Origin of the sequence: Mesorhizobium sp. M0058 (genome assembly GCF_040323095.1) — a bacterium.
Taxonomy (GTDB): domain Bacteria; phylum Pseudomonadota; class Alphaproteobacteria; order Rhizobiales; family Rhizobiaceae; genus Mesorhizobium.
The window spans coordinates 390,929-506,271 of the sequence record NZ_JAMYUQ010000001.1; the positions used below are offsets into that span (position 1 = coordinate 390,929).

The window sequence follows — 115,343 nt, forward strand, 5'->3', positions numbered from 1 at the left end:
GGCGCCGTTCTCCAGTCCTAAAAGGGGAGGACTTGGTCGAGGATCTGCTGACCGTAAGCGGGCTGCTGGATTTCGCTGACGCGGCCGCGGCCGCCATAGGAGATGCGCGCCTCGGCGATGCGTTCATAAGAGATGGTGTTTTCAGCGCCGATATCGGATGGACGCACCATGCCGGCGATGGTCAGCACCCTGAGCTCGTAATTGACGCGCACCTCCTGTGAGCCCCGGATCATCAGATTGCCGTTGGGCAGGACTTCGGTGACGACGGCGGCGACGTTGAGCTCGAGGTTCTCCGAGCGCTTGATTTCGCCGTCCGCATTGGTTTCGGTGGTGGAGCTCAGCCCCGCGTCGCCCTTGCCGCTGGTGGTGGCACCTTCCCATCCGAGGTTGACGTCATAGCCGAGCTTGCGCCCGGCGGTGCGGCTGCGGTCGTTCTGGTTCTTGAAGTTGGCCTTGTCGTTGAGCTTGATCCTGACGGTGAGGATGTCGCCGTCGCGCAGCGCGCGTGGGTCGGTGAACAACCGGCTCTGGCGATCATCCCACAGCGAGAATTTCTTCACTGGCGCGGGTGGCGTTTCGGGATAGGAGTAGGGCGCATTGACGCTGCCGGTAATGCCGGTGCCAACCGGCGACAGCGCCGGCTCCCTGCCGATCTCCCTGGGGTCGGAGGCGCAGCCGGCAAGTGAAGCGGTGGCGACCAGGGCGAGTATATGCGACTTCATGACGGGTCTACCCTTCGCGCCGCGCTGGCCATAATGCCGGTGAGCGTGGCTGCCGCCTTCTGGTCCATTTCGTTGAGAATGACGCCGGCCTTGCGCGAATCGAGTTTCATCAGGATGGCGGCGGCGAGATCGGCGTTGACCATGGCCAGGCGCTCGGCCGCGGCATCCGGTTTCATGCCGGCATAGATCTTGACGACGCCATCCTCGGCGCGGGCCAGGAAGACTTCACGCCGCTTCAGCCATTGCTCGTATTCGGCGCGCTTGTCGTCCAGCGCCTTCATGCGGAGGTCGATGCCGGCCTGCAGCTGCTTCAGTTCTTCGGCCTGCAGCGCGTAACGGCGGTCGCGGGCGGCGTCGGCGATGTTGGAGCAGAAGCGCTGGATCTCGCTTTCATCGGGCACCTTCTCGCGGACCAGCTGCTGCACTGCCGCCGGCTGTTGCCCGCCAGGCAGAACCTGCCGCACCGCTTCTTCCGCGCGGACAGTGCCGCCGGCAAGGACGGTGGCGGCGATGACGCAAGCTGCCAAGGCTGCGCTGCGGCGGTGCTGCTTTTGGGAAAAGAAATCGATCATCGGCATGGCCTATTGGAGAACCAGATCGGCCTGCAAAGCGCCGGCCGACTTGATGCCTTGCAAAATGGCAATGATGCCGTCCGGCTTGACGCCGAGACGGTTGAGGCCCGACACCAGCGTTTCGAGGTTCGGTCCGTCGAGCACATTGACGCGGGCGTCAGGCCGCGTGGCATCGATGGTGGTGAAGGGTTCCTCCGCTGTCACGCCCTTGGAGAACGGTTCCGGCTGGACGATCTTCGGCTGTTCGGTGATGCGCACGGTGAGCGTGCCGTGGCTGATCGCCACCCGCGAGATCTTGACCTCGTTGCCGATGACGATGGTGCCGGTGCGTTCGTCGATGACGACGCGTGCCGGCGTGTCGGTCTCGACCACCAAATTCTCGATCTCGGCGTAGAAGCGCGCCGCCGAAACATTCTTCGGCCGCCTGATCTGCACGGTGCGTGCATCGCGCTCCGCCGCCACGCGCATGCCGAAGCGTTGCGAGGTGTAGCCGTTGATGGCGTCGGCGATGCGGACGGCAGTGGAGAAATCGGGGTTGCGCAACTGCAAGGTGAGCAGCGCCTGGTCCTCGAATTCGGCGCGCACGGTGCGCTCGACGATGGCGCCGTTGGGCACGCGGCCGGCCGTCGGCACGCCTTGCGTCAGCTTTTCGGCATCGCCTTGGGCAGTGAAGCCGGAAACGATGACCGAGCCTTGCCCGACAGCATAGATCTCGCCATCGGCCGCCTTCAGTGGCGTCATTATCAGCGTGCCACCGGCAAGCGATGTGGCGTCGCCCATCGAGGAGACGTCGATGTCGATGCGGGCGCCCGACTGCACGTAAGGCGGCATGTTGGCGGTGACGATGACGGCGGCGACGTTCTTGGCACGCGCGCTGCCGCCTTCGGTGGCAATGCCAAGATTTTCGAGCATGGCGCGGATCGATTGTTCGGTGAAGGGCGAATTGCGCAGGCTGTCGCCCGATCCGGCGAGGCCGATGACCAGGCCGTAGCCGACGAGCTGGTTGTCGCGCGAAGCCTGCAGTTGCGCAATGTCCTTGATGCGCGATGCGACCTGGCCGGGTGGCAGAGAGCTTGGGCCGTTGGAGACCCTGAACATGCGGCTGGTGGTGGCCGGATCGTATTCGGGATCGACAAAGGCGCCGCCATTCTGGCCGGCAAGATCGCGCTTTTGCTTCGGCGTAAGACCGTCGGCCAGCGCCGGCTGCAGGCCGACAACGGCCGCGAGCAGAAGGGCAGCTCCGCGTCTCATGACGCGCTGACCCGGATGGTGCCGTCAGCCATCACCGTGCCGGAAAAGATCTTGCCGCTGTCGGTGTTGCGGACCTTTATCAAATCGCCGGCGGCACCCGGCTGCAGCGACACCGCCGTGGCCGAAATGGTGAGGTCGCCGGCGATGAAATAGACCTGCACGTCGGCGCCCTGTTCGACCAGCCAGGCGTCGCGGATGGCGGCGACCGGGATATAGCGGCCGGGCAGCAGCGTGCGCTTGGCGACCTTGCCCTGGAGTTCCATCGCCTGCGTGGCGACCGCATCCGGCCTGTGCTTTCCGGGGAGCAGCGTCACCGGTTTCAGCGCGCCGGTATCGATCATCTCGCCGGGATAGATGACCCGGTTGGGGATCAGCACGATCTCGCCGGTTGCCTGACTGCTTGCGACCTGGGTGGTGGTCTCCTGATTTGCCGCTTCCTGGGCAAACGCCGGCACACCGCCGGCTACCAGCGCGAGCATCAGCGCGGTGCGGCAAAGCGCGGAGCGGGAGGCCGGAGAGACCATCAAACCTTACCTGATGTTCTTGGACACGACCGAGGCCATGTCGTCGGCGGCCTGGATGACCTTGGAGTTCATCTCATAGGCGCGCTGCGCCGAAATCAGCTCGGTGATTTCCTTGACCGGATCGACGTTGGAGGCCTCGAGATAACCCTGCTCGACCGAGGCGAAGCCGGGATCGCCGGGCACGCCGACATTGGCCGGGCCGGAGGCCGGCGTCTCCTGGAACAGATTGTCGCCGAGCGGCGCCAGGCCGGCTTCATTGGCAAAGTTGGCGAGCTGCAGCTGGCCCAGCAGCTGGAGGTCGGTCTGGCCGTCGATGCGGGCAAAGACCTGGCCGGTCTTGTTGACGACAACTTCGATGGCATCGGTCGGTACGGTGATGGCCGGGATGACATTGGCGCCGTCGACGGTCACCAGCTGGCCGGTGGCGTTGGTATTGAAGGCGCCGGCGCGGCTGTAGAGCGTGCCGCCGTCGCCGCCCTCGATCTGGAACCAGCCGCGGCCCGTCAGCGCCATGTCGAAACTGTTGCCGGTCGAGGTCAGTTCGCCCTGCGTATGGACGTTGCGCACCGCCGTCGTCTTGACGCCGAGGCCGATCGACACGCCTTCCGGCACCAGCGATGAATTGGAGCGGTTGGGCACGCCCTGCGTGCGGTCGACCTGGTAGAGCAGGTCGGAGAATTCGGCGCGCGCGCGCTTGTAGCCGGTGGTGTTGATGTTGGCGATGTTGTTGGCGATGACTTCCAGATTTGTCTGCTGGGCATTCATGCCGGTCGCTGCGATGGCGAGTGCTTTCACGGCAAGTTCTCCTCAGATGCCCATACGGCTGATTTCGAGATAGGCGGAGACGACCTTGTCGCGGATCGCGATCGTGGTCTGCAGGGCCTGCTGGGCGCTCATGACGGCGTCGACGACCTGACGGGTATCGGCGTCGCCCCTGAGTGCCTGGATCGACACCTGCTCGGCATTCTGCAAGGTGTTGACGGTCTTCGAGGCGGCCTGGCTCAGCGCCTCGGCAAAGGTGGTGCCGATTTCGCTGCCGGCCATCGGCGCCTTGGTGCCCTGGAACAGGTCGGTCGTGGTATCGGCGCCACCGATCTCCGGCTTGAGGGGAAGCGATCCGATACCGCCAATGCCGCTGATCATTACTGGTTCCTCATCAGGTCGATGGTCATGGAGATCAGATCACGCGCCTGCTTGATGACCTGAAGGTTGGCTTCGTAGGAGCGGTTGGCCTCGCTCATGTCGGCCATCTCGACCAGCACGTTTACATTGGGCATCTTGACGTAGCCCTTGTCGTCGGCGGCCTCGTTGCCGGGCTGGAATTCGACGGGAAAGTCGCTGGGGTCGCGGTCGATGGAGTTGACCTCAACTGTCGTGCCACCCGAGGCACGGTCGAGTTCCGAGACGAAACTGATGGTCTTGCGGCGATAGGGGTCAGCGCCCGGGGTGTTGCCGGTCGACTGCGCGTTGGCAAGGTTTTCCGAAACGACGCGCAAACGGTCAGACTGGGCGCTGAGGCCGGACGCGGCGATCTTGAGGGCTGAGGTCAAAGCGTCCATGGTCAGCTCTTCACCGCCATCATCATCATCGAATGGAAGGCCTTGACGATCGCGGTGTTGAGCTCGAAGGAGCGGCGGACCTCGCCGGCCTTCATCAGTTCGTTCTCGACCACCACCGTGTTCTTCGAGGGCATGATGGCGCCGGTCGTCTCTTCTGGCTTGACCGTGAAGCCGGCATTAGTGGCGGCAGTGCCGAGGTGGCCTGCCTGGGTGGCGGTCAGCGACACTGCCGTGCGGTCGAGCACCTTCTCGAACGGCTCGACATCGCCGGCGGTGTAGCCGGGCGTGTTGACGTTGGCGATGTTGCCGGCAATTGCGGACTGGCGCACCGACAGCCATTGCGACTGCTTGGCGGCGAGGTCGAAAAGGTTGATGGGCTCCATGGGGATCTCCAGGCTGGTACGTACAAGACTAGGCTGCCAGTCTTGCGCGGACCTTGCGCGGGCCAGGCGTAAGCCGGTGTGCCGCTATTTGGAGAGTTCGATCACCTGGTCGGTGCTGGTGACCATGACCCACTTGCCGCCGCGTTGCTCGATCGACGAGACGACGCTGGTATCGGGCAGCTTCGAGCCGCGCTGGACAATCCACAGGCCGGCATCGTCCTCGATCATGGCGCGGCCATTGGCGACATGAACCATGCGAAATTTGGGATCCGCCGGGAAGGGCTGCTCGTCGACGCCGGGAGGCTGGGTCTTGTCCTCGGGGTCCTGCAGCGTGCCGGTGGCGAACAGGTCGACATCGGGAACATCGTTTGCCGTCAGCGGCTGACCGCTGTTTTCCATCTGCGAACCGCCGCTGACCCGCCCTGCATTGGTGCCGCTGCCGCCGAACTTGATCGCCTGCACGCCGAACTGGTCCTGATTGAAGAAGATATACCAGGGAAACAGCGCGCAGATCAGGCCGAGCGTGATGCCGAGCGCGGCAAAGACGATATCGCTGCGGCGGTCGGATTTCTTGTCGAGCCTGGGATATTGCGGCCTTGGCGGCTGCGGCCATTCGGTGACCGGGAACAGCCCGTCGAGAAGCGAGTCGCGACTGGTCTCGATAGCTTCTTTGGGGCCGGCGCGAGGGGTCCTTGGCAATTCAGGCTTGACGACGCTGGGCAAGGCAGGCTCGGCCAAGCGAGGCACAGTGGACTCGACTACGCTGGCTACCCTGGGCAAGAATGGCCTGGCGGCCCTGGCCAGAATGGCCTCAGCCTTGGCGGCCTTGTCGAGATCGGCCTTTGCCCTGACAGCTCTCGCTTCGTTGGCCCGGGCTTCCTCGGCGGCACTGGCCTCTGCGATCATCTCGCGCAAAAGCCGCTCGGTGTACTGAAGCTCAGTCTCCTGCATCGACACTTTGCTTGCCTTTCAGATGACGGGCGAGGTCGGAGAATGCGTCGCTCGAGGCGCGATCCCTGGGCGACTGCGTCAGCGCCTCGTAGATCAGCGGCACCTGGCGCACGGCAATATCGAGCTCGGCATCGGCGCCGCCCTGATAGGCGCCGAGCAGGCGGATGTCGCGCGTGTCCTCGAAGCGCGAGATCATCGATTTCAGCCTGGTCACCAGCATGCGTTGCTCGGGGCTCCATGCCTTGTCGGCGAGGCGCGAGATCGACGACAGCGGATTGACCGGGGGGTAGCGGCCCTGTTCGGCAATGGCGCGGTCGAGCACGACATGGCCGTCGAGGATGCCGCGTACCGAATCGGCGACCGGGTCGTTGTGGTCATCGCCGTCGACCAGCACCGAGATGATGGCAGTGATCGATCCCTGTCCTTTGATACCGGGGCCTTCAGCGCCAGGTCCGGCGCGTTCGAGCAGCTTCGGCAGGTCGGTGAAAACCGAAGCGGGATAGCCCCGGGCGACCGGCGGCTCGCCGGTGCCGGTCGCCACCTCGCGCAGCGCATGGGCAAAGCGGGTAATCGAATCCAGCACCAGCAGCACGCGATGGCCCTGGTCGCGAAAATGTTCGGCAACGCGCATGGCGGTATCCGGCGCGCGCCGGCGCATCATGGCGCTCTCGTCGCTGGTGGCGACGACGGCGACCGTCTTGGCCATGCTCTCTGCGCCGATCGTGTCTTCGAGGAATTCGCGTACCTCGCGGCCGCGCTCGCCGATCAGCGCCACGACCACGGTGTCGAAGGCGTCGGCGCCGGCCAGCATGGCGAGCAGCGTCGACTTGCCGACGCCGGAACCGGCAAAAATGCCGAGGCGCTGGCCGAGGCAGAGCGGCGTGAAGATGTCGATGACCTTGACCCCGGTCGTGAAGGCGGTGCCGACGCGCTGCCGCGCCATGGCGCCGGGCGTGGTGCCGTCGCCGCTCGCAGCCTCGCCGATCCTGATCAGCGGCGGGCCGCCATCGATGACGCGGGTCAGCGCGTCGATGGCGCGCCCGCGCCACGAGGCAAGCGGCGTTACCGTCAGCGGGCCGCGGCGAAACACGGCGTCGCCGATGCCGGCGTCGGCGCTGCGTTCGAAGGGGGCGATGACGACTTCGTCGCGGCCGATCCTGACGATCTCGCCGCGGCGCGTGCCGGCATTGCCGCGCTGTTCGACGAGGTCGCCAAGCCTGGCGACTTCAGACAGGCCGCGCACCTTGTAATGCGTTGGCGAAACCTCCGAAACACGGCCGCCGCGCCGCAGCAACGTCTCGGTGTCATCGAAGCGGCGCCAGATCCGCTCCAGCGCAGCCAGCCGGTTTTCCGGTGCTGTCTCCGGTTGCCGTTCAAGCGCGCGTATCGATGATTTGCTGCTCGACATGCTGCTACGACTTGGAGCCGAGCGTCTTGATGGCGTCGTCGGTCGAGGCATCTGTCTGGCGCATCAGCGCCGCCGTGTTCTCGAAGGCGCGCTGGACCATGATCAGGCGCGTCATCTCCAGCACCGGATTGACGTTGGATTCCTCGACATAGCCCTGCGCGACGCCGAGATCGGAACGGTCGGTGACCGGCTCCGGCGCACGCGCGGGCACGATGCCAGAATTGCCGTAGCGGACGAAATTCGGGCCGGGATCGAAATTGAACAGGCCGATGGCGCCGACGAGCTTGTCGCCCTGGCGCAGCGAGCCGTCGGCGCCCGCCTTGGGTGGGCCGTCGCGCGGGTCGAGCTGGATCGGCGCACCGCCGGCGTCGAGCACCGGATGGCCTTCGAGCGACATCAACTCGCCGTTCTCGTTCATCGAAAAACGTCCGTCGCGCGTCATCACGGTGCCGGCCGGGGTGTCGATGCCGAACCAGGCATCGCCCTGGACGGCGAAGTCGAACGGGTTGCCGGTCTGCGTCATCGCGCCATGCGCGCCGGACAAATAGGTCTTGCCGGAGGAGGCGAAGGACACCGATTTGGGGCCGCTGCCGGAGACGACATCCTCGAACTTCACGCCGGTGGCGCGAAAGCCGATGGTCGAGGCGTTGGCGACATTATCGGCGATGGTGTCGAGACGGCGCTCAAGCGCGATCTGCGAGGAAAGGGCGACGTAAAGGCTGTCCTGCATGGTGTTCTCAGAATCTCAGTTTCTGCATGGCCATCATCAGATCGGTCGAGATGCCGACGGTGGTCGGCTGCGCAAACAGCACACCGATCGATGTCTGGGCGGTCGAGGTCGGATGATTGATTTCCCAAAGGCTGGTGAAGCGGGTGAGGAATTTCTCGAGCTTGGCCGGGTCGGTGAAATCGGTGAGGTCGAGCTTTGCGTCGAAGGCCTGCGCCTGCTTGTCGATATCTGCGGCAGCGAAGGAATCGGGCAGGCCGATGGCGGTGCGTACCACGCTGGCCAGGGCCGTGTCGGCCAGCACGTCGTACCAGTTGGTGATGGTCGAGGCCTTGCGCTCGAAATAGAGCGCCAACCGCACGCCCTCATTGGTCTTGCCGGCGTCTTCTTCCAGGGTCTGGCGCATGTATTTGTCGACCACCGGCTGCTGCGACGGGCTGCGGGTCGTTGCCGCTTCGCCGTAGGCCTCGAAATTCAACGAGGTGGCGAGCCTGGCATAGGCCTTGTTGGAGAGCTTGTTGGCGACACTGGCGGGATCGCGGACACCGCCCTCAAGGACATCACGGACGAGATCCTTGTTGGTGGTCGCCGGATCGAGCCCGCTTGCGGACAGAGCATAGTTATAAAGGCGGCTGTCGGCCATCAGGTCGTCGACCGATTTCACCTTGGTGATGTTGGCGAGGTAGTAGCTGGTCTCGGCCTGGACGGCGTCCGCATTCGGCTTGATGAGGCCAAGACTGGACTCGGTCGTGTAGAGCTTCGGCGTGGTCTTCAGCACCGCGTCGCGCGTGATCGTCTGATCGCCATACTGGGCAAAATCAAAGGCGCTGACGAAGTTGGCGTAGCTCTTGTCGGTCAACAGGTTGGCGGGACTCAACGGATCGGTGACGCCGCCATTGACCATGGTGCGGATCTGCTTCGTCGTCTGGGTCGATGCATCAAGCCCATAGGCAGCCATGGCGAAGGTCAGCAGGCGCTTGTCCTTCAGCAGGTCTTCGATGGACTTCACCTTGGAGATGTTGGCTGCGTAGTAGTCGGCCTCGCCCTTGATGTATTGCGCGGTCGGCTTGACGAGCAACAGTCCGGTTCCGCCGATCACAGCCTTCGGCACCGCCTGCTGGACGGCGTCGCGCGCCGTAGCCTGGTCGCCATATTGGGCAAAGTCGAAAGCCGCGACGAAAGCCGCATAGCCCTTGTTTGTCGACGTGTTTGCGGGGCTGTTCGGGTCGGTGACGCCGCCTTCCAGCATGGCCCGCACGGTCGCAGCCGGCTCGGCGTCGGCGTCCAGGCCGAACGCGGCCATCGCATAGGTGAGCAGGCGATCGTTGCCCATCAGGTCGTCGATCGATTTTACGTTGGAAATGTTGCTCAGGTAGTACGAGGTTTCGCCCTTGTAGTAGGTGAAGCCGTTCTGCGAAGGGCCGACCGAGACCTGGAGACCATAATTGTTGGTCACGCCCTGCTGTGCCGAATTGTAGCTCGTGGCATTAGCGCCAAGTGCGGCGAAATTGAAGGCCGACACGAACTCGGCATAACGCTTGTCGCTCAGTTTGTTGGCGAAGCTGTCGGAATCCGACACCCCTTCCTTCAGGGCTTTGACCATGAAGGCCTTGGCGTAAGCCATGTCGCCGAGACCGAAGGCTTTCATGGCATATTTGAACAGCCGGTCGTTCTTGACGAAATCGTCGATCGATTTCACGCTGCCGATGTTCGCGAGATAGTAGTCGGTGTCGCGCTTGGTGATCGGCTCCGCCTCGATGCGGTCGATCGCCTTGGGGATGTCCCTGGCGATGAGCTGGTAGCTGGTAAAAGTGCTCAACACGACATGCCTCCGGTCGCAGCTTCAAAAGCAAGACTATGCGGACTTGCTTGCGCGAGGCTGAATCGCCTCACCTTGCATGATTCAAGCCTCACACAAGGCACGGGGGCTATCGGTTAGGCCTGACGTGATGCGGAAGGATCTGGCGTGGGCATTCTGATCGGACTTGTGGTGACGCTCGGCTGTGTTCTCGGCGGCTTCATGGCGATGGGCGGCCATCTGCATGTGCTGATGCAGCCTTGGGAAGCGGTGGTCATCTGTGGCGCCGCACTTGGAACCTTTCTCGTCGCCAACCCGATGAAGACGGTCAAGGACACCGGCAGGGGTATCCTCGAAGCGTTCAAGCAGGCGGTGCCGAAAGAGCGCGACTATCTGGAGACGCTGGGCGTGCTGCACAGCCTGATGCGCGAACTGCGCTCGAAGTCGCGCAGCGAGGTCGAGGCGCATATCGACAATCCGGAGGAGTCGGCAATCTTCCAGGCGTTCCCGACCGTGCTCAAGAACCACGACCTGACGAATTTCATCTGCGACTACTGCCGCATCATCATCATCGGCAATGCCCGCTCGCATGAGATCGAGGCGCTGATGGACGAGGAAATCCAGACCATCAAGTCCGACAAGATGAAGGCTTACCATGCGCTGGTGGCGGTGGGCGATGGTCTGCCGGCGCTCGGCATCGTCGCCGCCGTGCTCGGCGTGGTCAAGGCGATGGGCGCGCTCGACCAGTCGCCCGAAATCCTCGGCGGCCTGATCGGCGCTGCCCTTGTCGGAACCTTCCTCGGCATCTTCCTGTCCTATGCGGTGGTCGGGCCGGTCGCCACCAAGATCAAGACGGTGCGCGAGAAGAAGAACCGCCTCTATATCATCGTCAAGCAGACGCTGCTTGCCTACATGAACGGCGCCCTGCCGCAGGTGGCGATCGAGTTCGGTCGCAAGACCATCTCGTCCTATGAGCGGCCGACGATCGATGCCGTCGAGCAAAGCACGATGAACACAGCTTCCGCCGAGAAGAAAGCGGCTTGAGCCATGCATGACGACAGACAGGACCGCACGCCGTCATGACAAGTCCTGGCAGCCCCTCGCAAGCCCGCTCGCTGATCATTGAGCGTCTGGTCGGTGACAGCGGTGAGGCCGCTCATGTCATCGGCACCGGGCGCTCGATGGGCGAGCGCGCCCTGCCGCTGCTGCAGAAGAGCCTGGCCGGCGAACTCGGCGCACCGGTCACCGTCGACCTGCGCGCGGTCGAGATCAGCCGTGTTCCCGATGCCCGCACGAATGCCGGCGATGCCTTTGCCATGGCCATCATAGCATCGCCGACGTCTTCGGATGCGATGACGCTGGTGGCTGATGCGCCGGCCATCGCCGTGATGGTGTGCGCGCTGTTCGGCGGCGATCCGGATCAGCCGGTTTCGCCGATCGAGCGCGCTCTGTCGCAGATCGAGACCGATGTCGCGACCACGGTCTTCCAGGAAGTTGCGCAGGCGTTGAACGGATCGGGCCGGCGCTCGCTCGAGCTGCGGCTGCCGGTGCCGCGGGCGCTTTCGGGCAGCGAAGCCAAGCGTCGCGTGCTGCGCGATGGCGCGGCGGTGCGCATCGTCTTCGGCATCTCGACGCCGACCGACAGCGGAACGGTCACGGTGATGATCCCGCAGCGCATTCTGCTTGCCACACGCGGTATCGCCGATGTCCACGACAGCGAAGGCACGACCTCCGACTGGCGGGCACGTTTTTCCGAAGAAGTGATGCGCTCGACGGTGACGCTCGAAGCGACCATGCCGCTGGCCCGCCTGACGCTCGGCGATCTCGCCGGTTTCGAGCCAGGCCAGGTCATCGAGTTCGAGGAAACCGCGCAGTCGCAGGCCAAGCTGAGCGCGCGCGACAAGACGCTGTTTGTCTGCGAGTTCGGTAAACTCGGGCAGAACTACACCGTCCGGATCAGGCATCCTTACGATGCCGGTCAGGATTTTATCGATGGGCTCATGCCGGGCTGACGCCGGGCAAGCCCAAGCATTTGGAGACGACTGATGGCCAAGACCAAGGTGGAAGCCAATATCGACCAGCCGGACGAACAGCTCGACCGCGCCATCGAGGAATTGCGCGGCGTCCTCCAGGAGGAGGAAAAGCGCCCCGACGCCGCCTTGCGGGCTGCCACGTCCGGCGCCAATTCCAACATCATCATGAGCATCCCGGTCGATGTGCAGATCATCCTCGGCAGTACGGAAATGCCGGTGTCGGACCTGATGGCGCTGCAGAAGGGCTCGACGGTGGCGCTCAACCGGCGCATCGGCGAACCGGTCGATGTCGTGGTCAACGGCCGCAAGATCGCGCGCGGCGAGATCACCGTGCTGGAAAGCGATCCGTCGCGCTTTGGCATCAGGCTGACCGAAATTATCGCGGCGACCAAGGGCGCTTGAGCAATGAATGACATGCGGTCTCAGCAGGAGCGGATGCCATGACGACGCCGGTGACGCTCACGCGCCCGCAAAAGGCCGCCGCCATCCTGGTGGCGATGGGCAAACCTTCGGCCAGCCGGCTGCTGAAATTCTTCAAGCAAGAAGAACTGAAGGCACTGATCGAAGGGGCGCGGCTGCTGCGCACCATTCCGCAAAGCGACCTCGAACGCATCGTTGCCGAATTCGAGGCCGAGTTCACCGAAGGTGCGGGCCTGCTCGATTCCGCCGACCGGATGGACACGATCCTCAATGAATCGCTGTCGCCCGAAGAGATGAGCGCCATCATGGGCGACAAGCGCTTCGAGGTTGCGCCGGAAGGGCCACCGCCGATCTGGCCGGAGCTGGAAAAGCTCGAACCGACGCGTCTGGGCACATTCCTTGCCGCCGAGCATCCCCAGACCGCGGCCATGGTGCTGTCGAAGCTTGCGCCGCAAGCCGCCGCCAACATTTTGCTGACCATGGAAAAGCCGATGCGCAGCGAGATCATCAAGCGCATGGTGACGATGGCGACCATTCCGGACGCGGCCACCAGGATCATCGAGAACCAGCTGCGCGCCAGCGTGCTGGCGCAGACCGCGACCAAGGATATCTCGGCGGGACAGGCGCGCGTCGCCAGTATGCTCAACGAGATGGACAAGCCTCAGTTGGAAGAGGTCATGCAGGATCTGGAAGAGGCCGGCACGCCGGACCTCGGCGGTGTTCGCTCCAGGTTGTTTGCCTTCGACGATCTGCCGCTTTTGACGCAGAAGGCGAGGGTACTCCTTTTCGACGGGCTGTCGACCGAACTGATCACGCTGGCGCTGCGCGGTGCGGCGCCCGCATTGACGGAATCGGTGCTGTCGGCGATCGGCGCACGGTCGCGGCGCATGATCGAGTCCGAGCTCGGCCAGGGCTCGGAAGGCATTCAGCTTGCCGACATCATGACGGCGCGCAAGAACATCGCGGTGGCGACAATCCGGCTTTCGCGCGAGGGGGCTTTCGAACTGCCCTCATCGCAGCAGAGCGAAGCGGCTTAACGCCGAGCGCTGAATGGCTGAAGCGGCGGACAAAGACTCCAAAACCGAAGACGCGACCGAAAAGAAGATCCGCGACACCGTCGAACAGGGCAAGCTGCCCCATTCGCGAGAGGCCGCACTTCTGGCGTCCTTCATCGCCATACTGGTGTTCACCGTCTTCTACGCCAAGGACGCGGTCGTTGATCTCGGCATGTTCCTGTCGATGTTCCTGGAAAAGCCCGAGGCGTGGCCGATGGACACCGAGACCGACGTCATCGCGCTCTACAAGACCGTGATGATGGAAATAGGCAACGCCGTCGTCAGCCTGCTGGTGCTGCTGGTGGTGGCCGGCATCGGCGCCTCGGTGCTGCAGAACATGCCGCAAGTCGTCGGCGAGCGGATCCGGCCGCAACTGTCGCGCATCTCGATAGCCAAAGGCTGGACCAGGATGTTCGGCATTCAGGGCTGGGTCGAGTTCCTGAAATCGCTGGGCAAGCTCGGCTTCGCCAGCATCGTGCTCTACTTCACGCTATCGCAGGACTACCGCCAGCTCCTGGCCGGCATGATCACCAACCCCGTCGCTTTCGGCCTCGTCATCAAAAGCATCACCGTCGACATATTGGTGGCGATCGTCTTCGTCATGGGGCTGATCGCGGCGGTCGACGTCGTCTGGTCGCGCTTCCACTGGAAGCAGGATCTGCGGATGACCAAGCAGGAGGTCAAGGACGAGTTCAAGCAGTCCGAGGGCGACCCGATCATCAAGTCGCGGCTGCGCTCGCTGGCGCGCGACCGGGCGCGCAAGCGGATGATGACGGCGGTGCCGCGCGCGACGCTGATCATCGCCAATCCGACGCACTTTTCCATCGCGCTCAGATATGTCCGCGACGAGGATTCAGCACCCATGGTGCTGGCCAAGGGCCAGGACCTTGTGGCGCTCAAGATTCGCGAGATTGCCAAGGAGCACAACATCCCGATCTTCGAGGACGTGGCGCTCGCCCGCTCCATGTACAAGCAAGTTTCGGTTGATAGCGTGATCCCGTCGCAATTCTACCAGGCCGTCGCCGAACTGGTGCGGATCGTCTACTCCAAAAAGGCTGAGCGGAGACAAATTTCATGAACCGCCAACCGCACGCAAAATCCCGCGAACTCATCGTCGCCAAGGCCATCGAGCAGGTGGTCGACGAGTTGCGGCTGATCGACGTCGCCGACTACATCGCCTTCATCCGGCTCGAGCATTTCGCTTGCCTGTCGGATCTGGTGGATTCGGCTGTGGAGCTTTTTTTCCTCCCAGGCACGCTCAGGCTCGGCCATGGCGGAGAGGCACATGTCGACTGGAGCGGCAGCCCGCGCATCGTGCTCGATCTCGAGCTTCGGCCGCCGGGCGTCACCGTCTATTTCCAGCTGACGCTGAGCGAGGAGAGGTCTTCGGTCGCGGTCAACTATGTGTCGTTCGAAAAGCCCGGGGAAGACCCCGAGCACAACACCGCTTTGCTGGAGACGGTGATCGAAGAGGCGCGAATCCGCAGGACCGAGCCGCTCGCCTATCGCTGATCTTTTGTCTTACTCCAACTGCCAGACGCGATCACTCGATCAGCCCCAGCCGCAGCGCCTTGGCCACCGCCTGGTTGCGGTTGACCGCGTTGAGCTTCTGCGTCGACTGGGTGAGATACTGGTTGGCGGTGTGGACCGACAGCTTCAACAGCCTGGCGATCTCTTCGCTGGTGTTGCCGTTGGCGGTCAGCTTCAGGCACTCCAGTTCACGCTTGGAGATCGACCGCATCCGGCCGGCATCGTTCGGACGAATGCGGGCGACGGCGGCGAACAGCGAAAAACAGCGGGCGTGGATTTCGTAGAGCGTGTCCTCCGGCAAAGCGATCGTCGAGCCGAGGAACACCACCAGCCCGCAATGGCCGCGATCGGCATGGACGGGAAAGCCAATGCCGTTGGTGCCCGGCGCCAGCGGCTCCGTCCGCTCCGCCCAGGCGAGGTTCTTGAAGACGGCGTCCGAGCCGGCGATGCCGTCATCGGCCCACCAGCGCGGCGCTGTCGAGGCGCCGCTGTGGCGAACCATCTCCTCACCGTTGGCGCCGGCAATGAATTTGGTTGTCACCGCGGTGGCGGGATAGTCGGAATCGAAGCTCGGCACCAGGCGCGCCCGTTCCGGCGAGGGGCTGACGAAGTAGAGGCCAAACGCCGACGCGTTGATGTCGACGGCGATCCAGCGGCAGCGGCGCACCGCGTCCGGGATGGTAACGGCATGGTGCGTCTCGGAACCGATGGAGAAGGCGCCGAACGGATTGCGCTGCTCGTTGAAAAGGGCTTCGGCCGCCGCCTTGATGTCAGCATGTTTCAAATGATGCCGCTCCTGATCGCCGTGGCGATGGCCATCGCGCGGTTCGACGCCGCGAATTTCTGGATGGCGTGGGTGATGTAGCTGTTGACGGTGTTGGACGAGACCCCGAGGATCACTGCGACCTCATCGGTGGTTTTGCCTTCAGACACCCAGAACAGGCATTCGCGCTCGCGGTCGGACAGCGGGTCCTGCATGGCGACGGCGGCGATCAATTGCGGGATGGCGGACAGCGCGTAACAGCACTTCAACTGAGCCTTCATCAGCGCCGGCTGGTCGATACTGCCGGCCTCGGCCGCCGAGAAAAGCGCAAACAGCCGCTGGCGGCCGACATTGAGCCGCAGTGAATAGACTTCGGCATGTCCAAGCACGTCGAGCAGGCGCGCCTCTTCGCCTGTGAGCAGTCCGCCGGCGTCGGGTGCCGCGGCGGCGACCAGGGGCCTCGGGCGGATGCCAGGTGCAACGGTCAGCGGTCCCTGGGCAAGGCCGGCGATCAGCCGCTTGCCGATCAGTTCAATGGCGTCGAAGATCCAGTTGGATGAGACGATGCGGGCGTCGTTGCGGTCCTGGTCGTGGACGATGGCGACGAGCATGTAGCTGTCGGCGCCGATCTCGGCGGCAAGCTGCATGAAAAAGGAGGTGAGATCGCCGCGCGATTCGAGGCGCGAGCCTAACGTATCGGATTGGAGAAGCGCGGCGGAACTGCTCATTGGATGCTTTGGTTGTATGTCATGGCCGGAGTCTTTTCTTGAGCCCGGACGCTGGGGTTAGCAGCGGCCGAACTTGAAGACGCATCACGTTTACGAAGCACTCACACGGCGCGGCGGTCGCGCTGATCGCCGAATCCATTCAGGGAACGCGAAGCCGTCCGCGTCTGGTGCCGGTCATTGGCCGGAACTTGAGACTTTGGGTGGTCGCCGCGCCCCCCAAGGACCGGCTGATTCGGGTCTAATCTACCCGCAGATGAATCCGACATCAAACGCGATTTGACAAAATCAATATTATTGGACTCAAGCGACTCAGGGGCTGCTTTCGCGGCCTTTTCCGCCGCAAAAGGCCTGAAACGCCGACACGAAAAAGCCAGAGGGTGTTGCGATACTGCCGTATCGAGGGCCGATCGATTCCGATAGGGTCTCGGCAGCCGGCAGGGGTGGGCATCCCTTCGGTCATACGGCGGATTTGGCGGCGCTTGCTCGCGGCCATCAGCATCGGGGGTCATGATGAAGCAGGTTTTCCTGGCGTTCACGGTGGTGCTTGCGGCTCTTGCCGGCATGGCAGCGCCCGCCAAGGCTGAGCCGACCGTTACCTATGCGCTCGACAACGGGCTGCAGGTGGTGCTGGTGCCCGACCATCGCGTGCCGAAGGTGGTGATGAACCTGCGCTACCGCGTCGGGTCGATGAATGAACCCGCGGGACGCTCGGGCTTTGCGCATCTGTTCGAACATCTGATGTTTTCCGGCACGCCGGCCTGGCCGAACGTGTTCGGCGCGCACGCCGCGCTCGGCAACGAGATCAATGCCTGGACCACCGAAGACGGCACGGTTTATTACGTCGACGGGCTGTCGTCGTCACTGCCGATGATCTTGTCGCTGGAGGCCGACCGCATGGCCAATCTCGGCCGCTCGGTGACTCAGGCCAAGCTCGATCTGCAGCGCTCGGTGGTCAAGAACGAGATGCGCCAGAACGTGCTCGACAAGGCCGGCGCATCCGGCTGGGAAGCTTTCTGGTCCGGGCTGTTCCCGAAGCCGCATCCCTATAGCCGCATGGTCATCGGCTCGGTCGCCGATCTCGATGCGGCGACGCTCGACGATGTCAGGGGTTTCTTCAACAGCTACTATCTGCCCAACAATGCGGTGTTGGTGCTGGTCGGCGACTTGGAGATCGACGACACCAAGGCGCTGATTGCCGACACGTTCGGCCGCGTGGCGCGCGGCGCCGATGTGGCGCGGCCCGCCGTGCCGGAACCGACGCAGGCCCGGCTCAAGCTGGTGCTCGAGGATCGCGTGCCAAGCCCCATCGTTGTGGTCGGCTTCAGTGGCCCGGTGGCGCAGTCGCCCGACAATGGTGCGCTCAGCATTGCCGCCGAACTGCTCGGCAACGGCGAATATGGTTTTTTGCGCAACCGGCTGGTTTCGCAGTTGGGCATTGCCACCTATGCCAGCGCGAGCTGGACCGGCGGTCTGCTCGGTGGCCGCTTTACCTTCGAGGCGGGTGCCGCCGAAGATGTGGCGCCGGAAGCGCTGGAAAGCGCGATGAAAACGGCGTTTGCGGATTTCCTGAAGACCCCGCTCGATCCGGTCGATGTCGAGCGTGCGCGCACCGGCATCTTGCAGGCAGCGCGGCTCGGCAGCGAAGCATTGAAGGATCGCGCCGGCGTCGTCTCCTACAATGCCGACGTGCTCGGCGATGCGCAGAGCGCGCTGGTCGACGACCCGCGGGTGAAGGACGCCAGCGTGGCGGATCTCGAGGCAACGATGAAGCGGCTGTTGAAACCGGAAGACGCCAGCGTGCTGGTGCTGAAGCCCGGCCCGCGCGGCGGCTATCCCGATGCACTGATCGGCTCGTCCGGCACACCGCAGCCGTTCACCGCGCCGGAGCGAGCGGCGATCGACATTCCGAAGCATGCGGCCGGGCAAGCGCCTTCGGCAACACTGCCCGCCATGGAAACGGCGACGCTCTCGAATGGCATCAAACTCGTCCACTACACAATGCCGGAAGCGCCGATGGTCTATGTCGCGGCCAGTGCCGCCGGCGGCTGGAACAGCGTGCCGGAAGGCAAGGAGGGATTGCTGGAGCTTGCAGCAAGCATGGCGACACGCGGGGCCGCCGATCGCGGCTCGGCTGATTTCGCCAAGGCGGCCAGCGACATCGGCGCCGGCGTCAGCCACCAGGCCGGAACGCTGGCCACGATGATGACGCTTGGCGTGCCGCCGGAAAAGCTCGACCAGGGTATTGGGCTGCTCGCCGACGCGGTACTGAAGCCTCGTTTCGACAAGACCGAATGGACGGTGCTGATGGCGCAGACGGTCGACTGGCTAAACGGCCGCGAGGCGGATCTGCCCGGCGTTGCCGGCCGCATGGCAAAGGCGACGCTGATCCCGCAGGTGCCGGGCAAGGCAGCGGTGGACTGGTCGGCAAAGGCGCTGGCCTCGATCTCGCTCGACGAGGCGAGGGACGCATTCAAGGCGGAGTTCACGCCGAAGGCGGTGACCTTCTACAGCGTCGGCCCGATGCCGGTCGCGACCGTCGCCGCCAGCCTTGAAAAAGCATTTGGCGCGTGGACAAGCGACACCGCCGGCTATGCCGTCGAGCCGTCGCCGGCGGCGCATTTCAACGGGGGACAGAAAGTGCTGCTGGTGCCCGAACCCGGCGCCAGCCAGTCGGCGCTGTTCGTGGCGCGGCCGGCGCCCGGCACCGACGAGAGCGAGCGCGCTGAATCGACCGCGGTCTCCAACCTGCTTGGCGCCGATTTCTCCAGCCGGCTGAATTCGGTGATCCGCGAGGAGAAGGGCTACTCCTATGGCGTGTCGAGCTATCTGATGAGCCCGATGAAGGCCGGCTCGGGATTGGTCGTGGCAACCACCGTCGAGCGCGCCAACACCGGGCCGGCGATTACCGAAATCCTGAAAGGATTTGCCGGCCTGACAACCTTGCCGGTAGCGCAGGACGAGGTCGACCGCACGGTGACCGTCTATCGCCGGGCGCTGGCTGGATCGGCCGAGACGTCGGCTGGTCTGTTCTCCTCGCTGATTGGCGCGGTCGGCAGCGGATCGACGCTGGAGGACCAGCAAACCCGCATGGCGGCGCGCACAAAGCTGACGCTCGATGCGGTTCAGAAACAGGCGCTGGCCCTGGCGTCGCTCGATCCGTCGCTGATCGTGGTGGCGGGCGACCCCGATGTGGTGATGCCGCAGCTTGCCGCGATCGGCCTCAAGGACGTCGAGATCGTCAAGCGTGACGAGGCTGGCGAAGACACGGCGATGCGGGCGCTCGATCTTCTCGGGGGCAATCGCCAGGCGCCGCTGTCTGCCTCGCCGTGGCGGGTTGGCGATGGCGGCACGACACGCGCGGTGCACGCCTGCGCCGGCGACAGGGATTGCGGCGCGCAGATCCACGCCGACTGATCGATACGAGGCGGCCGCCGGCCGCGTTTAAATCTTGGGCAACTTTGTTTCGGGGAAACGATGAGCGATTCATTTCGGGAAGTAACGTCCGTCTCGTGGTTCGGGCGGATCAAGCGCGCGGTCGGCGGGGTCATCTTCGGCCTTATCCTGATCGTGCTGATGGTGATCGGGCTGTTCTGGAACGAAGGCCGCGCCGTGCAGACGGCGCGCTCGCTGGCCGAAGGTTCTGGAGCGGTGGTTTCGGTCGGCGCCGACAGCGTCGATACCGCCAATGACGGCAAGCTGGTTCATGTCAGCGGACTGGTGACGGCGGACAGCGGCCTGGCGGATCCGGATTTCGGCATCGCCACGCAAGGGCTGCGGCTGTCGCGCAGTGTCGAGATGTATCAGTGGAAGGAAGAGTCCAAGTCGGAGACGACCAAGAAGCTCGGCGGTGGCGAAGAGACGGTGACCACCTACAGCTATTCCAAGGTGTGGGACGACAGCCAGATCGACTCGTCGGACTTCAAGAAGCCGGACGGCCACCAGAATCCGCCGATGGAAATCCACGGCCGGACCTTCCAGATTCCTGAGGGCAAGCTTGTCGCCTTCGATCTCGATACGCCAGTGCTGGACCGTATCGAGGGTGACAAGGACTATTCGCTCTCAGCCGACCAGTCGGCGGCGATAAAGGCTGCCTATACCGGAACGAAACCGCTCAGCATCGTCGATGGCAAGATTTTTCTCGGCAATGACAACACGACGCCCGCTTTGGGCGACTATCGCATCGGCTACGAACTGGCGCCGCTGGGCGTGATCAGCATCATCGCGCGCCAGGCCGACAGCCGCTTCGAGCCCTACCAGACGCAAGCCGGCGATGCGCTGCTGATGGTCGACACCGGCAACGTCCCGGCCGAAAAGATGTTCGCCGACGCCGTCAGCGCCAACACGCTGATCACCTGGCTGCTGCGCGGCGCCGGCTTGCTGTTGCTGACCATAGGCTTTGCGCTGTTCCTCAGCCCGATCGGGGTGATCCTCGATGTCATACCCTTCCTCGGCAGCATGGCGCGGATGGGTACCGGCATTATCGCCTTCGTCCTGGCGATCCTGGTCGGCACGGTGACGATTGCGATTGCCTGGTTCTGGTACCGGCCGTTGCTGGCGGTGGCCATCCTGGCGACAGGCGTGATTGCGGCGGTGATTGTCTACCGCATCGGCCGGTTGCGAAGGCCAGCCGTTCCGGTGGTTGCACCCAACCCGGCTGCGGCCGCCTAGATGGTCGGGGCGGCCGGAGCCGCCCCATATCTCCTTGGCGCAATTCCGGCCGGAAAACCGCCTCACACTTATCCTGGAATTGCTTTCCTATTTGTCCTCGAAGCCGGTGAGCACGCCGACGGCGTTGATGCCGATCTCCTCGACGGCGTAGCCGCCTTCCATCACGAACAGCGTCGGCAGGCCGAGCTTGGCGATGCGATGGCCGATCTTCGGATAGTCCGGGCTTTTCAGCTTGAACTGGCTGATCGGGTCCTTCTCGAAGGTGTCGACGCCGAGCGACACGATGACGATATCGGGGGCGTAGGCGGCGAGCTTGGCGCAGGCATCCTCCAGCGAGGCGTTCCAGGCGTCCCAATTGGTGCCGAAGGGCATGGGATAATTGACGTTGAAACCTTCGCCGGCGCTGGCGCCGCGTTCATCGGCATGGCCGAGGAAGAACGGATACTCCACCATGGGATCGCCATGCAGGTTGAGAACCTGCACGTCGGCGCGTTCATAGAAGATCTCCTGCGTGCCATTGCCGTGGTGATAGTCGACGTCGAGGATCGAGACGCGTTTTGCGCCCTGATCGAGGAACCACTGCGCGGCGACCGCGGCATTGTTGATGTAGCAGTAGCCGCCCATGAACCCGGCACCGGCGTGATGGCCGGGCGGGCGGCAGAGCGCGAAGGCCGACCGCTCGCCACCCTTGACCAAGGCCGCCGCCGTCAGCGCCACGTCGTAGGACGATTTGATCGCGGTCCATGTGCCTTCGACGAAGGTGGCGCCGGCGTCGAAGGAATAGTAGCCGAGCAAGGCGTCGACGCGCTTGGGTGGCACGTCGCCGCGCAGGCCGCGCGTCGGCCAGGTGAAGGGCATCGCCGTGCCCTCGAAGCCGGCGGCCTTCCACGCCGGCCAGACGGTCGGCAGGAAGTCGATATAGTCGGCCTTGTGGATGCGCTTGGCGGCTGTGAGATCGTGCTCGACCGGTCCGATGATCGGCCCCAGCTTCTCGCTCTCGACCCGCGCCTTGATGAACTCGGCCCGCGACGGCTTTTCGAAACCCGGCACGATTGCCGACGTGACCAGTTCCATCTGGCCGGCATGGCCGGTATGAAGCGGCGAATAGACAGTCTTCATGAATTTCCTCTCGAAATAGCGAAATCAGTCAAGGTTGAGATAGGGGGTGACCAAAGCGAGCCACATTCTTTCCACATCGTCCTCGATGAGGTCGTATGTCTTGCGATCCCGCTTCAACCCCACAAGCCGGCAGGCGTGCCCGACATCCATCATCAGCACGCCGAGCCGGCTGGCGATCTTGTCTTCAAGGGCCGGGTTCACATGCTGCAGCCACGCGGCGTAAAGCGCGATGATCTGCTCGTCATATTCGTCCTGGATCGGCCTGAGGTCGGCATTGCCGGATATCGCCTCGATCACCGGCATCAGGGTGGCGTTTTCGAGATATATTCTGGAGGTATCGATGAAGAGCTTGCGCACCTCCTGCCGAAACTCGTCGCGGTTGGTGGGTGGGGTGACCTCGATGCGCCTGGCGATCACCTCGGGAAACGACGACAGCCAGCGCCGGGCGAGGTCGAGGAGAATGGCTTCCTTGTTGGGAAAGTACTGGTAGACCGAACCGACCGACAGGCCCGCGCGCCGGGCAATGGCGAGCGTCGTCGGCGTCTTGGTTCCCTGCTCCCGCGTCAGGATCAAAGCCGCGTCGAGTATCCGGTCGACCACCTTGCTCGACCGTTCCTGCCGCGGCTGCTTGCGCGGTTCGAGCGCCATCCTGGTTTCGCGGCTGAGACTGCGCTTCACGGATTGATGCCTTCGTTCCCTGCCGGTTTCAACACAGGTCCCGGTCTCAACATTGGCGTGGTGTGTTGTCCACAATACATTCGAAATTCGGCACGTTGACAAACGCGAATAATTAGTCGCATTCTTTTATCCACGCTGTTTTGAGAGATCACAAGGGGAATTTCGAAACAGCGCACTGGCATCAGTTTTCGTCCGATAACGCCGCTCCAGCGGAGTGGCAGCTTGTCGGACAAGAGGGTTGTCGGTCTCAGCCAGTCGTCAAAAGCGCGGAGTCGCGATGTCTGTCACGGGTGCGGGTCAAAATGCTGATCTGATCGTCATCAATGGTCGCGTGCGGACCATGGACGATGACAATCCCGCCGCCGATGCGATTGCCGTCAAGGACGGCGCCATCATCGCCATAGGCAACCACGCCGCCATCGAAAAACTCAAGGGAACGACCACAGAGGTGATCGACGCCAAGGGCGGTTCGGTCCTGCCCGGTTTCATCGAAGCCCACATGCATCTGTTCTCGGGAGGGGCCGAGCTCGCGCATCTTCAACTCGGCGGTATCCATGGCTTCGAGGCGCTTCAAAGCGCCATCCGCGACTACGCAACGACGCGGCCCGAGGCGAAAATGCTTGTGGGCCAGGGCGTCGACTACACCGTGCTCGGCGACGAGCGGGTGACACGCCATCATCTCGACGCCATCCTGCCCGACCGCCCCTTCTGCATGGCAGCGCCCGACCACCATACGATGTGGGCCAACACCAAGGCGTTGGAGATAGCCGGCATCCTGAAGGGACGCACGCTCGGTCCGGGCAACGAGATCGTGATGGGTGGCGACGGCCTGGCCGCGGGCGAATTGCGCGAGGGCGAGGCCTTCGGTCCGGTGCTCGACCTTGCCGGCGAAAGCCGGGTGCGGCTGGGGCTGTCGACCGGCGGTGAGCCCGACCCAATGCCGTCGGCCGCCGAGCGGGCCGCTGACCGTGACATCATGCGGCGCGGGCTTGCATGGTCCGCGCGCCACGGCATCACCTCGATCCAGAACATGGACGGCAATCTCTACCAGCTCGAACTGCTTTCCGAGATCGAGGCCGAGGAGGGATTGCCCTGCCGCGTCAAGATCCCGTTCCACTACAAGAATTTCATGACACTCGACATGCTCGAGAAGGCGTCCGTCATGGCCGAGCGCTACCACAGTGAGTGGCTGTCATCGGGCATGGTCAAGGTGTTCTATGACGGCGTGCTCGATTCCTGGACCGCTGTTATGGTCGAACCCTATGCGGATCGTCCCGACTGGGTCGGCGAGCCGCTGTTCACGCCGCAGCAATTTATCGATCTCGCCGTGGCTATCGACAAACGCGGGCTGCAGATCGCGGTGCACTCGATCGGTGACGGCGCGGTGCGCGCAGTGCTCGACGGTTACGAGGCAGCGCAGAAGCTCAATGGCAAGCGCGACAGCCGGCACAGGGTTGAGCACATCGAGGTCACCACAGCAGCCGACGTGCCGCGTTTTGCCGAACTCGGCGTCATCGCCTCGATGCAGCCGTCGCATCCGCCCGGCGCCATGGATTTTCCACTGGAGCCGACGGTGTCACGCATCGGACCGGCCCGCTGGCCGCTGAGCTATGCCTGGCGCACCCTGAAAAGCGCCGGCGCCCATGTCGTGTTCGCCTCGGACTGGCCGGTGGCGGCGATCGACCCGATCCTGAGCATTCAGGCGGCAGTGCAGCGCAAACCATGGGCAGAAGGCGATCCTGACCAGAGTTTCTCGCTGCAGGAAGCGATTGCCGCCTACACGGTCGAGGGCGCCTGTGCCGAATTCGCCGAGCATCGCAAAGGCGTTCTGAAACCCGGCTACATGGCGGATCTGGTGGTTTTGTCGGCCGATATCGAGAAGACGGCGCCCGCCGATCTGCACAAGCTGCGACCGGTGACGACGGTCTGCGGTGGCAAGGTCACCTACCAGGCCTGACAATGGCATGCGGCTTGCACAGCTTGCCGCTTGCAAGACGAAATGACCGACTGAACTGTGATTCAATGCCGGACTTGCCAACCTACCGGCCGTGTGGTCACATCGAACAGGGGAAAAACTCCGCCAGCAAGAGCGGGGTCAACAGTGAGGCGTATCGTGCCGGAAAAACCGGATCGGAATGCAATTGAAGTCGTAAACGTCAGTAAAATTTTCGGATCGGGTGAGGGGCAGGTCGCTGCCCTCGATACGGTCTCGGTATCCATCCGCGAGAATGAGTTCTTCACCCTGCTGGGACCATCCGGCTGCGGCAAGACCACGTTGCTGCGGCTGATTGCCGGCTTCGACTTTCCAACCGCCGGCGAAATCCTCCTCTACGGTCAGGACATCGCGCCGTTGCCGCCCTTCAAGCGGCCGGTCAACACCGTCTTCCAATCCTACGCGCTGTTCCCGCATATGACGGTCGCCGACAATATCGGCTTTGGCCTGGAAATGCTGGGCAAGCCGAAGGCCGAGATCAAGGCGCGCGTCGCCGAGATGCTGAAACTGGTGAAGATGGAGGCGCTGGCGGGTCGCCGAACCAGCCAGATCTCCGGCGGCCAGCAGCAGCGCGTGGCGCTCGCCCGGGCGCTGGCGCCGCAGCCCAAGGTGCTCCTGCTCGACGAACCGCTCTCGGCGCTCGACTACAAGCTGCGCAAGGAAATGCAGATCGAATTGAAGCGGCTGCAGCACGAGACGGGCATTACCTTCATCTTCGTCACCCACGACCAGGAGGAAGCGCTGACCATGTCGGACCGCATCGCGGTGATGTCGTCGGGCAAAATCCTGCAGGTCGGCTCGCCGCGCGACATCTACGACCGGCCGGCCGAGCGTTTCGTCGCCGACTTCATCGGCGAGTCGAACTTCCTCAAGGCGGATGTGGTTAGCGCGACTGGTGGCCGGGCGACGGTGAAGCTGCCGTCTGGTGTGGAAATCCCAGCCTCGCTGCCGGAAGGCTTCAGCCCCAGCGGCAAGGTCACCATCGTCGTGCGTCCAGAGCATGCGCAGTTGGGCACGGCCAGCCCGATCGCTTCGCTGTCCGGCACCGTCGAAAACATCGTCTATCTCGGCACCGACACGCACTTCCATCTGCGCCTTGCCGGTGGCGAGCCGTTCATCGTGCGGCGTCAGAACAGCCGCGGCGCCGGTGACGGCTTCGTGCAGGGCGGCCAGATCGGCATCATGATCGGCAACGACGCCGCGCAAGTGCTGAAGGACTGATCATGGCGACCGCGGAACAAGTCGCCAAGGCAGCGGAGCGGCGCGATGTGCGCGACCGCTGGCTGCTGTCAGCGCCAGCCTTGCTGGTGATCTTCCTCGCCGCGACCGGCCCCTTGCTGATCGTGCTGATCTACTCGTTCCTGACGCCTGGCCCCTATGGCGATGTGAAGTGGCAGTTTTCGCCCGATGCCTGGCTGTCGGTGTTCATGGAACGCGACATTTTCGACGATACGCTTTCGCTTGCGGCAGCGCATGTCACCATCTTCTGGCGCTCGATCAAGCTGGCGGTGATAACGACGATCGCCACTTTGGCGTTGGGGTTTCCAACCGCCTATTTCATGGCGACGCGCAGCGAGAAAACCAGGGATCTCTGGCTGTTCCTGATCACCATTCCGTTCTGGACCAACCTTCTGATCCGCACCTTCGCCGTGCTGCAGATCATCCGCAACGAAGGCATCATCAACACCATCCTTATGAAGCTTGGTATCGTCTCAGCGCCGGTGCAGATTCTCTTCACCGACACGGCGATTCTGATCGGCATGGCCTATGTCTATCTGCCGCTGATGGTGCTGCCGATCTATGCCAGCATGGAGAAGCTTGATTTTCGCCTCGTCGAGGCGGGCTACGACCTCTACGCGACCCGTTTCAATGTATTGCGGAAGATCATTTTCCCGCTGGTCAAACCCGGCGTCATTGCCGGCTCCATCCTGGTCTTCATTCCAGCCCTTGGCGCCTATGTGACGCCGAGCGTGCTTGGCGGCGGCAAGAATATGATGCTGTCCAACCTGATCGAATTGCAGTTCGGCCAAGGCCGCAACTGGCCGCTCGGCTCGGCGCTGTCGATCACGGTGATGATCATCGTCATGGTGGCGCTGCTTGCCTATGTGCGCAATGCCGGCAAGTCGGGGGCGCGGCATGGCTAAGAACTTTTCCATCAAGCACCAGACCGGCTTCACGGTGATCGCTGCGACCTGTTTTATCGTGCTCTATCTGCCGATCATCGTGCTGGTCGCCTATGCCTTCAACGCGGCGAACTCGACGTCCGAATGGGGCGGCTTTTCGATGCGCTGGTTCCAGTCGGCTTGGCAGAACGTGCAAGTTATCGACGCGACGCTACGCTCGTTCCAGATCGGCGCCGTCGCTGCGGTGCTGTCGACAATCTTTGCCACCATGGCCGCGCTCGCCACCACGCGCACCGCGTCCTATCCGGGCCTCACCTTCAAATATGCGGCGATCAACCAGCCGCTGATGGTACCCGAGATCGTCACCGGCGTGGCGCTGCTGATCTTCTTCTCGCGCATCAAGATCTTCACCGGCTATTCCGGCATTGGCTATCTGATCGCCGCGCACACGGCGTTCTGCATCCCGTTCGCCTATCTGCCGATCCGGGCGCGGCTGGAAAACATGGACCTGACGCTGGAGCGCGCGGCCGCCGATCTGTACGCGACGCCTTGGAAGACCTTCCGCCGCATCACGCTGCCGCTTTTGTGGCCCGGCATACTGGCCGGACTGATGCTGGCCTTCGTCATCTCGCTCGATGACGTCGTCATCACCGAGTTTGTCAAATCGGGCGGCCAGGATACGCTGCCCACCTACATGCTCGGCCAGATCCGCCGCGGCATCACGCCTGAGATCAACGCGATATCGACCGCCTTCCTGCTGCTTTCGGTCGCGATCGTCACGTTGTTTTTCTTCGTCAGCAGGAAAAGAGACTGAACCGACAAATGGGAGCTAAAACCATGAACTGGAAAACAACGACAGCCGCCATCGGGTTGGCGCTGCTCGCAACGACGAGCCTGGCCCGCGCCGATGGCGAGCTGAACATTTACAATTGGGGCAACTATACCAGCCCCGATGTGATCAAAAAGTTCGAAGCCAAATACAACGTCAAGGTGACGATCACCGATTACGATTCCAACGATACGGCGCTCGCCAAGGTACGCCAGGGCGGCACCGGCTTCGACATCGCCGTTCCGTCGCAAACCTACGTGCCGATCTGGATCAAGGAGGGCCTCGTGCAGGAGACCGATCCGGGCAAGATGGAGAACTTCAAGAACGTGGCGCCGGAATGGGCCAATCCAGACTTCGACCCCGGCCGCAAATATTCCGTGCCGTGGGCGCTGGGCACCGTCGGCGTCGTCGTCAACACCGATGCCTACAAGGGACCAGCCGACAGCTGGGGCATCATCTTCAACACGCCGGACGAGCTGAAGGGCAAGACCAATGTCGTTCCCGAGATGAATGACGTTATCTTCGCGGCGATCAAATATGTCGGCGGCCAGCAGTGCACCGACGACAAGACGGTGCTGAAGAAGGTGCGCGACACGCTTGTCGCGGCCAAGCCGAACTGGATCGCCATGGAATACAACACCATCGAAAAGATGGGCGCCGGCGACTTCAAGGCGACCAGCGACTGGAACGGTTCGGCGCTGCGTCAGCGGCTGGCCAATCCGGCCATCCATTACAATTATCCGAAGGAAGGCTACGGCCTGTGGAGCGATAACGTCGTCGTTCTCAAGGAAGCCAAAAATGTCGAGAACGCCAAGCTGTTCCAGAACTTCATCATGGATCCGGAAAACGCGGCCGGCCTCTCGGCCTTCCATCGCTACGCAAACGCCATTACCGGCTCGGACAAGTACATGCCGGCCGATATGAAGGATGCCCCGGAAGTCGTCATTCCGGAGGCTGCGAAGGCACAAGGCGAATTCCAGAAGATGTGCGCGCCTGAGATCCAGGACATCTACACCAAGATCTGGACCGAACTGCAGAAATAACCGCAGTCTGACAGACCCGGCGGCATGCGCCGCCGGGTCTTTTCTTTTCCGGAATGGCTTTCATGGACTCCTATCGCAACAGCGATCCGCGGCCGTCGATCATGCAGGGCTCGCCGCCTCAAATGGTGCTGCCGAAGCTCGACTGGGACCGGCCGCCATGGAATCGCTGGGCCTTCCAACACATCCGCGAATTCCTGCCGACCATCGAGGTCTGGCGCGGTAACGGCCATCGCCATCGTCTTGAGCGCGCAGAGACCGATCTCGACGCGCTGCCGGTGGAAGACAGCAAGGGCCGTCCGACGACGCTCGTTGGCCTGCTCGACGAGACCTACACGGACGGCTTCCTGGTGCTCAAAGACGGCAAGGTCGCCTATGAGCGCTATTTCAACGGCATGGCCGAGCGCACGCTGCATCTGTCGCAGTCGATGGCGAAGTCGGTAACAGGCACCGTGTTCGGTATTCTGGTTGGGCGCGGCTTGATCGACCCGGCCAAACCGGTGACCGCCTATCTGCCGGAGCTCGGCGCGACCGGCTGGGACGGCGCCAGCGTGCAGCATGTGCTCGATATGACCACCGGCGTGCGCTTTTCCGAGGAATACACCGACCGTTACTCCGACATCGGCCAGGTTGATGTCGCCACGGGCTGGAAGCCGGTGCCGCCGGACAGCGATCCGGATTTCCAATGGCCGCCGCATCTGTTCGAGTTGATCCTGCAGCTGAAGGACAAGGTGCGGCCGCATGGCGCCGCGTTCGAGTACCGCTCGATCGAGACCGACGTGCTTGCCTTCATCATGGAGCGGGTCACCGGTAAACGGCTGGCGCAGCTGGTGTCCGAGGAGCTGTGGCAAAAGCTCGGCGCCGACGAAAGCGCTTGCTTCACGGTCGACAGCGCCGGCTATGCGCTGGCCGATGGCGGCTTCAACGCGACGCTGCGCGATTACGCCCGCTTCGGCCAGCTGATCCTCGACAAGGGCCGCGGCATCGTGCCGGCCGACTGGGTCGAGGCGACGCGCAACGGCAGGCATGGGCCGGACTTCAATCCGAGCCTGCCCGAAGGCAGCTATCGCAACCAGTTCTGGATCGAAGACCCGCGCTCACGCGCGCTGATGTGCCGGGGCGTGTTCGGGCAGATGATCCATATCGACTGGGACACCGGCATGGTCGTGGTCAAGCTTTCAAGCTATCCGGATTTCAGCAATGTCGCCTATTCGGTGGCAACGCTGAAGGCGGTGCACGCCATCGCCAAGGCGCTTGGTTGACCCACAACAAATCATCCCTCCGAGGAAACGTTCATGACTGGCAAGACTGCGTTCGAGATCTGCTACGGCTTTGCCCGCAATGAGGTGCTGCTCTCCAACTGGCGCGAAAACCCCTTCAACCGCTGGTCATTCCAGAACCTTGGCGAACTGGTGCCGACCGCTCCCGTGGCGGCGACGCCGGGAAGCGTCGAAGCGCCGGTGCGGGACCTGAGCGGCCTGCTCGGCGAAAAGGTTTCGATCGCCAGCGCCCCGGAAACGGTGGCCGAATTCCTCACACGTTCGACCAGCGACGCGCTGACGGTGATGAAGGCTGGCAAGGTCATCGGCGACTGGTTCGCGCCCAATATGGATTTCGGCGCCCGTCACATCATCTTTTCGATCAGCAAATCGGTCACCGCGATCATCGCCGGAATACTGGAAGGCGAGGGCGTGTTCGACCCGGAAGCGCCGGTGACCCAGTACATTCCGGAAGCCGTCGGTTCGGCCTATGCCGATGCAAGCTGCCGGCATGTGCTCGACATGAGCGTCAGCCTCGACTTCGAGGAGGCCTATCTCGATCCCGAAAGCGCCTTTGCCCGTTACCGTCGCGCTACGCTGTGGAATCCGGGCGGCGGCACTGAAAGCTTGCGCGAATTCATTCTGACCTTGCAGCGGCTCGAAGAACCGCACGGCAAAACCTTCCGCTACCGTTCGCCCAATTCCGATCTGCTCGGCCTGTTGCTCGAACGAGCTTCCGGCCAGCGCTTCCCGGACCTGATGCGCGAGAAACTGTGGCTACCGCTGGGTGCTGTCAGCGAGGCTTCGATCGGCGTCGACATGGAAGGTACGGCGCGCACCGCCGGCGGCATTTCGGTGACGCCGCGCGACCTGGCGCGTATCGGCGAGATGATGCGGCAGGGCGGCACGGCCAATGGCCGCGGCATCGTGCCGGAAGGCTGGGTGCGGGATACGACCGTTGCCGGCGGCAGCGCGGAGACTTGGCAGCGCGGCACGATGGTGCATCTGTTCCCGAAGGGCCGTTACCGTAACAAATGGTACCAGACGGGGGCGGCAAACGGCGCCTTCTGCGGCATCGGCATCCACGGCCAATGGCTCTACGTCGATCCGAAGATGGAAGTGGTGATTGCAAAAATGGGGTCGCAGCCGGTGCCTGAAGATTATCCGCTCGAACGCGAGATCGTTGCCTTTTTCGAGGCGCTGAGCGGGATGGTCTGAGGACGAGCCAAAGCAAGGCGCTTTCCTGTGGACCTCTTTGACGCTTGAGAACACTGCGGTTGGCGTGACGGACATCAGCGCCTATGGTCGCCGCTCTTTGCGACAGGGACCAGCATGGCAGCAGACAGCAAACGCATCGCATCCATCATCGCGGCAGAGATCGGGGCGCGGCCGGAGCAGGCATCGGCAGCTATAGGGCTGCTCGATGAGGGCGCGACGGTGCCGTTTGTGGCGCGCTACCGCAAGGAGGTCACCGGCGGGCTCGACGACACCCAATTGCGCGACCTTGCCGAGCGATTGGCCTATCTGCGCGAACTCGATGCGCGCCGCGATACCATTCTCGGTTCGATCCGCGAGCAGGGCAAGCTGACCGAAGAACTTGAGGCCAAAATTGTGGCTGCCGCCACCAAGGCTGAACTGGAAGACATCTACCTGCCCTACAAGCCCAAGCGGCGCACCAAGGCCGAGATCGCCCGGGAGCGCGGGCTGGGGCCATTGGCGGAGGCTATTTTGGCCAACCGGTCGTTGGTGCCCGCCGAGGCGGCGCTGGCTTATGTGACCGAGGATGTGACCGACGCCAAGGCCGCACTGGAAGGCGCACGCGACATCCTGTCGGAACAGTTCGCGGAAAATGCAGATCTGGTCGGCAAATTGCGAACCTACATGAAGGAGCGCGCTTTCATGCGTGCCCGTGTCGTCGACGGCAAGCAGGAGGCCGGGGCGAAATTCTCCGACTATTTCGACCATGTCGAGCGTTGGGCAAATGTTCCGAGCCACCGTGCGCTGGCCATGCTGCGCGGCCGCAACGAAGAGGTGTTGTCGCTCGACATCGAGGTCGATGCCGACCATGCCTCGCCGGTGAAGCCGGTCGAGCGGATGATCGCCAATGCCTACGCCATCGGCGGCAGCCTGCCGGGCGACCGCTGGCTGATGGAAGTCGCCGGCTGGACCTGGCGGATCAAGCTTTCGCTGCACCTGACGCTCGATTTGATGCGTGACCTGCGCGAGCGGGCGGAGGAAGAGGCGATCCATGTCTTTGCACGCAACCTCAAGGATTTGCTGCTGGCAGCGCCCGCAGGATCGCGTCCGACCATGGGGCTCGATCCCGGCATCCGCACCGGCGTCAAGGTCGCGGTGGTAGATGGCACCGGCAAGGTGCTGGCGACGACGACGGTCTATCCATTTCCGCCGCGGAACGATGTGCGCGGCACACAGGCGGAGCTCGCCAAGCTCATCCGCCTGCACAAGGTCGAGCTGATCTCGATTGGCAACGGCACCGGCAGCCGCGAGACTGAAAAGCTGGTCGCCGACATGCTGTCCGACATGCCTTCGGATGGTGGGCCAAAGCCGCTCAAGGTGATCGTCAGCGAAGCCGGCGCCTCGGTCTATTCGGCCTCCGCGACAGCGGCGGCTGAGTTTCCCGGGCTCGACGTGTCGCTGCGCGGTGCGGTGTCGATCGCCAGGCGCCTGCAGGACCCGCTCGCCGAACTGGTCAAGATCGAGCCGAAATCGATCGGCGTTGGCCAGTACCAGCATGATGTCGACCAGTACCGGCTTGGCCGCTCGCTGGAGGCGGTGGTGGAGGACGCGGTGAATGCTGTCGGCGTCGATCTCAACACCGCCTCGGCGCCGCTCTTGGCCCGCGTGTCAGGCCTGGGCGCGTCGCTTGCCGATGCCATTGTCGCGCATCGCGATGCGACCGGGCCGTTCGCCAGCCGCAAGGAACTGCTCAAGGTAGCGCGGCTCGGCCCGCGCGCGTTCGAACAGTCCGCAGGCTTCCTCCGCATTGCCAATGGCAGCGAGCCGCTCGACGCCTCGTCGGTCCATCCGGAAGCCTATGGCGTGGCCAAGAAGATCGTCGCTGCCTGCGGTCGCGATGTGCGCTCGCTGATGGGAGACAGTGCCGCGCTCAAGGCGCTCGATCCGCGCGTCTTCGTTGACGAACGGTTCGGCCTGCCGACGGTGCGCGACATCATTGCGGAGCTGGAAAAGCCCGGCCGCGACCCGCGCCCCGGCTTCAAGACGGCGACCTTTGCCGACGGCGTCGACGATATCAAGGATCTGAAGCCCGGCATGCTTCTCGAAGGCACCGTCACCAATGTCGCGGCCTTCGGCGCCTTCGTCGATATCGGCGTGCACCAGGACGGGCTGGTGCATGTCTCGCAACTGGCCGATCGTTTCATCAAGGACGCGCATGAGGTGGTGAAGGCGGGCGATGTGGTGAAGGTGCGGGTCGTCGATGTCGACATCAAGCGCAAGCGCATCGCGCTGTCCATGCGCAAGGACGGCGGCGAGGGCGGGACGCCGAAGGGGCCGCGCGACAATGGCGGCGGCAAGCCGGCGCAACCTTCGCCGATGCCGCAGCGTCAGCCGGAAGGACCGGCACAGCAAGGCGCGTTTGGTGCGGCGCTGGCCGATGCCTTGAAGCGGAAGTAGCCTCGAATGGTTCCTTGCAATCGCTAGAGCGTTATCTACCATCCTTGTGTGGAGATACGCGCGATATGGCAAGTTTCGAGAAAGTGAGTGTCCAAGAGTTGGGGCGTCTTTGGGACGGGGGCATGGCGAGTGGCAGTTCGGTCGATGGAGACCAGGCTTTCGCCCGGATCAAAAGCAAGCTCGATGCGAAAGTTGCCGAACGCAAGTCGCAAAAACGCTGCGCTTCCAGCCGGAAACCGAGCCGATGAAGCGGAAGTAGCTACCAGGCCAGAACGGCCGGTTCCTTCTCAACCTGGCCCAGCAGCCAGTCGCGAAAGCTGACGACGGGCGGGTGGCCGCGCTTGTCGTTCGGGACGACGAGGTAGTAGGCGCTGCGGCTTTGCATCGGCTGTCCCGGCGCCTGCACGAGCTGACCGCGCTGCAATTCGCCGGCGATAAGAACTTGCGGCAGGAGCGCGACGCCAAGCCCCGCCATGCAGGCTTGGGCAACGGTGCCGAATTGCTCGAACTGCATGCCGGGTCCGATCGGTGCGCTCAAGCCCTGTTCCTCGAACCATTCGCCCCAGGCCCCGGGACGCGTCGCCATGTGCAGCAGCGGCAGGCGGCTGATGTCGGCCGCCGTGGTGATATCGCGGCTGGCAAGGAAGTCTGGCGAGACCACCGGCATTACGGTCTCGCGCATCAGAAGCGTGGAGTCGGCGTCCGGCCAGTCGGGCTGGCCATGATGGATGGCGGCGTCGAGCCGCTCGCGGGCGAAGTCGAAGCGGCCGATGCGGGTGACAAAGTTGATGGTGATGTCAGGGTTTTCTGCGACGAAATCCGGGATCAGCGGCATCAGCCAGCGCGTGCCGAAGGTCGGCAGTATGGCGAGGTTCAGCATGCCGCTATGCCGATTGCTCATCAATCCGAGCGCGGCGTCGCGCAATTGCCCGAGTGCCGCCCGCACGGCTTCGGCATAGATTTCGCCCGCCGTGGACAGCCGAACATTGCGGCTGTCGCGCTCGAACAGCCGGCGGCCGAACTGTTCCTCCAGAAGTGCTATCTGGCGGCTGACGGCCCCTTGGGTCAAATCGAGTTCCTGGGCGGCAGCGGTGAAGGAGCCAAGGCGGGCCACGGCCTCGAAGGCGGCAAGGGCGCTGGTGCTGGGTAAAAGCCGGCGTTGGACGTTCATGATCCATTACTAAACCTCATTGATCTGTGATGCAATTTTGTTTGATTTTTCCGAAGCGGAGGTGGATAAGCCCGAGCACTTCAAGATTTTGGGAGAGAGCGAAGCCATGGCCGCCGACAAGAACGCGTTCGTCTGGGAAGACCCCTTCCTGATCGAGAACCAGCTTTCCGAGGATGAGCGCATGGTGCGCGATGGCGCGGCCGCCTTTGCCGCCGACAAGCTCGCGCCGCGCATCGAGGAGGCCTATCTCGAGGAAAAGACCGACGCCGGCATTTTTCGTGAGATGGGCGAGGCCGGCCTGCTCGGCATCACCATTCCCGAGGAATATGGCGGGCTCGGCGCCAATTACGTCACCTACGGGTTGGTGGCGCGCGAGGTCGAGCGGGTCGATTCCGGCTACCGCTCGATGATGTCCGTGCAGTCGTCGCTGGTGATGTATCCGATCCATGCCTATGGCTCGGAAGAACAGCGCAAGAAATTTCTACCTAAGCTGGCCTCCGGCGAATGGATCGGCTGCTTCGGCCTGACCGAACCGGATGCGGGTTCCGATCCCGGCGGTATGAAGACGCGGGCCGAGAAGACCGCGAACGGGTACAGGATTTCCGGCTCGAAAATGTGGATCTCCAACGCGCCGATCGCCGATGTGTTCGTCGTCTGGGCGAAGCTCAAGGGCGACAACGGCAAGGACGAAATCCGCGGCTTCGTGCTGGAAAAGGGCATGAAGGGGCTTTCGGCACCGAAGATCGGCGGCAAGCTCAGCCTTCGCGCGTCGATCACCGGCGAAGTGGTGATGGAAGGCGTCGAGGTTGGCGAAGATGCGCTGCTGCCCAACGCCAAGGGCCTCGGCGGTCCGTTCGGCTGCCTCAACCGCGCGCGCTACGGCATTTCCTGGGGCGCGATGGGCGCGGCCGACGATTGCTGGCGCCGGGCGCGGCAATATGGCCTCGACCGCAAGCAGTTCGGCAAGCCGCTCGCCGGCACGCAGCTGTTCCAGAAGAAGCTCGCCGACATGCAGACCGAGATCGCGCTGGGCCTGCAGGCCAGCTTGCGGGTCGGAAGGCTGATGGACGAGGGCAAGATGGCACCGGAGATGATCTCGATCGTCAAGCGCAACAATTGCGGCAAGGCGCTCGACATCGCCCGCCAGGCCCGCGACATGCATGGCGGCAACGGCATCCAGATCGGCTACCACGTCATGCGCCACGCGCAGAACCTGGAGACGGTCAACACCTATGAAGGCACGCATGACGTGCATGCGCTGATCCTTGGCAGGGCTCAGACGGGGATACAGGCGTTTTTCTAAGCTGTGCCGAATTCAAGTGAGGCCGGCCTGCAAATGGCCGATACCTGCGCTTCCGGTGCTCGCGTACCAAAAGTACGCTCTGCTCCGGTTCTCGGTATCAGCCATTTTCGACTCGGCCTGACCTGAATCTCGACACAGCGTAGCCGGCTTCGGCTGCTTAATTTAGGTGCAGCGCAACATCTCTGCTTGGAGAATGGCCAATAGATGTGTCAGGGTTCGGCTGAAGAAACGCCGATCTCCGGGGCCCCATGGCAATACTGGCAGCCGTCTACCACCTGACCCATTACAAATATGACCGGCCGGTGGTTCTCGGGCCCCAGGTCATCAGGCTGCAGCCGGCACCGCATTCCCGCACCAAGGTGCTCAGCCATTCGCTGAAGGTCGGGCCGGCGAACCACTTCGTCAATCTGCAGCAGGACCCCTACGGCAATTTCCTGGCCCGCTTCGTCTTCCCGGAACCGGTGACGGAATTGAAGATCGAGGTCGACCTCGTCGCCGACATGACGATCTACAATCCGTTCGATTTCTTCGTCGAGCCATCGGCCGAGACCTTCCCGTTCGAGTACCCCGAAGACATCAGGGACGATCTCGCCATCTACCGCACGCCGGAGCCGGCGGGGCCGCTGCTGTCTGCTTTCCTCGCAACCATCGACCGTAGCGCCACCAACACCGTCAATTTCGTCGTCGACCTCAATGCGCGGCTGCAGCGGGAGATCGCTTATATCGTGCGGATGGAAACCGGCGTGTTCTCGCCGGAGGAAACGCTGGCCGCGAAAAAGGGATCGTGCCGGGATTCGAGCTGGCTGCTGGTGCAAATCCTCAGGAATCTCGGCCTCGCCGCGCGTTTCGTCTCCGGCTATCTGATCCAGCTGAAGCCCGATCTGGTCGCGCTCGATGGCCCAGCCGGAACCGCTGTCGATTTCACCGACCTGCACGCCTGGTGCGAGGTCTATCTGCCGGGCGCCGGCTGGATCGGCTTCGATCCGACGTCCGGCCTGCTCACCGGCGAAAGCCATGTGCCGCTGGCGGCCACGCCGCATTTCCGCAACGCCGCGCCCATTTCCGGCATGGCGAGCTTTGCCAATGTCGAGTTCGGCTTCGACATGCGTGTCGACCGCATTGCCGAACATCCGCGCATCACCAAGCCATTCTCGGACGAAAGCTGGCAGGCGCTGGATGCGCTGGGCAACAAGGTCGACGCCGCACTTCAAGCGGGTGATGTCAGGCTGACCATGGGCGGCGAGCCGACCTTTGTGTCGATCGACGATTTCGAGTCCGCCGAGTGGAACACCGCCGCCGTCGGCCCGACCAAGCGCGAAAAGGCCGATGCGCTGATCCGTAAATTGCGCGAACGCTTCGCGCCGGGCGGCTTCCTCCATTACGGCCAGGGCAAGTGGTATCCGGGCGAAAGCCTGCCGCGTTGGACCTTTTCGCTCTATTGGCGCACCGATGGCCAGCCGGTATGGAGCGATCCGTCGCTGATCGCGCGCGAAAAGAGCGATGCGAAGGTCGGGCCGCAGCAGGCGGAAAACCTGCTGACGGCAATCGCCGGCGAACTCGGCATCGACAAGGCGATGGTCAGCGAGGCCTATGAGGACCCGGCCGAATGGCTGCTGAAGGAAGGTAAGCTGCCCGACAATGTCGATCCGTCCAACTCCAAACTGGAAGACCCCGAAGAGCGCAGCCGCATGGCGAAAGTGTTCGAGCGCGGGCTGACCAAGCCATCCGGCTATGTGCTGCCGGTCCAGCGCTGGAACAGCCAGGCATCGGACCCGCGCTGGCGCTCGGAGAAATGGAAGACGCGGCGCGGGCGGCTGTTCCTGGTGCCGGGCGATTCCCCGGTCGGCTACCGCCTGCCGCTGGGCACGCTGCCTTATGTGCCGCCGGCACAGTTCCCCTATATCGTGCCGGTCGATCCGTCGCTGCCGCGTGGACCGCTGCCGGCGCGGGAAGCCATACTGCCAGAACCGGCTCCGGCCGAACTGGAAGGCGCCGACGAGATGGCGCGGCGCCAGCAGGCGGTATCGTTCACTGCGACGACCGGCCAGCAAGACCGGGTGGAGCAGGAGATCACCGAGATCGGCGGCGCGGTGCGTACAGCACTTTCGGTCGAGCCGCGCGACGGGCGGCTTTGCGTGTTCATGCCGCCGGTCGAGGCGCTGGAAGATTATCTCGAACTGGTCGCAGCCGCAGAAAACGCGGCCAAGTCGATCCGCCTTCCCGTGCATATCGAAGGCTATGGACCGCCGCACGATCCGCGCCTCAACGTTATCAGGGTGGCACCCGATCCCGGCGTCATCGAGGTCAACATCCATCCGGCTGCCAACTGGCAGGACTGCGTGGCGACGACGACGGCGATCTACGAGGAAGCACGGCAGACGCGGCTTGGCGCCGACAAGTTCATGATCGACGGCCGCCACACCGGTACCGGCGGGGGCAACCATGTCGTCGTCGGCGGCGCGACGCCCAATGACAGCCCGTTCCTGCGCCGGCCCGATCTGTTGAAGAGCCTGGTGCTACAATGGCAGCGGCGCCCGTCGCTGTCCTATCTATTTTCCGGCCTGTTCATCGGCCCGACCAGCCAGGCGCCGCGCTTCGACGAGGCGCGGCACGACTCGCTTTACGAACTCGAGATCGCGATGGCGCAGGTGCCGCATCCGGGCCAGGGCAACACACCGCTGCCTTGGCTGGTCGACCGACTGTTTCGCAACCTGTTGACCGATGTCACCGGCAATACGCACCGCTCGGAAATCTGCATCGACAAGCTGTTTTCGCCCGATGGCCCGACCGGCCGGCTTGGGCTTGTCGAGTTCCGCGGTTTCGAGATGCCGCCCAATGCGCGCATGTCGCTGGCGCAGCAATTGCTGGTGCGCGCCATCATCGCCCGTGCGTGGAACAACCCGCTTGATGGCCGCTTCGTGCGCTGGGGCACCTCGCTCCATGACCGGTTCATGCTGCCGCATTATGTCTGGGCGGATTTCCTCGACATGCTCGACGACCTCAAGCTCAACGGTTTCGAATTCCGGCCGGAATGGTTCGATGCCCAGCTGGAGTTCCGCTTTCCGTTCTGCGGCGAAGTCCAGCATGCCGGCATCAAGCTGGAACTGCGGCAGGCGCTGGAGCCGTGGCATGTCATGGGCGAGCAAGGCGCAATCGGCGGCACTGTGCGTTTCGTCGACTCCTCGGTCGAACGGCTGCAGGTCAGGACCGAAGGCCTCAACCCGGAACGCCATGCCATTGTCTGCAATGGCCGAATCGTGCCGATGAAGGTCACCGACAATCGCGAGGTCGCGGTAGCCGGTGTGCGCTTCAAGGCCTGGCAGCCTTCGTCGGGCCTGCACCCGGCGCTGCCGGTCAACACGCCGCTCGTCTTCGATATCTACGACCGTTGGTCGGGGCGGGCGGTGGGCGGCTGCGTCTACCATGTCGCGCATCCAGGTGGGCGCAGCTACGACACGTTCCCGGTCAACGGCAATGAGGCCGAGGCGAGGCGTCTCGCCCGCTTCGAGCCGCGCGGCCATACGCCGTCGGCCTATGTGCTGCGCAATGAAGAAGCCTCTGAAGACTTCCCCATGACCCTTGACCTCAGGCGGCCAGCAAGACTCTGATCAGCGATGGCAAAGGGGAATCAGAAAAAGGTCCGCGGCAAGCCGCTGAGGCACAGTCTGCTGGAGCACTACCAGCCGATTGACGGCGTCGTCGACGAGATGGTCGATGCTTCGGGCCATCCGCGTCCGGCCTGGGCGCCCTTCATCGAGGCGCTGGAGGAGCTGGGTCCCGAAAAGCTGGGCCAGCGCTTTGCCCGCGCCGACCAGTATCTGCGCGACGCCGGCGTTTATTATCGCGTCTACGACAAGGCCGGCGCCAACGAGCGCGAATGGCCACTGGCGCATATCCCGCTGCTGATCGAAGACAAGGAATGGGCCGGGATCAGCGCCGGTCTCGTCCAGCGCGCCGAGCTTTTCGAGGAGATAGTCGCTGATATCTATGGCCCGAACCGGCTGATCGAGAAGGGAATCCTGCCGGCAGGCCTGATTGCGGCGAGCCCCGAATATTTGCGCCCCGTCGTCGGCACCATGCCGGCCAGCGGTCATTTCCTGCATTTTTGCGCCTTCGAGCTCGGCCGTGGACCGGATGGAAGCTGGTGGGTGCTGGGCGACCGCACGCAGGCACCGTCGGGCGCCGGCTTTGCGCTGGAAAACCGCGTCGCCACGACGCGGGCTTTGTCCGACATCTATGGCGAGATGCATGTGCATCGCCTGGCCGGTTTCTTCCGTCGCTTTCGCGATGCTCTGATCGGCATGGCGAAGGAGAATGACGGCCGCGTCGCCATTCTGACGCCGGGGCCGCTCAACGAGACCTATTATGAGCACGCCTATATCGCCCGCTATCTCGGCATCATGCTGCTCGAGGGCGAGGATCTGACCGTCGCCGGCGGCAAGCTGATGGTGCGCACGGTTTCGGGGCTGATGCCGATCAGCGTGCTGTGGCGGCGGCTCGATGCCGCCTTCGCCGATCCGCTGGAACTGCGGCCAGACTCGCATATCGGCACCCCGGGGCTGGTCGAGGCGATCCGCCGCGGCACGGTTTCGACGGTCAATGCGCTGGGTTCGGGCTTGATGGAAACCCGGGCGCTGCTCGCTTTCCTGCCGAAGATTTCGCGCGCATTGCGCGGCGAAGAACTTCTGTTGCCAAGCGTGGCGACCTGGTGGTGCGGGCAAGCAACCGAACGGGCCCATGTGCTTGCCAATATCGATCGCATGGTGATCGGTCCGGCGCTGTCGACGCGGCTGGCCTTTGAGGATGACGGCCAGACCAGGCTCGGTTCGGCACTGACGCCGGAGGAACGCATCGCGCTGATCGCGCGCATCGAGAGCGATGGCAGCGGTTTCGTCGGCCAGGAAGCGGTGACGCTGTCGACGACGCCGGTCTATGTCGGCGGCTGGCTGGAGCCACGGCCGGCAAGCCTGCGCGTTTATCTCGCGCGCACGCCCGATGGCTGGACGGTAATGCCCGGCGGTTTCGCCCGTGTCGGCCTTTCGCTCGACCCGACGGCCATCGCCATGCAGCGCGGCGGCCAGGCGGCCGACGTCTGGGTGGTCAGCGACCGGTCGGTCGAGCGCGAGACGCTGCTGCCGCAGGAGCATGACAGCTTCGTCCGCACCATGCCGGGCAGCCTGCCCAGCCGCGCGGCGGAAAACCTGACCTGGCTCGGCCGCTATATCGAGCGTTCGGAAGATACGGTGCGTATCCTGCGCGCCTATCATGTGCGGCTGGCCGAGACGTCCGATCCTGACATGCTGCTGCTCGCCGATATCAGGGACTATCTCGAACCCTTCGGCATCGATCTCGAAGCGGCCATTCCGCCCGGATTGATCGGCACGCTGGACAGCGCCGTCTACAGCGCCGGACAGATCCGCGACCGCTTTTCGCCCGATGGCTGGCTGGCGCTGAAGGACCTGTCGAAGACCATTCATCAGTTCGCCACCACGGTGGCGCCGGGTGACGACGCGACACGGGCGATGACGGTCATGCTGCGCAAGCTCGCCGGTTTCTCTGGCCTGTTGCACGAGAATATGTACCGTTTCACCGGCTGGCGTTTCCTCGAGATCGGCCGGCGGATCGAGCGCGGCATCCAGATCGCCCGTACGCTAGCCCGACTGACAAGGTCCGGTGCGCCGGACGGCTCGCTCGACATGATGCTGGAGATCGGCGACAGCGTCATGACCCACCGCCGGCAATATCCGGTGCGGGCCGGACGGCGCACGGTGATCGACCTCTTGGCGCTCGACCCACTCAACCCGCGCTCGATCCTGTTCCAGCTCGAACGGCTGAAGGCGGAGATCGGCCTGTTGCCATCGGTTGGGCCGGAGGGGCATATGTCGGTCGCGGCCAAGGAAATCCTGCAGCTCAACACGGCAATTGCCGTCATGGAGCCATCGGAGATGTCGGCGGAGGTGCTGGACGATCTCGCAACTGAGATCGGCAACCTCTATAGCAGCCTGGCTAAAGCGTATTTCGGTTAACATGCTGTACGATATCAGGCTTCATCTCAGCTACGATTATGACGCCGCGGCCGGTGGCAGCCGGCATCAGGTGCGTGTATTGCCGCCGACCATTGCCGGCGTGCAGCGCGTGATCGCGGCCTCGCTTTCGTTTGTGCCGACCCCATCGGAGCGCACGGATTTTGCCGATTTCTTCGGCAACAATGTCACCGCGATCGCCTTTCGCGACGTCCATGACGGGCTCGACATCAGAATGAGCGCGCGCGTGTCGGTGTCACGGCCGGAGCCTGGGCTCGACGTGTCGCCCGATCTGCAGCGCCTGCGGGAAGAACTCGGCGCCGTACGGTCACTGGCGCCGGATGCACCGCATCACTTTCTCGCCGCCAGCGATCATGCCGGCATCGATGCGGCGATCACCGCCTATGCCCGCGACAGCGCCGGCGGCTCGACGGTCGGCATGGCCATCGATCTGTGCAACCGCATCCACCGCGACTTCACCTATGACGGGGAAGCGACCACGGTGCGTACCGGGGCCAGCGATGCCTTCCGTTTGAAGCGGGGCGTGTGCCAGGACTTCTCCCACATCATGATCGCCGGCCTGCGCGGGCTAGGTATTCCTGCGGGTTATGTCAGCGGCTTCCTGCGCACCATTCCCCCGAAAGGGAAGCCGCGGCTCGAAGGCGCCGATGCCATGCATGCCTGGGTCAAGGTGTGGTGTGGGCGCGATGCCGGCTGGCAGGAATTCGACCCGACCAATGGCATGCGGGCCAGCAACGACCACATCACCGTTGGCTATGGCCGCGACTATTCCGACGTGGCTCCGATCGTCGGCGTGCTGAAAACCACCGGCGGCCAGGTCGGCGACCAGGCCGTCGACGTCATCCCGGTCGCGCTCGAGAAGGCCTGACAGCCTCGAAGCACAGCTTCTCAACAACGGCCATGCCCGTTATGCTCGGTCGAAACTTCGGGGAGGATCGGTCGGCAGGCATGCTGATGCGGAGTTCGGTATTGACGGCAATCAGCGTCATCATCCCGGCGCACAATGCGGCGGCAACCATTGCGGCCACGCTGGCCTCGCTTCGTTCCGAAGCCGAGGTTATCGGCGAGGTGCTGCTGGTCGACGATTCCTCCTCGGACGGGACGGCAGAAGCCGCGCTGAATGCCGCCACGCAATTCTCGTTGCCGTTGCGCGTGCTCAAGAGCAGCTGCCGGGACGCGGGCGGCTCCCGCAATGTGGCGCTGGCGCAGGCGCAATGCTCCTGGATCTACCTGATCGACGCCGACGACTTGCATCTGGAGGGCGGGCTGCGGTCGATGCTGGTCCGGGCGGGGGAGCAACCGGCCGCCGACATGGTGATCGGCGCCTACCGTCGGCGCACCGATGGCGAGAACCGGAACCTCAAGCTTCCAGCCGGCTACATAGAAGACGGTATAGCCAATGCCTCGGCCTATCTGGAAGGTCACATTCGCTCGATCGCCGTGGGCAGTGCGCTGGTTTCCCGGCGGGTCGTCGGCGACACGCGCTTCCCGACCGGGCTTGCCTATGACGAGGACACGCTGTTCTGGTCCAGGCTGATGGGCAGGGCGTCGCTTGCCCTGATCGTGCATCCCGTCATGATCTACCACGTTTCGGCAGTGCGTTCTGATGATCGCTTCATCACCAGGCCGGTGCGCCGCTTTCTCGACTGGCGGCTGGCGCTGCGCGAGCTGACTGACTGTGGCATCCCACTGTCGTCGCTAAAGACCAGGGAGGGGCTGGTCGCCCTCAAGATCGCCCGGGTTCACTATGCGCGCGGTGATCTGGAGACGGCGGCGCGGTTCCTGAGGATCGCGGCGGCGGCGCCGAAGGTGCGGTCGAACACCTGGCGCTGCAGGCGCTACCAGCTGAAGCTGGCGCTGCGGCGCTGGTTTTCCTCTCCGCGCGTCCAGTTGCAACGTGCCTGAATCAGCCCCGCCGCAGCTTGCCGTCATTGTCATCGGCTATCGCGCGCCGGCTCAAATCGTCGAGGCGGTGACATCCCTGCTGGATCAGGATGAGCCGCTCGAGATCATGGTGGTCAACTCGGGCGGAGGCGAGGTCATGGCGCTGCTGACCGGCGCCGGGGTCAAGGTGCCAGTGATCGAGGTCGGTCGAAGGCTGTTTGTAGGCGCAGCCCGCAATCTCGGCATTGCGGCCACCAAAGCGCCTTTCGTTGCCTTTCTTGCCGATGATTGCCTCGCCTGTTCGGGCTGGGCCGAGGCACGGATGCAGCGGCATCTGGCTGGCGACCGCGCCGTGGCGAGCGCGATGGTGAATAGCCATCCGCGCAATCTGATCGCCTGTGCGGCTCATCTGATCATGTTCATGCGACGGCTTCCCGGTCTGCCGTCGGATCGTGCGCTGCGTTACGGCGTGTCGTTCGATCGGCGGCTGTTCGATGAATATGGCTTGTTCGATGAAACCATGCCTGCTGCCGAAGACACCGAATTCCTGGGGCGCCTGCCGCAGGAACTGCAGCCGGTCTGGGAGCCTAAGGTACAAACCGTTCATCGCAACGAAACCCGGCTGTCCAGATTGCTTGCCGATCAGTACAGGCGCGGCTGTCGCCGCGGCGATTACCTCGCAGCGTTCGCCCTGAACACTCCGTTTCGGTGTTTTCGCGACACGTTTCGCGATCGGCGGAATGCCCGCAAGCTGGCGAAGATCGGGCTTTCCGAGCGGGATCGAACTTTCGCGATGATGTCGATGCCAATTGTCTGGCTTGCCCTGCTGGTCAAATCCGTGGGTGTCTATATTGGCGTGCGAAATCGCGTGAAAGCGGCAACAAGAAAATGATAACGAGCCAAATCAAGCCTCGACGCTGGCGACGGAGCCGACTGTTCTGGACGCGCCAGAGAACGGTCGCAGTTTTCAGCTATCGTTATGACGCGCATCTGGTTGCCGATCTGATCACCAATATCGATCCGGTCGTTGACGGCTGGATTGCCTATGACGATCGCGGGGCGACCGGCGTGTTCAGCAGCGAGCCGCAGCGGCGGCGGATCTTACTCGACGCAGCGCATGAAGCTGCCGCCGACTGGATCCTGGCTATTGATCCCGATGAGCGGCTGGAACGCGGTACCGCGGAGCGGATCGGACAGCTGACGGGGGATTACAGGCGCATGGCTTGGGGGTTCCGGCTCCGCGAATTGTATTCGCCGACCGAGTACCGGGTCGACGGGCTGTGGGCCGAAAAGTTCCAGTATCGTCTGTTCAGAGCCTACGATCCGGCGAAGTACCGACCAGAGGACCTGCACGGGCTCTGGTATCCTCCCGATCTTGGTTTCAAGGCCCGCAACAGCGGGCTCAACCTCTATCATTTAAAGATGATGGAGCCGAAGCGGCGGATCGCCCGCCGCAATCTCTACCACCACCTGGATCCAAAGGGGCTCCTGCAGGATGTGGGCTATGACTACCTTGCCGATGAGGCAGGGGCCGTGTTCGAACAGATTCCGCCCGGGCGCGACTACCATCCGCCTCACGTCGACGATGGCGGCCTCTGGATGGCCGTGCCGGCTGGTGCCACCATTGGTGGACCCGACCACATTCCATAGCAACGCGGTGGAACCAGCAGTCGGCCTGGCGCTTATCTACGAGAAAAATCTCGTGGAGCGGGCATGCTGGACAAATCTGGGACGCCATCCGGCCGGTCGGCGGCCGGACAGGGGGACGATGGGGCGCCGAAGAACGGCGCGCAGACCGCTGCCGAACAGGCCTCGCTCACCTATATCAGCGACAGCGAGCCGGGGATCCGGCGCCTGAAGGCGGGCGAAGGCTTTTCCTACAAGGGCGCGAAAGGACAGGCCGTCGGCGCGGCAGCCATTGCCCGCATCAAGGCGCTGGCCATTCCGCCGGCATGGACGGATGTGTGGATCTCGCCCGATCCCGCCGGCCACATCCAGGCGACCGGCCGCGACCAGCGCGGGCGCAAACAGTACCGCTACCATCCGCTGTGGGCCGCCGAGCGCGACGGCGCCAAATACTCCAGCCTTGTCGCCTTTGCCGAAAGCCTGCCGGAGTTGCGCCGCCGGATCGATGCCGATCTGCGCCGCCGCGGCCTGCCGGCCGAGCGCGTCGTGGCGGCAATTGTCTGGCTGCTCGACAACACGATGATCCGGGTCGGCAATGCCGCCTATGCCCGTGACAACAAGAGCTTTGGGCTGACGACGCTGCGCGACCGCCACGTCGACATCAAGGGATCTAGCCTGCGCTTTGCCTTCAAGGGCAAGTCCGGCAAGGAATGGAAATTGAAGCTGGTCGACCGCCGCATCGCCCGGGTCGTGCGCAGCGCGCAGGATATTCCGGGGCAGCAACTGTTCCAATATCTCGACGAGGACGGCGAGAGGCATGGGGTGCGTTCCGACGATGTCAACCGCTATATCCGCGACGCGATCGGCGCCAATTTCAGCTCCAAGCATTTCCGCACCTGGGGCGGTACCATCCATGCCGCGTCGCTGTTTGCGCGGACGGATCTTCCCGAAAGCCAGGCGCAGACCAAGCGTGTAATGAACGCCGTCATCGACAAGGTGGCCGAGCGGCTCGGCAACACACGCGCCGTCTGCCGCAAATGCTACATCCATCCACAGGTTTTCGAAGCCTGGGTGGAAGGGCGGCTGCTTAGCGAAATGACCGAGGCCAACAAGCGCAAGCGATCGATAGACGGTCTCGATGATGAAGAGGCTCTTGTGCTGAGATGGTTGAAGGCAAGCGAAGGCTGACAAAAATGGCGTAACTTTTTTGTCGACGCCATGTCGGCATAGGCCCTACTGTTTCGTCCTTTGAGACAGAAAAGGACGTCCCATGCTCTACGCTATCCTCTGCTATGCCTCCGAAGATGTCGTCTCCTCCTGGAGCAAGGCACAGGATGACGAGGTCATGGCAAAGCTCATGCATGTGCAGGAAAAATACGCTCAAGCCGGCCGGCTTGGGCCGGTGGCGCGGCTTTTGCCCACCACCGCCGCGACGACGCTGCGCAAGGTCAAGGGCGAATCGGTCGTCATCGACGGCCCGTTTGCCGAGACCAAGGAACAGTTCCTCGGCTTCTACACGCTGGAATGCGCCGATCTCGACGAAGCCGTCGACTTCGCGCGCGAGCTTTCCGAGGTCAATCCCAGCGGCGGATCCTATGAGATCCGACCGGTTTCCGTCTTCAACCCAACCAGAGTAGCCACATGACAGACCTCGCCTGGATAAGCTCGGCGATCAGCGCTGCCCGCCCGCAGGCTATGGGTGCGCTGCTGCGCTATTTCCGCAATCTCGATACGGCGGAGGAAGCTTTCCAGGACGCGTGCCTGAGGGCACTCAAGAACTGGCCGCAGAACGGGCCGCCGCGCGATCCTGCGGCCTGGCTGATCTTTGTCGGCCGCAACACCGGCATCGACGCGGTGCGCAAGCGCGCCAAGCAGGCGCCGATGCCGGAAGAGGACCAGATCTCGGACTTGGAAGATGCCGAGAGCGATATCGCCGAACGGCTGGACGGCGCGCACTACCGCGACGACATATTGCGGCTCTTGTTCATCTGCTGCCATCCGGATCTGCCGCCTACGCAGCAGATCGCGGTGGCGCTGCGCATCGTCTCCGGTCTCACCGTCAAGCAGATCGCGCGTGCGTTCCTGGTCGGCGAAAGCGCCATGGAACAGCGTATCACGCGCGCCAAGGCGCGCATTGCCGATGCCGGCGTGCCGTTCGAGACGCCCGGCGCGGTCGAGCGCTCGGAGCGGCTCGCCGCCGTTGCCGCCATGGTCTATCTGATCTTCAACGAAGGTTATTCCACCAACAGCGGCGAGGCGCCGGCGCGTGCGCCGCTTTGCGAGGAAGCGATCCGGCTGGCGCGCCTGTTGCTGCGGCTGTTCCAGACCGAGCCGGAGATCATGGGTCTGACGGCATTGCTTTTGCTGCAGCATGCGCGCGCGCCGGCCCGCTTCGACGAGAACGGCGAGATCGTGCTGCTCGACGACCAGGACCGCTCGCTGTGGAGCCGCAAGATGATCGACGAAGGCCTGGCGCTGGTCGACAAGGCCCTGCGCCACCAGAAGCCCGGACCCTACCAGGTGCAGGCGGCGATCGCCGCCCTTCATGCGCGGGCGGCAACCCCCGAGGAGACCGACTGGACAGAGATCGACCTGCTCTACAGCCTGCTGGAGGCGATGCAACCTTCGCCGGTGGTGACGCTGAACCGCGCGGTTGCGGTCGCCAAGGTGCGCGGGCCGGAAGCTGCCCTTGCCATGATCGAGCCGCTTGGCGAGAGGCTGTCCGGCTATTTCCACTTCTTCGGCCTCAAGGGCGGTCTGTTGATGCAGCTCGGCCGTGGCGAAGAGGCGCGTGTCGCCTTCGATCGCGCCATTGCGTTGGCCAACACGGCAGCGGAAGCCGCCCATATCCGCATGCATATCGACCGGCTGATGCGAGACGGAGCCGTGAAGGCGCCGGCGAAGACAGCGCACTAAGCCTGTTCCTCCTCTGGCTCAATCGTGCAATCTCGGCTTGGACCATGCCGGGGTGGCGATTTTCCCCTGAAACGAGTAATGGCACGCCATGACAGCGCTTGCGGCATGCGGGCGATAATGGCGCCAAGGCTCGACCGCCGCCCTATGATGGCGAGCGGATCTGAAAGGGACAAAAATGACGATAGCGAAGGAAACGGCCGAACTTCTGGCGAAACTGGGTGTGGCCAAGGACGCGCTGACCGGCGGCGACCTCGTCGTGCGCAGTCCGGTGACGGGTGAACAGATCGCGGCGCTGAAGACGATTTCGCCGGCCGATGCGGCCAAGACCATCGATGCCGCGCACACGGCGTTCCAGGCCTGGCGGATGGTGCCGGGTCCCCGGCGCGGCGAACTGGTGCGGCTGCTCGGCGAGGAGTTGCGCGCGCACAAAACCGAGCTTGGCCGGCTGGTGTCGATCGAGGTTGGCAAGATCCCGTCGGAAGGCCTCGGCGAAGTCCAGGAAATGATCGACATCTGCGATTTCGCCGTCGGCCTTTCCCGCCAGCTCTACGGTCTGACCATCGCCACCGAGCGTCCGGGACATCGCATGATGGAGACCTGGCATCCGCTCGGCGTCGTCGGCGTCATTTCGGCCTTCAACTTCCCGGTCGCGGTGTGGTCGTGGAACGCGGCGCTCGCGCTGGTCTGCGGCGACGCCGTGGTGTGGAAGCCCTCGGAAAAGACGCCGCTGACGGCGCTCGCCTGCGAGGCGATTTTTGCCGGCGCGGTCAAGCGCTTCGGCGCAGATGCGCCGCAGGGCCTGGCACCGGTGCTGATTGGCGACCGCTCCGTCGGCGAGATCCTGGTCGACCACCCGAAGGTGGCGCTGGTTTCGGCCACCGGCTCGACCCGCATGGGCCGGGATGTCGGCCCGCGTCTGGCCAAGCGCTTTGCCCGCGCCGTGCTCGAACTCGGCGGCAACAATGCCGGCATCGTCTGCCCGACCGCCGATCTCGACATGGCGCTGCGCGCCATCGCCTTTGGCGCCATGGGCACCGCCGGCCAGCGCTGCACGACGCTGCGGCGCCTGTTCGTGCATGACAGCGTCTATGACGCGCTGCTGCCGCGGCTGAAGAAGGCCTATGAGAGCGTCTCGGTCGGCAATCCGCTGGAGACGTCTTCGCTCGTCGGGCCGCTGATCGACAAGGCGGCCTTCGACGCCATGCAGAAGGCGCTCAAGGAAGCCACCGCTCACGGCGGCAAGCTGACCGGCGGTTCGCGGGTCGAGAATGGCCATCCCGATGCCTATTACGTGCATCCGGCGCTGGTCGAAATGCCGAAGCAGGTGGCTCCTGTCACCGAAGAAACCTTCGCGCCGATCCTCTACGTGATGAAATATTCCGATTTCGATGCCGTGCTCGACGAGCACAATGCGGTCGGCGCCGGACTGTCGTCGTCGATCTTCACCCGCGACCTGCAGGAATCCGAGCGCTTCCTCGGCGTCGATGGTTCGGATTGCGGCATCGCCAACGTCAACATCGGCACGTCGGGCGCCGAGATCGGCGGCGCCTTCGGCGGCGAGAAGGAAACCGGCGGCGGGCGCGAGAGCGGCTCCGATGCCTGGAAGGCCTATATGCGCCGCGCCACCAACACGGTGAACTATTCCAAGGCGCTGCCGCTGGCGCAGGGCGTGTCATTCGACATCGATTGAGATGCTGCGCCCGGCTTTTGACCAGTTGATCCACCCGAACCCGTCGGGCGGATCGCTGCCGCTCGCGCGGATCGTTCCGCTTTCAGGCTTCGCCCCCGCTGTCCAGATGTCCGTATCCCGACGGCGGAAAGGCCACCTCGGCCATGCGCCCGGACGGGTCCTCGCGGTCGGCACGATCGGCTGCGCAACAGCGTCTGCGCCGAACGTTCAGCCAGCGTGCGGCGACGCCGGTCGGCAGGCCTCGAACGCGGCATCGATGACGGCAAGCTTGGCGGCCTGCACGGTCATGTATTCCTGGTAGAAGCTGTTGGACACCCACATCACCGAATGCCCGCGCCGGCCCAGCCAGCCGACGCTGCCGAGCTTTTCGGCGTCGCGCAATTTGCGCGCAAGATGGGTGCGCGAGAGTTTTAGCCAACTGGCGAATTCGCCGATCGAAACCACGCTGGTCGGGATCCGGTCGACGGCGGCATTGTCGGGATCGATGCCGGACATCAGCCAATCCATGACGATGCCGCCATTGTTGAGCCAGATGAACAGCGAAAACGTCTGCTTGGGCTCACGCACTGGGTTGGAGGAGAGCAGGCCTTCCGCCACCAGCGGCTGCAGCCTGGAAATCATGCCGTGCTGCTCGAGAAAGGCGGCGAGGCGGCTGCCGCTGTCGAGACCGTCGAGCGTGCGCAGATGCGCAACCACCCAGCCGTCGAATTCCTTCAGCGTCGCTGCCGTCACCTGAAAGGGATGGGCTCGTCCATCACCGGTGTGCGGCAGGTATTCGATGATGTGATAGTATAGCATCTCCTTGATGAAGGCTTCGGCCGTGTTGCGGCTAGCGACGGAATAGTGAAGCACGGCATCGATGAAGCGGGCCAGTGTCAGTTCCGTGCGGGGATCGCGCGGGTCGCGGGCGAAATGCAGGGCTAGGCCGGTGTGAGCCAGCAACCAGCGCTGTTGCGTGGCGAACACGGCGGCCAGGCGTGGGCTCGTTTCATAGATATGCAGCAACGCCTTCGACTGCGCCTCGACATGACGGTGCAGCGCCGGATGGCCGGCAATATATTCGAAATTCAGCGCCATCCTCCTCGTCCTCCGGCCAGCCCCCCGGCAGCGAAGACGTGCAATCACATTTCCAGCCTTAGCCGCCCGTGTCAGGCCATGCCAACCCGGACAAAAGGCCTAGAGCGATCAACCGTTCTACAGACACGTTGAAACCCCCGTCATCTCTTGATTTCGAGGCAAATTGCTTGAGAAGCGCCGCGCGCTTCTGCAGAGAAAACCGTGTCACACTTTTTTGGAAACGCTCTGGTCCGTTCGCGCCTAGGGCGTGTCGGAAAACGCTAAGCCATTGCAACCGTTGAAAAACCTACCGCAATAATAGTCAGCCCGGCAGCCTGCGGTTGAATTTGCCTTAAGATCGCCAGCACGTTGCGCGCGGTCCGTTTGTATCCAGGCGGTTCGCCACGTCGGAGCGCCTGGGCTATCGTTCCGGCTATTACGGCCGCAAGCGCGAGGTGATGGAGAGCCATCGCGTCCTAGCCACGAAGACCACATCGTGGCAAACTTCTTGTTAACCACATGCTCGGTGAAATTATCGGATTAACCCCAGATGCCACTATCGAGGTTATGTTCCGTACCTTAGCGTTCAATATGAGTTCAAGGGATGTGTGGATTCGGGGGTTATTTCGGGTCAATCCGGGATGCGGAAGCTTTGCTCACGCACATGGTAGCCGCAATTGCCCATCGTGGGCCGGATGAGCAAGGGAAATTCGTAGCACCCGATGCCGGGCTCGGGCATGCGCGGCTGTCGGTGATCGGCATCGGCGATGGCCAGCAACCGATGTCCGACGAGGCCGGCAATTTGACGATTGCGTTCAACGGCGAGATTTTCAACTACATAGAACTGCGCGAAGGGCTGATCGCCAAGGGCCGGCACTTTCGGACGTCGAGCGACACAGAGGTCATCCTTCAGCTCTATGAGGAGATGGGCGAAGACTGCTTGTCTCTCCTGAACGGTGATTTCGCCTTGGCGATATGGGACAATCGGCAGCGACGAATGGTGCTTGCACGAGACCGCATGGGTGTCCGGCCGCTGTTCTACACAAGCAAGGACGGGGTGCTTTACTTTGCCTCGGAGATCAAAGCCCTGCTGAAGGTCCCGGGCGTCTCCGCTGAAATTGATCCGGTTGCGCTGGATCAGATCTTTACGCTGTGGGCGCCGATCGCTCCGCGCACGGCGTTCCGCAATATCCACGAGTTGGAACCGGCAAGTGTGATGATCGCGACGCAGGGGCAGGTCACGGTCAAACGGTACTGGCACCTGGACTATCCGCATCGTGATGAGCCGTCGAAGATCACGAACGAGGACCACGCGGCAGAGGAATTGCAAGCCCTTCTGACCGATGCGGTGAGGCTTCGCATGCGGGCCGACGTGCCGGTCGGTTCCTATCTTTCCGGAGGGCTCGATTCGTCGCTTGTTTCGGCGCTTGCCGCCGGCATGACTCCTCGGAGACTGGAGACATTTTCCGTAACCTTCGACAGCGCCGAGCATGACGAAAGCGCCTTTCAGACCGAAATGGCCTCGGCGCTCGGCACGCGCCACCACGCCATAGAATGCGGCGCCCGCGATATCGCCAGCGTCTTTCCTGAGGTCATCCGCTTTACCGAGCGGCCGATCATCCGCACGGCGCCAGCGCCACTCTACAAATTATCCGCCCTGGTTCGCCAGGCCGGCCTGAAGGTGGTGCTGACGGGTGAAGGCGCCGACGAGGTCTTCGCCGGTTACGACGTCTTCAAGGAGGCGCGTGTCCGCCGGTTCTGCGGGCGGCAGCCCACATCGCGCATGAGGCCGCAGCTGTTCCGCCGGCTTTACCCGTATCTGCCGGGCCTGCAACAGCAATCGGTGGAGTATCTGGCTGCCTTCTTCGGCACCAGCAACGCTGCCCTCGACGATCCGCTGTTCTCGCATCGGCCACGCTTCAAGACCACGGCGGCGGCGAAAATCTTCTTTTCCGGCGACCTGCGCGCGACGTTGAAGGGTTATGACGCAGCTGAAGAGCTGACCAGCCGCCTACCCGAGGCGTTTTCCCTATGGCATCCGCTGCATCAGGCGCAATATCTCGAAACCCGCTTCCTCCTGCCCGGCTACATCCTCTCCAGCCAAGGCGATCGGATGGCCATGGCGCACGGCATCGAAGGGCGGTTTCCTTTCCTGGATCATCGCGTGGTAGAGTTCGCGGCAAGACTTCCGCCGGAGATGAAACTGAAAGGCTTGATGGAGAAGCACATATTGCGCAAGGTGGCCAGGCACCACCTTCCGGCGGCGATCGGTAAACGCACCAAGCAACCTTACCGCGCCCCGGAGGCCCGCTCCTTCGTCGGGGCGGAGGAACTAGACTATGTTCGTGACTGCCTGGGCGAGGCGAGCATTACCGCCGGCGGCCTGTTCAACGCCAAGGCGGTGGCCAAGCTCCACGAGAAATGCCGCATGGAGACCGCGACCGGATTTCGCGACAACGCCGCCTTCGTCGGCATTCTATCGACGCAGCTGTGGCAGAAGAATTTCGCCGGCCAAGCGGTCGGCGCGGCAAGAGCGGCCTGAGACGGCGAGGAAAAGGAAATACATGATGACGGCAATCAAGGACAGGGTCAGAAGCTTTATCGTCGACAACTTCCTGTTCGGCGACACCTCCTACAAACTGTCGGATTCAGCCTCGCTGATCGAGAACGACATTATCGACTCGACTGCGGTGCTTGAGCTGGTGGCCTTCATCGAGGACAATTTCGGCATCGCGATGGTGGACGCCGACATCGTTCCGGCCAACCTGGACTCGCTTGACCGCATCTCGTCCTTCATCGAGGCGAGAGCACAAACGCTGGCAGCGTAAGCGCCAACGGCGAGGAACGTCCCGTGCGGATCGAGCATTTTCTGGTGGCGAAGGCTGCTGCCCACCCGGCCAAGACGGCATTGGTCACCAGGGGCAAAAGGCTGAGCTACGAAGAACTCGACGACCTTTCGAGCCGGCTGGCCACCGCTCTCTTCATGAATGGGATCAGGCGCGACGACCGCGTCCTGATCTTCATGGACAATTGCTGGGAGGCCGCCGTATCGATCTTTGCCGCACTCAAGGCAGGTGCGACCTTCAGTCCGATCAACCCCTCCACAAAGGCCGACAAGCTCGGTTACATCATCGCCGATTGCGACGCCAGGGCGGTCCTGACGCAGGCGAAGCTGATGCCCGTGGTCACCGAAGCCTGCGCATCGCAAGTCAAGACCGGCATCTTCGTGGCTTCCACTCCTGGGGCCGATGGGCAATGCCCGGCAGGGGCCGCGTCCCTGACTGACTGCCTGACGTTCGATGGCGCGGAGGTAGACCATCGCGGCATCGACGTCGACCTTGCGATGCTGATCTACACGTCAGGTTCGACCGGCCGGCCCAAGGGTGTGATGATGACGCATCGCAATTGCGACGCTGCCGCGGGGTCGATCGCCACCTATCTGCGCAACGCGCCGGACGACATCATCCTGAACGTCCTCCCGCTTGCCTTCGACTATGGCCTCTACCAGTTGCTGATGGCAGTCAGGCTCGGGGCCACGCTGGTGCTCGAGAAGTCCTTCGCCTTCCCGCACGAGATCTTCGAACGCATCCGCAAAGAGGGCGTCACCGGCCTTCCGCTGGTGCCTACCATGGCGGCGATGATCCTGCAGATGCGTGATCTGGCGCCGGGTTTCTTGCCCAGCCTCCGCTATATTTCCAACACCGCGGCCGCCTTGCCGCCAGCCCACATAGAACGCCTGCGCTCGCTGCTGCCCGGCGTCCGGATCTATTCGATGTATGGACTGACCGAATGCAAGCGCTGCACCTATTTGCCACCCGAGGAACTTGACCGCCGGCCAGGGTCGGTCGGCATAGCCATCCCCAACACGGAAGCCTTTGTCGTCGACGACCTTGGACAACGCGTGCCGGCGGGCGTGGCGGGTGAGCTCGTCATCCGCGGTCCGCACGTCATGCAGGGCTATTGGCGCAACCAGGCCGCGACGGAACGAGCGCTCCGGCCGGGGCCTAACCCTTGGGAAAAGGTGCTCTATACGGGCGACCTGTTCCAGACCGACGAGGACGGCTTTCTCTATTTTGTCGGGCGTAAGGACGATATCATCAAGACGCGTGGCGAGAAGGTCGCCCCCAAGGAAGTGGAGGCAGTGCTCCACGCCCATCCAGGTATCGCGGAAGCGGTGGTCGTCGGCGTGCCGGATCCGGTGCTGGGGCATGCGATTGGCGCGCTCGTCGTGCGGTCCGATCCGGCGCTTGGCGGAAAGGACATCATTCGTCACTGCGCGCGGCACCTGGAGGATTTCATGGTCCCCAAAATCATAGAGTTCCGCAGCGAATTACCGAAGACGGAGTCGGGCAAGGTCAGCCGCCGGCTCGCGGCTGAGATGATGGAGGCCGAGCAATGAACATCGGCTCAACCCAGGATGCGCCGGCCTTCACGCAAGCCCTGGTCATCGATCCCGCCGCCGAAACGGACAGGATCGTGGCGGCCCTGCGCGAGCAGTTGCGCGGCATTCGCAAGCGCGGCCTCGTGCTCGGTCTTTCGGGCGGTATAGATTCCAGCGTTTCGGCTGCATTGGCGGCGCGTGCCGTCGGCCACCAGAATGTGCTGTGCGTCCTCATGCCGGAAAGCGATTCCGACCCCGAAAGCCTGCGACTCGGCCATCTGGTCGCCGACACTTTCGGCGTCGAGGCCGTTGTGGAGGATATCGGGCCGACCCTGCGGGCAATGGGCTGCTATGAACGCCGCGACGCCTTCATCCGCGAAATGGTCCCGGACTATGGCAAGGGCTGGGCCTCAAAGATCGTGATCGCGAACGTGCTCGAAGGCGAGGGCTACAACATCTCCTCGCTGGTGGTGCAGGACCCGCAAGGCAAGCAGACGAAACTGCGGATGCCGGTGGCGGTCTATCTCGGCATCGTTGCCGCCACCAACATGAAGCAGCGCACCCGCAAGCAGATCGAATATTATCATGCCGACCGGCTGAACTTCGCCGTGCTCGGCACACCGAACCGGCTGGAATACGATCAGGGGTTCTTCGTCAAGAACGGCGACGGCGCCGCCGACGTCAAGCCGATCGCGCATCTCTACAAGACGCAGGTCTATGCGCTAGCCGCCTATCTCGGCATTCCGGAAGAGGTCCGCAACCGGCCGCCGACCACCGACACCTACTCGCTGGCGCAGACGCAGGAAGAATTCTACTTCTCCCTGCCTTACGATCGGATGGATCTGTGTCTCTACGGCCTCAACAACGGCGTGTCCGCCGAGGTGGTAGGGCAAGCGGCGGGATTGACCGCCTCACAGATCGAACGCGTCTGGGTCGACATCGCCGCCAAGCGAAAGGCAACGCGCTATCTGCACCTGCGCCCGCAGCTCGTTGACGGCGTGGACGAAGTCGGCTCCTGACCTGATGCATTATGCCATTCCGGACGGAAACCGCGCACCCTTTCCTGGAATTGCTCTAGGCGGAACGCCTCAGGTGAAGCGGCCGCCGATCAACTGGCTCCACTGCTCGCCCGCAAGCCCGTTCAGAAAGACCTGCGCGTTCTTCATGGCATCGAGAAGCTCGGGATCGCGTGAATGCACGACGGTCGAGGCGACCGGTATGAAGGCTATGCGTCTTACAAGCATGGCGTCCAGAAGCGCGGGCTGGACGCGGCCGCGCAAGCCGGAGACACCGCGCCGGGCGGCATGCTCGACCAGGCAATCGATCACCGGCCCGGCCTGGCCGGGAAGAGCGAGGACCTGCAGCACGCGGCCGATCCCGTCCGGTCGAGCGTAGTAGGCGAAAGCGCCGACATTGGCGCCGTTCGGCGATGCCACCGACACGCAGACAAGCTCTCCGAAATCCGGCTTTTGCGCCGCATCGCCCAGAATATGGTCGAGCTGACCTTCCGCCCACTGCGGACGTAGCGGAAACTGGGCGCAAAGCGGCTCCAGCAGCCCCGCAAAGCTGCCGCTGTCGATCTCGGAGGTCCGAAATGCCCCCCGGCTCGATGCGTTGGCGACGACGCCGGTCCAGCGTCGTTGACCGCCCTCCATTTTGCGAAGGTAGAGCCGGTCGACCATCCGGGCGAGCGGGTTCAACATCCAGGCAAGCTTCATGTGACTGGCAAAAAGGCTGAGCACGAAGGTCGCCGGCCGCATCACGCGAACCCAGTCAAGGCTGTATTGCGGCAGCACAACGCCGCGAAGCCGCGTCCACAGTTTCACGGACGTATCATTGGCGGTTTCGCTGAAGGAGATGTCCTGCGGACCATCGAGGAAGGCCTTCAACAGGCGGGCACCGGCCATCGGATCGGTCTCGTGATCCTCGACCATCAGCGAGCTGCAGATGGCAGCGTAGAGCTGCCGGCCGTTGAATTTCATCGGCAGCGCATGAACGCCGACGAAGCCGGAAACCTGGCCGGCGTCATTGACATGGACAAGCGAACGGAGCCCGCTGCCCCAGTCGGGTGCGTCCAGATAAAACCGCCTCATGTAATCGACGAGGGAGGCCGGCGCTGGCCCCCGCTTCTTGCGCAGCATGCGTTGAAACATGCCCGCGACGGCCGCAAGGTCGGCCTGATCGAGGGCGCGGACGACGCTCACGCCGGGCTCCCGGTTCCGGGAACCCGGCCACCATGTTTGCGCGCCATGGCGACACGGGGCTGGCCGTCGGCCGTCACGGCAAAGGTTGGGGTTTCGTAGGATTTCGTTCTCGATAAAAGGGTTGCTATCTGCCGATCCTGACCTTCGCCGAACTCAAACAGCAGCCATCCGCCTGGCTTGAGGAAAGCTGCGGCATCCCGGACCAGCCTTTGGAGGATCGAAATACCGTAAGGGCCGCCGTCGAAAGCTTCCCGAGGTTCGTTCTCCAACAGATGCGCGCTTTCGCTATCGAGACGGGACGACGAAATATAGGGCGGGTTGCACAAAACCATGTCGGCAGCGCCGTGGAGGCCGTCACCCTCGATCGCGGCAAATAGGTCGCCTTGCCGGACCTTGATCCTGTCCTGCAGGGCGAGGCGCACAACATTGCGGCGGGCAAGCGAAACCGTGCTGTCGGTCAGGTCCGCCGCCCATGCCCGAGCCCGAGGACATTCGCTGACGATGCCCACGGCAAGATTGCCGCTGCCGCAGCACATGTCGATCAGGATCGTTTCGTGCGCCTGTTCGCCAAGAATGGCCGCGGCCGTCCGGCCAAGCAGTTCCGTTTCGGCTCGCGGCACCAGGACGTCAGGCGCGAGTTCCAGCTCAACCCGCATGAAGCGGTGCAATCGCGGCCAATTGCGATCGTTTGCACGGCCGGCAGGAAGACTGTGATGCTGCGGCAAGGAAAATCCCTATCCTGAGGATAAAACGCGGGTTCCCTGTTGTTACCAACTCCGGGTAAATTGATGTTAAAGATCATGATTGGATTGGGAGTAACCGGCCTATGTTGGCGGCGTCCTGTCCCATCAATGGCGGATTCCTGTGCCGCCGCAAGCCGATCCATGCGCTAATTCAGAGCAACGCCTCGTACCGGTCTCCGATCTTTTCAATTTCGAAATCCGCCGCCCTGCTTTTCAGGATCGCGGCGGTTGTCGGCTGGTCGAGCATTCCGGCCATCGCCACTGCCAGGGCCGCGGCATCGCCGACCGGCACCAGGGCGCCGAAGCGGCCGTCATCAAGTATTTCGCGCGGGCCGTGCGGCGCGTCCGTGGAGACCACCGGAATCCCCGCTGCCATGGCCTCGACCAGAACATTGCCGAAGCCCTCGCTGGTCGATGATAGGACGAACAAGTCAGCTACGGCGTAGCAGGCCGCCAGATCATTGACATAGCCCGCAAACAGAACGTCTGCGCCGATACCGGATTCTTCGGCATAGGCGCGCAGCTCGTCGGCCAGCGGACCCTCGCCGAAGATGACAAGCCGAGCCCGGCGGCCGGCGCGCAGCACAGCGAAGGCCCGCAGCAACGTCCAATGATCCTTAACCGGCACCAGGCGTCCGGCGGTGATGATGACGGGGCCGTCGCCCAGCGCCGCGAGCTCTGCCTGCCAGGCGTAGGAGCGTTGCTGGGATGCCGCAACCGGCGGCAGCGGGTTGTTGATGACCACGACCTTGGATTTCGGGAAGCCTCGGGCCACAAGATCGCCGCCGACGCCCTCAGAAACCGCGATGGCCCTGTCGGCGCGGGCCGCAACCAGGGCCGAAAGCCAGACCGCCATTTTCGCGCCAAGGTTGCCGGAAGGCAGTGAGGCGGCGGCGTGGAAACTCGGGAAGAACCGCGCCCTGCTTCGCGCGAGGGAAAGCGCCAGCGCCACGACCAGATTGGCGAATTCCGGGGCGCTGTAGATCGCGTCGGGAGAAACGCGGCCAAGCAGGCCCGCGCTTCGCACGATGCCTTTCAATGTCGCCCACTTGCCATAACCCTCGCCGCGAATGGGGAGGCCGAAATCGACCAGATGTACGGCAGGCGAAAGCAGGGCGGCATTGGGCCCCTGCGCGTTCCAGGTAAAAAGCGTGACGTTGTGGCCGCGCGATGCCAGTTCGTTCGCCATCAGGACGAATACACGCTCGGCGCCGCCGCCCCTGAGGCTGGCAATGTGAAAGACAATCCGCTTCGCCATTTCAGGCGCGGCTGGCAATGACGTCCGGGCGGTTCGGCGGAAGACGCATGTCGCGCACGATACCCAGGGTAATGGCGAGCAACATGCCAAGGATCATGCCGCCAATGGCCCCCAGGCCGATCATCACGACCGTGCGCGGGGGCCATGAACGGCCCTTTGGCGGCACTGCGGTGGAAATCACCTGCACATTGGTGCTGTCGATCTGTTCGCGCTCGGTTATCTGGCGTGCCCGCGACAGGAAGCTCTCATAGATAGCCGTCTTCGACGCGGCGTCACGTTCAAGCTCACGCAAGGCGACCTCGGAATCGCTATCCGAGAACACGTTGCCCTTCAAGTCATTCATCTTGGCATTGAGGGAGGCCGACGAGGTTTTGGCGGCATCGAGATTGACCTTCGCCAGGCGCAGGGTGCGCGCGTATTCGGCGCTGAGTTGCGCGCTGACCGTGTTGTACTCCGTCTTCAGCCTGACGATCGACGGATGACGGGGGCCAAAGGTCATCGACTGCGAATCGATCTGCTGGCGCAGGCCGTTGGCCGTTGCGCGCAGCGCCACAAGCGCCTCCGACGTGGCGGGACCGGAATTGGTGCCGTTTGCGCCGGCGGCAAGCAGGGCGTCGTAACTTGCCTGCGCGGCGATGACGCGCGATTGCGTCTCCACGATCTGGCCGTTGAGCTGGGTCATGGTTTGCGAGGAAACAAGCTGCCCATTGCTGGTGGCCAGATTGTGGCTGCGCCTATAGGCCTCGACCTTCTCTTCGGCCGCCTGCACATCGCTCTTGAGCTGGCCCAGCCGCCCGTCCAGCGCGGCCGCGGCACGGCTGGCGCCGGAAGCCTCGGCGCTGGCCAGCTCTTCCTGGAAAGTCTTGACGATATCCTGCGAAATCAGGATCGCCTTAGCGGGGGTTTCCGCCGATACCATCAAGGTCGTGACAAACGACTTTTCATCCGCGATGCTGCTAACCCGTTCCGCGAGGTTCTTCAGGGCGGTAAGCTTTGGATCGGGTTTGGCGCCGTCCGTCCCTGTGCGGCTTCGGTCCGCGTCGAAGAACTCAGGGTCACTGGCCAGGTCAAGATCGTCTACAACACGTGAAAGCACGCTGCCCGAGGTCAAGATGCGCTCTTTGCTGCGCGCGCTGAGCAGCTGTCCATCGACCTGGGCCGATTGCGGGTAAAGATCGTTCGGAACAACCTGAAGATTGGCGGGATTGATGAGGATGTCCGTGGTCACGGTGTAGCGCTGCTTGCTCAGCAGAGCGTAGGCACCGCCGATGATCCCGCCGGCGATTGCCAGCAGGCATACCAGAGCAAGGCCGGCGCGCAGCCAGACAAACAGACGCCCGAAATCGAGTTCGAGAAAGGTTCCGATCTTGTTGAGCGTCACCGTCGTGACGGGCTCGGCTACAGGCGGCGCCACGGGTGCAGGCGACACAGGGGCCGACGTTACAGGGGCCGACGTTACAGGGGCCGACGTTACAGCGGGTGCCGCCGCATGTGCCATGATCGGCGCGGTTTGTTGCGGCTTTGGCCTGCTGGCGCGCCGCGCATTTTCGATCCGTTCATAGGGGCTAATGCCGGCGGCGGCCGCGGTTGGAGGAGGACCGGAAGCGGCGGACATCATGCTAACCCTTTAATATTCAATACGCACAGCCTGCTTTACGGAAACATCGTTAACATTTCATTTTCCAGGCGTGTCAGGCGCGTTCCGGAACAGCGATCTATCCACCCTTCGTCGGTATTCTGCCACGCCCGTCGTAGCCTGGCAAAGCGTGCAGGCGTTTCAAATGGAAATACAAGAGGTCGTCGCGAGAGCACCCACAAGGAACGGGCTTTGACGTCATGTCGATGTTGATGCTGGTTGGCCTTGAAGGGGCGTGCCGGTTTGGCGCCCATCCGGCTTTCGATAAGCGAGCAACAAGATGACGAGCAGCATGATATCCGGCGCCTTCGAAGAAAGGGCATTGTTTGACAATGCCGCGAGAATGGACGCGGCCGCTGCGATATGGGCGGCCCGTGGCGTATTGCGCAGGAGCTTGAAAAGGAACCGGAAGAAAGAAAAGGCGAAGAGCAGGGCGATCGGCAGGCCGAACAAAAGCGTAAGAACGACCGGCGTGCTTTCGATGAAGGGGAGGTTGAGCTTTTCGTTGACGATCTTCAACAACTCGTTGGGATTCATGCCAAGCAGGATGTCCCTCCATTCAACAAACTTGAATACATCGTAGATCTTGACGCGCGCGTCGTAATTTTGATCAAAGAGCGTGTTGCTGAAGCGGTTCAGCAGCCCCGCCGAAAAGAGTATCGCAATCATTATGGCGCCACCGGCCAGCGTCAGCATCAGCACCAGGAGTTTGGCCTGGCGTTGATGTCTGGGTGACAAGTCCGGCCAAGGCAGGAACACGAGCAGGAACAGGATCTCGCCGCAAGCGAGCAGCAGGGCGGTGCGCGCGCCCGAAGCGGCCGTGCCGATGAAGAGAATGAAGATGCAAAGCGCACACACCCAGATACGCCACCGCGTCAATGCAACGAAACCTATGGCGGTGGTGCAAAGCGCGCCCAGCGCCAGCGGATGGGCCGACAGTCCGATCGGCCGAAAGTCCAGCTCAACGAGGGGATAGGGCAGGAATCGATGCTGGGTGACGGCCTCGATCGTTCCGATGATGGCGCTGAGGACGATCATGCCGACGATGACATTGCCAAGCGCCCTGCGCACATGGTCACCCAGGGCAAGCATGATCATCGCCGCGGCACAAGAGACCAGATAGGAATCGATTATGAAGCCGGCCGAGCCGGCACGGCCTATCACGAAGAGATAAGGCACCAGCCACAACAGCAGCAGCGAATATAACAATGTCGCCTTGAACAGCCTGACTTCATCGCCTTCGAGCCGAATTGGCCGGGTCGTGGCGATGACGACAAGCAGCAGAAAGATCGCATAGGTCCCGATATGCAGCTTTTCGGGAAACGACCCCCCCTCCGTCGAATAGGACATCACCATATTCATCAATTGCGGAGAGATGGTCGAGCGGAGCAGGAAAGCGAAGGCCGCGAGGAGAAAGAACAGGAGTGTGAGGGCGTCTTGGCGGCTGGCCTGCGCGGTCACGAACTGTTGCTCTGTAGGGGTGACACTCACGATTATCTGACCAGCGTTGCGGCTTGCGATTGAGATGGCAGGGGACGAACGCACCCCCGGGTACATTTTCCTGCACGAACGTAAAGGAATATGGATAACCCGATCTTAACAGTGGCGATGCCCGGCATGGGCCGCCACATGTCAGCTTTGTCGAAAAGCCGGACACCGCTCATTGAAATCTCACCAAAGTGCGCCGAGAGGGAACGAATGCACGCAATGCACTTGTTGCGCGACATGCATCGGCAGCCGGATTTACGCTATCCATGAAGTCGGTAACTCACACTTAATTGGCCGGTCGTATTGATGGCGATGCTTTGCACGGCGCCCGACGCGCTGCCTGTGGACGGCACAATGGCATCAGGCGCCGGCAAAGCGCAGGAGATCAAGGTGAAGAAATTCTATTCGATTCAGTATCTTCGCGCCTGCGCCGCCTTGCTGGTTCTGTTCGCACACGCCTTTTCCTATCAGGTTGGCGTGGACAATCTGATTATCGTGACGGCGGGCCGCCTGGGCGTCGTTCTGTTCTTTGTCATCAGCGGTTTCATAATGGTCCATATTACGGGAGATGGTCCGTTTTCCGCTGCCACCTTCCTGAAACGCCGAGCAATCCGGATCATCCCCGTTTACTGGCTTTTCACCAGCCTCGCCGCGGTTCTGGCGGCGCTCGCGCCAAGTCTCTTCCAGAAGACCGTCTTTACATGGCCCCACTATCTTCAGTCGCTCCTCTTCATTGTTCACGAAGCGCCTGGACGGGATAGCGCCAGTCCAATCCTCTCACTCGGCTGGACGCTCAATTACGAGGTATTTTTCTATATCGCTTTTGCGGTGTTCGCATTCCTGTCCGTGACCTCGCGCGTATTTGTGCTGACGGTCTTTTTCATTGCGATGTGGATAGCCGGGCTGTGGCTGGCTCCCACCAACCCTGTTATCCAGTTCTATCTCAACCCTTCTCCGGTGGCATTCGTAATCGGCATGTGGATAGGGCGGCGCTATTTGGACGGTGATTTCACTTCCGACATACGCCATGCCTGGATATTCGGCGTAATGACCGCTGCAGGCGTGGTGCTTTCATTCGTCGATGACGGTACGCCGCTCTTGGGTCAGATCAGCTTCGCGGGACAAGCAATGTGGGCGGCGGGCCTGCTTCATCTCAGCCTCATTCTGGAGCCGAAACTCAAGCACTGGAGCCTTCTCGAGCAGTTGGGCGACGCTTCCTACGCGCTTTATCTGTCGCATATCTTCGTGATCGGCGCTGTGGCGTACCTGGCCAGACGCACCGTCGGATACGAGCATCCGACAACGGTATTGTTGGTGTCGGTGGTCAGCATCGTGGCAGCCTGCCTCGTCAGTCTGGTGATTTACGAGATGATCGAGAAGCCGATTCTTCAGACCCTGAACGGCAGAAGGAAGACGAGAAACACACCGCTTCCTCATATTGCCACGGAGAACAAATAAGCAGGCCACGCAACGGGACGCTCACGGCTTTCAGCGCTTCAGTCAGCCCGCGCTGTCCACGACCTCGACATTGCCGGCGCGGTTAAGCGTATGAATGCCCGTGCGTGCCCATGCCGGACCCGCGCCGATCGGCCGGGGCGAGGCAAAACGGACATCGGACGCGTCGAGTCGCTCAAGCCGCATCAGCCCCAGACCACCGCCATAGGCCCTCGATCCGTTCTGCACCGGCAGCACCAGGGCATCGTCGTGGCGGATAAAGGCGCCGCCCGGCCGGGTGGCCGAATGATCGACGGCAATGGGATTGAGCGGATGGGCGACCCATGGCCCTCGCAGCGAGGGTGCGCAATAGACCGCCATCGTGTCCGACGCGCTGCCGTAGCCGAACCGCTCCGTTCCAACCAGCCAGAAGCGACCGTCGGATTCGAGCAGCGTCGCGTCGTTGAAATCCCTGTCCGCCATCAGCACCGTGTCGCGGACCCAGCGGTCGGGAAACTGCGCGGCGCGATAGAGCACAAGTTCGCGAGCCGAACCACTTTCGGGGATCATGAAAATCTCGCCATCGTGTGCGAACACCTGCGGATACGACAGGTGGTGCGCTTCCTCCAATACAACCCTTGGAACACCGAAAGTGCCATCGTCACCGAGCTCGGCGACGGAAATCACGCCGCGACTCGTCGCGTAGGGGAATTCCTCGACAAACAGATGATGGCGGCGGTCGGCCTCGAAGACGAACGGGTCGGCATAGAAGCGTTGGCCATCGTCCGGCAGGACTGTGAACGGTTTGCCGTCGAGTTGCCCGGTTTCGGCGATGCCTGGTCCGTCGATCACCCGATAGGCAACCTGCCAATAGAAGGGGCGTCGTCCCCGCCTGATTTTTTGCACGGCGCGATCGATCAAAGCCCTGCCAAAAAAGGGCACATAGTGTCGAACAAAACTGTCGTTCTTCAGGATCGGCACCGGGTTGTCGCTTACCGGCACAAGCTTGCCCGCAAAGAAGCGGGCGACGGTTTGCATGATCAGCGACATGGCGCCGGCGAGCAGGTCGTTGCAGCTTCGAGATAGCCAGAGCCTGTCTGCCAGCATCGGTCTAGCCTGGGCCACGACAACGCCATCGAGGCGAGCGCCAAGTTCAGGCAATTGTCCGCTCGCCAACATTGCGGCAACGCCGGCTGGAAAGCTGTTGCGACCGCAAAATTCGAGCCTCAGGACTGGCGCGTCTTGCCCCGTTGCGCTGGCAGTGAGATCTATGACGAGGTCCGGAGGGCCGCGATCGATGGGCGGCAACGGCTCGGACTGGCCCGCCAGCGAGGGACCGAAACGCCGGCTCTCGATCGCCAAGACAGTGTCCAGCCCCCGAGCGGTTGGCGCCGGCGCCGGCGCGTGGCAACTCGAGACCCCATAACCTGCCGCACCCAACCGCATGAAAAGCTCATTTTCCCAGCGCCGGGATGCGACGGCGTGGCCGATGATTAAAATATTAGTCAACCCAAGTTATTCTCGTTAAAGCAAAAAATGGCTTTGCTCTGGTATCTTTCCCCACAGTTCCTGGCAAGGGTTGCCCAAGGGGGGCTGCGGACTCTAGCGTTAATCATACGTTAATTTTTTTGAATACGAAGGCGGTTCAGGGCGCTATTGTTAGGCTGAAAGCACATGTCAGCCGGGCGCCCACGCTTTCGGTGACCAGGGTCAACCATGAACGCCGTTTCACATCCGAACTTGCCCTCAAGGCGAAAACTGCTGATCGTGTTCGGCACGAGGCCGGAGGCGCTCAAATGTTTTCCGGTGGCGCGGGCCGCGCTCGCCCATCCAGGCTTCACCACGGAAATATGTGTGACGGGCCAGCATCGCGAGATGGTCAATCAGGTCATTGAACTGACGGGCCTGCCGGTGCACTACGATCTCAACATCATGCAGCCAGGTCAGACGTTGTTCGACGTGACCTCGCGCGTGCTCCTCGGAATGGCGGGGGTGCTGGAGAAGGCGAAGCCGGACATCGTCGTCGTCCAGGGCGACACAACCACCGCGATGACCGCGGCTCTAGCTGCCTTCTACAAGCGGATTCCGGTTGCCCATATCGAGGCGGGATTGCGCAGCCACAACATCAACTCTCCCTTTCCGGAGGAACTGAACCGCAAGATTGCCGGCAACATCGCCACCTGGCATTTTGCGCCGACCACCGAGGCGCGCGACAATCTCATCGCCGAAGGAAAGGCTGCGAACACCATCTTCGTAACCGGCAATACCGTTATCGACACGCTGCTGCATTTCTCCAGCGAGATCGATGCCGACAAGCTGATGAACGCCAAGCTCGCCGCTCGTTTCCCCTTCATCGATCCGACCAAGAAAATGATACTCGTCACCGGTCATCGCCGTGAGAATTTCGATGGCGGCATCCAGAGAATCTGCACCGCGCTGAAGGCATTGTCGGCGCGCAGGGATGTGCAGATCATCTACCCGGTCCATCCCAACCCGAATGTGCGCTCCGTGGTCGAGGCCGAAATCGGGACGGTGCCGAACATCCACCTGATCGACCCGCAGGACTATTTGCCGTTCCTGTACCTGCAGAAACAGAGCTACCTGGTGTTGACCGACAGCGGCGGCGTGCAGGAAGAGGCGCCTTCACTCGGCAAGCCGGTGCTGGTGATGCGGGAAAACACGGAGCGACCCGAAGGGATCGCCGCTGGTACTGCCCGGCTGGTCGGCACCGATATCGAAAAAATTCTGGCCAATGCCAATAGCCTGCTCGATGATGAGAGCGTCTATCGCGGCATGGCGGAGAGGCACAATCCATACGGCAATGGCCAAGCTGCGAGCCGGATCGTTGAGGAATTGCTGAATCATGGCTGAAATCAAAACCGTTTCCGTTATCGGCATGGGCTATATCGGCCTGCCGACCTGTGCCATTTTTGCCAGCCGCGGACTCGATGTCATCGGTGTCGATATCAACGAGGCGGTGGTCGCGAAGGTCAACCGCGGCGAAATCCACATCATCGAACCGGACCTGGATGGTTTGATCCAGAAAGTCGTCGCCAATGGCAAGCTCAAGGCATTCAGTACGCCTCAGCCGGCCGATGCCTATATTATCGCCGTTCCAACTCCGATCACCCCGGACCGCAAGCCGGATGTCAGCTACGTGCTTGCGGCAGCGCGAAGCATCGCTCCGGTGCTAAAACGGGACGACCTGGTGGTGCTGGAATCAACATCGCCGGTCGGTACGACGCGTGTCATGACAGCGCTGCTCGCGGAACTGCGACCCGATCTCAAATTTCCCGTCGCACATGGCGAGGAAGCTGACGTCCTGGTCGCCTACTCTCCCGAGCGCGTGCTGCCGGGAAAGGTGCTGACCGAACTGATCAACAATGATCGCTCGATCGGCGGGCTGTCCCGAAAGTCTTCGGAGCGGACAGCGGCACTCTATTCAAGCTTCGTCGCCGGCGACCTGTTCATAACCCAGGCCGAAAGCGCGGAACTGGTTAAGCTGACCGAAAATGCGTTCCGCGATGTCAATATCGCCTTCGCCAATGAGCTTGCGGCGGTGTGCCAGGATCTGTCGCTCAACGTCTGGGAGGTAATCGATCTCGCCAACCGGCATCCCCGCGTGAACATCCTGCAGCCGAGCCCGGGCGTGGGCGGCCACTGCATTGCGATCGATCCGTATTTTATCATCGACGCCGCACCGAACAATACGCGGCTGATCAGTTCGGCACGGCGCATCAATTCCGAGCGACCCTTGTCGGTGGTCAGGGACATCGAGGCATTGCTCGACCCGACCCGCAAGCAGACGATCGCCTGTCTTGGCCTCAGCTTCAAACCCAATATCGACGATATGCGCGAGAGCCCGGCTGTCGAGGTTGTTAAGCTTCTGTCCAAGATTCCCAATATCAAGATCGTCGCTGCCGAGCCCAATGCGCGTCAGTTGCCACACGAGCTCGAGGGCAGCGGCGTCATGTTCACCGATGCACTTTCCGCTATTGACCAATCCGATATCGTCGTCCTGCTGGTCGACCATCGACAATTCAATCTGATCGATCCCGAAGCGCTCAAGGACAAGAAGCTCGTCGACACACGGGGCCTGTGGACCTGGCGCAAGGCGCGCAAGCCCGACGCCCGCATCGAAGGCAAGAAATCCGAAATGGAACGCTCGCAGTCTCTCGCTCGCACCGGAGAAGCGGCATGAACTCGCATGACCCGGCATGGGCGCAACACTCCCTATTGGCATCACGCCGCCGCGAGTTTCTCGGTGCGACCATCCATGCGCTGACCATGGCCGAGACGCTGGCCATCGCAGACGAGGCGATGGCGACGCGGCGGCCGCTTCATCATGTTGTCGTGAACGTCGCCAAGCTTGTGAACATGCGCAAGAATGCCGAACTGCGCGAGGATGTCGTCGGGGCGGATATGGTCAATGTCGACGGCAAAGGCGTGCTTTGGGGCGCACGGCTCTGCGGCGTCGAGTTGCCGGAGCGTGTGACGGGCGTCGACGTCATGATCAACCTGCTTGCGCTGTGCGCCAAGCGTGGCTATCGCCCCTACCTGCTGGGCGCTGAACAGCACATTCTCGACGCAGTTGAAAGCCGACTTGCCAGAGATCATCCGAGCCTGGCCATTGCCGGCCGGCGCAATGGGTATTTCAAGGCGGAGGAAGAGGCCGCGATCGTCGAGGCCATCAACGCTTCAGGTGCCGACTGCCTGTTTGTGGCGATGCCCACGCCGAGCAAGGAGCGCTTTCTCAAGCGCTATCGCGACGCACTCGCTCCGAGTTTCGTCATGGGCGTGGGCGGCAGCTTCGACGTCTATGGTGGAAAGGTCGCCCGGGCACCGAAACTGGTTCAGGCGGCGGGCCTGGAGTGGCTGTTTCGCGTGGCGCAGGAGCCGCGACGCTTGTGGCGCCGCTACTACGATACCAACACCGCCTATGCACTGCTGCTGTGGCGTGAGTTCTGGTCTCGCCGGGGACGCCGAAACGTCAATCCGTAGGCTCGCGACTTTCAGACAAGCATGCCTCATTGCGCGGGATTTATGCGATCCGGAGCCGTGCCCTTAGCTTGCCGATGAACTGCGTCACGGCCGCGGGGTGAAACAACCAGGTCAGTCCCAGGAAAGCCGCAGCGCCGGCGACACCGCCCGCCGCGAGCGGAAAGATCGCCGGCATATTGCCCAGCGCAGTGCTGGCGAGGCTGGCGGCCAATCCGGTGCAGATAGAAATGATGGCCGAGACAGCGATGTCGCGCCAGGGCACCGGCACCGGCGTGAGCCTCTCGGCGATGACGATGCAGGCTGCAAGACCTGCCAGCGATCCGCCCGCCAACGCCAACGCCGCGCCAACCTCCGCCATGGTGGGAATCAATAGAAAAGACAGTGAAATCGTTGCCACCGAGCCGAAGGAATTGGCGATGATCAGCAACCACGGCCGCTTATGTGCGTGCACCACGACGCCATAAACGAAGCTTGTGAGATTGGCACAAAGAACGCTGAAGGCGATGATCGGGAACAGCAGGCCGAAGCGACCATGATATTCCGCGGGCAGCAGGAGTCGCGTGATGTCGCCGCTGAGCGCGATAAGCATTGCTGCGACCGGCAGGCAAAGGCGTATCATCAAGGCCATGAGTTGCGACAACAACCGCCCGGACGCCTCGGATCCCTCTTCGTCGAAGCGGCTGACCACTTCTGGAAATGCGCCCATGTTGATTGCGTTGGCGACCATATCGATCGGCTGCCGAGCCAATGCGTAGGCGGCTGCGAAGACAGCCACCGCGCCGGCATCGTAGTAGAGCTTGAGGAAGACGCGTTCAGCGCTGTTGAGACCGAAACCGACCAGCGCCATGATGACGAGGGGCACGCCGAGGGCAAAAAACTCCTTGTGGGTGAAGCGCGGCGGGCCGCCAATAACGCGCCCGGATGCCACAACGCACGCCACGATGCCGGCAATCAGCACGGCGAGGCTCGAGCCGAGCGATACCGTCAGAAAAGAGCGTTGGAAGATAAGGATGGCGGCGATCGGCAAGGCGAGTTGCAGCAGGCCGCGCTGATATTCAAGCATCGAATAGAGGGAATGACGCTGCTGCATTTGCAGCACCGTCAACGCGAACCGGCTGATGGAGCCGGCAATCAGATAGCTGCAGACGGCGATTGCAAATTCGATCCAGCGCTCCGGCACGATCACCGCCGAGGCGATCACGGATATGATCAGGGCCAGCACCGTGGTGGCAAGCAATACCTGTCCGGCAAGCATCAGGCTGCCACGGCTGACGTCGCCTTTTCCACCAAGCCGCAGCAAGGCAATGCGCAGCCAGTTGGTAACGGCAACATCCGTCATTTCGCCCACGGTGACCACCAGGGTCAGCAGGCCATACTCGGTCTGGTCGATCAACCGCGTCATGACGACCAGCAGGAGCAGAGCGGAAACCCGCGTCAGCAGAATAGCTGGGCCATAGATGAGCGTGGAACGGAGCAGCAAAGGGTTGTCCCGGAAAATTTGCCGTCGATTAACCGTTGACCGACAGGAATTCCAGCATGATGACGGCAAAGGGTGAACGGATACAGTTTGAACCAAAAGATTTGTCGTAAACCTTTTTTGGAACCTTTGCTTTACGGTCACCCGGCATCCGCAATCCAAACGGTGTCATGTTGCAGCGTCTCGCCCACAATAGAAAAATACATGTCCTGGTCGCAACGCCCTCGGGCGTTTCGGGACAAGGCGGCATTGACCGGATCATGGGGGCGCTGAAGCAGGAGTTCGAACGGCAAGAGATCGCCGACATCGATCTGCGCTTTCTTTCCAGCCGTGGCCCGGGACATGTCGGGCTTTCGATCTTCTACATGCTTGGTTTTTGCGCGCGGATGGTTGCGGCCCGCCTCGACAGACGCGCCGACGTCATTCACATCAATATATCGGTCTCCGGCAGCACCTATCGCAAGATGATTATCGCCGCCTGCGCCAGGCTGTTGTCGATACCGTATGTCCTTCATCTGCATGGGGCGCAGTATCAGACATTCTGGAAAGATGATCATAGTTTCATGAGCCGCCATATCAGGGCTCTGTTCGAGCATGCCGGCCGGGTGATTGTCCTGGGCGGGCTTTGGCGCGATTTCGTCGCCAGCCGGGCACCGGCGAGCGGCGGCAATATTGTCATCGTTCCCAACGCCACGGCAGTTCCTTCCCTGGCGCATGTCGGTGGAGGCGATCAGGTGCACATCCTGTTCCTCGGCCGCATCGGCGAGCGAAAGGGCGTGCCGCAGTTGGGCGAGGCGCTGGAGCGGATGAAACATCTCAGGGGTTGGCGTGCCACGATCGCCGGCGATGGTGAGGTCGAGCCGGCACGAGCGAGGTCGGTCGCTCTAGGGATTGCCGACCGTATTGCTTTTCCGGGCTGGGTGGGACCTGACGAGGTCGCATCACTGATCGCTTCGGCCGATATTCTGGTGCTCCCCTCGTTCGCCGAAAATCTGCCAATGTCGGTGATCGAAGGCATGGCGGCCGGCCTGGCTGTCGTGGCCACCCCGGTTGGCGCGGTCGAGGACATCATCACCCACGAACAATCCGGTCTGTTGGTGCCGCCCGGCGATGTGGCGGCGTTGACCGAGGCGTTAACTCGGCTGGTCGAGGATACGGCGCTGCGCGCGCGGCTTGGCGCCGCCGCCATGGCGGTGCACCGGGAAAGGCTTGAGCTTGCACCGTTTGTCGACGCGATCTGCGATGTCTGGAGATCGGTCGCGTCCGAGGCGCGATCGGTCAAGCGCTGACGCTGTCCTTCAGTGTCGTCACTGCGGCGGGCCAAGCGCGAATTCGCGGTGGAATATCTCCAGGTTCAAAAGCGCCCATATCAGTTTTTCGTGGTCCGCGGCGCGCTCGGCGTGCTCCCTGACAATCTGGTCCAGCTTCTTGGCGCTCAAATAGCTACGGATGACCGAATGGGACGAACACAGATGGTCCCGTACATAATCGCTCATCGGCCCGCGGAACCATTCGGCGACGGGCACCTTGAAGCCGATCTTTGGGCGGTTGAGGACCTCGTCGGGAACCATGCCGGCCATGCAGTCGCGCAGGATCTGTTTGCTGTGCAGGAGGCCCAGCCTGTAACGATCGGGCAGTTGGCTGACGAAGGAAACCAGATCGCGATCAAGGAATGGCATTCGCCCCTCGATTGAACCGGCCATCATCACTCGGTCGCCCCGTTCCAAGAGGTTGTCGGGCAACCACGATGTCTGATCAAAAAACAACACACGGCGCAGATGAGATTCCGTCACACTCGAAGAGAACGGGAAATCGTTGCAGTCATGGCCGCAAGTGGCCAACCCACCGAGGAGCGAATCGCGTTCCCGCGCCGTCATGGCTCCAAACCAGGAGATCATCCGGGTGGCAAAGTCCCGTTCACCCGCGCTTCGGGCAAATGTATCGAACTTGGCCGATGCGCCGGGCAATGCGCGCATCAAAGGGGCGAGGAGATTGTTGTGAAGCGACGCTGGAACAAGTGACCGGTAGACACCCGCCAGAGACTCTGCGCGATGTTTGGGGTAGCCGCCGAGAATCTCGTCCGCACCTTCGCCCGTAAGCACCATCTTGACGTCCTGCGAGGCTCGAACCGACATCAGGTAAATTGGAATGTCCGTACTTTGTGAAACAGGTGCCCCCCGATGGCGGACCATCTTGGGCAGATGATTCATCAGGTCATCCGCCTGGATGACGATTTCGCAATGATCGGTCTTGAAATGATCGGCGACGCGCCGGGCGAATGGAAGCTCGCTGTAAGCCTGTTCGCTGAAACCGACCGAAAACGTACGAATGGGGTTGTCGCTGTGCCTGGTCATCAGGGCAACGATTGCCGACGAGTCGAGCCCCCCGGACAGAAAGGCGCCAAACGGCGCATCACTGCGCATCCTGATCTCGACAGAACGGTCGAGCAATTCCAGAAATCGTCGCTTGGCGGTTCCTGGATCGATATCCGCTGTCAGATCGGTCTGATCCGGGGGCGCATAATAGCGCGTTTCCGTTACTTCCCCTTGCGACCACACAGCGTAGCTTCCCGGGTTGAGCTTGCGGATCTGTTTGAAAAGCGTCCGCGGTCCAGGCACGTAACGCCAGGTCAGATACTCGCGCACTCCATCCAGATCGAGCTGCTGGCCATCTGGCTGCGCAGACAACAACGCGCTGATCTCCGAGGCAAACGACAGCAAATTTCTGCCTTGCATGAGGTAAAGGGGTTTTTTTCCAAAGGGGTCGCGGGCGAGGATCAATTCGCGCCGTTGAGCGTCCCACAGCGCAAAAGCGAACATCCCGCTCAACCGGTCGAACATGGCCAGGCGCCACTGGTCATAAGCCCTGAGCAGCACTTCCGTGTCGGAGCGTGTGCGAAAACGGTGACCGAGACCGATCAACTCCTCACGCAGCTCGATGTAGTTGTATATTTCGCCGTTGAAAATAATCCGGAGCCGTCCGTCCTCGGTCTGCATCGGCTGATTTGAATCGGCGTTTAAGTCAATAATCGCCAGGCGGCGATGCACCAATGCCAACTGGTCCTCGCCTGTGTTCAGGTCCAGGAGTTCGATGCCTTCGGCATCGGGACCACGATGCTGCAAGGCATTCGACATCCCGGCGGCCCGATCTTGTGGCTTCTCGACCCTGCGCCCAATCCAGCCGGCAATTCCGCACATTCTTTCCCTTGGCCCTCTTTCCCTTGTTTGCGTATGATCGAGGACACCAATCTACAGCGAATATATTAAATAGCTGCTCGGTGGAGTGATTTTAAAACTGAGCCTGATTTGGTTCGATCAGGCCCTCTCGGCTGCAACTGGAGACGACAGTCCTTGGGTTTCACGCGATTGATCGCCAGCAACCAGGCAGACCGCTCGAACCGATCCTGACCCGATGACGAGTTATGGCAGGCCCAGTGCCCGCAACATCTCCCGGTCCGGGATCGCAGGCCCCTTGGGTTGGATAACACTCATTCCGTAAGGATTGGAGAATTCCCAGGCCGACCACGGCATCGCGAAGCGTTCCGCCTCTCTGCGCACTGCCATGAGATAGCGCAGGCGATCAGCATCGAAAGCTCCCATGCGGCCATCCGCAGACATCAGGATAACGCCGAATTCGCCCACGAACAGGCGTCGGCTCGCTATGCCATGGGCTTCAGCCCAGTCGACCGCCTGACGGAAACCCGCTTCGAGCTGGCTCTGCCCCCAATTCTGCTCAAAGTATCGGGCGATCGTTTCACGCGCCGAGGCCATGTTCATCACCTCTTCGATCTGGCTCAAGCCGGCGGCGTCCATCTGCGCCTTGAGGGTTTCGGCGACCACTTCGGGCGTGCTGGCGTCGGCAGGCCAGGGAAGGCCGGAGGAGAAAGCGTTCTTGTCATCGGCCCGCTGGTGCGTGAAGCTGTGCGGATCATACATGTGGAAGCTGTAATAGACGTTGGGGTCGTCGAAGTTGGGGTCCAGGTTGACCAGTCCCGCGATGCTCCCGCCGCAGGCGCCGGTCGCGACGATGGTGAGTTCGCTGCTGACGGCGCGAATATCGCGAACCGTGCCTGCCATGATCCGCTGCCAGTCATCGCTGCCGCTTGAATCGCAAGGGTAGTAGGCGGGCTCGTTATAGGGCTCGAGGGCGACCTTGTCGGCGCCAATTTTGATCAGCATGGCAGCCACCGCCACTACCATTTTGCGATAGCGGGCAACACCCTCGCTGTCGGCCCCGCCATAGATCATTTCCATGCTGTAGGCCGGAACCTGGCTGACGCCATGCAGATCGAAAACCACCTTGAGCCCGCTTGAAACGACCCGCTGCACCGCAGCGGCAAGCATGTCCAGCGCCTGTTGTCGTTTGGCGCCCTCGCTGGCAAGCAGAGGGCCAGGGTCGACACTCAGCCGGACAAAGTCGAAGCCCATGGATCGAATGCGATCAAACTGGTCGCCGTCCGGCCAATCGGTGAGCGGCCTGCCGCCCGCAAGCCATTCCTTCTCGCTGCGATAGGGCGGCCATTTGTAGGAACCATCTTTCTCCACCGGCGACCAGTTGAGCCATTCATGGACGCCAACGCCGCGCTCAAGCGGGATCGGCGCCGCCTGGGCTGACAAAGCCATGCCAAGCGCGCACGCTATGACGTAGACAACTTTTCTCATCGCAAAACTCCGCGTCATGGCCGAAGATATTAACCGCGGGAACGGAAAAGAGGATGCCGCCACACGCTTTTTCGACGGGATGGTGTATGAGGATCAAAATCTTGGCGGAGCGCGGATGAGGGTCGGGTGGTATTTCAACCGATTGCGCAGCATGGAGTTGGCCGAGATATTGCATCGGTTGGACGAGCAGCGCCGGAAGACCGTTTCGCGCCGCCGCGACAACGGCTGGCAGCGCTATGCGTCGCCGCAGTTGCACCCGGTGCTGCACGGATTGCGGAATGCTGTGCCGGCCGCTGCGACACCAGCCCAGCGGCAAGCTATCGAGGCGGCTGCGCAAAACACTCTTCGGGGCCAGTTTTCAGCACTTGGCCAGACCTGGCCACAGCGAGACCCCTATACTCTCTTTCCATCCGAGCTCTGGCGCCTTGATCCGGTGACCGGCCGGCTTTGGCCAGGCCCCAAGACCCATACTTTCGATATCGATTTTCGCCATGCCACCGGCCGTGGCGATGTAAAATATGTCTGGGAAATCAACCGGCTGCAGCAACTGCCGCCACTGGCTGCCCATCTGCTTCTCACCGGCGATGATCAATCCCGTGCGGCCATCGAGGCGGCGATCGAGAGCTGGCATTTCGCCAACCCACCATTTCGGGGCGTTGGCTGGGCCTCGGGCATCGAGGTCGCGCTACGAGCCATCAGCCTGATTGTCACGCTCGACCTCGTCGGCGACCGGCTTGGCGCGGCGACGCGAGAAAAAGTCGGTGAAATACTGGCGGCAAGCGCCTATTGGCTGCCGCGGTTTCCCTCCCGTTTTTCGTCCGCCAACAACCATCTCGTCGCGGAATTGGCTGGCGAATATTTGATCGGTCTGGCTTTCGGGGCCGAGGTGGCTCGCGAGTCGCTCCTGGCTGAGGTGCTCAAACAGATCCTGGCCGATGGCGCCGGGGCCGAGCAGACCCCGACCTACGCCGCCTTCAGTGCCGAACTTTTCCTGCTGTGCGCTGCGGCGGCGCGCCAGGCCGGACTGCCTTTTCCCCAGCCCGTCGAAGCGCGTTTGGCCGCTTTCGCCAATTTCGCAGGCTGGCTCCCGCCGAAAGCCAGCGGCTTCGGCGACAATGATGAAGGCCGCGTGATCACGCTGGGGGGCGAAACCGATTATGTCGGATCGGTCGCGGCCGCCATCCATGGTTTTCTACGGATGCCGGGCAGGGCACCGGAGCCCGGCGATTTTCGCGCGCTTTTCTTCGGCGCGCCACCGCGGCCGGCGCCGGTGCCGGATGGATTGCATACGTTCACGCAAGGCGGGCTCTCCGTCTGGCGCGGCGAGATGAATGGTCGCAACGTCCATCTGACATACGACCACGGCCCGCTGGGCTACCTTTCGATAGCGGCGCACGGTCATGCCGACGCGCTGTCGCTCACCCTGTGCATTGACGGCGATCCGGTGCTGGTCGACCCCGGCACATGGCTCTATGGTTCGGGGGGAGGCTGGCGCGACTGGTTCCGCTCGACGCCGGCGCACAACACGCTGAACCTAGAGGGTAAAAGCCAAAGCATCATCTCCGGGGCGTTCAACTGGTCGCACAAGGCGGTTGCGACATTGGTGGAGAGCGAGCCGGGGCCGCACTGGAGGCTGTGTGCCCGACATGACGGGTACAAAGGCCGCTTCGGCGTTGTGCATCAACGCGCCGTGACACGCGATGGCGACGGCATCCTCGTGACCGACCAACTGCTCGGCGGCAGCCGCGTCGCTGAGATCGTCTTCCAACTCGCCGCCGACCTCCACGCCAACAGGGATGGAAACATTGTCACGATATTGCGCGGCGCTGAACCTTTGATGACTATCCACTCTCCAGACGCAGCGATCCACATCCGTTCCGGCGGCGACACACCGGGCCAGGGCGGCTGGGTTTCGCCGCGTTTTGGTGCAAGGCAGCCAGCCGAACGCCTCGCATGGCGTGGCCAAGTAGGCGAAAAGGGAGTAGTCATCCGGCTCGCGCCAAGTCCGCCGCAGACCCGATAACGGGCAGGTTGCAGGCGCAGCGTTCGACATTAATTACGTTCAGATATTTAGCGGTTTTGACACCGTTGATCTGCTAATTTGGCCATGATTGTTCTGCCAGTCGCATCCCGATACACAGTTGCGGGCAGCATATGATGGGCTTGGCAATATGTGCTTCGCGACGAGCCGGATCACCATTTCACCACCTAGGAGCCACTGCATCGATGTTTTCGGAATTCGCCAGAGTGATCGTGGAAAAACTCTCACACATCAATCTGCTGACACTCGGTCTCCTGTTGCTCACGGCGCTGGGGAGCGCGGTGGTCGCCTACTGGCGAACGGTCGAACAGAAATCCTTCCGGGACTTTTTCGACTTCGCCTTTCCCGCGGAAGTCATCATGCACCCATCGGCGCGAGCGGACGCATTGTTCTGGATCACGAAAAGGCTGGTGATGCCCTTCCTGCTCATTCCCGCCGGTGTCACCTTCGTTGCCGCCACGGGATATGCAACAAACCAGGCAGTCGGCTGGCTCTTCAGCATCTCGCAACCGCTGATACCCGGCCCCGCCGGCCCAGTGACGATCATCCTCTTCACCGCAACCATGCTCGCTGCTTACGATATCTCCTACTACCTATATCACGTTGCCCAGCACCGTTTTCCGTTCCTGTGGGAATTGCACAAGGTGCATCATTCGGCCGAAGTGATGGTTGGGATCACCAAGGACCGGGTTCACCCCCTGGACGATCTGATGAACCGGATCTGGGACGGCGTCATACCGGGGATCAGTTTCGGCTTGTGGAGCCTGATTGCGCTTAATCCGGTCGAGATCGCCATATTTGGCATCAACGTCTATGTCATTCGCAACATTCTCATGATGGACTTTGTTCGCCACACGCATCTGAAGATTTCCTTCGGCCGGTTGAACGGCGTCATCTTGTGTCCGCACTGGCACCAGGTGCATCACAGTGTCGACCCTCGCCACTACGACAAGAATTTCGGGCTGCTTTTTTCATTCTGGGATCGCATATTCGGAACGCAGTTCATCCCGGATCCGGACGAAGACCTCAAGTTTGGACTGATAGATCGCGACGTACGCGACTATCAGTCACTTTTCGGACTTTACGTGCTGCCGCTCAAGAAAATGGCAAACCATATCATGCGACTTTTTCAAAAGCGCATCGATGTCGCGCAGCCGCAGGACCGTCTCCAACCATGAACAAAATGGCTTCGATTGACGCTGTTGGTGCGGAGCGACTGGAAATCGTCAGTTCGACGGATCGCCTGGCCGCCATCGAAGCCGAATGGGTAGACCTATGGCATCGTACCGATGCACTGATCTTTCAGAGCCATGCCTGGGTTTCGGCATGGTGGAGCACCGTGCGTGACCGCGCCCGGCGCTCGCTGCGGATCGGCCTGGTATGGAGCGATGACAGGCTGGTCGCTGTCATTCCCCTGGCGATCGGCAGACGAAAAGGACTTCGGCTCCTCGAATGGGCCGCCAATAGCTATACGGACTATGGTGATATTCTTGTCGCGCCGGAATGCTCCCTATCGGCCCTCCAGGACCTCTGGAACCGGATCTGTTCGGCGGGTGGCTTCGATCTTGCTTTTATCAATCGTCTGTCTCCGGATGCGGCAGCCCGCAGGATTTTTACACCGGCCTCTTCCAGCGGCGTCAAGCTTCGCGCCAATCACCGGGAGGAAGTCAGTTATCGCGTCGCTGGACAGTGGGCCAGCGGAGCAGCGTGGCTGGCGGACCAGCCGAAAAAGATGCGCCAGAACTATCGGCGCGGCATCAAGATACTGGAGGAAACAGGCGAAGCGAAATTCCGCCTCCTGTCGGCCGACGAGCCGCTGCAGCCATTGCTGGAGCGACTGTCGGCGCTGAAGCGCAGATGGCTGGAAAAGCACACGCGTGAATCCGACCTTTTCGAAGAGGGCGAGCCGGTTCTTGCCGCCCTGGTGGACGCGCTGTCACGCGCCGGTGTGCTGCGCATTTTCGTACTTGAATGCAATGGTGCGATGGTCGCGGTTTCCATCAACATCGTCCAGCACAACGTCATGATGGCATTCGTTACCACCTACGACCCTGATTTTAGCCGAGCGTCGCCGGGTGCGGTCCTGATTACGGAGTATATACAGTGGTCGTTTGATCACGGCTTGGGATTGGTCGATTTCCTCTGTGGCGGAGAGGCCTTCAAACATAGGTTTGCAACACAGGCCGTTACCCTCCAATCCGTTCTTGGGGCACGCACTGTGCAGGGCGCGCTCGCTTCTCTCGCTGATCGTATCTGTCAGACGATCCGCGTACGCTCACGCGGATTGGCGTCGGCTAACCCAGAGCGCCCGCCCGATGAGACTGCTTAATTTAGCTGGATAACTTGGGCATAAGCCGCCGAGCGTTGAGGGCTGGCGTGCGACATGGGCGCGCCATTCGAAAATCCGCGTCGATTGCGCCTCGGAATCGGGACCGAATGGGTCCGCAGGTGGAGAATTCAGCCAATTCTCGCAAATCACGTCTCTCGATGCGCAGTTTGTTGTCTGCGAAGCGTCGCAACACGTTCGTTGGCGTCACAATGGTAGCAGGCTAGGTCGTGAAAATCATTGAAGATTTTTTCGGACAGGGCGCCTACCATAGGTCGGCGTTTTTACTGTGATTTCAACAGCTTAGGTAGGCTGGTAGCGGGAGAGCGCTACCGCCTTTCCCCCCACTCGTCGAACTACCGGTTCCTGCTTAGGTGCTGCGGCTGAGCTGTGTCGCTGCAATCTGCCGCCAGACATGCGCGGTGGACGCCCCGGGTTCGGAACTGCGCTGCGCATGGCCAACGCATGGAAAAGGAGTGCCTGTCAGTTCAGGGTTCTGCCGTTCCCTGCCGCGCTGCCCAGTCGAATGGGTAAAGGCAATAGAAATAGCCGGTACGCTCGGTGGCGATGTATTTCAGGTGGGTGCCGTTTGGCAGCCAGACGATATCGCCGGGATTGCACTCATGGCGACCGTCGTCCAGTTCGATCGTCAGGGTGCCCTCGTGGATGAACAGCACCTCGTCGTAGGTCACGGTCCAGTCGATCGAGGCGTTCTCGAGATACTCGATGCCGCCGCCCATGGTCCGACTGATATCGGCATTGATGACGCGGGCAATCGAGGATGTGCCGGTCGGTGTGATGGACGGCTTCAGGGTCAATTCGCTGCGCTTGAAGATCTTGGCCTTGGACACCGTTTATCCTTTTCTTGCGCGGAGGTTGGCTTTCGAAGGGGTGACGCCGGACGGGGCCAGTCCCGCGAGCCATCTGGTCAAGAGGTCGGGTTTTCGGCCGGCATGTTCGAGATCGTCGCGCCGCCGCACCGCGCCACGAACGAAATGCGCGCCGACGAACCGGAATGGTTCGGATGGGAAGCCTCGCGTCACTGGGCGCACGAGCGCCGAATGGGTGAGCTCGGATTCGCCGCCGGTCAACAGGCCGGTCAGGATCTTGCCGCCGAGATAGGCCATCGTCGTGCCGTTGCCGGAGAAGCCGTAGCCGTAGACGATGTCGCGGTTGGCGGGCAGGGCGCCGAACAGTGGCACGCCGCTGACGGTCCGATCGATCGGGCCGTTCCATGATGTATCGAGCGGAAAGTCGGCGAGCGCCGGGTGACCGTCCCGCAACGCGCGGCGCATGTCGGCGACCCGTGGCGATAGACCATGAAACCGCCTGTCGACGATGCCGCCGAGGCCGATGACGCCGCCACTGACGCCGACAGACAGCCGACCATCGCGCGTCGGTGACCAACCGCCGACGAAAACGCGGGAATCGATCATCAGCGGCGCGCGGCGGTAGCCAATCTTGTCGAGAAGGTCTGGAATGGGTTTTGACATGGCGTCGTCGCTGGAGATGTTGAAGATTGCCGGCGCCAGTTCTCGAATGGCGCCGGACCATGCATTCATGGCAAGCACGATCTTGCCGCAAGACACAGTGCCTCTCCCCGCCTCCACCTTGAGCGTGCCGTCGCGCGAAAACCGCGTCATCGGCGACTTTTCATAGATGCGCACGCCGCGTGTTAGTGCTGCCCGGCGCAGGCCGCGCACGACGAAACCGGGATGCACGGTTGCCGAGGACGCATCGAACGCGCCGCCGAGGTGGCTCGTCGTGCCGGCCATCGCTGCGATCTCGTCGCGCGAAACTCGTCGCGCCGGCACGTAGCCATGCGCCGCCAGCTTGTTCAACGCGTCGTCCCAGGCGCCAAGCTGGGCTTCGCACGTCGCACCCCAGATCCAGCCGATGCGATCAAACCAGCTGTCTATTCCCTCGGCCTTGCAGAAAGCCTCGATGCCGCCGATTGCGGCTTCGGATGCCTTGATGATCGAAAGTGCATCGTTTCCGTCGCGCAGCGCGGCGAGCGCGCTGTATTTCGTCCATGCCGAGAGCACCATGCCGGAGTTGCGGCCGCTCGGGCCACCGCCGCAAATGTCACGCTCGACGATGACAACATCGAAGGCGGGATTGTGCTCCTTGAGGCGTATAGCGGTCCACAAGCCCAGATAGCCGCCGCCGACGATGCAGATGTCAGCCTGGGTCGCCTCTTCGAGCGGAGGCGCAAGGTCTGGGTCCTCGGGCAGGGCCTGCCGCAGCCAATGGCTTCGCCAGACGATGTCCTTTTCCGACAGTTGCATCACGATGCGCCTCTGGCTGATAGGCGGCGCTCCACGAGCCTGACCCAAAGGCTCGCGCCAATCGGCAGGATTGCGTCGTTGAAATCGTAGTTGGTGTCGTGAGCCGCGGCCTGGTGCGCATCGTCGGCCTGGCCGAGCAGGAAATAGCAGCCGGGCCGCTGTTCCAGCATGTAGCAGAAATCTTCAGAACCCATCTCGGGAGGCGGATCGATGACGAGACTTGCCGGTCCCATCACCTCGTTCACAATCGCGATCATCGCGTCGGCTTGCGCCGCAGTGTTTATCGTCGGTGCGAAGGGCGTTTCGTAGCGGATGTCGACGCCGGCGCCAAAAGCTTCAGCTTCGTTTTTCGCGATGCGGCGGATTGCCGTCTCCAGCGTCTTTTGAACCTGGTGGTTGAAGGTGCGCACGGTGCCGGTCAGAAACGCCGTATCGGGGATGGTGTTGAAGGCTTCGCCTGCGAGCAGGCTGCCAACGGTGACGATTGCGGAAGAATGCACATCGGTGACGCGGCCGGGCAGGGCTTCGATTGCCAGCAGGATGCGCGCGGCGATGGGGAGTGGATTGATCGCCAGATGCGGCATCGCCGCATGGCCGCCCCTTCCGTGGACGACGATCTCGAAGCGATCGGCCGCCGCGGCCACCGTTCCGCGGTGGACGGCGATCTCGCCGAGCGGCCGTTCGCAATTGTGCAGCGCGTAGACTTCATCGCAGGGGAAACGCTCGAAAAGGCCCTCGTTCAGCATGGCAAGCGCCCCACCTCGACCCTCCTCGGCCGGCTGGAAGATGAAATGCACCGTGCCGGCGAAGTCGGGCGAGCGAACAAGCGCCGAGGCTGCGCCGAGCAGCATAGTGGTATGGCCGTCATGGCCGCAGCCATGCATCCGCCCGGGGGTGCGGGACGCATGCGCCAGCGGCCGTGCCTCAGTCATCGGCAGGGCATCCATGTCGGCGCGGATGCCAAGGCTGCGACCAGCGCCAAGCCTGCCCCTGAGCGTGCCGACGACACCTGTGCGTCCGACGCCTTCGGTCGTCTCGATGCCCCACGCGCGCAGTTTGTCCGCCACGAAACGGGCCGTCTCGAACTCTTCGAAACCGAGCTCGGGATTGGCATGGAGATGCCGCCGCCACGCCGTCATCTCGGTCTCGAGTTGCTGCACCGACGGAACCAGTTTCATGCCGATGCCTTTGCGCGGAGAGCTTGCGAGCGGCTCTGCAGGATGGCGATGACCCCAAGCAGGATCGCCGAGAAAGCGATCAGCAGCACGGCGACGGCCGCGATGGCAGGGCTGATGGACTCGCGCACCCCGGAGAATATCATGCGGGGCAAGGTTCGCTCCGCGCCCGTCGAGAGGAAGCTTGCGACGACGACTTCGTCGAAAGAAATGATGAAGGCGATGATGGCCCCTGTAACGACGCCCGGCGCTATCAGCGGCAGCACCACCTTGAAGAAGGTGCGCATGGCGCCGGCGCCCAGCGATGCCGCCGCACGAACCAACGTCCGGTCGAAGGTCGAAAGACTGGCGACGACGGTGGTTAGCATCACAGGCACGGCCATCGCCGTGTGCACCAGAATGATCGATAGCTTGTTGCCAACGAGTCCCAACGTGGCGAAGAATGAAAAGGCCGCGACGCCGACGATGACGACCGGCGTCACCAAAGGCGCGGCGATGATCGCGTAGAGGATCCGTTTCCCGGCAAAATCACCCCAGGCGAGCCCGATCGCCGCAGGTATGCCGAGCAGCAAAGCCAGAACCGTGGTGGATAGCCCGATGACGACCGAGTTCCACAGCGCGTTCGGCCAGCGCTCGTCGACCCACAGTTCGGCATACCAGCGCAACGACCAGCCCGGCGTTGGAAATGCCAGCGAATTGCTCGAGGTCAGCGACATGGGGACCACGATCAGCAGGGGCAGGATGATGAAAGCCAGCAACGTCGCCGCATAGGCATACATCAGCCATTTCCGGAAGCGGTCGGCGCTCATGCGACATGCGCCTTGCTGCGGAAGAGGACGGATGCCGTCCAGAACAGGAACGCAAACAATACGAGGATCATCAGCAGTTGCAGGGAAAGCGCTGCGCCCATGCCCCAGTTCAGCGTGCTGTTGGTGTAGAAGGCTATGTAGCTGGAGATCATCTGGTCTGTCGGCCCGCCGACAAGCGTCGGGGTGATGTAATAGCCGAGCGCGAAGACAAAAACGATCGCCCCGCCGGACAGGATCCCGGGCAGGATCAACGGCAACTGCACGCGGCGCCACGCCGTGAGCCACGGCGCACCCAACGACAGCGCCGCGCGCATGTAGGTGGTCGGAACCCGCCGCATGATGGCGACGACGGAGAGGACCATCATGGGCAGCAGAACCTGAACCATCGCCAGGTACAGCGAAAAGCGAGTGTAGATGAGGTCGAGGGGTTCGCTGACGATACCCAATCCGAGCAGTGTGGAATTCACGGGGCCGTTCTTCTGCAGCACGATGATCCAGATGACGGTGCGCACCAGCAGCGATGTCCAGAGCGGAAACAGGATCAGCGCGAACATCAGCTTCGACCAGGTAGGCGGCGCGCTGACGATCGCCTGCGCCAGCGGCACGGCGAGCACCGCGCAGATGACCGTCACCACCATGCTGATCCAGATCGTACGCAGCAGCGCGTCGACGAAGATGGCGCGGTCGGCCGAAACGGCTTCGATCGAATTGTCCGCGCCGCGCTTCAGGTCGAGGCTCGCAAGCAGATAATAGTCCGTTCGCGCGCTTTGCTGACGCGCTATGACCTGCCAGAGATCGATGTTTTTCCAGCCGGCCTGTTTGGCGACCACCTCGTCGCGCACGGGGCGCATGCCGAGCTTGCCGTCGGCCGCGTCCTTTGCCGTCTTGATGACGAGGAAACGACTACCGACGACGCGCTGGTTCACGAGTTGCGCCAGGACGCCTTCCTTCCCGGCGCGCCGCGCGTCGGCCAGGTCCTCGACGAGTGCTGCAAAGACGGGTTCGCCAGGCAGGCCGCTCTCTGCTTTCCAGCCGGCCAGAGCGGCAATTGTGCGCGGCAGGTTGTTCGAGAAATCCGAGTTGTCGACGGCCAGAGCCAGGAAGCGCGCCACCGGCCACAGAAACAGAATGACGACGAATAATATAAGCGGAGCGGTCAACAGGGCGAGCATGCCGCCCCGTTGGCGTCGCTTCATAGCCGGTTTAGTCCCGACCAACATGCCCAAGTTACTTCGCGAGCCAGGCCTTGAAGCGTTCTTCCAGCGCTTCCTTGTGCTCGGTCCAGAAGTCGTTGTCATAGGCGGCGCCGTACTGGAGGTGCTCCGGCGACGTCGGCAGGTTGGCCTTCCAGTCCGCGGGAATGAGGTCAGCGGCTTCCTTGCGGCCGGTGCCATAGGCATAGAGCTTGGAGAAGCCGGCCTGATTTTCAGGGATGGAGAACCACTTGAGGAGATCCAGCCCGCCTTGCTGGTGCGGTGCGCCCTTCACCACGGCCCAGTAGTCGGTGCCGTAGAAGAAGCCGGCGTCCCATGCGATGGCGTAAGGCTTCTTCTCGTTGATGGCTTCGTTGGTGATGCGTGCATTGAACGCGTCGCTGAGCGTCACTTCGCCGCTGTCCAGGTTCTGGATGCCCTGCGTCGTGGTGGACCACCAGACGACGTTCGGCTTGATCTTGTCGAGCATGGCGAAAGCCCGGTCGACGCCTTCCGGCGTGGCCAGCACCTTGTACATGTCCGCGCGTTTCACGCCGTCGGCCATCAGCGCATTTTCCAGTGTGAACTGCGCTTGCTGGTAGAGGCCGCGCTTTCCTGGAAATTTCTCGACGTTCCAGAAGTCCGCCCAACTCTTTGGCGCGGCGTCGCCCTTATAGACATCCGTGTTGTAGGCAAGAACCGTTGCCCATGTGTCGGACGCGACACCGCATTCATGCAGGGTGCCTGGGAGATAATTCGCCGCGTCGCCGGTGATCTCGGGCGTCAGCGCGACGAACAGGCCTTCGGCGCAGCCGACTTCCATGGCGGGCGCTTCCACCGAGACGACGTCGTAGGTAATGTTGCCCGCCTGCACCTGGGCACGCACCTTGGCGACCTCGCCGCCCCACTCTTCCATGATGATCGGGACGCCCGTCTTTTCGGTATACTTGTCCCAGACTCCATCCTTGTAGGCCTTGTCCCATGTACCACCCCAGCCGACCACCGTGACGGGATCGGCCGCGGACGCGGCAAAAGCCGAGGTCGCGAGGCAGATCGCGGTGGCAGATACGGCTTGCAGATAAGTCCTCATCGCAGTTCCCCTTTCTTATGTTGTGGATTTGATCAAATTTCAAACGCAAAATGGATTGATAAGCAACAGGAATTTGCGATAGGGTGCAAAAAAGTTAAAAAGACAAGGGGATTTGATCGAATGCTGCAAGGCACTAGAGACGTGCGCGCCAATGTCAGTCTCGCTGCTGTTCTGGACGAGGCGCGACAGCGTTTCGCTGACGCCAACCCGAACAGCCTGGCGCGTCAGAACGAGGCCGCGGCATCGTTGCCGGGCGGCAATACGAGGGCCGTTCTATGGTACCCGCCATTCCCTGTTTCGTTCGTCTCCGGCGAGGGCTGCAGGGTCACCGATCTCGACGGCCATACCTATGTCGATCTGGTCTCGGAATACAGCGCCGGCTTCTACGGCCACTCCGACAAGGCGATTTCGGCGGCCCTTGTGGACGTCATACAGGGCGGCATCATGCTGGGTGCACCCAACCGCTACGAGGCGCGCCTGGCAGCGGCGGTGGTCGAGCGTTTTCCAGCCATCGAGCGCGTGCGCTTCTGCAACTCGGGCACCGAGGCGAACATCATGGCGATTTCCGCCGCTCGCGCCATCACGAAGCGTTCGAAGATACTCGCCTTCCGGGAAGGCTATCACGGCGGCGTACTGACTTTTGCGCATGGCGGCTCACCGCTCAATTTGCCTTTCCCCTTTGTCTTCGCCGACTACAACGATAGTGCAGGCGCCGTGGCGCTCATCAAGGAACAGGGCGACGAGCTTGCCGCCGTCATCGTCGAACCGATGATGGGCGGCGGCGGCTGCATCCCGGCGACCCGCGAGTTCCTGCAGGCGCTGCGCACAGCGACGAAGGAGACCGGCGCGCTGCTGATCTTCGACGAGGTCATGACCTCGCGCCTCGACTATCGAGCGCTCCATGGCGCGCACGGAATTTTTCCCGATTTCGTGACGCTCGGAAAGTACATCGGCGGCGGTGCGAGTTTTGGCGCATTCGGTGGACGCGCGGACCTCGTCGACCGCTTCGATCCGGCCTTGCCTGGTGCGTTCTCGCATGGCGGGACGTTCAACAACAATATTCTCAGCATGGCTGCTGGTTTCACCGGTCTGACGCAGGTGCTGACGCAAGAGGCGAGCCGCGCCATCAATGCGCGCGGAGATCGCTTGCGTGAAGCGATGAACGTCTCACTTGAGCGGCATGGCGTGGAGGGTATCGTCATAGGGCGCGGGTCGTTGATGAACCTGCATTTCGTCAGGGGGCCGGTGGACACGCCGGCGCGGCTCGACGATGCCGATCCATCGGTGATTGCGCTGTGGCATATCGAGATGCTGTTGCGAGGGTATTATGTGACGCCGCGCGGCATGCTGGCGTTGTCACTGCCATTTGGCGACGCCGAACTCGACGGCTTCGCCGCCGCATTCGACGATTTCCTGTCGAGCAACCTCAAAATACTGCCCCGCCGGACAAACTGATGCTCGATCGCAAGGATGCCACCGCCGGCTCGGCCGCGCAAAAGACAGCTCATGTTCGTGTCCATACGGACTTGAAGGAAGCACTGATGAACGGTGACTTCCTGCCCGGCCAAAGACTGGTCGTGCGACAGCTTGCCGAACAGTACCGGACCAGCGCCATGCCGGTGCGCGAGGCCTTGCGGCAACTCGTCAGCGACGAGGCGATGTTCGACCACCCAAACCGGGGCGTCATCGTCCCCGAGGCCACGGTGGCGCGTATTTCGGATCTCGTGCGTGTGCGCTGCAGCGTCGAAGGGACGGCGGCCGAATGGGCTGCGACGACCATCACGCCCGAAGAACTCGATGAATTGGCGAAGCTGAACAGCCTGATGCGCGAGTGCGTCGAGAGCAACGTCATGGCTAACTATCTCGGCCTGAACAGGCGCTTCCATTTCACGATGTACCATGCCGCGCGGTCACCTCTCATCCAGCAGATCATCGAGAAATTGTGGCTGCAGGCAGGACCGTTCTTGAACATCGTCCGCTCGGACGTGACCTACGGCCTGGGCCTGGACCATCACGACGAAATGCTCGCGGCGCTGCGTCGCGCCGATGGCGCGGCTGCGCGCAAGGCCCTGGTGGCCGATCTGCGCGAGGCCGCCGACATCATTCTTCGCGCCGCGGCGGCGGCTGAGGCGCAGCCTGCTCGAAAGCGCCCGACTTCGGTGCGCCGTGATCCGAAGGCGCAGGCGCGGTGATGGGCGGATCTCCGCGTGGGCGGGTTCACGTCGAGTTTCGCGGCGTCAGCAAGCGCTACGGGCATGCGGTCCAGGCGGTGCGCCAGCTCGACCTGGAAATCGTGCGCGGCGAATTCCTGACGCTGCTAGGCCCTTCCGGGTCCGGCAAGACGACGGCGTTGATGATGCTGGCAGGATTCGAAGATACGACCGAGGGCGAAATTCTCATTGACGGTCAGCGCATCGACAACGTTCCCGCCAATCGTCGCGGCATCGGCATGGTGTTCCAGAACTACGCACTTTTCCCGCACATGACGGTCGCCGAAAATCTGGCTTTCCCGCTCGAGGTCCGCAAACTTGGCCGCGAGGAGGTCAGGCGACGTGTCGGGAACGTTCTCGACATGGTCCAGTTGCCCGAATTCGGCAATCGGCGGCCAGCGCAGCTTTCGGGCGGGCAGCAACAACGTGTGGCGGTTGCCCGCGCCCTGATTTTCGAACCAAATCTTGTCTTGATGGACGAACCGCTTGGCGCCCTCGACAAGCAGCTGCGCGAGCAGATGCAGTTCGAGATCAAGGATATTCACGCCCGGCTGGGCGTGACCTTCGTCTACGTCACGCACGACCAGACCGAAGCGCTAACCATGTCGGACCGTATCGCGGTGTTCAGCGCCGGCCGCATCGAGCAACTGTCGACGCCGCGCGAACTGTACGAGCGTCCCGCGGCGAGCTTTGTCGCAAGCTTCATCGGTGAGAACAACCGCATGTTCGGCGCCGTGCTGGCCGGGAGCGAGGATGGCGGCGTATCCGTCCGTCTCGACGACGGCGACGTTGTGTTGAACGCCATGTCCTGCGGTGCTGCGCTTTCTGCGGGTGTCAGGGTGACGCTGTCGATAAGGCCCGAGCGCCTGTCAGTTCTGCAGGGCGGCGTCACGGCGCTCAACGAGATTCCGGCGACGGTCGTTCAATCAATCTACGTCGGCGATCATGTCCGGCTCGTCGCCGCGACCGCGAGCGGCCAGAAATTCATCGTCAAGCTTGCTACTTCGTCGTCTCAGCCAAAGCTCGATCCGGGTACGGCGATCCGGCTGGGCTGTGGTCGTGAGGATTGCCTCGCGCTCGATAGATAACAACAAAAGGCAGACAAGGGAGACTCCAACCATGAAGAAATCGCCGAAAGTCGTCATCACCTGTGCGGTCACCGGCTCGATCCACACGCCGACGATGAGCCCGTATCTGCCCATAACGCCGTCAGAGATCGTCGATGCCGCCGTCGGCGCAGCCGAAGCCGGCGCGTCGGTGATCCATCTGCATGCCCGCGACCCCGAGACGGGCAAACCGACCCCCGATCCCAAGCTCTTCATGGACTTCCTGCCGCGCATCAAGCAGCAAACCAACGCGGTGATGAACATTTCTACCGGCGGCGGCCTCAAGATGACGCTCGACGAACGTCTCGAAGCCGCTCATGCCGCCAAGCCCGAACTCTGCTCGCTCAACATGGGGTCGATGAATTTCGCCTTGCACCACATCGCGCCGAAATACACCGACTGGAAGCACGACTGGGAGAAGGGCTACCTGGAAGATACCAAGAAGGGCATCGTCTCCAACACGTTCGAGCAGATCGAGCGCATCATTGTCGAGGTCGGCCAAGCCTATGGCACCAAGTTCGAGTTCGAGTGCTATGATGTCAGTCACCTCTACACGCTGGCGCACTTTCTCGACCGCAAGCTGCTGAAGCCGCCGCTTTTCGTCCAGACGATCTTCGGACTTCTGGGCGGAATCGGCGCCGACGCCGAAGACATGATGCACATGCGCAGGACGGCGGACAGGCTGTTCGGAGACGACTATCTCTGGTCGATCCTTGCCGCCGGCAAGCACCAGATGAACCTCTGCACGATGGGTGCGATCATGGGTGGCAATGTGCGTGTCGGGCTGGAAGACAGTCTCTATATCGGCAAGGGCGCGCTTGCCAAGAGCAATGCCGAGCAGGTCGCCAAGATCAAGCGCATCCTTGGCGAACTGTCGCTTGAAATCGCAACCCCCGACGAAGCCCGCCAGTTGCTGGATCTCAAGGGCGGAAACGAGGTCGGGTTTTGACGCCCCCGATTGAAACCTATGTCGGCGTCGTCCATCCTTGGATGTGTGACGCGATGGGCCATCTCAACGTCCGTCACTACGTCGCTATGTTCGACGACGCCAGTTTCCAGCTGCTTGGCAGGATCGCCGATCCCCGTTTGACGCCGACGCTCGGCTGGGCGGATGTGAGGATGGAGATCGACTACGTGCACGAAACCGAGGTGGGAACTCTGATCACCGTTCGCACCGTTATAGAAAAGCTTGGGAAGTCGTCGCTGACCTATCTGCATGAAATGCGCGGCACGCTGGACGATGTGCTGCATGCACGCATGCGCACCGTGACGGTGCGCTTCGATCTTCAAGCGCGGAGCAAGATCGAGATCGAAGGCGAAGCCCGACAGGCGTGCGCGAAACTCCCGAGGGGTGAAGTCGATACGCGTGGGTGACGGCGAGAATGTCTGGTGAGGGCATCGTTAGCGGCATTGGCGTGACTTGAGCGAGATGCTCTAGGTCGCGGAAGGCTTCTACTCGCCATAGGAAGGGCAAAATATAGCCGCTATTGCACAGACACCGCATTGGGCGGCCGCCACAATCGGGTGTTCTACGCTTTGACGGCGGCTGTGCGCCTCATGTCGGTCTTTCGTCGCGCCCTAAGCTGCGTCAACAAGCAGACATCCAAATCAGGTTGTGGACACCTACGCCACCGCCAAGCGGCGCGGCAACAAAGCGCTTGTAGTTGTGCCGCCGGTTTGGGCGACACGTCTTCAGAGCCGACTGGTAGGCGGTTTGCCAGGGTCATCGGTGTGACGACGACTTGCGGTTTGTCCGGATCAACTCGCGCTCATAACGAACGCGCGATGCCTCCATTTTGGAACCGAACCAGTGGGCCCCGAGGTGGCCGCGCCGCGGGGCCCTGGCGTAAAACCGGCCCAAGGGGGTTGGGGTGCCTGGATCCGCTGTGATGCAACCTTGTTCAAGCACCTATGGGGGGTCGATTCGGTAGACATCGCGAGACCCACCATTGAGAGGGCGTTCTCTTGCTATCGTCGGCGTGCTTCGTGACAGCGAGTCGGGATAGCGCAACACGAAGACTCTCCGCAACGATCCGCGCCTCACCGACTACCTCCGAGCCGGGTCTATCCTTCAGTCGGTCACGTCGAGTACGTGGTATCTGAGAGCCGCCAGCCTGGCGGACACAACATCAACGAGTTTAATTCGACAGACATTAGAAATTTCTAGTTATGCAACGGAGCACATCAATCATCGGATTGTCACCCGAACATAATCCCCCTTGATGTTTATTGCCGGTTTTGAGTTAGGGGTATTCGCAAGCGAACTGTCAGTGAAGGATGCTTTGGCCGCAACCGAATAACTGATCAGAACATCTTGTCCGATTCCCAGATAGACATCCAAGGCCCTTGCGTCGAAGTCGATATTTTCGGTTTTCTCCACCCTATCGAATACGAGGCGGGCTTTGATGGCTTCCCCCTTTACGGAGACGCTTGACGCGTGACCTTCTAGGGTAACATCCCCAGCCTTGCTGGCGATTGTGATGGAGGAAAAATCCCCGTCTAGCTTAGCCATAAGTGCGATTTGATCGATCAAGATCGAATTACCGCTTGGTATATTGGCATTGATCTCAACCGTGCAGTCAGACAGGTTCGTCCAGGAAGACGGCGGGACGTCAATGAATAGAGTGCCGTTCTCAACTCGCATTTCGCCGCCTTTTCGACAACCGCTGAAAAACCAGCTAGACCATCCCGATCTCTGACTGTTGATTGAGGCCCGGTAAGCTGCCCCCGCCAATGTGGTGAGGTGGACGGAACTCGCATTCCCAGAGATCGCAACGGCAGTCACGCCGGAAACGTCCAGATTCTTCTCTGGTACGTCAGCATAGGTTGACGGTGATAACCCGATTAAAATCATAAGGGCAAACAGTCTGTTTTTCATTTCAAGCCTCCGATCCTGATTCCTTGGCCGAAGGCGAAGGCCGAAGGCCGAAGGCGACCAGTCTTGGAACGATGATCAGAACAATGGATTGCCGCGACCTTGATCATGATCTGGTCGACCGCGATCGCGATAAAGGACATTCTGCTTTCCGGTGACAGGTCTCAACCCAACGCTTTGGAGGCAGCGCGAACGGGCGTCCCGTGGCAAACCTGTCCTTGCCCGCATGCGCAAGCGCGGGATTGAGGTTCATATCCACACTGTTCTCGCCGAAGATGCGGGAAATTCCAGTTCGGCGAACGCGTCGGCAAAGCTTTTTCGGGCGGTCTGGACACAAGGGCAGCCGTGCACCGGATGCGTGCGAAAGGTGCTGATCTTCGCGGCCTCAATGGAGGGGCTCTGTCAATGGCCTTGGCGAGGACCACGTTGCGGTTTGCGGCCTTGATGTGGATGGCGACTTCGTTCTGTTGAGCACCGAGTCTTCCAGTCATGTCTGCGTCGGACGTGTCGTCGTCGGTCAATTCGAAGGCTATGATTATATTGTCTGCAGGGTTCACAGAAATGTGTAGCTTGCGCCAGGATCGGCGCGTCTGCTTTCTGCATGCCCATTCGCCTGCGCCGAAGAACTTCAAGCCGGTGCTGTCGACGACCGAGGCGATCAGACCCTTGGGTGGCCAGCGATAGGCGCAGACCTGCACCGTACCTCGAGCGAGCGTCATTATGATCTGGCACGACCAGATCGAGGCGCATTAGGCTGACATCGCCGCGCTGGACCAGGTCGCGATCATACTCGCTCCAATTCCTGATCTGATATCGAGTCTTCGAGATACAGTAACGCCGAGCCGCATTGAATTTGAACAGCGTATGAGAAACTCGGCTGGGTTGTGACTCCCTCGATCGTGCCATCGCAGGGGTTGCGGAAAGCTGTTCTGTGGACAATGATAGCGCCGACTGACTATACCTTGCAGTCCGAGTTGTGCAGACTTCATGCTATTCATCCCGCTTCCCTTCGTCGTCGCCATCCTGCTTCTGATTCTGTTTGTCATCGTAGTCCGGCGCGACGACGATGCGCCGCCAAACGTGCCGTTTCTCGCCTTGATTCTGGTGTCCGTGGTTCAATCGACACTGTTGGGGTTGCGTTGGGGCTACTCGGTAAACGGCGTCAGCCCCATCCTTCCCGTTGTCGCAGCCACTATACCGCCGCTTATCCATGCCGGGGTGTCCCGGTTGGTCCGGAAGAGTGCCCTTGCAACTTTCCTGCGCATTGGTCTGCATGTCATTCCGGCTGTCGGCATCGTGATACTTATTGTGGTATGGCCGGATGCCATCGACATCGCGGTTGCGTCAATTTTCGTCGGTTACGCGATAGCGATATTGCTGCTAACGCGGTCGGGCGCCGATGCGCTTCGCCTCGCACCTTTCGAGAATGCTGGACCAGCCTATCGTGCGATCCTCTTAGCCGCGTCTGTTCTACTTGTGTCGGCGGCAATGGATATTGTCGTCTTTTTCGACTTTGAGTGGACGCGGGGCGAGCATACCCCGCTGCTGGTCACCATCGGAAATCTTGCGCTGCTGGTCGTGCTGTCAATTGCCGTCGCGGCGGCAAGCCGCCGCGGCATGCCCGCTCAGACGATCGGGCCCACTCCGATTCTGGATATTGCGGAGGACACGGCAACCATCGCCGCAATTCAGGTTCTCATGGAGACCAAGCGCGTCTATCGCGATGTCGATCTCAACCTCGACCGGCTGGCCCGCAAGGCGGGAATTCCAGCCCGGCAAATTTCCACGGCGATCAACCGCGCAACAGGTAAGAACGTCTCGCAATACGTCAACGATTACCGGATCGCGGAAGCGTGCAGCTTGCTCAGGGATACGAAGAAGCCCGTAACCGAGATCATGTTTGACGTAGGCTTCCTGACCAAGTCCAATTTTAATCGCGAATTCCGCCGCGTCACCGAAAGCACGCCGCAAGAATGGAGGCGGACGAAGGCCGAGCCTGATTGAATCTCTTGTTTTCATGAGAACGTCGGACTAGATCGCGGTCTAGGACGGTCCAGAACGCGTTTCAGGTCTCTTTTCTCACATCGCCGGTCATACTGCCGGCATGAACATGATCACGGAACACGACCGCAAACTGGCCGCCAAACTGGCCGCCGCGCTCGCGCCTCTGCCTCCCGGGCCTGTTGCGGACACAGTCGAGCCGCGAAGGAAAGGTCTCCGGCGGCTGATCCTTCCCATGGGTTTTTCGGTGCTGGCCGTGACAGCCATTGCTGTCGTTTACCACCAGCCAGAGCTGTACCGCACTATCGAGGCCAAGGTCCTGACGACAACTGGCCTAACGGATGATGCAGTCGAAAACGGCGTTTCGGCACCCGTGGAACAGCCGGGCGCCCTAAACGGCGCGCAGGTGACAGAGCCTATCGGCACACAAGCCCCCATCGCTCGCGAGATCAACGGCTCGGGTTATGTAATTGCGCCCCGCACCACGACTGTCTTTTCCAAGTACGAAGGCAGGATCACCAGCGTTGCCGTCCAAGTGGGAGACCTTGTGGAGGCCGGCCAGGTTCTGGTGACGCTTGACGATGCAGGAGCCCAGTTCGCGCTCGAACAGGCCGAAGCAGCGAAGGTCGCGGCGGATCTCTCGCTTGCCGCCCGAAACATCGATCTTGACCAAGCGCGGGCTTCTCTTGGTCGTACCGAATCTCTGGCCGCCCGTGACGCGGCAAGCAGGCAGCAGTTGGACGAGGCGCGCTGGACCCTCGAACGCGCCGAGAACACGGTGGCTCAGGCGCGGCAAGAATTGGCGGCCGCGGAGCTTGCCATCCGCATCGCCGAGGAACCCGTTCGCGAGCTGACGGTGCGCGCGCCCTTTGCCGGAACCGTGACGCGGGTCGACGCCCATGTCGGCGACACCATGCTCGCTCGCGTCGACAGCGTACGCGAGAGCCTGAGCCTGCTGACGATCACCGATAGGACCAAGATGGTGATCGATGCCGATGTGGCGGAATCCAGCATGGCCGACCTCCGGCCGGGGTTGCGGGGGGAGGCCGTTCTCGACGGATTTCCCGATTCCCCCTTTTCAGTCGAAGTCCTGCGGGTCGCACCCGTCGCCTCCATGGAAAAGGGGACGGTCACCTTGCGCCTCTCGCTGACCGACCCACCGGCCGGCATGCGGCCGAACATGGCCGCGCGCATTCGCATCCAACTCACCGATACCGTCAGCAAGACCGGAGCAAACAGCCAATGACACACGACCCCTACATCACGCTCGCCGGCGTGCGGAAAGGATATCGCATGGGCGGCGAGGCGATTCCGATTTTCACGGCCCTCGACCTTGCCATACCGCGCGGCGATTTCGTCGCGATCATGGGTCCGTCCGGATCGGGCAAATCGACATTGCTCAATATGTTGGCCGGGATAGACGTGCCGGATGCCGGCAGCCTGAGCATCGGCAACCACAGGCTCGACCGGATGGGCGAATCGGCGCGCTCGACCTGGCGAGCGCACAACATGGGCATTGTCTTCCAGTTCTATAATCTTCTGCCGATGCTGAATGCGGCGGAGAATGTCGAGCTTCCTCTGCTGCTGAAGCCGCTATCGGCGCGGGAACGCCGTTCGCGCGTCGGCAAGGTGCTCGATCTCGTCGGGCTTTCCGGCCGCGAGAAGCAGTATCCATCCATGATGTCGGGCGGCCAGCAGCAGCGTGTGGGCATCGCCCGCGCCATTGTCTCCGATCCCGGGTTGCTTCTGTGCGACGAGCCTACCGGCGACCTCGACAGAAAGTCCGCCGACGAAGTGCTGGAGATGCTGTCTTTGCTCAACCGCACTCTGGAAAAGACCATTGTCATGGTCACCCATGATCCGCAGGCTGCGCGTTCCGCCAGGAGAACGCTTCATCTCGACAAAGGTATGTTCATCGAAGAGAAGAGGGCCGCCTGATGACATTCTTGAGCCTTACCCGCAAGAACGCCTGGCGAAAGCCGTTGCGCACTGTTTTGCTGCTGGTCTGCGTCGCGGTTGCCTTCCTTATCTACGGCCTGACCGCGAGCTTCCTTGCCGGTTCGCAAGGCACATCCGCCGCGAGTGAGGACTTGCTGGGCGTCATGAGCGTTGCGGGACGCGCCCAGCCATTACCCATGGCGCATCTCGCCCGCATCGCTGCCGAGCCCGATGTCAGTGCTGTCGCATACATGTCGCGATTGCGCGGATACGTGGTCAACGAGAAGAATGTCATTGCTGTCAGCGCCGTCGAGCCGCAGGCTCTCATGACCGTCAATGGCAAGGAACTCGGCCTGACGCCGGCGTTGGTCCGGGCGCTCGACCAAGGTCGCGACCGGGTGCTGGTTGGTCGCGCGCTGGCCGAGGCTCAAGGCTGGTCGGTAGGCCAGCGCATCACCGTCACCGCCTTCCAGATGATCCGCCAGAACGGCGATCGTGACTGGAGCTTCGAGATCGCCGGTATCTTCGAAGGCGAAAACGACAGCACCGACACCTATTTCGCCATCGGGCGCTACGACTATGTGAATGCGGCCCGGGCGAAGGGCAAGGATACGGTGGACGTCTTCGTCGTTCGCCCGCGTGACGGGGTGAAGGCAAGTGCACTCGCCGCACGCATCGATTCGCTGTTTGCCAATTCCGCCGCGCCGACGCGAACGCAGTCCGAAAAGCAGTTCCTCGAAGCCTTCCTGCGCCAATATGCCGACATCAAGCTGATCGTTAATCTGGTCACGGGTGCGGCTTTCATCACCCTGCTGATGATTGTCATCAACACCATGGTCTTCGCCGTGCGCGAACGAACCTTTGAAATCGGCGTTCTGAAAACGCTGGGCGTCTCCCGCGGCAGGATCATAGCCCTGGTCCTCAGCGAGACGCTGTTAATCGTCATAATAGGCGCAAGTGTAGGTCTTGCCCTGGCGAAGCTCGCAACCGTGCTTGTCGGGCCGGTTCTCGGCCTCGCATTCTCCCCGTCGGTGCTGGCCAAGGCAACAGTGATTGTCTTCGCGGTTGGCCTCGCGACCGGCCTGCTGCCGGCAATCAACGCCATGCGAACCCCCATTATCAAAGCCTTCAGAGCGAGGTAGCCGCCGTGTCCACCCAGATCAAACAGACGCTCGTGATGACGAGGGCGAATTTCTCCAGCCTGCCGCGTCGCCTCGCGATCTCACTGTCGATGGCGCTTTCCGTAGCCCTCGTTGTCGCTGTCCTTGCCGGCTTCCTTGCTATGGCCGAAGGGTTTGAAAAGGCGCTGTCCGGCGCAGGTTCGCCCCTTGTCGCGGTTGTCCTCGGCGGCGGCACAAACCAGGAAACCGGCTCCGACATCCCCGCAGATGCGATCCGCAGCATTCAATCCATGACTGGAGACATCGGCGTTGCTCGCGACGAAGCTGGCAACCTACTCGCGTCCCGTGAACTGGTGCTTCCGGTGGAGGTCGTCGGAACGCAGGGTGTATCGTCGACGACGCTTGCGCTGCGCGGAATGGACGTTGGCGGTCCTTCGGTCCGCGACGGCATCGCGCTTTCGGCCGGTCGACTGTTCACACCTGGCACCCGCGAGATCGTGGTCGGTGCGCGCATCGCCGGCGATTTTCCGGGCTTCGGCATTGGCGAGACGATTCGGTTGGGGACGGTGGACTGGACAGTGGTCGGCCATTTCGCGGCCAATGGCAGCGCCTTCGAATCCGAAATATGGGGCGACCTGGACGCGGTTCGCGCCGCCTTCAACCGGCAGGGACAGGTACAGAGTCTGCGTTTGCGCCTCACCGCCCCTTCATCGATTGCGGCGCTGAAGGCCAGGTTGGCGACTGTAACCTCCACGCCGCTTGTCGCCGTCTCCGAAGCTGATCTTTATGCCGCGCAATCGGGCCGCACATCAAACCTCATCCGCCTGTTCGGCTGGCCGCTTGCACTGCTTATGGCCATCGGCGCAACCGCCGGCGCCCTCAACACGATGATGAGTTCGGTCTCGGATCGAACCGTCGAGATCGCCACCGTTCGTGCGCTTGGCTTCGGCCGGCTCTCGGCCTTCCTCGCGACTTGGTTCGAAGCGGTGGCGATTGCCGCCACCGGCGCGATCCTGGGCATCTTCGCCTCTTGGCTTGTCTTCAACGGCTGGCAAGCCAGCACTGTCGGTGCCAACGAAGCCAGCATGGGCTTCCGGCTGTCGGTTGACGCAGGTGTGATGCTTACCGCCGGCCTGCTTGGCCTCGCCATCGGCGTCATCGGCGGCGCTCTGCCGGCAATCGCGGCCACCCGGCTGCCTCTGACGGTTGCTCTGCGGGCGCGCGGATAAAGTGCGAAAATGCCCAGGCGCTGGTCGTGTTATGCCCACTGCCAGTGTTCTCTGCCATCGCTTCGCCTCGTCTGGGGCTGGCGGGCGATGGCTGCCGTTATCTGTAAAGCACCCGCGGTAGAAATCCGCGCTCCCGAATCGGATTTTCGGCAGCCAGCCAAGTCGCTGCCAACACCTGAAATCCGGGCCGCGCAGGCCGGAGCTTTGTCCTGTTGATCCCGCTGGCGCGATGTTGTCTTCGGCGACGTCCTCTTTTGCGATTTTGATGGTCCTCAAACGCGTTCCAGGACGCAAGTCGATCGCTTCTGCCCGATAATGAATTATGGCCAAAATAGAAAGCACAATCTCCAAATAGCTGGATTGGGCATTTTCTTGATCTTGAACAATATCTTTTCAGGTTCTCAGAGGAGCCAGGCCGTTTCACTGGAGTGTCTTGACGAGAGTTATGGCATAACCCCAGGTGGTATTGCCGTATATAGACGTTTCTATGGCATATCTGCAGTAACACTTTGCGAGGCTGACTTGTTCCATATGCTCGGCGACGTGTTGGCGCGTGCGCTTGAGACGGTGCCGAACGCATCCGAATGTGAAGGGCAACTGATCTATTGCAAGACCCAGACGCATAACACCTTCAGCGATGACGGCTGGTTGCCTTCGCTGGCCGAGAAGTACGGACTGGCCCGATGGGAAACCTTTTCCTGGGCGATGACCAATTGCGCCTCGGCGATCGTCGCGATGCATTTTCTCGAGCATAGCAGCACCCGCGCGCCGGTCATCTTGATCACCGGCGAAAAGGCTTTCCACCCCAGTGTCAGCGCCCTTTCGGTCGGCCTTTTGTCTGAGATCCCCGCCGCAAGTGTCCTCAACATCGGCGGGGATGGATGGCGAGTGCTTGCAACCCACGTGCAGCATCTGGGCGGGTTCTATGAGAACCCGGACCAGATCAAGCCGGCGGAGCGCAGAAGGCTTCAGGAAATCTATGCGGACGCGCTTCGCACCTTCATCGATGACAGCCTCGCGCGGTACCGCCCCATGCTACGCGGCGATGCCGTGCTCATGCCGCACAATCTGAACCTGCCCGTTATGCGAGCGGTCATACGCCAGCTCGGATGGGAGGATCGCACGCATTACGGCGATGTGGCCAACCACGGTCACGCCTATTGCTCGGATCTTTTCCTCAACCTCGATCGCCTCACAGCTCCGGAAGGAACAGCGCTTCCGGAACAGGCGATTCTGGTCGCTGCCGGGACGGGTATCACCTTCGCATCCTGTCTGCTTGAACGCAAAGCGCCGTCATGACCGGCCTCGAAACATCAGTCGTCGAGGCAGCGACGGGGAAACGGGCAGAGCCGCTCACCCGGTCCATCCCGGTCTTCGATACTTCAAGCGACACCTATCAACGGTTCGGCCTGCTTGCCCTCACCGAGATGGCCGCCCGCCAGGGCGGGGACGCTGTGTTGCTGCGACTGGCCGGCGGACATAATGCTCTTCTTCTGTCCGGCGCAGACGGCGCTGATCATTATGCGCGCCACGTTGCCGACATCCCGGGCGAGCGCGGCGACGTCACCAGCAACGCGGCTGCGGTGCGTCGTCTGCTCGGCGATTCGGATCTTGCCGAGGCCTGGCGTCGGGGCAGATTGTCCATCGACGAGCACCTCCCGCTTTGGCTCGAACGGGCGCGGGCCAGGGCGACGACGGCGCTGCTACACGATGCGCTGCGACCGCAGGGTTCGGATCGGCTCCGCGTCCTTTGCAGGCTCTGGTCCGTGCGTGCATGCTGCCCGGCACTCCTCGGCCACGGGCTTGCCGACCCAGATCTGATCGAAGGGTTTCTGCGAATCGAGGCCTTCTTTACTGCGCTGAATGGCGTCGGGCCGCAGGTGGATGGAGCCGAAGCGGAGGAAGCGTTCAAACAGGCGCGCGCCTTCGTCGATGATGTCCTGGCCGCCGGGCTGATGAGAGGTAGTTCGGGAGATGACAACGCCGTCTGCGCACTTCGCGCGCTTCTGCCCAGCTCTTGCAGCACGAAAAACATGATCGATGAGCTGCGCCCCGTTATCTTCGGGCTGCTCTTCGAGGCGATTCAGATTGATGGTCTCAACCTGCTTTGGACCCTGGTGGAACTTGCGCGCGGCGGTGCTTTGGTCGAGGCAATCGCAATGGAAGGGCGGACCGATGACGCAGTCCGGGCTGGTCCGCTTGCCCGTGCCGTCACTATGGAAGCGTTGCGGCTCTATCCCGAGTTGCCCTTCATTCACCCGACAGGCCCCGCCTCGAATGTCGATGACGAAGGGTTGCGCGGCGAAGCCATTCTCTATGCGCCATGGCTCATTCACCGCGACGCCCGCCTCTGGCCGGAGCCAACCCGCTTCTTGCCGCAGCGCTTTCTGTCCGGCGCAGAAAAGGCCCGCCTTCCAGACATCTATATGCCGTTTGGTCTCGGTCCGCTCGCGCGAAAGCGGACGCAATTCGTCATCGACCAGATTGCCGCGACCGTAACGACAATTTGCAGGAACGCGTGTCTTTCGCTTGCGCCGGACTGTCGTCCCGGCGATCTGCGCCCGGTCTATCGCGCTACCTTGCAGCCTCGCGGTGACGTCGACGTCCATTGGCAGCGCCGACCGAATGGAGATGCGGCCCCGCACGCGCCCCTTGAAACGGAGAAGAGTGATGGTTGATCTCATTCTGTCGCGTATTCGTAACCACATGGTGCGGTCTCCGCAGACACCGGCCTTGGTCGGCGAGACCGGGGTCATGCGGTTCGGCGAACTGGGCCGACGGTGCGCCGGTATCGCGGCGCATCTGCAGGATCTGCCCCCCGGGCCCCTGCTGGTCGTCGGACACAAGGACCATGATTGCATCGCGGCGATGCTCGCCTGTGCATTTGCCGGACGCCCGTTCATCTTCGTCGATCGGATGAACCCGGTTCAGCGGATCGAGCGGATCGCGGCCATTGCCGGCGTGACGCATGCCCTTGTGGCGTCGTCGGGTATCGCGCTTTCGACCGTCACCCTTCTTGACGCCCGTGATATGGAGGCCTTGCCCGTGGAGGCCGTTCCGTCAGGTCCCGTCCCCGGTTCAACCCTGTTCTATCTCGTCTTCACGTCCGGCAGTACCGGCGTGCCGAAGGGCGTGGCCGTGACGCGTGACAACTTCGCCGCTTTCGACGACTGGTACGGCCCTTTGCGTCATGCGCATGCAGGACGGGGCGCCCATGTGAACCACGCAAGCCTCGCTTTCGATATGGGTATGCTCGACCTCTGGCCGGCGCTCGCTACGGGGACTCCGGTCATCCTGCTGGATCACCGCAACAATGTGATCGCTCGCAACAACATGCGCCTCATGTCCGAAAACGGCGTGACGACACCGGCATCGTGGTTCTCGACGCCCTCGCTGCTGCAGATTATGCGCACGGACAAGGGCTTCTGCGGGAAGACCTTTCCGGAGTTGAAATGCTTCTTTGTCGGCGGTGAGGTCGTGCAGAAGAACCTGATCCGCGACCTGTGGCGGTGTTTCCCTGAAGCAGTGGTCCTCCATGCCTACGGCCCAACGGAGGTGACCTGCGTCACCCATGCGAAGGCGTTGAAGCCGGCCGATCTCGAGATCGGCGATCTGCTCCCACTCGGTCCAGCGCTCGCCACGACCACGATGCGCATCGTCAAGCCCGAAGGCAGCCTGGCAGCAGCAGGCGAGCTGGGTGAGGTGGTGCTGAGCGGACCGCAGGTGGCGGTAGGCTACCTGCCACCGGACCATCCGCGCAATGTCGCGTTCGCCACCTGGCGGGGCGAACCGAGTTATCGCACGGGCGATCTCGGCTATGTGGATCAGTTTGGGGATCTTGTGTTACTCGGTCGGATCGACCGGCAGGTGAAGTGGAACGGCAACAGGATCGAGCTCGACGAAATCGAGGGGGTCGCCTGCGCGCTTCCCTATGTGGTGCAGGCGAGCTGCGTGCCGATCTTCAAAGACGGCCGCGTCATCAACATCGTGCTGTTCCTGCAGCTGGCGGCCGATCGGGATATTCCACGCGACACGATCGTCCTGGACATGCGCCAGGCGCTACCCGCCGTAATGGTCCCTCGCGACATCCATCTGGTGTCGACGTTCCAACTCACCATCAATGGCAAGATCGATACGGCAGCGTTGCGCGCAATCGCCGGTGCGGAGGCGTCGCAAAGCGCTGCCGGCGCTGGCTTGTCCCACCAGGATGGGCCTGACGCGAGCACTCCCTTTCACCAGCGGCACAACGGGAGCGACCTCAAGCAAAAAGGAGTACCACAGTGACAGAGCATGTAACCGCCCCGGCCGGATTCGACAGTTCCGTCACACCTCCGGACGTCGCCGGCCTTTCTGTGACGGCCCGCGCGCCGTCGACCAGGCCGATTGGCTTCAGCCTCTCTTTCTTTGCCAACGATGACCAGCAGGCACGCGGCCCAGCTGCCTACCGCCTGCTGCGGGAGGCGAGCGAATATGGCGACCGTAACGGTTACGAGGCGGTCTGGCTGCCCGAGCGCCATTTCCACACCTTCGGCGGGCATTTCCCGAATCCGGCCGTGCTCGCTGCGTCGCTGGCGACAATCACCAGCCGCATCGGATTGCGGGCCGGCAGCGTCGTGGCGCCGCTGCACCACCCTGTGCGGATCGCCGAGGAATGGTCGGTCGTCGACAATCTCTCCGGTGGCCGTATCGGGTTGTCCTTCGCCTCAGGCTGGAACCTCAACGACTTCATCCTCGCGCCCACCCCCTTCGAGATGCGCCGCGAGACCACCAACCAGGCCATAGACACGGTACGCCGCCTGTGGCGCGGCGAGGAAAGCTCATTCGCTCATAACGACGGGCCGCGGGCGGTCAAATCCTTCCCGAGGCCCTTCCAGGCGGAGCTGCCCGTCTGGCTGACGACGTCGGGCCGCGTGGAAGGATTCGAGGCCGCCGGCAGCCTCGGTGCCAACGTCCTAACCCACCTGCGCGGCCAGGAGATGGACGACCTTCCGGCGAAGATCGCGCGGTATCGCAAGGCTCGGCAGGAGCATGGCCATGCCGGTCCCGGCCAGGTCACTCTCATGATGCACACCTATATCCATGAGAACCGCGCTCGCGGGCTCTCGGATATTCAAGGGCCGCTCCAGTCGTATCTCGGCAGTTCGCTCGACCTCACCCAGGCCTCGACTCGACGCGCGGTCGTCGCCAGACCGTCGTCGAAAAACGCTGCGCGTCTGCGCGAGGCTATGCTAGCCAATGCATGCGAGCGCTACATGGGCGAAAGCGGCCTCTTCGGCACACCGTCCGAGGGGATCGAGGTGGCCGACCGGCTGGCGAAAGCAGGCGTCGACGAGATCGCCTGCCTCGTGGATTTCGGGATTGAGCACGCCAAGGTGATGCGCAGCCTTGAACTGCTGACGGAGGTCAAGGGCCACTTTCATCGCTAGCCCGGATATCTCGCAGATATGATGTTCGAGCCCGTCGACGGCCACGACGTTGTGGCTGGTTTCGATGGGCGGCGCAATCAGTTCGGATGCCGGAGCGCTGCTGCCTTGGCGTGACGGTCAACGCTTGGCGGCTGAACGCTTTGGCGCCTGCTTCGGGATCGGCGCGATCCGCACCGGATCGGGCATTCGGTTGGCCTCAAGGCTGGTTCTGTGATCCGCCAACGGCCGGCTGCGTAGGATTCTTCCGCGCAACGCGGATTCGGCCAGGTTCACCGATGCCGACATTCACGACATCGCCTGGAGCATCGTCTCAACCCGCGAAAATGCCTCAACTTCCAGGCCCCTGCAGAGGCCTCCGCACCACAAATCAATGCCGCGCTTAAAAGGAGAACGTAGCGAGGTCCTATTTCGTGATGTTGGCGGTCCAAGATCGTGTTCGAGGACGCGACGTCTGAAATCCCTGCTTAAGCTGCAGCTACCAAAAACCGAGCGTCGTGCGGGAGCGCCGCTGCGGCAGACTGACTGAAATCTAAAAATATGGCGGACCTACGTGGCGCAGAGATTCCTCTGAACAGCGGGATGAATTCATGAACAGTGCCCTCCTCAATGTCATTCTTACTGCAATCAGGAACGCACTTTCCGAGGTGACGGAGCGGCCCGTCGCGGCGTTGAGCTTAGACATGAAGCTGGACCGGGACTTCGACCTGGACTCGTTCATGTTTGTCCAGTTCCTTCTGTCTCTGGAAGACAAGGTCGAGAATCTGCGCTTCGATCCGCTCGCGCTCGGCGAGGCCGATTTCAACGTGATCGGCAACCTTGCGACCTATATTTCCAGCCAGGCGCTGGCCAAAGCACCCTGATGCTCCACACCGCCGCTCCGTTGACAGCAGACCAGCTTTTCTCGCTCGCCCGCCAAGGTGAGGTGCGTGTCACCCTTCGTGCGCTCTGCCGGTATGTAACAGAGCTGGACGGCTATCTGGTGAGCAACGGTTTGGCGCTGCATGCCGCGGCCAATGACCGGCCCCTGGTGTCACCGTCTTCCGGCACCGCCGATATCGGCATAGAGCGGACGAGTGAAGACATCGTCCTCGTCCATCTGGGGCTCTGCCTTTCGCAGGTCCGCGGAGCAAGCGAAACCGGGCGGTTCGCCTTGCGCCAGGCGATCGCGGCAACGGCAGTGCGCCTGGGTCTGCTTGCACAGGCCCTTGATACGGCCTTCCGCCATCTCGAGCCGCGGCAGAGTTTTGGGCGCAAGGTGCTGCACCATCAGCTCGTCAAGGCACATTTCTCGGCCTCCCACGACCTGATTACGCGCCGCCGCGAAGAGCTCGCGCTCATCGAGACAAGCGGCGACCTCGCCTATGATCCGGGTGTGCAGCACGAGATCAGCACGCATTTCATGAACGTGTCCAAGCTCATGGGCGGCCACGGCTTCCTGCTCCACGGGATCAACACGACTGAATATCTGGCCTCGCTGATCCGCGCACTCTACGCCAACCCGGCTGGATCGATCGGCCTCTACGAAATTGCCGTGCATCCCTATGCCAGGCAGACGCCGGCGACCGTCGGGGGCCGGCAATGATCATCGGCAAGGTCGGACCCGACTATTATGTTGTCGAAGGCGCGATCAGCGTCGCGGCAAGCGTGCGCCCTCTCGATGCGGCGGAGCGTCGGCAGGTCGCGCTGTGGCTGGACCTGAACCAGGTTTCGCACAATGTCGACCTGCAGACGGTTGTCTTCGAGAATGCGGCACCTCACGCCGGGGCACTTCAACCTCTGCTGGCGGATATCCGCGCGCGCCTTGGCGGCTCTGATCTCTCAATCCTGTACCTCCACCGCGGCCACCAGCTGGATACGCGCTCGCCGATCCTGCAATGGCTGCTGCCGCTTGTCGGCGGGACGGGCCCCGTCTTCGCGCTGCGGGTAGACGACGAGATCGCCCGCCAGGACGCCACGACCATGGCGCGAGCCCTGCTGCACCGCCATGGAAGGGTTCTGGTGCTCACCGACGAGACCCGCCGTCTCGGCCCGCACGAGGCGGCAGCCCCCGTCATCACCTACACGGTTCTAGTCAAGGGAAGCATCGAGACCGATCCGACCATGGCTTCCCCCGGACAAGCGGTCGTCGAAAACCTGGAGGTTCGCCTGTGACCATTGACGTTTCCGTACAGCCCGCCCCGGCCACGATCCCGCAGCCGACCACGCGTATCATCGGTCAGATAGGGGCTCTCGCGGCACCGCTCGCGCTTGGCGCCTGCGTCCTTTCGTCACTCAATCTCGGCACGCTGGCCTTGCTGTCGCGCTACGACCAAAGTGGCGCGCTCCATATGATGTCCCTGCTGCAGCCGGCCTTCTTCCTCGTCATCGCCCTGATGGAAGGCCTGTCGGTCACCAACCAGGTTTTTGCCGCGCGCACGAAGCATGCATTGCCGAAGGGTAGCCTGCGCAGCTCTTCGCGCATCCTCGCAATCGCCGGTCTTTTGCTGCTCTGCCTCCTGGCCGCCTCGGCCTATGGCGTGGAGCGCTTCCTCGGAGAGCGGGCTGGGGCCTGGCAACCGACGCTGGCCGAGCTGCCACTGGCAGTCCTGTCCATGGCGGCATTCGTGATTTTCGAGGTCTACCATGGCGCTTTGCGCGGGCGCGGACGCGTGCTTATGGGGCTGGTGCCCTTCGCGATGGCGGCGGCGATCAGCCTTGCGGCAACCTATTTCCTGCTGACACGTCACCAGCTGGGCTTCGACGCGGTGCTGCTCGGCAATCTCGCCGGATCGCTGGTCATGCTTCCCCTCGTCATTTACCTCGTCCACCGCGAGGCGCGCGGCGGAGAGAGCATGCCGGCGCCCCAGCTTTACGGGAGGCTTCGCGGGCTTCTGACAAATGTCGGTGGCCCGGTCTTCTTTTCCATCCTTGTCGCCAGTGCCAGCGCGGCCGTCCTCTTCCCAGTGCTCGACCGCTTCGGCAAGGACGAGGTATCCGCCTTTCTCATCGTCATAAGGCTGCGAGTTGCATTCATGATCCCCGCCGTTGCCGCGGGCTCGGCTATTGCCATCCTCGCCAACCAATCCCTGGACGAGCACTCGAAGCATGGGCAGAGCGTGCGCCCCCTGGCTGTCGGCCTTCTCTTCGTCTTTACCCTCTATCTGCTCGCCACACTGGTCATGGCACTCATGCCTGGAGTTGTCATCGACGCCATCGTGCCGCAGCAGACAGCGGAACTGAACGACCGGTCGATCCGGCTTCTTCTTCTTCTTCTGCCGACCTTCTTCCTGCTGCCCTGCGCTATCTGCATGCAGATCATCCTCGAGCAGGTCGGCGACGGCCTCAAGGTGCTCCTCCTGACCATAGCCGTCGAGCTGGCAACCGTTGCCGCGGTTCTTTTCGTCCTTCAGGACCAGCCCTCCATGGAGCACATCTGCTACATTCTCATCGCATCGGCCACCATCATGTTCACCGCCTTCCTTGCCCGCGTCCTCATACTGTCGCGCAGATGGGAGGTAGAGCGTGTTGTTTGAACTCGCCTATCCCGCCTTGTGCCTGATGGGCGGCGTTCGCCGCATGTGTGCGCCTTGGCTCGGCCGCCCGGCTCCGGCCTTTGGCGGCGATCCGCAACCGGCGCGCTTCCGCCATCTGCGTTCGCGCCTGCGCCGCCTCGATATACAGCTCATGACGACCATTCTGCCGTTTGCCGGAGGCATGCTGGCGCTGCGGCGTTTCGAGCGCGATCGCGCCTCGGCCCCAGCGGTTGCTCTTCCCATCGATCACCATGTCAGGACAGCAAAAGCCACCCTTGCCGTGCGGCTTTGCGGCAACCCGAATGGACGTCGGGCCCTTCTTCTGCATGGCTGGGGCACCGACGGCACGATGGTGTGGCCCCTGGCGCGGTTGCTCGCCGATGCCGGTTTCAGAGTGGTCGTCCCGGATCTTCCGGGGGACGGCGCGTCGCAGTCCGCGGCGCTCTCATTTCATGAAAAGGGCCGGCTGATCGCTGCGCATTGTAGCGCGTTTGGGCCGTTCGACTGCGTGATCGGCCATTCCGCCGGGGGGCTCATCGCGGCCATCGCGCTGGACGCGGGTCTCAAAGCCGACAAGCTCATCACCGTCTGCGCGCCGCAATCCCTTGGCTCCCTGCTGCATTCCTATCTCGTCCAGACCGCCGCGCCGCGCCGGCTGATGGATGCCATCCTCGGCGTCTATCGGTTCGTCTACCGGGTCGATCCGCGGCATATCGGGCCCCGCACCTTCGCCCGGATGGGCAACCACCTCCTGGTCGTTCACGCCACCGCCGACTGGCAGGTCATCGCCGAGGAGGCGCATGCCATTCTCGCTATCGCGCCGGGTGCAGGCGTCCTGTTTCTCGACGATTGCAATCACCGCACCGTTCTGGGTCATCCCGCCCTGACCAGGGCCATCGTCGGCTTCGCCGACAACAGGCATGCCGGAGCGGAGGCCAACCATGCTAACGCTGCTTGATCTCGAGCTTCATTTTCCCGCCCGCGTGGAAAAACTCGACGACATTGCGGGCAGCCTGCTGCTGTCGCGCGACCAGCATCGGATGTTCGGCCGCTTCTTCGGTTTCGACACCTTCCATTGCGATCCGGAGCAATCGCTGCCCGACCTGGTCGGTGTTGCGGCAGACGTGCTTCTCGCCCGAAACGACGATATCGGGGCACGGCTGACCCATGTCGTCCATTGCCACACCTTGCCGACGACCAGCATCATCGATGGTTGTCATGGCGAGGTGCTGGCGGCCTTCTCGGCAAAGGGCATCGAGGTCTTCAGCGCCGCCATGAGCCATTGCGCGACCGGCTTGAGCATTCTCGATCTCCTCGACAGCATCCTGGCCAAGGACGACGTCGCTCTGGTCCTCATCGGCGAAAAGGCCTTTCACCTCGGCATAAGGGTGATCGAGAACGCGACCATCATGGGCGAGGCCGCCTGCGCGCTTCTGGTGGGGCGGGGCAGCGGACCCTATCACGTGCTCGCCAGCGCCACGCGTCACGATGGGCGGTTTGCAATCATCAAGGGCGAGCCCCACGAGCCGTTGGCGGACGGCTTCGCCGATGCCTATGTCGATTTCGCCTGCGACAGCATCCAGCGTTCCCTCGCCCGCTTCGGCGTCGGCCTTGACGATCTGCGCTGCATCCTGCCGCACAACGTCAACATCCCGTCCTGGGCGCAGATCGCCAGGCGGCTTGGCATCGGCCTCGACCGGATCGTGCTTTCCACCATCCCGCACTACGGCCACTGCTTCGGCGCGGATCCCTTCATCAACCTGCAGCATGCCCGAAGGCATAGCGTGGTCGGCCCATCCGACCTCGTCCTGCTGTTCAGCATCGGGCTTGGAATGACCGCTTCCTCAGCTTTGGTGAGCGTGAACTAGAGCATGGTGTCAAGAGGCTGAAGAGTTCTGGGCAGATATTATGGGTAGAAACAAGTAGAGTGAAATGGCGATTGGGGAGCCCCGAAATGCTCGATACAAAATCCACCATCCGGCATGCGCTGGAACAGACCGGACTTGGCCCGACACGTATCGATGACGTGTTGGGCGGCGCTCAGATCTATGGCCCGACGGGCATCATGGATTCGCTCGAGTTCGTGCATTTTCTCTCGAGCCTGAGCGAGCAAATTCGCGTCGATGTCTTCGACCTGCTCGGCGAGCTCGACATCGCCACGTCCACCATTTTCCGCAACATCGACGAGCTTTCGCTTTTCGTCGAAGCGAAGGTCGCTACAGCCGTCGAACTGACGGGGCAGTGACGACAATGGTGGGGGATGACAAGCGCCTTTGGGAGATCGCAGAGGCAGTCGGAACACCGTTCTACCTGTTCGACGCGGCACTTCTGCGCGCGCGTTACGCGGCTTTGAAGACGACATTCCCTTCGGTGGCGTTCTTCTACTCGCTGAAGGCCAACCCGAACCTGTCCGTCGTGCGCGAACTCGTGCGCGCCGGGATGGGATGCGAGGTCTGCTCCATGCTGGAACTGGAGACGGCGATCGCGGCCGGCGCGCCGGCGCAGCAGACACTTTTCGTCGGCCCGGCGAAGTCCGGGGCAGAGCTGCGCCAATGCGTTTCGGAAGGGATCAAGGCCGTCGTCGTCGAATCCGGCGAGGAGCTCCGGCAGCTTGAAGCCATCGCTGGCGAGCACGGCAAGATCCAGACCGTCGCCCTGCGCATCAACCCCGACTTCCAGTTCCCCGGCGCCAAGCTCAACATGAGCGGTAAGGCGAGCCAGTTCGGGATCGACCAATCTACCCTGTCCAACGTGCTGCGGGACGCCGCAGCCTATGGCCATGTCCGGATCGTCGGTCTGCATGTCTATATGGGCACGCGCATCCTGGACCACATGGCTATCGTCAGCAACAGCCGCCATATCCTCAGCCTTGCCGATGACGTCCGCGACCATCTGCGCTACCCACTTCAATTCGTCGACATCGGCGGCGGCTTCGGCGTTCCCTATTATGAAGGTGAAGCCGAGCTGGATCTTTGCGCGCTGGGACAGGATCTGAATCCGGTCCTCGCGGCATACGAACACGCGAACCCGCAAACCAGGATCTGCATCGAGCTTGGCCGCTACATGGTGGCGAGCGCCGGCCGCTTCGTCGTTTCGGTGCGCCAGCATAAGACGATGAAGGGCGAGAATTTCGCCATCTGCGACGGCGGATCGAACATCAATTCGGCCGCTTCGGGAAATGGCGTGCTCATGCGCAAGAATTTTCCCATGACCCTCCTGCGCAAACACCCGGAGAGCGACGCTGCCAAGGGCAACTGGACACTGACTGGACCGCTCTGCACGCCGATGGACATCATTGGCAAGGATGTGCCCATGATGTCGCCGTCGGCTGGCGACCTCGTCTGCATTCATCAGTCCGGAGCCTATGGCGCGACCGCTTCGCCAGTGAACTTTCTCGGTTTCGGACAGCCCGCCGAGGTGATGATCGACGGTGATCGCCTCACCCTCGTGCGCCAGCGGGCCTCGAACGCTATCATTCTGGCGGACCAGACGCCCCGCAGTCTGACGCCGGCACCGGCTTTCATCCGTTCGGCATCGGAATCCAACGTTTTCGATCACCCGTGCCTGGCCAAGCTTGATGCGCTGCGCCCGCTTCTCGTTGCGACAGGCGCCAGGCTCGAAAACGATCCGGAGGCATGGCGCGACCTTTGGACCAATCCGCTCCTGCGTGCCTTGACCCTGATCGGCGTGCCCGCCCGCCACAATTGCTTTCCGATCGAGCAGGCGGGTCTTGATCTCGACGGATGCAGCTACGCCCTGCAAATCGCCATGATCGAGCGCATAGCGAGGGCGGACGCAAGCTGTATCCTAGCGCTTCAGGGGCCGTCGCTTTCTGGCGGGGTCGTCCAGAAGATGGGAACGCCGGAACAGATCGAGCGCTTCTTTCGCGCCTATCAACGCGGACCGCAGGGCACGTTCTTCGCCGTGACCGAACCGACGGGGGGCTCCGATCCTTCGCAGGGGAATTCTCATCTCTGCGACAAGGCGGGAACGCTTCGACTCAACGCGCACAAGATGATCGTCGGAAACGTCGAGCGCGCTGCCGTGGGCTTGCTTTTTGCCCGCGACGAGCGTTCCGGCCGTCCGGTGCTGGTCATGATCGACCGCGAGTGCCATGCCCGCCATCTCACTATCGAGAGACTGCCGACATTCGGCCTGCACGGCGCCGATCTTTGCCGTCTGATGGTCGAGGATCTTCCTGTCCAACCGGACATGATCCTCGGCGACGGGAGGCCCTCGCTGCAGGACGGCTTCGTCGCCATCAACGATGTGTTCGAACGGAACCGGCCGATTGTCGCTGCCCTCGCACTCGGGACGGGCCGCGGCATACTCGACTATCTGAGCGAAGCCACGCATGGCGTCGAACCTCGTCTCGCGGACCTGCGCCTGCGCCATGCGGCGCTCTTGCGACGGCTCGACAGAGTGCTTGCGGCCTATGAAGCCGGACGCCCGAAGACGCAGGAAATCAGCCTCATCAAGCTGCAAGCCGTCGCCTTTGCCGATCAGGTGGTCGAAAGAGCCTTCTCCCTCGATTGTTCTGCGCAGCTGATGATGGATCCCGTGCTTCGCCGCAAGACGCGCGACGCCAAGGCCTTTGAATACATGGAAGGAACCACGAACATTCACGTGCTGAATGCCTTCCGTTCGTATGTTTCAGGAGTGCCGCATGAGCATGTTCATTGATCCGCGCACCATCGTCTGCGGCACCTTCGGCGGGCTCGAACCGGCGGCGGCGGCCTTCGCCGATCAGGTTGACTATTGGGAAGATTATACGCGCCGCTTCTTCAAATCGAACGGCAGAGCCTATACCGAAGACGACAGCAACGTCGTCCGCTGGCTGAGCGCCGACGATCGCGCCCCCTTCGTTGAGATGGTGCGGGCACTGTTGCCATCCCTGTCCGCCCGCGCCGATCTTTCCAATATCGATCTGATCATCCTTGCGCATTGGCTGCCCGATGTTCATCTCGGCACTTCGGTGACGAACTTCGCGCTGCACACGCTCGACCTTTCGGAAGGGCTCGGCTTCGCGATATCCGACCGCGGTGCTTCCGCCCCGCTTTTTGCTCTCCATTGCATCGAGCGCTACCTGACAGGGCCGCGAAACAAGGCGCTGCTGATGGTCATGGATCAGAAGCACCTTCTCTATAGGTCGGAGCTTGTCGATAGGGTCGATCCTCTCAACTCGGCCAGTCTGGTGCTGGTCCAGCGGGGCAATGAGGGTCCGCTGCGCTACCGCGGTTACCGTCGCCGTCACGAGATCGCACGCATCGGCTTGGCGGAACACCTTCGTATCATGGCGCAGGATCTGTGTCTCAATTCGCAGGCCTGCACGCTCATCGCCGACGCTGAGACCGCCGATCGGGCGGGTTGGCCTGGACCGGTGCTCGTCCAGGACAAGCGGCTGCTGTGCAGCGCACCCTTCGCCGTACTCGCCGATCAGGGAAAGCCCGGAAACGACTATCTCATCATCGTCCATGACAAATTCAGCCTGACCGGCATCGGTTTCAGCGCCGACTAAGGAGATTGTACCATGAGACTGGTTGCCATAAGTGCTCATGTCCCGGATGGCCGCATTGAAGCGGAAGAGATCGTCCGCGCTGCCGGTGGCTCGCGTTCGCAGGCGCAGGTCTTTTCCAGGCTCTTCGGCATCAACCAGGTCTCCACCGCAGCGGACGGAACGTCTCCCACTGGCGCATTCGAGGCGGTTCTCGACAGCCTGCTGCAAAAGCACGAGGGCCTGGCACCGGATGCCGCCATCTACGTTCACGCCCTGCCGCTGCAATATCCGGAAGGCAGCTCGCCGCTCAGCGAGCTTCCCGACCACCCGCTCCTCGCCGACGTGCGTACGCGATACGAAGTCGACCAGTACAATTGCGGTGGCATGTTCTGGGCGCTCGAAATGGCGGAGAGCCTCCTGCGCAGCGGACTTTCCCGCTGCGTGCTCCTGCTCGCGGGGGACGGGCATAGGGGGCTGCCGCTGTCCGAACGCTACGTTCCCGGATGTACTCTCATGGGCGAGGCCTATTACGGTCTGATCGTCGACAATGAGCACGGCGGGTGGCGCTTCGCGCCGATTGCGTTGCACATGCGGCCGGAATTCCGCAGCGGTCGTGCCGGCACGCACAGCGAGATGAGCGCGTTCTTCGCCGCCCACAACGGGATGGTCAAGGCCGCCCTCGACGAAACGCGGTTCGACTGGAGCGGGTCGTCACGTCTGCTCCCGCACAACGTCAACCAGCTCGTCTGGAAGCAGATGAGCCAGAACCATGACCTCGCTTTCGACAGGGTCGATCTCGGCCTCCTGCCGGATATCGGGCATTGCTACACGGCCGATCCGTTCGTCCTGCTGTCCAATCTCCTTGCGAAGGCGCCTGACCGTCAGGATCCCCTCACGCTTGTGTCTGTCGGAATGGGCGCCTTCATCGGAGCTTTCCAGCTTCACAGATCGATGAACGGGGTATGGCAATGAAACGTTCTCCAAATTTGCTTTCCAGCTTCCTGCTCGATACTGCCGCGGTACGTGGCGATCAAATCGCCCTGCGCGACGGGCTGCGCGAGCTGAACTATGCCCGAATCGTCCTGCTGGCCTCTGCGATCGCGCGCGACCTGCAACAGGCCGGGATCGGTCGCGGCGACCGCGTCGTGCTCTTGATGTCGAACTCCATCGGCTTTTGCGTCACCTTCTGGGGCATCGTGCTCGCCGGGGCGGTGGCCGTGCCGCTCAGCCCCGACACCAAGAAAGAAAAGTTCGCTTGGATCGTCGGCAATTGCGAGCCCAAGGCCGTCGTCATGGACGAACTCCTCCTGCCAATGGTGCAGGCGGCCATCGCCCAGACGAGCCTTCCACCTTACCTGCTAATGTATGTCGGCACCGGCCTTCTCGGACAGGACCTGATCGTATTCGATGAAGACACCGCCGCCGCCGAGGCGACGCCCGTCGCCCGGCCGCTCGCCGACATCATCGACCGTGATCTGGCCGCTATCATCTATACGTCCGGCTCCACGGGCGATCCCAAGGGAGTCATGCTCACGCATCTCAATATCACGTCGGCCGCCCGTTCAGTGTCGACCTATCTGGGTTACCGGTCCGACGACGTCGTCTTCTGCGCTATTCCGCTTAGCTTCGATTACGGGCTCCACCAACTGACCATGGCCACGCTCGTCGGCGCGACGCTCTATGTCGAAGTGAGTTTCGCTCAACCGTTCTTTGCGCTTTCCCATCTGGTCTCTTGCGGGGCGACGG

100 protein-coding genes (1 of these 100 cut by a window edge) are annotated in these 115,343 nt (G+C 62.4%); 65 read left to right on the forward strand and 35 right to left on the reverse strand.

The window, feature by feature from the left end; genetic code table 11:
• Positions 1 to 17: 17 nt before the first annotated feature.
• The 12 genes from flgH to NKJ75_RS02035 form a co-directional block, all read right to left on the reverse strand.
• Positions 18 to 722 carry a flagellar basal body L-ring protein FlgH gene (flgH, locus tag NKJ75_RS01980; RefSeq protein WP_023673654.1) on the reverse strand — a complete coding sequence of 235 codons (705 nt, stop codon included), beginning with the start codon at positions 720 to 722 and terminating at the stop codon, positions 18 to 20.
• The gene (locus NKJ75_RS01985; protein WP_027049841.1) at positions 719 to 1,300 is read right to left on the reverse strand and encodes a MotE family protein; all 582 of its coding nucleotides are present in this window, start codon (positions 1,298 to 1,300) and stop codon (positions 719 to 721) included. Before NKJ75_RS01985 ends, flgH begins: the two co-directional genes overlap by 4 nt.
• Before the next feature lie 3 nt (positions 1,301 to 1,303).
• On the reverse strand, positions 1,304 to 2,545 hold the full coding sequence (locus NKJ75_RS01990) for a flagellar basal body P-ring protein FlgI (RefSeq protein ID WP_352499086.1): 1,242 nt from the start codon (positions 2,543 to 2,545) through the stop codon (positions 1,304 to 1,306).
• Positions 2,542 to 3,069: a flagellar basal body P-ring formation chaperone FlgA gene (flgA, locus tag NKJ75_RS01995; RefSeq protein WP_023825408.1), complete on the reverse strand. Its 528-nt coding sequence runs from the start codon at positions 3,067 to 3,069 to the stop codon at positions 2,542 to 2,544. Before flgA ends, NKJ75_RS01990 begins: the two co-directional genes overlap by 4 nt.
• A 6-nt stretch (positions 3,070 to 3,075) precedes the next feature.
• Entirely contained in the window at positions 3,076 to 3,864 is a 789-nt protein-coding gene (flgG, locus tag NKJ75_RS02000; protein ID WP_023673650.1) for a flagellar basal-body rod protein FlgG, read from the reverse strand.
• Positions 3,865 to 3,876: 12 nt separating this feature from the next.
• The gene (fliE, locus tag NKJ75_RS02005; RefSeq protein WP_023737680.1) at positions 3,877 to 4,212 is read right to left on the reverse strand and encodes a flagellar hook-basal body complex protein FliE; all 336 of its coding nucleotides are present in this window, start codon (positions 4,210 to 4,212) and stop codon (positions 3,877 to 3,879) included.
• Positions 4,212 to 4,628: a flagellar basal body rod protein FlgC gene (gene flgC / locus NKJ75_RS02010; protein WP_023686341.1), complete on the reverse strand. Its 417-nt coding sequence runs from the start codon at positions 4,626 to 4,628 to the stop codon at positions 4,212 to 4,214. Before flgC ends, fliE begins: the two co-directional genes overlap by 1 nt.
• 2 nt (positions 4,629 to 4,630) lie before the next feature.
• A complete protein-coding gene (gene flgB / locus NKJ75_RS02015) occupies positions 4,631 to 5,011 on the reverse strand; it encodes a flagellar basal body rod protein FlgB (RefSeq protein WP_023691724.1) in 381 nt (126 codons plus the stop codon).
• 84 nt (positions 5,012 to 5,095) lie between these two features.
• On the reverse strand, positions 5,096 to 5,962 hold the full coding sequence (locus NKJ75_RS02020; protein WP_352499087.1) for a hypothetical protein: 867 nt from the start codon (positions 5,960 to 5,962) through the stop codon (positions 5,096 to 5,098).
• Positions 5,949 to 7,370, reverse strand: coding sequence for a flagellar protein export ATPase FliI (gene fliI / locus NKJ75_RS02025; protein WP_023751306.1), 1,422 nt, complete (start codon positions 7,368 to 7,370; stop codon positions 5,949 to 5,951). The genes NKJ75_RS02020 and fliI overlap by 14 nt, the downstream gene beginning before the upstream one ends.
• Before the next feature lie 4 nt (positions 7,371 to 7,374).
• The gene (gene flgF, locus NKJ75_RS02030) at positions 7,375 to 8,100 is read right to left on the reverse strand and encodes a flagellar basal-body rod protein FlgF (protein ID WP_023671749.1); all 726 of its coding nucleotides are present in this window, start codon (positions 8,098 to 8,100) and stop codon (positions 7,375 to 7,377) included.
• Positions 8,101 to 8,107: 7 nt separating this feature from the next.
• A complete protein-coding gene (locus NKJ75_RS02035; protein ID WP_023686338.1) occupies positions 8,108 to 9,919 on the reverse strand; it encodes a DUF1217 domain-containing protein in 1,812 nt (603 codons plus the stop codon).
• Between the two features lie 144 nt (positions 9,920 to 10,063).
• Here NKJ75_RS02035 and motA point away from each other — a divergent pair, with 144 nt between their 5' ends.
• The 6 genes from motA to NKJ75_RS02065 are packed head-to-tail and all read left to right on the forward strand — an operon-like array spanning position 10,064 to position 14,915.
• Positions 10,064 to 10,939 (forward strand): flagellar motor stator protein MotA, encoded by an 876-nt coding sequence (motA, locus tag NKJ75_RS02040; RefSeq protein ID WP_023671751.1) that lies wholly within the window; start codon positions 10,064 to 10,066, stop codon positions 10,937 to 10,939.
• Between the two features lie 35 nt (positions 10,940 to 10,974).
• The gene (locus NKJ75_RS02045) at positions 10,975 to 11,907 is read left to right on the forward strand and encodes a FliM/FliN family flagellar motor switch protein (protein ID WP_023683478.1); all 933 of its coding nucleotides are present in this window, start codon (positions 10,975 to 10,977) and stop codon (positions 11,905 to 11,907) included.
• 33 nt (positions 11,908 to 11,940) lie between these two features.
• Entirely contained in the window at positions 11,941 to 12,330 is a 390-nt protein-coding gene (gene fliN, locus NKJ75_RS02050; RefSeq protein ID WP_023683477.1) for a flagellar motor switch protein FliN, read from the forward strand.
• Between the two features lie 38 nt (positions 12,331 to 12,368).
• Positions 12,369 to 13,385, forward strand: coding sequence for a flagellar motor switch protein FliG (locus tag NKJ75_RS02055; RefSeq protein WP_023683476.1), 1,017 nt, complete (start codon positions 12,369 to 12,371; stop codon positions 13,383 to 13,385).
• Positions 13,386 to 13,398: 13 nt separating this feature from the next.
• Positions 13,399 to 14,481 (forward strand): flagellar biosynthesis protein FlhB, encoded by a 1,083-nt coding sequence (gene flhB, locus NKJ75_RS02060; protein ID WP_023683475.1) that lies wholly within the window; start codon positions 13,399 to 13,401, stop codon positions 14,479 to 14,481.
• Positions 14,478 to 14,915, forward strand: a complete 438-nt coding sequence (locus NKJ75_RS02065) for a BspJ family T4SS effector nucleomodulin (RefSeq protein WP_023671756.1) — start codon at positions 14,478 to 14,480, stop codon at positions 14,913 to 14,915. Before flhB ends, NKJ75_RS02065 begins: the two co-directional genes overlap by 4 nt.
• 31 nt (positions 14,916 to 14,946) lie before the next feature.
• Here NKJ75_RS02065 and NKJ75_RS02070 read toward each other — a convergent pair whose 3' ends face one another.
• Together NKJ75_RS02070 and NKJ75_RS02075 are read right to left on the reverse strand one after the other, a co-directional pair.
• Entirely contained in the window at positions 14,947 to 15,717 is a 771-nt protein-coding gene (locus tag NKJ75_RS02070; protein WP_023683474.1) for a helix-turn-helix transcriptional regulator, read from the reverse strand.
• A complete protein-coding gene (locus NKJ75_RS02075; RefSeq protein ID WP_023683473.1) occupies positions 15,714 to 16,424 on the reverse strand; it encodes a helix-turn-helix transcriptional regulator in 711 nt (236 codons plus the stop codon). Before NKJ75_RS02075 ends, NKJ75_RS02070 begins: the two co-directional genes overlap by 4 nt.
• Before the next feature lie 507 nt (positions 16,425 to 16,931).
• On the opposite strand from NKJ75_RS02075, the gene NKJ75_RS02080 reads away from it, so the two are divergent.
• Together NKJ75_RS02080 and NKJ75_RS02085 are read left to right on the forward strand one after the other, a co-directional pair.
• Positions 16,932 to 19,838 (forward strand): M16 family metallopeptidase, encoded by a 2,907-nt coding sequence (locus NKJ75_RS02080; protein WP_023833556.1) that lies wholly within the window; start codon positions 16,932 to 16,934, stop codon positions 19,836 to 19,838.
• 60 nt (positions 19,839 to 19,898) lie between these two features.
• Positions 19,899 to 21,092 (forward strand): TMEM43 family protein, encoded by a 1,194-nt coding sequence (locus NKJ75_RS02085; protein ID WP_023744235.1) that lies wholly within the window; start codon positions 19,899 to 19,901, stop codon positions 21,090 to 21,092.
• Positions 21,093 to 21,179: 87 nt separating this feature from the next.
• Here NKJ75_RS02085 and NKJ75_RS02090 read toward each other — a convergent pair whose 3' ends face one another.
• Together NKJ75_RS02090 and NKJ75_RS02095 are read right to left on the reverse strand one after the other, a co-directional pair.
• Positions 21,180 to 22,211: a histone deacetylase family protein gene (locus NKJ75_RS02090; protein ID WP_023725145.1), complete on the reverse strand. Its 1,032-nt coding sequence runs from the start codon at positions 22,209 to 22,211 to the stop codon at positions 21,180 to 21,182.
• Between the two features lie 24 nt (positions 22,212 to 22,235).
• The gene (locus NKJ75_RS02095) at positions 22,236 to 22,889 is read right to left on the reverse strand and encodes a TetR/AcrR family transcriptional regulator (RefSeq protein ID WP_023686329.1); all 654 of its coding nucleotides are present in this window, start codon (positions 22,887 to 22,889) and stop codon (positions 22,236 to 22,238) included.
• A 277-nt stretch (positions 22,890 to 23,166) separates the two neighbouring features.
• On the opposite strand from NKJ75_RS02095, the gene NKJ75_RS02100 reads away from it, so the two are divergent.
• From NKJ75_RS02100 to NKJ75_RS02140, 9 genes are all read left to right on the forward strand, one after another.
• Complete coding sequence (locus tag NKJ75_RS02100; protein ID WP_352499088.1) at positions 23,167 to 24,846, forward strand: amidohydrolase; 1,680 nt, start codon at positions 23,167 to 23,169, stop codon at positions 24,844 to 24,846.
• Between the two features lie 156 nt (positions 24,847 to 25,002).
• The gene (locus tag NKJ75_RS02105; protein WP_023683467.1) at positions 25,003 to 26,103 is read left to right on the forward strand and encodes an ABC transporter ATP-binding protein; all 1,101 of its coding nucleotides are present in this window, start codon (positions 25,003 to 25,005) and stop codon (positions 26,101 to 26,103) included.
• Between the two features lie 2 nt (positions 26,104 to 26,105).
• The gene (locus NKJ75_RS02110; protein ID WP_023683466.1) at positions 26,106 to 27,026 is read left to right on the forward strand and encodes an ABC transporter permease; all 921 of its coding nucleotides are present in this window, start codon (positions 26,106 to 26,108) and stop codon (positions 27,024 to 27,026) included.
• Entirely contained in the window at positions 27,019 to 27,819 is an 801-nt protein-coding gene (locus NKJ75_RS02115) for an ABC transporter permease (protein WP_023671766.1), read from the forward strand. Before NKJ75_RS02110 ends, NKJ75_RS02115 begins: the two co-directional genes overlap by 8 nt.
• A 23-nt stretch (positions 27,820 to 27,842) precedes the next feature.
• Positions 27,843 to 28,877, forward strand: a complete 1,035-nt coding sequence (locus tag NKJ75_RS02120) for an ABC transporter substrate-binding protein (protein WP_023671767.1) — start codon at positions 27,843 to 27,845, stop codon at positions 28,875 to 28,877.
• Positions 28,878 to 28,939: 62 nt separating this feature from the next.
• Entirely contained in the window at positions 28,940 to 30,136 is a 1,197-nt protein-coding gene (locus NKJ75_RS02125; protein ID WP_023754993.1) for a serine hydrolase domain-containing protein, read from the forward strand.
• 33 nt (positions 30,137 to 30,169) lie between these two features.
• The gene (locus NKJ75_RS02130; RefSeq protein WP_352499089.1) at positions 30,170 to 31,351 is read left to right on the forward strand and encodes a serine hydrolase domain-containing protein; all 1,182 of its coding nucleotides are present in this window, start codon (positions 30,170 to 30,172) and stop codon (positions 31,349 to 31,351) included.
• Between the two features lie 114 nt (positions 31,352 to 31,465).
• Positions 31,466 to 33,787 carry a Tex family protein gene (locus NKJ75_RS02135; RefSeq protein WP_352499090.1) on the forward strand — a complete coding sequence of 774 codons (2,322 nt, stop codon included), beginning with the start codon at positions 31,466 to 31,468 and terminating at the stop codon, positions 33,785 to 33,787.
• A gap of 65 nt (positions 33,788 to 33,852) precedes the next feature.
• Complete coding sequence (locus tag NKJ75_RS02140) at positions 33,853 to 34,035, forward strand: hypothetical protein (RefSeq protein WP_023714001.1); 183 nt, start codon at positions 33,853 to 33,855, stop codon at positions 34,033 to 34,035.
• 11 nt (positions 34,036 to 34,046) lie between these two features.
• Here the strand turns inward: NKJ75_RS02140 and NKJ75_RS02145 are convergent, their stop codons facing one another.
• A complete protein-coding gene (locus tag NKJ75_RS02145; protein ID WP_286439811.1) occupies positions 34,047 to 34,958 on the reverse strand; it encodes a LysR family transcriptional regulator in 912 nt (303 codons plus the stop codon).
• A gap of 106 nt (positions 34,959 to 35,064) precedes the next feature.
• Here NKJ75_RS02145 and NKJ75_RS02150 point away from each other — a divergent pair, with 106 nt between their 5' ends.
• The 11 genes from NKJ75_RS02150 to amaB all read left to right on the forward strand — a co-directional run bounded on the left by NKJ75_RS02150 (position 35,065) and on the right by amaB (position 50,421).
• Positions 35,065 to 36,261 (forward strand): acyl-CoA dehydrogenase, encoded by a 1,197-nt coding sequence (locus NKJ75_RS02150; RefSeq protein WP_023751298.1) that lies wholly within the window; start codon positions 35,065 to 35,067, stop codon positions 36,259 to 36,261.
• 248 nt (positions 36,262 to 36,509) lie between these two features.
• The gene (locus NKJ75_RS02155) at positions 36,510 to 39,869 is read left to right on the forward strand and encodes a transglutaminase family protein (protein ID WP_352499091.1); all 3,360 of its coding nucleotides are present in this window, start codon (positions 36,510 to 36,512) and stop codon (positions 39,867 to 39,869) included.
• Positions 39,870 to 39,875: 6 nt separating this feature from the next.
• A complete protein-coding gene (locus NKJ75_RS02160; RefSeq protein ID WP_023696879.1) occupies positions 39,876 to 42,287 on the forward strand; it encodes a circularly permuted type 2 ATP-grasp protein in 2,412 nt (803 codons plus the stop codon).
• Between the two features lies 1 nt (position 42,288).
• Positions 42,289 to 43,173, forward strand: a complete 885-nt coding sequence (locus tag NKJ75_RS02165; protein WP_023683456.1) for a transglutaminase family protein — start codon at positions 42,289 to 42,291, stop codon at positions 43,171 to 43,173.
• Between the two features lie 101 nt (positions 43,174 to 43,274).
• Positions 43,275 to 44,210, forward strand: a complete 936-nt coding sequence (locus tag NKJ75_RS02170; RefSeq protein ID WP_023686317.1) for a glycosyltransferase family 2 protein — start codon at positions 43,275 to 43,277, stop codon at positions 44,208 to 44,210.
• The gene (locus NKJ75_RS02175) at positions 44,203 to 45,081 is read left to right on the forward strand and encodes a glycosyltransferase family 2 protein (RefSeq protein ID WP_023707661.1); all 879 of its coding nucleotides are present in this window, start codon (positions 44,203 to 44,205) and stop codon (positions 45,079 to 45,081) included. Before NKJ75_RS02170 ends, NKJ75_RS02175 begins: the two co-directional genes overlap by 8 nt.
• Complete coding sequence (locus NKJ75_RS02180) at positions 45,078 to 45,839, forward strand: hypothetical protein (protein WP_023686315.1); 762 nt, start codon at positions 45,078 to 45,080, stop codon at positions 45,837 to 45,839. The genes NKJ75_RS02175 and NKJ75_RS02180 overlap by 4 nt, the downstream gene beginning before the upstream one ends.
• 63 nt (positions 45,840 to 45,902) lie before the next feature.
• A complete protein-coding gene (locus NKJ75_RS02185) occupies positions 45,903 to 47,003 on the forward strand; it encodes a DNA topoisomerase IB (protein WP_352499092.1) in 1,101 nt (366 codons plus the stop codon).
• An 82-nt stretch (positions 47,004 to 47,085) separates the two neighbouring features.
• Entirely contained in the window at positions 47,086 to 47,460 is a 375-nt protein-coding gene (locus tag NKJ75_RS02190; protein ID WP_023671781.1) for a YciI family protein, read from the forward strand.
• Complete coding sequence (locus NKJ75_RS02195) at positions 47,457 to 48,731, forward strand: RNA polymerase sigma factor (RefSeq protein ID WP_023707663.1); 1,275 nt, start codon at positions 47,457 to 47,459, stop codon at positions 48,729 to 48,731. Before NKJ75_RS02190 ends, NKJ75_RS02195 begins: the two co-directional genes overlap by 4 nt.
• A 175-nt stretch (positions 48,732 to 48,906) precedes the next feature.
• On the forward strand, positions 48,907 to 50,421 hold the full coding sequence (gene amaB / locus NKJ75_RS02200) for an L-piperidine-6-carboxylate dehydrogenase (RefSeq protein WP_023671784.1): 1,515 nt from the start codon (positions 48,907 to 48,909) through the stop codon (positions 50,419 to 50,421).
• A 207-nt stretch (positions 50,422 to 50,628) separates the two neighbouring features.
• Here the strand turns inward: amaB and NKJ75_RS02205 are convergent, their stop codons facing one another.
• Complete coding sequence (locus NKJ75_RS02205) at positions 50,629 to 51,498, reverse strand: hypothetical protein (protein WP_352499093.1); 870 nt, start codon at positions 51,496 to 51,498, stop codon at positions 50,629 to 50,631.
• A 583-nt stretch (positions 51,499 to 52,081) separates the two neighbouring features.
• Between NKJ75_RS02205 and asnB (NKJ75_RS02210) the strand changes: the two genes are divergently transcribed.
• Genes asnB (NKJ75_RS02210) through nadE form a run of 4 tightly spaced genes read left to right on the forward strand, consistent with a single transcriptional unit; the run spans position 52,082 to position 56,877 of the window.
• Complete coding sequence (gene asnB / locus NKJ75_RS02210) at positions 52,082 to 54,019, forward strand: asparagine synthase (glutamine-hydrolyzing) (protein WP_352499094.1); 1,938 nt, start codon at positions 52,082 to 52,084, stop codon at positions 54,017 to 54,019.
• Positions 54,020 to 54,041: 22 nt separating this feature from the next.
• Positions 54,042 to 54,305 carry an acyl carrier protein gene (locus NKJ75_RS02215; RefSeq protein WP_023671787.1) on the forward strand — a complete coding sequence of 88 codons (264 nt, stop codon included), beginning with the start codon at positions 54,042 to 54,044 and terminating at the stop codon, positions 54,303 to 54,305.
• A 23-nt stretch (positions 54,306 to 54,328) separates the two neighbouring features.
• On the forward strand, positions 54,329 to 55,876 hold the full coding sequence (locus NKJ75_RS02220; RefSeq protein WP_352499095.1) for a class I adenylate-forming enzyme family protein: 1,548 nt from the start codon (positions 54,329 to 54,331) through the stop codon (positions 55,874 to 55,876).
• On the forward strand, positions 55,873 to 56,877 hold the full coding sequence (gene nadE / locus NKJ75_RS02225) for an NAD(+) synthase (RefSeq protein WP_352499096.1): 1,005 nt from the start codon (positions 55,873 to 55,875) through the stop codon (positions 56,875 to 56,877). Before NKJ75_RS02220 ends, nadE begins: the two co-directional genes overlap by 4 nt.
• A gap of 69 nt (positions 56,878 to 56,946) precedes the next feature.
• Here nadE and NKJ75_RS02230 read toward each other — a convergent pair whose 3' ends face one another.
• The 5 genes from NKJ75_RS02230 to NKJ75_RS02250 form a co-directional block, all read right to left on the reverse strand.
• Entirely contained in the window at positions 56,947 to 58,062 is a 1,116-nt protein-coding gene (locus NKJ75_RS02230; RefSeq protein ID WP_023683445.1) for a hypothetical protein, read from the reverse strand.
• Complete coding sequence (locus NKJ75_RS02235) at positions 58,059 to 58,787, reverse strand: N5-glutamine methyltransferase family protein (protein ID WP_023696869.1); 729 nt, start codon at positions 58,785 to 58,787, stop codon at positions 58,059 to 58,061. Before NKJ75_RS02235 ends, NKJ75_RS02230 begins: the two co-directional genes overlap by 4 nt.
• A 169-nt stretch (positions 58,788 to 58,956) precedes the next feature.
• Complete coding sequence (locus NKJ75_RS02240) at positions 58,957 to 60,063, reverse strand: glycosyltransferase (protein WP_023744246.1); 1,107 nt, start codon at positions 60,061 to 60,063, stop codon at positions 58,957 to 58,959.
• A gap of 1 nt (position 60,064) precedes the next feature.
• Positions 60,065 to 61,678, reverse strand: a complete 1,614-nt coding sequence (locus NKJ75_RS02245) for a GumC family protein (protein WP_031203849.1) — start codon at positions 61,676 to 61,678, stop codon at positions 60,065 to 60,067.
• A gap of 219 nt (positions 61,679 to 61,897) precedes the next feature.
• Positions 61,898 to 63,160 carry a VpsF family polysaccharide biosynthesis protein gene (locus NKJ75_RS02250; protein WP_023833548.1) on the reverse strand — a complete coding sequence of 421 codons (1,263 nt, stop codon included), beginning with the start codon at positions 63,158 to 63,160 and terminating at the stop codon, positions 61,898 to 61,900.
• Between the two features lie 381 nt (positions 63,161 to 63,541).
• On the opposite strand from NKJ75_RS02250, the gene NKJ75_RS02255 reads away from it, so the two are divergent.
• Positions 63,542 to 64,645, forward strand: a complete 1,104-nt coding sequence (locus NKJ75_RS02255; protein ID WP_196814969.1) for an acyltransferase family protein — start codon at positions 63,542 to 63,544, stop codon at positions 64,643 to 64,645.
• 42 nt (positions 64,646 to 64,687) lie between these two features.
• Here the strand turns inward: NKJ75_RS02255 and NKJ75_RS02260 are convergent, their stop codons facing one another.
• Positions 64,688 to 65,602 (reverse strand): glucosamine inositolphosphorylceramide transferase family protein, encoded by a 915-nt coding sequence (locus tag NKJ75_RS02260; RefSeq protein ID WP_245261280.1) that lies wholly within the window; start codon positions 65,600 to 65,602, stop codon positions 64,688 to 64,690.
• Between the two features lie 735 nt (positions 65,603 to 66,337).
• Here NKJ75_RS02260 and wecB point away from each other — a divergent pair.
• From wecB to NKJ75_RS02275, 3 genes are read left to right on the forward strand one after another with little or no spacing between them, the layout of a single operon-like run.
• Positions 66,338 to 67,492, forward strand: coding sequence for a non-hydrolyzing UDP-N-acetylglucosamine 2-epimerase (gene wecB / locus NKJ75_RS02265; protein ID WP_023686302.1), 1,155 nt, complete (start codon positions 66,338 to 66,340; stop codon positions 67,490 to 67,492).
• The gene (gene wecC, locus NKJ75_RS02270) at positions 67,485 to 68,822 is read left to right on the forward strand and encodes a UDP-N-acetyl-D-mannosamine dehydrogenase (protein ID WP_023686301.1); all 1,338 of its coding nucleotides are present in this window, start codon (positions 67,485 to 67,487) and stop codon (positions 68,820 to 68,822) included. Before wecB ends, wecC begins: the two co-directional genes overlap by 8 nt.
• On the forward strand, positions 68,819 to 69,622 hold the full coding sequence (locus tag NKJ75_RS02275) for a WecB/TagA/CpsF family glycosyltransferase (protein WP_031246989.1): 804 nt from the start codon (positions 68,819 to 68,821) through the stop codon (positions 69,620 to 69,622). The genes wecC and NKJ75_RS02275 overlap by 4 nt, the downstream gene beginning before the upstream one ends.
• 40 nt (positions 69,623 to 69,662) lie before the next feature.
• Here NKJ75_RS02275 and NKJ75_RS02280 read toward each other — a convergent pair whose 3' ends face one another.
• Complete coding sequence (locus NKJ75_RS02280; protein ID WP_352499097.1) at positions 69,663 to 71,102, reverse strand: lipopolysaccharide biosynthesis protein; 1,440 nt, start codon at positions 71,100 to 71,102, stop codon at positions 69,663 to 69,665.
• A 167-nt stretch (positions 71,103 to 71,269) separates the two neighbouring features.
• Here NKJ75_RS02280 and NKJ75_RS02285 point away from each other — a divergent pair, with 167 nt between their 5' ends.
• The gene (locus NKJ75_RS02285; RefSeq protein ID WP_031246990.1) at positions 71,270 to 72,388 is read left to right on the forward strand and encodes a glycosyltransferase family 4 protein; all 1,119 of its coding nucleotides are present in this window, start codon (positions 71,270 to 71,272) and stop codon (positions 72,386 to 72,388) included.
• Between the two features lie 18 nt (positions 72,389 to 72,406).
• On the opposite strand, the gene asnB (NKJ75_RS02290) is transcribed toward NKJ75_RS02285, so the two are convergent.
• Positions 72,407 to 74,296, reverse strand: a complete 1,890-nt coding sequence (asnB, locus tag NKJ75_RS02290) for an asparagine synthase (glutamine-hydrolyzing) (RefSeq protein ID WP_352499098.1) — start codon at positions 74,294 to 74,296, stop codon at positions 72,407 to 72,409.
• Between the two features lie 222 nt (positions 74,297 to 74,518).
• Positions 74,519 to 75,760, reverse strand: coding sequence for a glycoside hydrolase family 5 protein (locus NKJ75_RS02295; protein WP_023744252.1), 1,242 nt, complete (start codon positions 75,758 to 75,760; stop codon positions 74,519 to 74,521).
• A 115-nt stretch (positions 75,761 to 75,875) separates the two neighbouring features.
• On the opposite strand from NKJ75_RS02295, the gene NKJ75_RS02300 reads away from it, so the two are divergent.
• The 3 genes from NKJ75_RS02300 (at position 75,876) to NKJ75_RS02310 (ending at position 80,130) form a co-directional block, all read left to right on the forward strand.
• On the forward strand, positions 75,876 to 77,783 hold the full coding sequence (locus NKJ75_RS02300) for a heparinase II/III family protein (RefSeq protein WP_352499099.1): 1,908 nt from the start codon (positions 75,876 to 75,878) through the stop codon (positions 77,781 to 77,783).
• Positions 77,784 to 77,986: 203 nt separating this feature from the next.
• Positions 77,987 to 78,979, forward strand: a complete 993-nt coding sequence (locus NKJ75_RS02305) for a sterol desaturase family protein (protein WP_023728340.1) — start codon at positions 77,987 to 77,989, stop codon at positions 78,977 to 78,979.
• Positions 78,976 to 80,130 carry a GNAT family N-acetyltransferase gene (locus NKJ75_RS02310; protein ID WP_023825385.1) on the forward strand — a complete coding sequence of 385 codons (1,155 nt, stop codon included), beginning with the start codon at positions 78,976 to 78,978 and terminating at the stop codon, positions 80,128 to 80,130. Before NKJ75_RS02305 ends, NKJ75_RS02310 begins: the two co-directional genes overlap by 4 nt.
• Before the next feature lie 485 nt (positions 80,131 to 80,615).
• On the opposite strand, the gene NKJ75_RS02315 is transcribed toward NKJ75_RS02310, so the two are convergent.
• Genes NKJ75_RS02315 through NKJ75_RS02340 form a run of 6 tightly spaced genes read right to left on the reverse strand, consistent with a single transcriptional unit; the run spans position 80,616 to position 86,682 of the window.
• The gene (locus tag NKJ75_RS02315) at positions 80,616 to 80,978 is read right to left on the reverse strand and encodes a EutQ-related cupin domain-containing protein (RefSeq protein ID WP_023711040.1); all 363 of its coding nucleotides are present in this window, start codon (positions 80,976 to 80,978) and stop codon (positions 80,616 to 80,618) included.
• A 3-nt stretch (positions 80,979 to 80,981) separates the two neighbouring features.
• Positions 80,982 to 82,415, reverse strand: coding sequence for an NAD(P)/FAD-dependent oxidoreductase (locus NKJ75_RS02320; protein ID WP_352499100.1), 1,434 nt, complete (start codon positions 82,413 to 82,415; stop codon positions 80,982 to 80,984).
• Positions 82,415 to 83,593, reverse strand: coding sequence for a M20 aminoacylase family protein (locus tag NKJ75_RS02325; protein ID WP_352499101.1), 1,179 nt, complete (start codon positions 83,591 to 83,593; stop codon positions 82,415 to 82,417). Before NKJ75_RS02325 ends, NKJ75_RS02320 begins: the two co-directional genes overlap by 1 nt.
• Positions 83,590 to 84,399, reverse strand: coding sequence for an ABC transporter permease (locus NKJ75_RS02330; RefSeq protein WP_352499102.1), 810 nt, complete (start codon positions 84,397 to 84,399; stop codon positions 83,590 to 83,592). The genes NKJ75_RS02325 and NKJ75_RS02330 overlap by 4 nt, the downstream gene beginning before the upstream one ends.
• Positions 84,396 to 85,595 carry an ABC transporter permease gene (locus tag NKJ75_RS02335; protein ID WP_352499103.1) on the reverse strand — a complete coding sequence of 400 codons (1,200 nt, stop codon included), beginning with the start codon at positions 85,593 to 85,595 and terminating at the stop codon, positions 84,396 to 84,398. Before NKJ75_RS02335 ends, NKJ75_RS02330 begins: the two co-directional genes overlap by 4 nt.
• A gap of 31 nt (positions 85,596 to 85,626) precedes the next feature.
• A complete protein-coding gene (locus NKJ75_RS02340; RefSeq protein ID WP_352499104.1) occupies positions 85,627 to 86,682 on the reverse strand; it encodes an ABC transporter substrate-binding protein in 1,056 nt (351 codons plus the stop codon).
• 120 nt (positions 86,683 to 86,802) lie between these two features.
• On the opposite strand from NKJ75_RS02340, the gene NKJ75_RS02345 reads away from it, so the two are divergent.
• The 5 genes from NKJ75_RS02345 to NKJ75_RS02365 are packed head-to-tail and all read left to right on the forward strand — an operon-like array spanning position 86,803 to position 91,372.
• A complete protein-coding gene (locus NKJ75_RS02345; protein ID WP_352499105.1) occupies positions 86,803 to 88,137 on the forward strand; it encodes an aspartate aminotransferase family protein in 1,335 nt (444 codons plus the stop codon).
• Positions 88,137 to 88,874, forward strand: coding sequence for a GntR family transcriptional regulator (locus NKJ75_RS02350; protein WP_352499106.1), 738 nt, complete (start codon positions 88,137 to 88,139; stop codon positions 88,872 to 88,874). Before NKJ75_RS02345 ends, NKJ75_RS02350 begins: the two co-directional genes overlap by 1 nt.
• Positions 88,874 to 89,980, forward strand: coding sequence for an ABC transporter ATP-binding protein (locus NKJ75_RS02355; RefSeq protein ID WP_352499107.1), 1,107 nt, complete (start codon positions 88,874 to 88,876; stop codon positions 89,978 to 89,980). Before NKJ75_RS02350 ends, NKJ75_RS02355 begins: the two co-directional genes overlap by 1 nt.
• A 31-nt stretch (positions 89,981 to 90,011) precedes the next feature.
• Positions 90,012 to 90,947, forward strand: a complete 936-nt coding sequence (kce, locus tag NKJ75_RS02360; protein ID WP_352499108.1) for a 3,5-dioxohexanoate:acetyl-CoA acetone transferase — start codon at positions 90,012 to 90,014, stop codon at positions 90,945 to 90,947.
• A complete protein-coding gene (locus tag NKJ75_RS02365; RefSeq protein WP_023711048.1) occupies positions 90,944 to 91,372 on the forward strand; it encodes an acyl-CoA thioesterase in 429 nt (142 codons plus the stop codon). The genes kce and NKJ75_RS02365 overlap by 4 nt, the downstream gene beginning before the upstream one ends.
• A gap of 814 nt (positions 91,373 to 92,186) precedes the next feature.
• Here NKJ75_RS02365 and NKJ75_RS02370 read toward each other — a convergent pair.
• Positions 92,187 to 92,876 (reverse strand): hypothetical protein, encoded by a 690-nt coding sequence (locus NKJ75_RS02370; RefSeq protein ID WP_352499109.1) that lies wholly within the window; start codon positions 92,874 to 92,876, stop codon positions 92,187 to 92,189.
• 161 nt (positions 92,877 to 93,037) lie between these two features.
• A complete protein-coding gene (locus tag NKJ75_RS02375) occupies positions 93,038 to 93,592 on the reverse strand; it encodes a transposase (protein WP_352499110.1) in 555 nt (184 codons plus the stop codon).
• Between the two features lie 268 nt (positions 93,593 to 93,860).
• Here NKJ75_RS02375 and NKJ75_RS02380 point away from each other — a divergent pair, with 268 nt between their 5' ends.
• The 20 genes from NKJ75_RS02380 to NKJ75_RS02475 form a co-directional block, all read left to right on the forward strand.
• Positions 93,861 to 94,877 carry a helix-turn-helix domain-containing protein gene (locus tag NKJ75_RS02380; protein ID WP_352499111.1) on the forward strand — a complete coding sequence of 339 codons (1,017 nt, stop codon included), beginning with the start codon at positions 93,861 to 93,863 and terminating at the stop codon, positions 94,875 to 94,877.
• 100 nt (positions 94,878 to 94,977) lie between these two features.
• A complete protein-coding gene (locus NKJ75_RS02385) occupies positions 94,978 to 96,120 on the forward strand; it encodes an efflux RND transporter periplasmic adaptor subunit (protein WP_352499112.1) in 1,143 nt (380 codons plus the stop codon).
• On the forward strand, positions 96,117 to 96,812 hold the full coding sequence (locus tag NKJ75_RS02390) for an ABC transporter ATP-binding protein (RefSeq protein ID WP_352499113.1): 696 nt from the start codon (positions 96,117 to 96,119) through the stop codon (positions 96,810 to 96,812). Before NKJ75_RS02385 ends, NKJ75_RS02390 begins: the two co-directional genes overlap by 4 nt.
• Positions 96,812 to 97,954 carry an ABC transporter permease gene (locus tag NKJ75_RS02395; RefSeq protein ID WP_352499114.1) on the forward strand — a complete coding sequence of 381 codons (1,143 nt, stop codon included), beginning with the start codon at positions 96,812 to 96,814 and terminating at the stop codon, positions 97,952 to 97,954. Before NKJ75_RS02390 ends, NKJ75_RS02395 begins: the two co-directional genes overlap by 1 nt.
• A 5-nt stretch (positions 97,955 to 97,959) precedes the next feature.
• The gene (locus NKJ75_RS02400) at positions 97,960 to 99,162 is read left to right on the forward strand and encodes an ABC transporter permease (protein WP_352499115.1); all 1,203 of its coding nucleotides are present in this window, start codon (positions 97,960 to 97,962) and stop codon (positions 99,160 to 99,162) included.
• Between the two features lie 531 nt (positions 99,163 to 99,693).
• Complete coding sequence (locus tag NKJ75_RS02405) at positions 99,694 to 100,461, forward strand: 3-oxoacyl-[acyl-carrier-protein] synthase III C-terminal domain-containing protein (protein WP_352499165.1); 768 nt, start codon at positions 99,694 to 99,696, stop codon at positions 100,459 to 100,461.
• A complete protein-coding gene (locus NKJ75_RS02410; protein WP_352499116.1) occupies positions 100,458 to 101,840 on the forward strand; it encodes a cytochrome P450 in 1,383 nt (460 codons plus the stop codon). The genes NKJ75_RS02405 and NKJ75_RS02410 overlap by 4 nt, the downstream gene beginning before the upstream one ends.
• Positions 101,833 to 103,446 carry an AMP-binding protein gene (locus NKJ75_RS02415; protein WP_352499117.1) on the forward strand — a complete coding sequence of 538 codons (1,614 nt, stop codon included), beginning with the start codon at positions 101,833 to 101,835 and terminating at the stop codon, positions 103,444 to 103,446. The genes NKJ75_RS02410 and NKJ75_RS02415 overlap by 8 nt, the downstream gene beginning before the upstream one ends.
• The gene (locus tag NKJ75_RS02420; protein WP_352499118.1) at positions 103,443 to 104,588 is read left to right on the forward strand and encodes a MupA/Atu3671 family FMN-dependent luciferase-like monooxygenase; all 1,146 of its coding nucleotides are present in this window, start codon (positions 103,443 to 103,445) and stop codon (positions 104,586 to 104,588) included. Before NKJ75_RS02415 ends, NKJ75_RS02420 begins: the two co-directional genes overlap by 4 nt.
• A gap of 587 nt (positions 104,589 to 105,175) precedes the next feature.
• Positions 105,176 to 105,448: an acyl carrier protein gene (locus NKJ75_RS02425; protein WP_352499119.1), complete on the forward strand. Its 273-nt coding sequence runs from the start codon at positions 105,176 to 105,178 to the stop codon at positions 105,446 to 105,448.
• The gene (locus NKJ75_RS02430) at positions 105,448 to 106,170 is read left to right on the forward strand and encodes a hypothetical protein (protein WP_352499120.1); all 723 of its coding nucleotides are present in this window, start codon (positions 105,448 to 105,450) and stop codon (positions 106,168 to 106,170) included. The genes NKJ75_RS02425 and NKJ75_RS02430 overlap by 1 nt, the downstream gene beginning before the upstream one ends.
• Positions 106,167 to 106,739 (forward strand): hypothetical protein, encoded by a 573-nt coding sequence (locus tag NKJ75_RS02435; RefSeq protein ID WP_352499121.1) that lies wholly within the window; start codon positions 106,167 to 106,169, stop codon positions 106,737 to 106,739. The genes NKJ75_RS02430 and NKJ75_RS02435 overlap by 4 nt, the downstream gene beginning before the upstream one ends.
• Positions 106,736 to 108,100: a hypothetical protein gene (locus NKJ75_RS02440; protein ID WP_352499122.1), complete on the forward strand. Its 1,365-nt coding sequence runs from the start codon at positions 106,736 to 106,738 to the stop codon at positions 108,098 to 108,100. The genes NKJ75_RS02435 and NKJ75_RS02440 overlap by 4 nt, the downstream gene beginning before the upstream one ends.
• 151 nt (positions 108,101 to 108,251) lie before the next feature.
• Positions 108,252 to 109,058: an alpha/beta fold hydrolase gene (locus tag NKJ75_RS02445; protein WP_352499123.1), complete on the forward strand. Its 807-nt coding sequence runs from the start codon at positions 108,252 to 108,254 to the stop codon at positions 109,056 to 109,058.
• Positions 109,042 to 109,968: a 3-oxoacyl-[acyl-carrier-protein] synthase III C-terminal domain-containing protein gene (locus NKJ75_RS02450; protein ID WP_352499124.1), complete on the forward strand. Its 927-nt coding sequence runs from the start codon at positions 109,042 to 109,044 to the stop codon at positions 109,966 to 109,968. The genes NKJ75_RS02445 and NKJ75_RS02450 overlap by 17 nt, the downstream gene beginning before the upstream one ends.
• A gap of 86 nt (positions 109,969 to 110,054) precedes the next feature.
• Complete coding sequence (locus NKJ75_RS02455; protein ID WP_352499125.1) at positions 110,055 to 110,345, forward strand: hypothetical protein; 291 nt, start codon at positions 110,055 to 110,057, stop codon at positions 110,343 to 110,345.
• A 5-nt stretch (positions 110,346 to 110,350) separates the two neighbouring features.
• Complete coding sequence (locus tag NKJ75_RS02460) at positions 110,351 to 112,783, forward strand: acyl-CoA dehydrogenase family protein (RefSeq protein WP_352499126.1); 2,433 nt, start codon at positions 110,351 to 110,353, stop codon at positions 112,781 to 112,783.
• The gene (locus NKJ75_RS02465) at positions 112,767 to 113,618 is read left to right on the forward strand and encodes a hypothetical protein (RefSeq protein ID WP_352499127.1); all 852 of its coding nucleotides are present in this window, start codon (positions 112,767 to 112,769) and stop codon (positions 113,616 to 113,618) included. The genes NKJ75_RS02460 and NKJ75_RS02465 overlap by 17 nt, the downstream gene beginning before the upstream one ends.
• Positions 113,619 to 113,630: 12 nt before the next feature.
• Positions 113,631 to 114,569: a beta-ketoacyl-[acyl-carrier-protein] synthase family protein gene (locus tag NKJ75_RS02470; protein ID WP_352499128.1), complete on the forward strand. Its 939-nt coding sequence runs from the start codon at positions 113,631 to 113,633 to the stop codon at positions 114,567 to 114,569.
• Positions 114,560 to 115,343, forward strand: partial view of a class I adenylate-forming enzyme family protein gene (locus NKJ75_RS02475; protein WP_352499129.1) — the 5' end (the start) only. The gene runs 821 nt beyond the window's last position; only the first 784 of its 1,605 coding nucleotides appear in the window; the start codon lies at positions 114,560 to 114,562; its stop codon lies off the right edge, out of view. Before NKJ75_RS02470 ends, NKJ75_RS02475 begins: the two co-directional genes overlap by 10 nt.

Coding starts and splice junctions, on each gene's coding strand:
- NKJ75_RS02110 (WP_023683466.1), top strand. CDS start 26,106: ATGGCGACCGCGGAACAAGTCGCCAAGGCAGCGGAGCGGCGCGATGTG.
- NKJ75_RS02240 (WP_023744246.1), bottom strand. CDS start 60,063: ATGGCGAAGCGGATTGTCTTTCACATTGCCAGCCTCAGGGGCGGCGGC.
- NKJ75_RS02430 (WP_352499120.1), top strand. CDS start 105,448: ATGCTCCACACCGCCGCTCCGTTGACAGCAGACCAGCTTTTCTCGCTC.
- NKJ75_RS02090 (WP_023725145.1), bottom strand. CDS start 22,211: ATGAAGACTGTCTATTCGCCGCTTCATACCGGCCATGCCGGCCAGATG.
- NKJ75_RS02415 (WP_352499117.1), top strand. CDS start 101,833: ATGGTTGATCTCATTCTGTCGCGTATTCGTAACCACATGGTGCGGTCT.
- NKJ75_RS02140 (WP_023714001.1), top strand. CDS start 33,853: ATGGCAAGTTTCGAGAAAGTGAGTGTCCAAGAGTTGGGGCGTCTTTGG.
- NKJ75_RS02085 (WP_023744235.1), top strand. CDS start 19,899: ATGAGCGATTCATTTCGGGAAGTAACGTCCGTCTCGTGGTTCGGGCGG.
- NKJ75_RS02460 (WP_352499126.1), top strand. CDS start 110,351: ATGGTGGGGGATGACAAGCGCCTTTGGGAGATCGCAGAGGCAGTCGGA.
- NKJ75_RS02205 (WP_352499093.1), bottom strand. CDS start 51,498: ATGGCGCTGAATTTCGAATATATTGCCGGCCATCCGGCGCTGCACCGT.
- fliE (WP_023737680.1), bottom strand. CDS start 4,212: ATGATCAGCGGCATTGGCGGTATCGGATCGCTTCCCCTCAAGCCGGAG.
- NKJ75_RS02335 (WP_352499103.1), bottom strand. CDS start 85,595: ATGAAGCGACGCCAACGGGGCGGCATGCTCGCCCTGTTGACCGCTCCG.
- NKJ75_RS02120 (WP_023671767.1), top strand. CDS start 27,843: ATGAACTGGAAAACAACGACAGCCGCCATCGGGTTGGCGCTGCTCGCA.
- NKJ75_RS02375 (WP_352499110.1), bottom strand. CDS start 93,592: ATGACGCTCGCTCGAGGTACGGTGCAGGTCTGCGCCTATCGCTGGCCA.
- NKJ75_RS02345 (WP_352499105.1), top strand. CDS start 86,803: ATGCTGCAAGGCACTAGAGACGTGCGCGCCAATGTCAGTCTCGCTGCT.
- NKJ75_RS02390 (WP_352499113.1), top strand. CDS start 96,117: ATGACACACGACCCCTACATCACGCTCGCCGGCGTGCGGAAAGGATAT.
- NKJ75_RS02100 (WP_352499088.1), top strand. CDS start 23,167: ATGTCTGTCACGGGTGCGGGTCAAAATGCTGATCTGATCGTCATCAAT.
- NKJ75_RS02190 (WP_023671781.1), top strand. CDS start 47,086: ATGCTCTACGCTATCCTCTGCTATGCCTCCGAAGATGTCGTCTCCTCC.
- NKJ75_RS02045 (WP_023683478.1), top strand. CDS start 10,975: ATGACAAGTCCTGGCAGCCCCTCGCAAGCCCGCTCGCTGATCATTGAG.
- NKJ75_RS02295 (WP_023744252.1), bottom strand. CDS start 75,760: ATGAGAAAAGTTGTCTACGTCATAGCGTGCGCGCTTGGCATGGCTTTG.
- NKJ75_RS02370 (WP_352499109.1), bottom strand. CDS start 92,876: ATGAAAAACAGACTGTTTGCCCTTATGATTTTAATCGGGTTATCACCG.
- NKJ75_RS02135 (WP_352499090.1), top strand. CDS start 31,466: ATGGCAGCAGACAGCAAACGCATCGCATCCATCATCGCGGCAGAGATC.
- flgB (WP_023691724.1), bottom strand. CDS start 5,011: ATGGAGCCCATCAACCTTTTCGACCTCGCCGCCAAGCAGTCGCAATGG.
- amaB (WP_023671784.1), top strand. CDS start 48,907: ATGACGATAGCGAAGGAAACGGCCGAACTTCTGGCGAAACTGGGTGTG.
- NKJ75_RS02150 (WP_023751298.1), top strand. CDS start 35,065: ATGGCCGCCGACAAGAACGCGTTCGTCTGGGAAGACCCCTTCCTGATC.
- wecC (WP_023686301.1), top strand. CDS start 67,485: ATGGCTGAAATCAAAACCGTTTCCGTTATCGGCATGGGCTATATCGGC.
- NKJ75_RS02255 (WP_196814969.1), top strand. CDS start 63,542: ATGGCATCAGGCGCCGGCAAAGCGCAGGAGATCAAGGTGAAGAAATTC.
- NKJ75_RS02385 (WP_352499112.1), top strand. CDS start 94,978: ATGAACATGATCACGGAACACGACCGCAAACTGGCCGCCAAACTGGCC.
- NKJ75_RS02405 (WP_352499165.1), top strand. CDS start 99,694: ATGCTCGGCGACGTGTTGGCGCGTGCGCTTGAGACGGTGCCGAACGCA.
- NKJ75_RS02155 (WP_352499091.1), top strand. CDS start 36,510: ATGGCAATACTGGCAGCCGTCTACCACCTGACCCATTACAAATATGAC.
- NKJ75_RS02195 (WP_023707663.1), top strand. CDS start 47,457: ATGACAGACCTCGCCTGGATAAGCTCGGCGATCAGCGCTGCCCGCCCG.
- NKJ75_RS02160 (WP_023696879.1), top strand. CDS start 39,876: ATGGCAAAGGGGAATCAGAAAAAGGTCCGCGGCAAGCCGCTGAGGCAC.
- kce (WP_352499108.1), top strand. CDS start 90,012: ATGAAGAAATCGCCGAAAGTCGTCATCACCTGTGCGGTCACCGGCTCG.
- NKJ75_RS02350 (WP_352499106.1), top strand. CDS start 88,137: ATGCTCGATCGCAAGGATGCCACCGCCGGCTCGGCCGCGCAAAAGACA.
- NKJ75_RS02075 (WP_023683473.1), bottom strand. CDS start 16,424: ATGAGCAGTTCCGCCGCGCTTCTCCAATCCGATACGTTAGGCTCGCGC.
- flgH (WP_023673654.1), bottom strand. CDS start 722: ATGAAGTCGCATATACTCGCCCTGGTCGCCACCGCTTCACTTGCCGGC.
- NKJ75_RS02425 (WP_352499119.1), top strand. CDS start 105,176: ATGAACAGTGCCCTCCTCAATGTCATTCTTACTGCAATCAGGAACGCA.
- NKJ75_RS02165 (WP_023683456.1), top strand. CDS start 42,289: ATGCTGTACGATATCAGGCTTCATCTCAGCTACGATTATGACGCCGCG.
- NKJ75_RS02395 (WP_352499114.1), top strand. CDS start 96,812: ATGACATTCTTGAGCCTTACCCGCAAGAACGCCTGGCGAAAGCCGTTG.
- NKJ75_RS02300 (WP_352499099.1), top strand. CDS start 75,876: ATGAGGGTCGGGTGGTATTTCAACCGATTGCGCAGCATGGAGTTGGCC.
- NKJ75_RS02245 (WP_031203849.1), bottom strand. CDS start 61,678: ATGTCCGCCGCTTCCGGTCCTCCTCCAACCGCGGCCGCCGCCGGCATT.
- NKJ75_RS02355 (WP_352499107.1), top strand. CDS start 88,874: ATGGGCGGATCTCCGCGTGGGCGGGTTCACGTCGAGTTTCGCGGCGTC.
- NKJ75_RS02325 (WP_352499101.1), bottom strand. CDS start 83,593: ATGAAACTGGTTCCGTCGGTGCAGCAACTCGAGACCGAGATGACGGCG.
- NKJ75_RS02115 (WP_023671766.1), top strand. CDS start 27,019: ATGGCTAAGAACTTTTCCATCAAGCACCAGACCGGCTTCACGGTGATC.
- flgA (WP_023825408.1), bottom strand. CDS start 3,069: ATGGTCTCTCCGGCCTCCCGCTCCGCGCTTTGCCGCACCGCGCTGATG.
- fliN (WP_023683477.1), top strand. CDS start 11,941: ATGGCCAAGACCAAGGTGGAAGCCAATATCGACCAGCCGGACGAACAG.
- NKJ75_RS02320 (WP_352499100.1), bottom strand. CDS start 82,415: ATGCAACTGTCGGAAAAGGACATCGTCTGGCGAAGCCATTGGCTGCGG.
- NKJ75_RS02455 (WP_352499125.1), top strand. CDS start 110,055: ATGCTCGATACAAAATCCACCATCCGGCATGCGCTGGAACAGACCGGA.
- NKJ75_RS02465 (WP_352499127.1), top strand. CDS start 112,767: ATGAGCATGTTCATTGATCCGCGCACCATCGTCTGCGGCACCTTCGGC.
- NKJ75_RS02020 (WP_352499087.1), bottom strand. CDS start 5,962: ATGCAGGAGACTGAGCTTCAGTACACCGAGCGGCTTTTGCGCGAGATG.
- NKJ75_RS02410 (WP_352499116.1), top strand. CDS start 100,458: ATGACCGGCCTCGAAACATCAGTCGTCGAGGCAGCGACGGGGAAACGG.
- NKJ75_RS02145 (WP_286439811.1), bottom strand. CDS start 34,958: ATGAACGTCCAACGCCGGCTTTTACCCAGCACCAGCGCCCTTGCCGCC.
- NKJ75_RS01985 (WP_027049841.1), bottom strand. CDS start 1,300: ATGCCGATGATCGATTTCTTTTCCCAAAAGCAGCACCGCCGCAGCGCA.
- NKJ75_RS02275 (WP_031246989.1), top strand. CDS start 68,819: ATGAACTCGCATGACCCGGCATGGGCGCAACACTCCCTATTGGCATCA.
- NKJ75_RS01990 (WP_352499086.1), bottom strand. CDS start 2,545: ATGAGACGCGGAGCTGCCCTTCTGCTCGCGGCCGTTGTCGGCCTGCAG.
- NKJ75_RS02130 (WP_352499089.1), top strand. CDS start 30,170: ATGACTGGCAAGACTGCGTTCGAGATCTGCTACGGCTTTGCCCGCAAT.
- asnB (WP_352499094.1), top strand. CDS start 52,082: ATGTGTGGATTCGGGGGTTATTTCGGGTCAATCCGGGATGCGGAAGCT.
- NKJ75_RS02310 (WP_023825385.1), top strand. CDS start 78,976: ATGAACAAAATGGCTTCGATTGACGCTGTTGGTGCGGAGCGACTGGAA.
- flhB (WP_023683475.1), top strand. CDS start 13,399: ATGGCTGAAGCGGCGGACAAAGACTCCAAAACCGAAGACGCGACCGAA.
- NKJ75_RS02185 (WP_352499092.1), top strand. CDS start 45,903: ATGCTGGACAAATCTGGGACGCCATCCGGCCGGTCGGCGGCCGGACAG.
- wecB (WP_023686302.1), top strand. CDS start 66,338: ATGAACGCCGTTTCACATCCGAACTTGCCCTCAAGGCGAAAACTGCTG.
- NKJ75_RS02330 (WP_352499102.1), bottom strand. CDS start 84,399: ATGAGCGCCGACCGCTTCCGGAAATGGCTGATGTATGCCTATGCGGCG.
- NKJ75_RS02450 (WP_352499124.1), top strand. CDS start 109,042: ATGCTAACGCTGCTTGATCTCGAGCTTCATTTTCCCGCCCGCGTGGAA.
- NKJ75_RS02340 (WP_352499104.1), bottom strand. CDS start 86,682: ATGAGGACTTATCTGCAAGCCGTATCTGCCACCGCGATCTGCCTCGCG.
- NKJ75_RS02065 (WP_023671756.1), top strand. CDS start 14,478: ATGAACCGCCAACCGCACGCAAAATCCCGCGAACTCATCGTCGCCAAG.
- NKJ75_RS02180 (WP_023686315.1), top strand. CDS start 45,078: ATGATAACGAGCCAAATCAAGCCTCGACGCTGGCGACGGAGCCGACTG.
- fliI (WP_023751306.1), bottom strand. CDS start 7,370: ATGTCGAGCAGCAAATCATCGATACGCGCGCTTGAACGGCAACCGGAG.
- NKJ75_RS02080 (WP_023833556.1), top strand. CDS start 16,932: ATGATGAAGCAGGTTTTCCTGGCGTTCACGGTGGTGCTTGCGGCTCTT.
- NKJ75_RS02380 (WP_352499111.1), top strand. CDS start 93,861: ATGCTATTCATCCCGCTTCCCTTCGTCGTCGCCATCCTGCTTCTGATT.
- NKJ75_RS02055 (WP_023683476.1), top strand. CDS start 12,369: ATGACGACGCCGGTGACGCTCACGCGCCCGCAAAAGGCCGCCGCCATC.
- flgF (WP_023671749.1), bottom strand. CDS start 8,100: ATGCAGGACAGCCTTTACGTCGCCCTTTCCTCGCAGATCGCGCTTGAG.
- NKJ75_RS02445 (WP_352499123.1), top strand. CDS start 108,252: ATGACGACCATTCTGCCGTTTGCCGGAGGCATGCTGGCGCTGCGGCGT.
- NKJ75_RS02470 (WP_352499128.1), top strand. CDS start 113,631: ATGAGACTGGTTGCCATAAGTGCTCATGTCCCGGATGGCCGCATTGAA.
- NKJ75_RS02305 (WP_023728340.1), top strand. CDS start 77,987: ATGTTTTCGGAATTCGCCAGAGTGATCGTGGAAAAACTCTCACACATC.
- NKJ75_RS02125 (WP_023754993.1), top strand. CDS start 28,940: ATGGACTCCTATCGCAACAGCGATCCGCGGCCGTCGATCATGCAGGGC.
- nadE (WP_352499096.1), top strand. CDS start 55,873: ATGAACATCGGCTCAACCCAGGATGCGCCGGCCTTCACGCAAGCCCTG.
- flgC (WP_023686341.1), bottom strand. CDS start 4,628: ATGGACGCTTTGACCTCAGCCCTCAAGATCGCCGCGTCCGGCCTCAGC.
- NKJ75_RS02285 (WP_031246990.1), top strand. CDS start 71,270: ATGTTGCAGCGTCTCGCCCACAATAGAAAAATACATGTCCTGGTCGCA.
- asnB (WP_352499098.1), bottom strand. CDS start 74,296: ATGTGCGGAATTGCCGGCTGGATTGGGCGCAGGGTCGAGAAGCCACAA.
- NKJ75_RS02215 (WP_023671787.1), top strand. CDS start 54,042: ATGATGACGGCAATCAAGGACAGGGTCAGAAGCTTTATCGTCGACAAC.
- NKJ75_RS02435 (WP_352499121.1), top strand. CDS start 106,167: ATGATCATCGGCAAGGTCGGACCCGACTATTATGTTGTCGAAGGCGCG.